The sequence below is a fragment of the Pollutimonas thiosulfatoxidans genome (assembly GCF_004022565.1).
Taxonomy (GTDB): Bacteria; Pseudomonadota; Gammaproteobacteria; order Burkholderiales; family Burkholderiaceae_B; genus Pusillimonas_D; species Pusillimonas_D thiosulfatoxidans.
This window is the reverse complement of record NZ_CP022987.1, coordinates 2110583-2222667: the sequence shown is the minus strand read 5'-3', so window position 1 is coordinate 2222667 and position 112085 is coordinate 2110583. Positions and strand designations below refer to the sequence as shown.

Here is a 112085-nt window from a genome sequence, read left to right as displayed (position 1 = left end):
GCAGGCAATAGTTGAGGAGTACTTGAAAGGAGCCTCAGGTTACAAGGTGCTATCGGCCAAGTTCGGGGTGAATCGTATGACGATCAAGGGCTGGGTTAACCTTTATCGCCACCATGGCGATGCGGGTTTGCGTAAGAGGCCCAGCCATTACAGTGCCCGATTTAAACTTTCGGTGTTAAATCAGATGTGGCAGCAGGGGTTGTCTTTCAATCAGGTGGCTGCGCTGTTTGATTTGCGTGGGGGAGCCAGGATGGTTTCGGGCTGGGCGCGCCGGTATTATGAAGGTGGTTTAGATGCATTAGAGCCAAAGCCGCGAGGACGCCCGAAGAAGATGAAAAATCCCGAAAATCCGTTACCTGCTCCTGTGCAGCCACAGGATGCCTGTACGCTGGAAGCTTTGCGCAAAGAGAATGAATATCTGCGCGCGGAGGTGGCGTACCTAAAAAAGTTGGATGCCTTGGTTCGAGCCAAGAAGCAGGTTGCGCCCAAAAAACGCAAGTTGTAATCGAACTGAGGCAGCAACATTCACTGGCGACATTGCTCAAGATCGCCAGGCTCTCGCGCAGCACGTTTTACTATCAAGCCAAGATCCAACAGGGGAGCGACAAGTATGCCACTTTGAAGGCTCAGATTCGAGAAGTCTACGAGCGTCACAAGGGGTGCTACGGCTATCGGCGTATCACAGCAGAGCTGCAGAATGCGGGCTCGGGGGTCAATCACAAAACGGTTCAGCGCCTGATGCAGTTGCTAGGGTTGAGGTCGCTGGTTCGCCCTAAGAAGTACCGTTCTTATCGTGGGGAAATCAATGCTAATGTGCCCAACGTGTTGGATCGACAGTTCCGGGCGCATCAGCCCAACCAGAAGTGGGTGACCGATGTGACCGAGTTCAATGTCCGAGGCGATAAGCTCTATCTCTCGCCCGTAATGGACCTGTACAACGGGGAAATTGTGGCCTACGAAACACGAAGAACGCCTCAACTGCCATTGGTCAGCACTATGCTCAAAAGGGCGTTAAGCAAACTCGGCGACGGCCAAACCCCGTTACTTCATTCGGATCAGGGCTGGCAGTATCACATGCCCGCGTATCGACGGCAGTTGGCAGAACATGGGTTGACCCAAAGCATGTCACGCAAGGGAAACTGCCTAGATAACGCCTCCATGGAAAGTTTCTTTGGCACACTCAAGTCGGAGTTTTTCTACCTAAACAAATTCGATAGCGTTGAACTGCTTGACGCTGGCCTGCGCAAGTATATTCACTACTACAATCACGAGCGGATCAAGACCAGATTAAAAGGACTGAGTCCAGTTCAATACAGGACTCAGTGCCCAGTGGGTTAACCACCCGCTTCAAATGTCCAACTAATTGGGGTCAGTCCATATCGGGGGATCTGGGCATTCACTACACTCGGTTAATTACACCATTCCAACCGCATTGAGCCAAGACTCGCATGCGGTAATTCTCAAAATTCCTGAAGCCATACGCTCGGCGTGAGAGCATCTCCATCTTCGTGTGGAATCCTTCGGTGATCCCATTGGACTTGGTAAAGAGCCTAGCCACCACTCTTGATTGTGGTAATCCAATGGATTACAATCCATTATGCACGGTATCGCGGAACTACCCACCTATAGTCGGCTAGCGAACAAGCTTCTGAGTGAGGATGAACGCCGCGACCTGATCGACTACTTAGCCGAGCACCCGCAGGATGGTGACCTTATGGAGGGCACCGGTGGCGTACGTAAGTTACGTTGGCGTCGAGGCGGGCAAGGCAAAAGCGGGGGCGTGCGCATTATTTACTACTACCATGATGACTGCATGCTCCTATACTTGTTGACGCTTTTCTCTAAAGGAGACAAAGCCAACTTGACGAAGGCAGAACGCAATGAGCTGGCCGGTCTGGTCGAAATATTGGTAAGCATTTGGAAAGGACGAAATTCATGAGCCGCGCATTCGAAAGCATTAAGCAAGGTTTGCAAGAAGCCATCTCTCATGCCCAGGGCGATGAGCGTGGCGTGCGTGTGCATCGTCCGCGTGTCGTCGATGTGAAGGCGCTACGAGCCAAGGTGGGTATGACACAAGAGCAGTTTGCTGCCCGTTTTGGCTTCTCCACGGCGACCTTGCGCCATTGGGAACGGGGTGATCGTATTCCGCGTGGTCCTGCACTGGTGCTGCTCAATGTGATCGAGCGCAACCCCGAAGCAGTCATTGATGCATTGGCCTGACTACAACGCTCAGTACCAATATCTTTAGTCAAAACCGGCACAGCCAATGGCTCTGCCGGTTTTTATTTGCTTAAGCCGAACCCAACGCGATTCTTTTACGCTTGACCCATGCGCCGATCAAGCGGTCTGCGGTGATTCCAAGAAACGCAATACACAAGCCGGCTACCAAAGCCTTGCCAATTTCATTGCCTGAACGAGCGACATTGATCTCTGCACCTAGATCCTGAGTTCCGATCAAGGCGGTAATGGCAACCATGAAGAGCGCCATGAAGATCACCTGATTCACACCCAGCATGATTTCGGGCAGCGCTATTGGCAACTCCACCTTTACCAAGCGCTGTAGCGGCGTTGTGCCTTGTTGCGTTGCTGCCTCCATAATGGGCTTCGGTACGCCTCGCAGGCCCAATATGGTGTAGCGTATCATCGGCACAACGGCAAACAAAAGCACGGCGATAATGGCGGATAAGTCGCTTACCTTGAACAGCATCACTACCGGAATCAGGTAGATAAACGATGGGAAGGTCTGAAAGAAATCACATACGCCGGCCGCAAAACGAGACCAGGGCGCACTGCGTGATGCAGCCAGCCCAATTGCAAAGCCCACGACGACACAAACGGCGGCTGCCGTTCCTATCATGTACAGCGTAGTCATCGTCTGAATCCAAAGTCCCGTGACTGCGGGAAACAATGTCAACAAACCGGCAACCAGCGCTACAGACCAGCCGCCCAAGCGATAGCCGAGTAAAGCGAGCAAGGCTACCAAGGTGACCCACGGAATTGCTTGAAAAAAGTTGCGGGTCGGGATCAGGATTTCGAGCAGCGTGAAGTTTCGAAATGCCTGGACGGATTCATACAGGTGCAGGTTGATCCAATCGATGCCGGCATTCCAGTACGGCGCGGTGGTAATGCTGTGTTCACCCGTCAGTAGCGCCATCTGGGGAAACACCCGAGCAAGCATAATACTGACAATCAAGTACGCCAGCGCCAGCGCTACATAGGGGTGGCGCCGCCACCAACTGCGGCGTGGGTCTGCATACACCGGTTGCTTGAGCGCATAGGCTCGGCTTAGGCGATCCAGCACCACGGCGATCACAACAATCGCAATGCCTTGTTCCAAGGCTTCGCCCAGGCGTAGCGATTGCAGTGAGGTCAGCAGCTCGCTGCCCAGGCCCGAGGCCCCGATCAGGGCGGCCAAGACGATCATGGCCAGTGTTTGCATGATGCCTTGATTCAAGCCCACCAGTATCACCGAGCGTGCGGCCGGCATCTGCACTTGCCACAATAGCTGCCAGCGCGTGCAACCCATCATCCGTCCTGCCTCCAGCACGCCTTTTTGCACGCCTTCCAGACCCAGTGCGATGCATCGCGCAACGGGTGGTACGGCGAATAGGGCGGTAGCGATCATGGCGGGCACGTCGCCCACGCCATACAACACGACGATGGGCACCAAGTAGGCAAACGGCGGCATACTTTGCAGGATATCGAACAGTGGCGTCACTGCTCTTTTGAAGCGCTGGCTTTTACTCATCACTATCCCGGCTGCCAAACCGATCAGGAAAACCAGGGGTACCGTAATGAGCACAAGCGAAAAAGTCTGCATCGACGCCTGCCAGACGCCAAACAATGCCAAGTAGCTGAACGCCGCTGCGGCCAGCAATGCGCTACGCCAGCCGCCCACCCAATGCCCCAACAGCGCGGCAAGTCCGGCCACAGTGACCCATGGCAGTGCCGGAACCGTCTTGGAGTAGCCATCGGAGAACAGCGACGCGGTCAGTCCCAAAGGGTAGGCCAGCAGCGCCGAGAATCCGCGGGTTATGTCGCGTGGCGCGAACTCGAATGGCGTACCTTCGAAAAAGAGCAGGCCATAGATCAGCCATTCAAAAAATGAGTCTATCCAATCCTTAAGAGGCATAATCCAGCTGGACGGGTAGCTGGCGATCCACTCAAGCCGGCTGACTGCAAACTGGCCCAGCACAATAATGGCTAGCGCTGCTGCCCAATACAAAGCCCAATGATGCGGGCGTGCTTTGGCCGGTCGTCCTGTCAGTGAAGCCTTGACGCTACGGGCGCTTACTTCGGTGGCAGGGCGCTGCCTGTTGGCATTCGCGGCATTGATGCTGTCGTTGGACAAGGTGATGGTTTGTGTCATTGGAATAGCGCCCGCGCCAGGTTTTCGCGACTGACCTGGCCCACCACCAAGCCTGCGGCATCGACGACGGGCAGTGCTTTATCGGCTTCGATAACGCGCTGAGCAATCTTTTCCAATACATCAGTAGCCTTAACCGCGTTCGCATGCGTGGCAACGCTGATATCACCGGCCTTTGCAGGCACCATGATCTTCTGGGTCGTAATTAATTTGGCGCGTGGTGCGTGCTGCACGAATTTTTTTACGTAATCGTTGGCCGGCGTCATCAAGAGTTCTTCAGCGGTGCCGATCTGAGACAGATGGCCGTCTTTCATGATGGCCACACGGTCGCCCAGGCGGACGGCTTCATCAAAGTCGTGCGTGACGAAGACGATGGTTTTGTTCAGTCGCGATTGCAGGCTGACAAACTCGTCTTGCATCTCACGCCGGATCAGCGGGTCAAGAGCCGAGAACGGTTCGTCCAGAAACCAGACATCGCACTCGCCGATAAGGCTGCGCGCAATGCCCACCCGCTGTTGCTGGCCGCCCGACAATTCGCGGGGAAAGTTGTGCTCGCGCCCTTCCAGGCCAACGGTTGCGACCAGCTCTTGCGCCTTCGTCAAGCGGTCTGCTTTCGGTACCTTTTGGATTTCCAGGGGAAAGGCGATATTGTCCAATACCGTGCGATGTGGCAGCAGCCCAAAGTTCTGAAACACCATGCCCATCTTGCGCCGGCGTATATCAGTCAAGCTACGGCTTGACGCTTGCAAGAGATCCACCCCATCGAATAGGACTTGTCCGGCGCTGGGCTCGATCAGTCGCGTCAGGCAACGCACCAGTGTGGATTTTCCCGAACCGCTTAGACCCATGATGACCAGGATTTCACCGGCATAGACATCAAAGCTGACGTCGTGCACGGCGGCAATCAAGCCAGCAGATGCCAGATCGGCTTCGCTGGGGTTGTGTTGATGTTTATCCAGAAAACCTGCGCTGCCCTTGCCAAACAGGTGCCACAAATTTTTGCATGAAATTTTTACCGATTTGCTCATAGCCAGACCTTTCAAATAGATAAATGCGCAAAAGCGCAGCCCGCGTGACGATGCAACCGTCGTCACGCGTGCAGGTCTTAACTAGCGCAAGCGGGCGTCCATGCGGCTACCTGCTCCTGATTGTTTTCGATCCACGCCGTGGCGGCGACGTCGTGTGCCATGCCTTCAACATCGGCCAGCGCGGCGGCCTGGTCGATCATCGGACCGGTAAAGTCGATGTTCTTGATCAGTTGATAGCCGCAAGTCCATTTTTCTTCAAAGCCCGACCATGCCGCTTTCTTCAAGTAGCCGCCCTGGGGGGAACCACAGTCGTAGGTCTTGTCTGGGTTGACGCCCCAGCTCGGATCTTCGGTGCAGGCCTTCTCGTGTTCTGGAAACTCGACGAATTTTCCTGGGAAGGCCGCACCTACCCAGTTGGGTGCCCAGTTAAACAGCACGATGGGTTCTTTGCGTGCGGCGGCTGACTTCAGCTCGCCAAACAAGGCTGCGGCCGAGCCGGCGTTGATCACGGTAAAGTTCAGGTTCAGTGCGTCGATCTTTTCATGGTCGTGTTTGATCCAGTCAACAGGGCCGGCCAGGTAGCGCCCTTTGGGGGCGGTTTCAGGGGCGGCGAATTTGTCGGCGCATGCATTCAGGGCCTCCCAGGCTGGCAAACCGGGACAGATGTCTTCCATGTACAGGGGGTACCACCAGTCTTCACGCGTTGTCGCGGTATGGCTGCCCAGGTCCACCATGCGGCCTGCCTGAACTTCCTTCATGAAGCTGTCGTCCATCGTTCCTTCCCAGACTTCCATCTGCAGGTGCAAGTCGCCCAAGCCCATAGCCGCAAACTGCCCCTGGCTGTCCGACGGTACGATTTTCGTCTCGTAGCCGATGTTCTCGAGCAGTTGTTGCGCGACGCGAGCCAACACCTTCTGACTGGACCAATTGTTGTCCACGATCTTTATGGGGTCGCTGGATTCAGGCGTGAAGGCGTAGGCGGGCGCGGCGATTACAGCAGCGGCTGCCAGTAAGGAAATACTGAGTTGGTTAAGAATTTTCAATGGGAACTTCCCTCCATTTTTGAAAGAGCAATACATCGACTCATTTCAAGGTTTCGAGAAATGACCAGGCCGTGCCCAGAACGGGGGGCAGCTCATTTCTCAGAAGCACGTCGGGTGTTGTGCACTGCGAAAGCAGCGATAACGAATCGACGTGCAAGCGCCGCCAGGATGGCGGGCACGATGGACGTGACCGCTGGCGAGCAGGTCGCCAGCGCGGTAGAACCACACGATTCAGAATGATGGAACTACGCTTTCCAGCGCTACCCCGGCCTTGGCCATTTTTCTATTGCATCAAGCAAATTGATTGCTGCTGCTTACACCCGGGTAGGTGGATATCTTGAAAACAACGTTTGCGACGTAGGCCGCGTTTGATCGGTTTTTATACTGTATTGCCGACATGAAGTGATACATTGTACGCGATTTGCGAGGTTTTCGTGCATTTTTTTATAAGCACGCCGCCCGCCAGTCAGCCGACATCGCGGCACAGTCATGCCGCGATGTCTTGGTTTTTACACGCTGTCCTCCAGCGAAGGGCCGCCTTCCTGACCCAGTTCGGCGCCCGTAACCGGGTTGGAATTTGGGTCGGACTTGGTGCGCGCGGCCATGGCCTTCAGCACTTTGGTATCTTTGGTGTCGAGCTTCACGTGGGGCAGGCCGTCGCCGCCGTCAGCCGGAATCTGCTCGTCGCCGTCGGTAAGGTATTCGAAGTTGTCGTCGCTGTTCCAGGGCCCGCGCATGTCGCCGTCGCCTTGCGACATATTGACGTATTTATTCGCAAAGGCCGGAATGACGGGCATTTTCCCCGGTGGGAAGTTCGGGCTGATGGCATATAGCGCTTTTTCAAACGACATCAAGTGCGCTGCCTCGCGCGTCATCAGAAAGCCCAGGGCGTCTTTCACGCCGGGATCGTCGGTCACGTTGATGAGTCGTTCGTAAACGATCTTGGCTCGGGCTTCTGCTGCGATATTGGACCGCAAATCTGCCGTTGGTTCGCCGATGGAGTCGATGTAACCGGCTGTCCATAGTTGTCCGCCGGAGTTGGTCAGGGCAGGGCCGCCGCCATAGAGAATCTGTGTGACATGGGAGTCGTTGCCGGCACCATTGATAGATCGATAAAGGTCGGCGGCTTCCTCCACGCCCTCGGCCAGACGGCCCTTGGCACCCTTGTTAAGCATGGCCACTATCGTTCCTATGATCTCCAGGTGGCTGAGCTCTTCGGTGGCGATGTCCATCAGCATGTCTTTACGCCCGGGGTCGTCTTCACCTAAAGCCTGGGTGAAGTAACGACAGGCGGCCGCCAGTTCTCCCTGCGGTCCGCCGAACTGCTCCAGCATAAGGTTGGCCAGACCGGGATTGGACTCGGTGACCCTGACGGTATATTGCAAACGTTTGTTGTGCACGAACATGATGGCTCCCGACAAGATATTGAAAGGCGCGCCAGAAGGTTGGCGCCACCTTGGTAGGAGTCGCAGCGGCAAGGCGCTGATTCCCCCGGCGCTCACAGCAATCCGTATGCCGACAGGCTGCGCCTGCGCCATGGTTACGCGAACGTCAGGGTTTACCGGGGATGACGTCCCCCACTAGCCGCCCGGCGTAGTAGGATTAAGGATGATGCACACCCCCAAGGAACCGCTTTCATGCTTCGTCTTATGTTGCTGCGCCATGCCCATGCCAGTCATCCGCCAGGTCTGCAAGATCATCAACGGCCGCTAAGTGATCGCGGGCACCGCGAGGCAGAAACCGTTGGGGCTTATATGGTGTCGCAGCGTCTGCGCCCCGACCTTGCCATCGTATCGACAGCCATACGCACGCAACAAACCTGGCAGCATGTGTTCAGGGCTTTTGGCGGCGCCATCGAGTTTCTTGACGAGGCGCGTCTGTACGAGGCATCAGTGGGGTTAATCATGCAGCGCATACAGGAATTAAAGCCGGGAATCCATACGGTATTGCTGGTGGGACACAATCCCGGGGTGGCATTGGCCGCGCAACATTTGTGCGGCGATGGCGATGCGTCGCAGCTCGAACTACTGCACGACGCCTATCCGCCAGCGTCATTGGCCGTGTTGGACTTCGACGCAGGCGGGTGGGCGCAGGTGGCGCACGGCAGCGGCAAGCTGGAGCGCTTTGTGATGGCTGAACCCTAGCCAGATCAAACGTATCAACAGGAAGGGGTGAAATCCATGACACACGTACTGATTACCGGAGCTGCCGGCAGTATCGGGCGGGCATTGCGCGAGGCCTTCAGCGGGCGCTACACCTTGCTGAGGTTGGCCGACATTGCGCCACAAGACGCGGCGGCGCCGGGCGAAGAGCTCGTGCAGGCCGACATCCGCGACCTGGCCGCGATGGAACAAGCCATGCAAGGGATAGACTGCGTCGTTCACTTGGCTGGCATCCCGCAAGAAGGACCGTGGGACGAGGTCGAGGCGCTGAACATCAATGGCTGCTACAACGTCTTCGAAGCGGCTCGTCGCCAAGGCGTGAAGCGCGTCGTTTTTGCCAGTTCGAACCATGCGGTGGGCTTTCATCGCCGCGAACGTATTCTGGGCGATACCGTCCAGCCCAGACCCGACACGCTTTACGGCGTCTCCAAGGTATTTGGCGAGGCACTGGGGCGCATGTATGCCGACAAGTTCGGGCTGTCGGTGGCCTGCCTGCGTATCGGTACGTTTCGCCGACCCGACCGACCGATCGAGCCGCGGCACTTGCTTACCTGGATCAGCCACCGCGACATGTCGCAGTTAGTTGGCTGCTGCATCGACCATCCCGACTATCACTTCCTTGTCGCCTATGGTGTATCGAACAACACCCGCAGTCGATGGAGCAACGAAAGCGTCAGCTTTCTGGGCTATAAGCCGCAAGACGATTCCGAGGTCTATGCTTCAGAAATTTTGGCCAAGGGCCCCAGCGAAGATATCGTCTCGGCCCAATTTCATGGTGGGCCGTTCTGCGCCGAGGCCTTTGTGGGTGACACGGACCGCGTAAAGTAAGCGCGAAGCTAAAAGTTGATCTGGTCCTTGCCTTTAAGCTGCAGTATGGCCCGTGCCTCGTCGGGTGTGGCGATTTCCAGATTCAGGGCTTCCAGGATGACCCTTATGCGCTGCACTTGTTCGGCGTTGGATGCGGCCAGTTGTCCCGGCCCTATCCATAGCGAATCTTCCAAACCGACCCGCACATTCGAACCCATGGCCGCGCCTATCGTGGCCAGCGGCATCTGGTTGCGTCCAGCACCCAGTATCGACCACTGATAGTCGTCGCCGAATAACCGCTCGGCAGTGCGCTTCATGTGCATCAGGTCTTCCGGATGCGGCCCGATGCCGCCCAGGATGCCGAACACCGACTGGATGAAGGGCGGGCTTTTCACCAGGCCCTTATCGACGAAATGAGCCAGGTTGTACAGGTGGCTGATGTCGTAGCATTCGAACTCGAAGCGTGTGCCGTTGTCCGCCCCCTTGCGCAAGATGGTCTCGATATCCTTATAGGTATTCTTGAAGATAAGGTCGCGGCTGTTTTCAAGGTGTTGGCGCTCCCACTCGTGTTCGAAGGTCTTGAAGCGATCCAGCATGGGGAACAGCCCAAAGTTCATTGATCCCATATTCAACGAGGCAAGTTCCGGCTTGAACTCCATGGCGGGCCGCATGCGCTCTTCCACCGTCATGTGCGGGCTGCCGCCTGTCGTGATGTTCACGACCGCGTCCGTCGACGTCTTGATACGACTCAGAAAGGGCCGGAAGGCGTCGGGCTCCTGAGTGGGCCTGCCATCCTGGGGGTCGCGTGCATGCAGGTGCAGAATGGCCGCGCCCGCCTGCGCGGCGGCAATGGCCGCTTCGGCGATCTCGTCAGCCGTTACCGGCAGGTGAGGCGACATGCTGGGCGTATGGATGGCGCCGGTGACGGCGCAGGTAATGATGACTTTTCTCTTGCTGGCCATGTTTTCCTCGCTATGTTTCTCTTGCGTCGTTCTACACTGCTGCTTAGTTACCCGTTATACGACATACACAGCGCCTGTGAGTACATTAAATGCCTAACGACGACCACCTGACCGAGACCCTGATCAAAAGCCATACCCTGTGCGAGGGCAGCTTTCTCAAGGCCCGGCGCGATACCGTCCGGCTGCCGGACGGCGCGACGGCAAGCCGCGAGTACATCGTACACCCCGGAGCGGTCGTCATCATTCCGCTGTTGGATGACGACAGCGTGCTGATGGAGCGGCAGTTTCGCTACCCGGTGGGCCGGGTGATGACGGAGTTTCCGGCTGGCAAGCTTGATCCTGGCGAAGATCCCCTGGTCTGCGCCAAGCGCGAGCTGCTGGAAGAAACCGGCTATACGGCAGGACAATGGGCGCATGCCGGAGACCTGCACCTGGCCATCTCCTACTCCACTGAGGTCATCCACATCTTCTTCGCGCGGCAGTTGGTGGCCGGCGCTGCGCAATTGGACGAGGACGAGTTCCTGGAAGTGCAAACCATGGCTGTCGATGACGTGCTGGCTGCATGCCGCGATGGTCGCATCACCGATGCCAAGACACTGACCTGCACCCTGTGGTTACAGAATGTGCGGGCCGGCACGTGGCCATTGGCGTGGAGCTAGGGCCAGCTGGGCGGCTTAGCCCATCATGAAGCGCAGCGGCACCAGAACAATTTGCGGGAAGAACACCAGTAGCAGCAATACCGCCAGTTGCGCCAGCATATACGGTATGACAGCACGGATCACCGGCTCCAGCTTGGCCCGAGCTACCCCGGCCACCACATTCAACACGGTGCCGACGGGCGGCGTGATCAAGCCTATGGCGTTGTTCATGATGAAGAGCACGCCGAAATAAATCGGGTCTATGCCCGCCATGCGCACCACCGGCATAAGCACGGGTACAAGAATCAGTATCGTCGGTGCAAAGTCCAGTATCGTGCCAACCACAAATACCAGCAGCATGATGCATAGCATCAGCAAGATGGGGTGTTCTACCAGTGGGCCGAGCAAATCCGCCACCACCATGGGGATACTGGCCGCAGCAATCAGCCATGCCGACACCTGTGCGGCCGCAACCAGGAACATGACGATGGCCGAAGTTTTGCCAGCGCTGAGCAGCAGTGCATACAAGTGCGAGACCTTCAGCTCCCGATACACCACGAAGCCGACGAACATGGCATAGAACACGGCAACGACGGCTGCCTCGGTGGGCGTGAAGTAGCCACCTTTCATGCCGCCCACGATAATCACGGGCATCAGCAGCGCCCAGAAGCCAGCGATGGTTGCGGACCAACGCTGGCGCGTCGAATGCCGTTGGCCACGCGGCATGCTGTCGCGCTTGGCCTGGAAGGTCCACGTGGTGACCAGCGCCACGGCCATCAACAAGCCCGGCACAATGCCGGCGATGAACAGGCCGGTGATGGAAATGTTGCCGACCACCCCCAGCATGACGAAGCCGATGGAGGGCGGGATAATCGGCGCGATAATACCGCCCGACGCAATCAGTCCGGAAGCACGATGCACGTCGTAGCCGGCTTTGCGCATCATGGGGATAAGCAGCGCCGCGACTGCGGCCGTATCGGCGATGGCCGAGCCCGACAAGGACGCCATCACGACGCAGGCAAAGATGGCAACATAGCCCAGTCCACCCCGGAAATGCCCGACCCAGACGCTGGCCACGTCGACGATCCGTCGCGAGATTCCGCCCGCGTTCATGAGTTCGCCGGCCAGCACAAAGAAGGGGATGGCGATCAATGGAAAGCTGTCGGCGCCGGACAGCATGTTCTGCGCCATGATCTGCGCATCGAAAAAATCCATGTACCACATCATGGCCATGCTGCACGCCATCAACGCAAACGCGATAGGAACGCCTATGCCCATGGCGCCCAGCAGGGAAGCAACGAATACGGCGATGATCATGCGGTCCCCTGATCAATATCGTGCGACTGGATAAGCGTGGCAGGGTGGATCTTGCCGCGAAGCAGGCCCAGCAGGGTGTATAGGGTGGACAGGCCGATGGACGCGGCGCACAGATAAGCGGCCGAATACACGACGCTTAAGGATATGCCGGTGACCAGACCCGAGTTCGCGACATTAAGCGCATGCTGCTTCAACAGGCCCCACAACAGCACGGCGCAGCAGAGCGCGATCAGCGCCTGAGCTGCCACCACGGTATAGAACAGGGGCCGTCCCGACAGCCGGGCCACCAGCATGTCAACACCCAGGTGCCCGCCTTCGCGCATGGCGACGATGGCACCCAGGAAGGTCAGCCAGATAAACATGAAGCGCGAGAGCTCTTCGGCGATATTGATGCCCGAGTCGAAAAAGTGACGCAGGACGACATTGCTGAAGACCATGATGCACATGGCGGCCAGGCACAGCACAATCAGAAATTCCAGCGTCTTGAAGTACCAGTGGATGATTTGTCTCATGGGGCGTCCGATCTATTTTTTATAAAGTTGTGGCGCCTGCGATGGTCTAGAACGCGAAGACCTTGCCGGGGTTCATGATATTACCGGGATCCAGGGCGTGTTTGATCTGGCGCATGACCTCTACCGAGGCACTGCCCAGTTCGTCGACCAGAAAGCCTTGCTTGTGCAGTCCGATGCCGTGCTCGCCGGTGCAGGTGCCATCCATGGCCAGCGCGCGGGCCACCAGCCGGGCATTCAGTTGCTCGGCTTGGGCCACTTCGGCCGGCACGTCAGCATCAACCAGCATCTGCACATGGAAATTACCGTCACCGACGTGGCCGACAATGGGGGCGATGATGCCCTCGCGCTGCAGATCCTGGCTGGTTTCCCAGACGCATTCGGCCAACTGCGAGATGGGTACGCACACATCGGTGACGACGGAGCGCGCGCCCGGTCGCAACTGAGAGGCGGCGAAGTAAATGGTGTGACGTGCCTTCCATAGCTTGCTGCGTGCTTCGGGCGTGCTGGCCCATTCGAACTGAGCAGCGCCATGGTCTTCGGTAATGCTCTGCACCAATTCAATCTGCTCGCGTAGACCGGCATCGCTACCATGGAACTCGAAGAACAGGTGGGGCACTTCGGGCAGGCCGGTATTGCTGTAGGCGTTCAGGGCGCGTATTGCGACGGCGTCGACAAATTCGCAACGGGCCACCGGCACGCCCAACTGGATAATCTGTACGACCGACGCGACGGCAGCATTGATGTCGGGGAAGGCGCAAACCGCCGCCATGATGGCTTCGGGCAAGGGGTAGAGGCGCACAGTGGCCTCGGCGATCACCCCCAGCGTGCCTTCGGAACCGACGAACAGCCGGGTCAGGTCGTAGCCGGCTGCTGACTTCCTGGCGCGACGGCCGGTCTTGATGGTCTGGCCATCGGCGGTGATCACTGTCAGGTTGACGACGTTCTCGCGCATCGTGCCATAGCGCACGGCATTGGTTCCCGAGGCCCGGGTTGCGCACATGCCGCCCAGGCTGGCGTCGGCACCCGGGTCGACCGGAAAGAACAGCCCGGTGTCGCGCAAGTGGGCGTTCAGGGCTTCGCGTGTGACGCCCGGCTGCACCGTAGCGGTTTGATCGTCCGCATCGATGGCTATGATCTGGTCCATCTGCTGCACGTTCAGGCACAGGCCGCCTTCGGCAGCAAGCGTGTGTCCTTCCAGGGACGAACCCGCGCCATAGGGGACGATAGGCACGCCATGATGGCGGCATGCGTCTACGATCTGGACGATATCTTCCGTGCTTCGCGCAAACGCAACAGCGTCCGGCGGCATGGCGGGAAAAATGGATTCATCGCGGCCATGATGATCGCGCACTGGGAGACTGGTAGTAAACCGGTCTCCCAGCAGGCTGGTCAGGCTGGCAATGAACTCCGGCGTTAACGGAGTACGAGGCATCATGACTAAGCGGTCCGGTTCAGTCCGCTTATTTGGCGGCGCGGGTTGCGTCGATCTCGGTGTACACGAGATTCATGAACTCCGGCCCGATCTTGGCCAGATGCGGCTCGATGGCGGGCGGCACGAGGTCGCGGATCTTTTGCAGGTCGGCTTCTGAAAACTGCGTGACAGCAACGCCATGCTCTTTCATTTTCTGCAGCGCGACGTCAACTTCGGCAGCGGTGTGCTGGCGTTGGAACTGTGTGGCGTTTTTGGCTGCCGTATTCATCAGCGCCTGCTCCTGGGGCGAGAGGCTATCCCAGAACTTCTTTGATACCGCGAAGATCAGCGGTGAGTACACGTGGCCGGACAGGGTCATGTGGTTCTGTACCTCGTAGAATCGCTGCGTGTACATCAGTACGACAGGGTTCTCCTGGCCGTCGAACGCTTTGGTTTCCAGTGCCACGAACAATTCGGACCAGGCCAGCGGCGAAGCGTTGGCCCCCAGTGCCTTGAAGGCATCCAGGGTCAGCGGGTTGGGTTGGGTGCGCAACTTCAGGCCTTTCAGGTCTTCCAGCGTGTTGACGGCACGGCGCGAGTTAGTGATGTGGCGAAAGCCGTTTTCCCACCAGCCCAGCACGTGTATGCCGACAGCGCTTAGCTTGGCATTCAGGTAGTCGCCCACGGGGCCGTCGAACACCGCATGCGCTTCGGCCTCTGACTGGAACAGAAAGGGTACGTCCTGGAAGCCCAGTTCTTTAACCTGACCGAGCATGGCCAATGCGCTGCCGGTGTAGAACTCTTGGATGCCGCCTTGCAGGGCACCCAGCATCTGCGGATCGGGGCCCAGCGCCTGGTTGGCAATGACCGAGATCTTCATCTTGCCGTCCGTGGCTTTGTTCAGCTCTTGGGCAAATTGCTTTGCGGCAAGGCCGGCGGGGTGGTCATCAGCCATGCCATGGCCAAAGCGCGCCGTTCGCTCTTTGATGTCTTGTGCGCCAGCGCTGAATGTGGACAGCCCGAAGGCTGCTGCGATGACCGTCATGGTCAGGATTTTCTTGATTTTCATGTTGTCTCCTCCGGTTTGATTTACTGGATTGCCGCGCGGCTTTCGATTTGGTTGCGCAGCAAGCCTATGCCTTCAATTTCCACTTCACATACGTCTCCGGGCCTCATGTACAGCTTCGGGTCGCGCGCATGTCCTACACCCGAGGGCGTGCCGGCCACAATCAGGTCGCCTGCCTCGAGCGTGATGGCTTCGCTCAGGATCGCGATCAGCGATGCCACGTCGAACACCATGTCTTGTGTGTTGGCCGACTGTACGGTCACGCCGTTAAGCCGCGTTTCCAGACGCAGGCCGCTGGCGCCGGCCGGCAGCTCATCCGCGGTCACCAGCCAGGGGCCAAAGCCGCCGGTGCGATCGAAATTCTTGCCCATCATCCATTGCGGTGATTTGAACTGGTACTCGCGTACGCTGCCATCGTTAAAGACCGAATACGCCAGCACATGGTCCAGGGCCTGGTCACGTGCGATGTTGCCGCCGCCTTTACCAATGACCACAGCCAGTTCACCCTCGAAGTCCAGGGTGTCGGAAAGGCTGGAGTGGAATATTGGCTCGTCGTGGCCCGTCAGGCTGGTGCTGAACCTTGAAAACAGGGTGGGATAGTCCGGTTGCTCGAACCCGCTTTCCATGGAGTGGTCATGGTAGTTGAGGCCGACGCAAATGATCTTGCCCGGCTGGCTCAAGGGCGGCAAGAGACGTACGGCTTGCAGATCGATGGGGTCTTGCGCGGCCATGTCGTCAATGGCGGCTTGAAGCGCATGGCTGCCGGCCTTGATCACCTCGTCAAGAGACCCGATGTAAGCGGGCGCGTCTTCGGTGGTGCCGTGCCAACTGTCCCGCCCGGGCTGGCACACCGCCCAGCCCTCTTTTCCGTTTTGAACAAAACGCAGCAGCTTCATGTGTTTTCCTTCTTCTATGGCTGTTCGGACGTACTGTATCACGGTGAATCTATTAACACCTATAAAATATATTATTAGTTGATTAGAACAAACCCGTATAGAATATAGATTCCATGAACGACACCACCAACAAGCTCACGCAGGCGGATACGGTCTGCCATATCGTCCGGTCCGAAATACTGGACGGCACGCTGTTGCCGGGCGCGAAGCTGAATATCAAGGCGCTGGAAGCCCGTATAGGAGTCAGCCTGGGAGCCATACGGGAAGCCCTGTCGCGCCTAAGCGCCGAGGGGATGGTGGTGGCGGAGGCCCGCCGCGGTTACCGCGTGGCCACTGTCAGCAAGGAAGAGCTGCTGGACCTGACCAAGACGCGCGTCGAGATAGAATCGCTTTGCCTGGCCCAGGCCATGCAATACGGCGATGTAGAGTGGGAAAGCCGTATCGTGGCCGCCGTACACCGCATGGAGCGCCTGCAAGACACCTCGGATGCGGTCGAGCCGCGTTCTACGCTACCCTGGAATGAAGCGCACGCCGAGTTCCACGAGGCCCTGGTCAGCGCATGCCGCAGCGAGTGGTTGCTGCGATTGCGCCTATTGCTGTACAGGCAAAGCGAGCGCTACCGGCTGTTATCGGTGCCGTTGGGTACTGACCATCGCGATGTCCGGCAAGAGCACCAGATACTGGTCGATGCTGTGTTGCGCCGCGACGAAAAGGCTGCGCTGGAGCAACTGGAAGTTCATTTTTTTGCGACCACCAAGATAATCCTGCGTTCGCCTTTGCTGGCTGAAGCCGACACCGACCGCTAGGCATTCGGCCACTCAGCGCGCTGGACGGGCCGTTTTACTGCGCCGATCCACCTGGATGGAAACCAGCAGCAGCGCCAGGCCACCCAGAGCCAGCAAACTGCCGACCCAGCCCGGCGAGGTCCAGCCGTAGCCGCGGGCGATGGCCATTCCGCCCAGCAGTGGCCCCAGGGCGTTGGCAAAATTAAATGCCGAGTGATTCAGCGCTGCGGCCAGCCCTTGCGCGTTGCGTGCCACATCCATCAGCCGCGTTTGCAACACGGTGCCCAAGGCACCGCCCATGCCAATAAAGAAGACGGTAACGGACACCGCCCACACATTGCCGGCCGTCACCGTAAACAGTGCCGAAGCGGCGGCGCTCCACAGCAGCAAGCCGGCGGCCGTCGGTATCAAGGCCTTGTCAGCAAACCAGGGCACCACAATGTTGCCTATCGTCATGCCGATGCCAAATACCGCCAGCACGATCGGCACGGTAGAAGGCGACACCTGTGTGTATAACAGCAGGGCATCAGCCAGATAGGTGTAGACCGCGAACAGTCCGCCAAAGCCAATCGCACCGACAGCCAGCGTAAGCCAGACTTGCAAATGCTTCAGTGCGCCCAGTTCGCGCAAGGGGCTGGAACCATGCGCTGGCGGCGAGCGCGGGGCAAGCAAGGCAATCAACGCCACAGCCAGTGCGCCAACGACGGCAACCAGAGCGAAGCCCCAGCGCCATCCCACCACGTGGCCCAGCCAATTGGCGAAGGGCACGCCAATGATGGTGGCGACGGTAAGGCCCAGGAACATGCGTCCCACCGCTTGATTGCGCTTGTTCAATGGCACCAGCGATACCGCAACGAGCGAGGCGATGCCGAAATAGGCGCCATGCGGCAAGCCACTAAGAAAGCGCAACACCAGCAAGGATTCAAAGCTGGGCGCGAAGGCGCACAGGCCGTTGAACAAGGCAAACATGGACATCAGCCACAGCAGCAGGGTGCGCCGGGCCATCCGCGCTGCCAGCACCGTCAACACCGGTGCGCCCACGACGACTCCCAGGGCATAGGCGCTGATTGCATGGCCGGCGGTAGGTGCATCGATGCCCAGATCCTTCGCGAAGTAGGGCAACAGGCTCATCGTGGCGAACTCTGTGGTGCCGATCGCAAAGGCGCCGATGGCCAGGGCGAAGATCACCAGAGCGGGGGAGGCGGCAGGGCGGGTAGGGGAGGTGTTGCGGTTGTGCTGGGGCATGAAGCTGACATCAAATCGCCATTTTACCCAGCGGCGATGGCTGACCCGTAGCGAAACAAAAGTTATTGAAATAAAAGAGATTTTCCAAATAGCTCGTTGGCTCTATCCGGGCAAATGGGGCATACTTGAGGTATCGCATTTTGTAAGGTTTTTAGTATGAGGCTGACATGACGATGCCGGGCTATCGAACCAAGCTCGAGAGTATCGCCATAGCGGGCGTCAAGAATCTCGTAATCCGCTCTTTGCTGGACCGCCAGCAATTTCATGATCCGCAAGGTGTCGCGCTACGTCGCGGCATCAACTCGGCCACCTGGCCATTGTTCGGCATGATCTGGCCGTCGGGCATTCAGTTGGCAACTCGACTGGCCTCGCGCCCGGTATGTGCCAACGAACGCATTTTGGAAATCGGCTGCGGCCTGGGGCTGGCCAGCCTGGTGGCCCAACATCGCGGCGCGCGTATTACCGCCAGCGATTGCCACCCACTTGCTGAAACCTTCCTGGACGAGAACGCCCGCCTGAACGACTTGCCGCTGCTGCGCTACAAGTACGGCCAGTGGGGCAGCCAGGCCGTTGCAGACCCGGAAGACGACACCGCCGTGCTAGCCAGCCAATACGACTTGATCATAGGCAGCGACCTGCTGTATGACCGCGACATGCCCAAAGACCTGGCGCAGTTCATCGACCGTCATGCTGCCCCACAGGCAGAAGTGTGGCTGGTGGATCCAAATCGCGGACATCGCCCTGCGTTCAACCGGCATATGGCCACGCATGGCTTTGTGCTTGCGGCGGATGAAAGACTAAATGACCAGCCGCCCGAAGCTGCCTCGGCCGATCCCTACAAGGGACGCCTGCTGGTTTATCACCGTAAGGCCCAAGGTTTCGGCAACTGAGCCAGATGCCCCTGGCCGTCGTTACATGGCATCTTGCAGCCATTGGGCGAGCGGCAGCGGCGGTGTTTGTTGCCATATGCGCCGCATGATAGCCTTAAGGTGTTCGGTGCCGCGGTCGTGAGCCCAGTACGAAGGCGTGATGGCCTGCCACGCACCGTCCGGCCCGCTGCGGGTCGCCATGGCGAAACGGAAGGAATAGTATCCAGCACCCAATCCCATGCGCAGGTCGCTGACCACCAGCGTGCCATCGACCTCGTCATAACGCAGCCAGTTGTCGGTAAACCATTGCAAGCCGGCCAATAGTGCAGAATCCGGCAGCGCCACAGCAGCCAAGTGCGTATTCAGTGGCTGCCGGATGCGTTCCGGGGGCTCGGTATCGAGCAGACTGCTAATAGCTTCTACGTAATGATCATCGTCAGTGCGTGCGACGACGCGCCATAGCAGGATGTTGAAGGGTTCGGGCGTGGAAAACATGGCCACTACCCGTGTGCCATCCTGCGTCAATGCTTCATGCACGCGCCCTTCTATCGCCAGCTTTGCCGCTACCGAAAGGGCCAGATAGATAGCGCAGTAAGCCAGCGCCCAGCGCAGCGCCACTTCGGCGCGCGGACGAATGCCCACGATGGCTGCCGCGACTACCATGCACAGCAGTGGCACGGTGAAGAAGGGATCGATGATGAAGATGCTCGATCCGCTGGTCGGAGTGGGCGTAAAGGGCCACCACAGTTGGGTGCCATAGCTGGTGAAGGCATCCAGCAGCGGGTGGGTGATCAGCACCAGCCACAAGGTAAGGAACAATCGGCCTGCGCTATAGGCTGCGGTGGGCCGCCACCACCGCCACAACAGGGTAAGCAAGACAGCCAGCGCACTGAGCACAAACAAGGAGTGCGAGAACCCGCGATGATTGATCATGCCGGCCACCGGGTTGCCGTAGTCGATCAGTACATCCAGATCGGGCAGCGTGGCCAACAGGACTCCGGCCGCCAGGGCCTTGCGACCATGGAAGCGGCCCAGCATTGCACCCTGGATTCCGGCGCCCAGCACCGCTTGTGTGACGGAATCCATAAGGTGCCGCTAGCCTAGCTGCAATTGACGCTGATGACGATGTCTTGTTCGTCCACTTTCAGGTTCAAGCGCTGCGGGTTGTATTCCATGGTGATGACATCGTTGGGGCGCAGGGCGCGAGCGCTTTCAGCATTGGCCTGCTTGCGGTATTTCTCGACCAGAGCCGGGCTGACCGCCTGGCCGACCGCCGATTCTGCCTGTTCGGCGTTACACACTTGGCTATTGCCGGATGCTGCGGTATCAGGGCTGGAAGACGTGCTGGTCGTATTGGCGGCGCAGCCGGTCAGGGCAACCAGCACGACGAGCGCGCCTGGCATCAGTTTCCATGTCATGAGAATGTCCTTTCAATGCTACTGGCGTTTTAATCATACTGGAAACGGCGGCTGCCCGATAACGGTAAAATATCCGCCTATGTCTCAATTTCTTATTGCAGCGCTTTACAAGTTTGTAGCGCTACCCGACTATCAAGATCTGCAGCAACCGCTGTTCGATTTCTGCGAAAGCCAGCAGGTAAAAGGCACCTTGCTGCTTGCTCAGGAAGGCATCAACGGCACCATCGCAGGCAGCAACGCCGGCGTTGCGGCAGTGTTGGCGTACCTGCGCAGCGACCCCCGATTGGCTCAACTGGAGCACAAGGAATCGTGGGCCGAAACCATGCCGTTCTACCGGATGAAGGTCAAGCTGAAACGCGAGATCGTCACCATGGGCGTGCCCGACTTGCAGCCCGACACCATGGCCGGCACCTACGTGCCGCCGGAAAAATGGAACGCCCTGGTGGACGATCCGCAGGTCGTGGTGGTTGATGTGCGCAACGACTACGAAGTGTCTATCGGTTCGTTCCAGGGGGCGGTCAACCCTAACACCACCAGTTTTTCCGAGTTCCCCCAGTGGGTGCAGGAACAGTCCGTCGAGGGTGGCGTGCTGGCCGGTGGCGCCAAGGTGGCCATGTTCTGCACCGGCGGCATCCGCTGCGAGAAATCCACTGCCTACTTGCGATCGCAAGGCTTTGACCAGGTCTACCACCTGCAGGGCGGCATCCTGAAGTACCTGGAGACCGTGCCGGCCGAGGAAAGCCGTTGGGATGGCGAATGTTTCGTCTTCGACGAGCGCGTGTCGGTGCAGCATGGGCTGGAGCCCGGCAGCTATGCACTGTGCCGTGCCTGTCGGCTGCCGCTCAGCGCGGAGGACAAGGCGTCCGAGCATTACGTCGAAGGCGTTAGTTGCCCGCACTGCCACGATCAGCACACGGACGAACAGAAGCAACGTTTCATGGAGCGCCAGAAGCAGGTCGAGCTTGCGCGTGCCCGTCGCCAGCGCCATATCGGCGTACGCATGAAGTAAGCGGGCCGGGCTGTTATAAAGGGCGCATGGTCACTGTTACTGCTTCGTCCCGCCCCACACTCTATTCATTTCGTCGCTGCCCGTATGCGATGCGCGCCAGGCTCGCCATCGCAATAAGCGGGCTAGGCTGCGAACTACGCGAAGTCGTCCTGCGCGACAAGCCGGACGCGATGTTGCAAGCTTCGCCCAAAGGGACCGTGCCAGTGTTGATCGATATCGATGGCACGGTGGTTGATCAAAGCCTGGACATCATGCTTTGGGCACTTGGGCAGAGCGATCCCGAGGGGTGGCTGACGCCGCAGCAGGGCGATCTACCGGCCATGCTGAACCTCATCGCGCAATGCGACGGCCCGTTCAAAGACAAGCTCGACCGCTACAAGTATCCGCAACGCTACGGCGCACAAAGTGGCGCAGACCAAAGAGATCAGACGGTACCGTGGTTGCTGGAGCTGGAGCAGCGTTTGCAGGCCGGCACCTGGCTGTGTGGCAAAAAGCGCAGCCTGGCAGACATGGCGATAGTGCCGTTTGTGCGCCAGTTCGCGCACACCGATATTGCCTGGTTTGACGCCCAGCCTTGGCCGTCGTTGCGCCGCTGGTTGGCCGATTGGCAGGCCAGCGCCTTATTTGCGCGCATCATGCATAAGTACCCGGCATGGCAGGAAGGCGACCCGCCTGTCCTGTTTCCGCCGGCGGCTTAAGCCTTATTGCATGCCCGGCACGATGGTGGAGAACCCACCATCCACGTGGGTGATCTCGCCCGTAACGCCAGCAGCAAGCTCGGACATGAGAAAGGCTGCAACGTTACCTACATCTTCAATGGTGACATTGCGGCGCAGCGGGGCATTGGCTTCCACATACTTGAGTATGGAGCCGAAGTCCTTGATGCCGCTGGCCGCCAGGGTTTTGATCGGTCCTGCGGAAATGCCGTTGGCGCGTATGCCCATGGGGCCCAGCGATGCGGCCAGATAGCGCACGCTGGCTTCAAGCGACGCCTTGGCCAGTCCCATGGTGTTGTAGTTGGGGACGACTTTTTCTGCGCCCAGATAGGTCAGAGTCAGCACCGAGCTGTTGCGCCCCTTTAGCATAGGCAGTGCGGCCTTGGCCATGGCGGCAAAGCTGTAGGCCGAGATGTCGTGGGCGATGCGGAAACCCTCGCGGCTCATGCCTTCGAGGAAGTCGCCGGCAATGGCTTCGCGCGGCGCAAAACCAATGGCGTGCACCAGACCATCCAGGCCATCCCAATGCGTCTGTAGCGTCGTGATGGCGCCCTCGATCTGCTCGTCTTCGGCCACATCGCAAGGAAGCACAATGTTGCTGCCGAATTCGCTGGCATAGCCCTCGACCCGCTCTTTGAAGCGTTCGCCCACATAGGTGAAGGCAAGTTCGGCGCCTTGTTTCTTGCAGGCCGCGGCAATGCCGTAAGCGATAGAACGGTTAGACAGCACACCTGTTACCAGGATGCGACGACCAGTCAGGAAACCCATGTGTAAATCCTTTTGTTGATGGCAGGCTAGCCGCGGATGCTGGTGCCCGGTACGCGCAGGCGTTTGCCCTTGGCAAGGCTGTCGCCTTTCATGTTGTTCAGCCTGCGCAATTCGTTAACGGAGGTGTTGTAGCGTTTGGCCAGCGAGAACAGCGTGTCGCCGCTGCGTACGGTATGCGTACGCACGTTGGCAGCCCGCTTCAGCACGACCACATCCTTGCTCTTGCCGGATTTGGGCTGCTTCAGGGCGTCGGCCGATGGTTCGGTGTAGGCGGCCAGCATGATCCCGGGTGGGCTGCCCTTGGCGGGTACCAACAGTGTCTGGGCGACGGCCCGGCTTTGACGCTTGCTTATGCCGTTGACGGCCCGGAACTGCCCCAGGCTGATGCCGTGCTTCTTGGCTATGGCGGCGTACGATTCGCCATGCTTGCTGTGGTAGGTATCCCAGGAGCTTAGCCGCCCTTTATAAGCCTGAAGATTGGTGTTGAAGATGTCGACGCGGTTGGTGGGCAGCAGCAGAACGGGATTGTGCTCGGCCAGAATAATCGGCCGATTGTATGAAGCGTTAAGCGACTTGAATTCGTCCAATGGCATCTCGGCCAGTTGCGCGGCCACCTCGACGTCCATGTCGCGCTTCTTGTTTACTGTCGTGAAGTAAGGCGTGTTGCTGACCGGCGGCAGGGTGATGCCGTAGCGTTGCGGGTCGGCAATAATGTTCTTGATTGCCTGCAGCTTGGGCACGTAGTTGCGCGTTTCCTGCGGCATATCGATAGAGGCGTAGTCGGCCGGGATGCCCGCCTTGACCTTTTTTTCCATCGCCCGCTTCACCGAGCCCTCGCCCCAGTTATAGGAGGCCAGGGCCAAATACCAATCGCCCTGGAAGTCGTATAGGTAGGCCAGGTACTCCAGCGCGGCATGGGTAGAAGCGATGGGGTCGCGGCGTTGATCGCGCCACCAGTCCTGCTGCAGGTTGTAATGCCGGCCGGTGCTGGGGATGAACTGCCATAGCCCCGACGCCTTGGCATGTGAGTACGCGGTCGGGTTATAGGCGCTTTCCACGAAAGGCAGTAACGCCAGTTCGGTGGGCAGGCCGCGGCGGTCAAGTTCGTCGACGATGTAATACAGATACTTGCCCGCACGCTGGCTCATCAACAGGACCGACTCGGGGTGCGAGGCGTAGTATTGGGTCCAGCGCTCGGTCAACTCACTATTAAGGTTGGGAATGGCAAACCCGCGTCGGATGCGGTCCCACATATCGCGCGGCGGGTGGGTAAGATCGATGGTGCGTGAAGTCTCGGCCGCCGTATAGTTTTTCTTGGATGGGGCGTAGGGGTTTTGCGATTGATTGGTGGCGCAGCCGGCCAGTACTGCTACGAGAAGCAGAACGAATAGTCGTAGGCAGTTCATTGGTAATTCATTAAAAGTTGTTCTTCCATTCTCGTAAGGCGGCAAATACATCTACCCTGGTGTCCAGGGGGTGTTGCGCATACCGGCTTGCGGCCTGGGCCACGGTGCTATCTGTGGTCCGTAGAAACGGGTTGGTAGCCAACTCTGTTTCCAGTGTGGACGGCAGCGTCGGCTGGTCTTGCGCCCTAAGGTCGCTGGCCTGTTGCCACCGTTGCTGCAAGGCCAGGTTGTCCGGCTCTACCTGTAGCGCCCAACGTAGATTGGACAATGTGTACTCGTGCGCACAACACACCAGGGTGTCGGGCGACAAGGCTCCAAGTTTACTCAGAGAATTCAACATCTGGGCTGGCGTGCCTTCGAAAAGACGTCCGCAACCGCCCGAAAATAGGGTGTCTCCGCAGAAAACTAGGGGTTTTCCTGTAGCAAACTGCCCGTAGTAGGCAATATGGCCGGCCGTATGGCCGGGCACATCCAGCACTTGCAGCTGCAGGCCGACGGTCGGCAATTGTACCGTATCGCCTTCTTTCAGCGCGTGGTCGCAGGCGGGCAGTTTTTCGGAGGCGGGGCCATAGACGACGGCCCCTGTTCGCTGTTGTAATGCCAACACCCCGCCCACATGGTCGGCATGGTGGTGCGTCAGTAAAATGGCATCCAGCGTAAGGTTTTCGCGGTCGAGTATTTGCTGGACTGGGGCGGCTTGACCGGGGTCCACGACAACCGCGCGCCCGTTTTTGCATACCAACCAGATGTAGTTGTCCGAGAACGCGGGCACGGGAATAAGTCGGGTGTCTTTCATAAAGCTACGGGAGTCATAGTGTCGGTGGATCAACCTCTTATTCTAGAGCTTGCCGAATGGTTGCAAACCGCGCCCGGCCAGTATGTGCAAGCCTGGGAGCAAAAGCAGATTGATGCCATGGTGGCCAATGTTTTTGGTTATCATGCCATACAAATCGGCCTACCGCAGTCGGACTTGCTGCAGGCCAATCGTATACCCTTCAAAGGGCGTACACGGGTCTTGTTCGACGAGTCCGCCGAAACCAAGGCCTTGCTGGTGACCGATCCCGAGAACCTGCCCTTCGACTCTCAAAGCCTCGATTTACTGGTGCTGCCTCATGTGCTTGAGTGCTCTGCCGACCCGCATCAGATTCTGCGCGAGGCCGAACGGGTATTGGTGCCAGAGGGACGGGTGGTCATCTCGGGATTCAATCCCTGGAGCCTATGGGGCGCCAGCGACCGTATCCCTGGCCTGGATCCTTTGTTGCCGGTGCCCGCGCATCTGCAGGTTTCGGTGCCGCGGCTGAAAGACTGGTTCAAACTGCTGTCCTTTGATGTGGATCGTGGTCGCTTCGGATGCTATGCGCCGCCGTGCAATGAGCAGATATGGCTCGATCGCTGGTCCTTCATGGAATCTGCGGGCGATCGCTGGTGGCCCGTATGCGGCGCGGTCTATGTCATCTCGGCAGTGAAACGGGTAGTGGGCATGCGGCTGGTGGGGCCTACATGGAAGACAGACAAAAAGCGGATGCGACGACAGACGGTCGGCGTCTCGCCAGGGTAATCAAGAACAATGCAAAGCAGTCAAGTAGAAATCTGGACCGATGGCGCCTGCAAAGGCAACCCCGGCCTGGGCGGGTGGGGCGCCTTGCTGCGGCAAGGTAAACATGAAAAAGCCTTGTACGGCGGCGAGCCTCACACCACTAACAACCGCATGGAGCTAATGGCCGTCATACAGGCCCTGCAAGCCCTGAAGCGTCCATGCAAAGTGGTGGTGCATACCGATTCCCAGTATGTGCAGAAAGGCATGGACGAATGGTTGGCCAACTGGAAGCGGCGCGGCTGGCGCACGGCCGACAAGAAGCCGGTAAAAAACGCCGACCTCTGGCAGCAGCTGGACGAATTGGTGCAAGAGCACGAACTGACGTGGCGCTGGGTACGTGGGCATGCGGGGGATCCTGGCAACGAAAAAGCGGATGAACTGGCTAATTTGGGTGTAGACCACGCTCGCGCAGAATTAATTAGCAAAACAATGTAATTGGCGGCAAAGCAATGCTAAAGTCAGCAATTGTGTCCGCATCCTTGCTTTTCTGTTGCTAATGAAAACATCCACCCCTGGCCTTCTTTTGGTGCTCGCTATTGGCATCGCTGTCGGTGTAGGCAGCACCTACTGGCTGGTCCGGCAAGAGTCTGCCTTGCCCACGCCAGCCATCGCCGCAGCCTCGCCGGCCTCCGCCAATAATGCTGCCGTCGTTGTCGAGACCGCGCCCGTCGTGGAGATCGCACTGCCTCGCGGCGTATCGGCAGTGGGCACCTTGCGGTCGGAAGATTCCGTCATGCTGCGCCCAGAAATTACTGGCCGCATTGCCGAGATCAATTTCGATGAAGGCGGCAGGGTCAAGAAAGGGCAGGTTCTGGTTAAGCTGGACGATAGCGTGGTGCGCGCCCAGTTGCAGCAGGCGGAAGCCAACTTAAGTCTGGCCAGCAGCCAGCATCGGCGCGCGCAAGAGCTGACCAAGCAGGGCTTCATCAGCAAGCAGGCCCGCGACGAAGCGGCCAGCCAGCTAAAGGTGCAACAGGCCGCTGTGGCGCTTGCCCGTGCACAATTGGAAAAGACCGCCATCCTGGCCCCCTTCGATGGCATGGTGGGTTTGCGCAACGTATCGGTCGGTGATTATGTCAGCCCCGGCATTGACTTGGTGCCGCTGGAGTCCATCGACCCGCTGAAGGTGGATTTCCGCATTCCCGAACAGTTCCTGGGCCTGGTCCACGTAGGCATAGGCTTGACCTTAAGCTTCGATGCCTTGCCCAGCCAGCAACGCGAAGGCAAGGTCGATGCCATCAGCCCCCTGATTGATGTCGGTGGCCGCTCTATCTTGTTGCGGGCTACCGTCCCTAATACAGACGATGCCTTGCGTCCTGGCATGTTCGCCAGAGTTCGCTTGCAGTTTGCCGACGACAAAGGTCTGGTCGTGCCCGAAACCGCGCTGGTGCCATCCGGCGAGGCGCAATATGTATATCGGGTAAAGGACGACCGCGCTGAACGCGTGGTGGTGCAGGTCGGCTTGCGCCGCGGTGGCCAGGTCGAAATCGTATCGGGCCTGCAGGCGGGGGATGTCGTCATGACTTCGGGCTTGCAGAAGGTGACGGATGGTGCCGCCGTGCGCGTATTGCCATCCGACCAAGCGGCCGGCAACTCCTGATCGGTAGGCGCAGCTAATGGTTATCTCGGAAATCTGCATCAAGCGCCCGGTCTTTGCCTCGGTGCTGTCACTGATTATCTTGCTGGTCGGGCTGATTTCCTACGACAGGCTTACCGTACGAGAGTACCCGGCGATTGATGAACCGGTCGTGTCGGTCATTACCGGGTACAAGGGCGCTTCGCCGGAAGTGGTAGAGTCGCAGGTGACCAAGCCGCTGGAAGACCAGTTGGCGGGCATCGAGGGCGTAAACGTCATGACCTCGCGCAGCCGGTCAGAACGCAGCCTTATCAATATCAGCTTCGACTTGTCGCGCGACCCCGACGCTGCGGCAGCCGATGTGCGCGACAAAGTCTCGCGTGCCCGGCGTTACCTGCCCGACGAGATCGACGAGCCCATCATCAGTAAAGTAGAGGCCGACTCTACCCCTATCGTGTACATAGGCGTAACGGCGGGCAGCTATACGCAGATGGAAGCCTCCGACTACATCAATCGCTACGTCAAGACGCGCTTGTCGGTGTTGCCGGGGGCGGCCGAAGTGCGCGTGTATGGCGAGCGGCTGCCTTCCATGCGCATCTTTATCGACCGGGGAAAACTGGCGGCCTACCGCCTGATTGTGCAGGATGTTGAGGCAGCGCTGCTGCAGCAAAACGTGTTGATTCCGGCCGGGCGGATCGAATCGCAACAGCGCGAGTTCTCGGTGGTGTCATCCACCGACCTGCAAACGGTAGAGCAGTTTCGCAATGTGATCGTGTCCAACGTTAACGGTTACCCCGTGCGTATCAGCGACGTGGCCGACGTGCAGATCGCCCCGCTGGAAGAACGCGTGCTGGCGCGCTTCAATGGCCAGCCCAGCTTGACCATAGGCATCACCAAGCAGTCCACCGCCAACCCGCTGGACCTGTCGCGCGAAGCCCGTGCCGAGATCGAGGAAATCAACCAGAACCTGCCGGCCGGCATGAAGCTGAACATCTCGTACGACACCTCGATATTCATTCAGGAGTCCATCAACTCGGTCTACAAGACAGTGGCCGAGGCCATCATCCTTGTCGTGCTGGTTATTTTCTTCTTCTTGCGCAGCTTGCGGGCCAGCCTGATACCCATCGTGACCATACCGGTGTCGCTGATCGGTGCTTGCGGTGTCATGTATTTTTTTGGTTTTTCCATCAACACGCTTACCTTGCTGGCCATGGTGCTGGCGATAGGCCTGGTGGTGGACGATGCCATCGTGGTGCTGGAGAACATCTTCCGGCATATCGAGGAAGGCAAAACGCGTATCGAGGCCGCCTTCCTGGGCGCCAAGGAAATCGGTTTTGCCGTGGTCGCCATGACGCTGACCCTGGTGACCGTGTACGCGCCGCTGGCCTTTGCCACCGGACGCACAGGGCGGCTGTTTATTGAATTTGCCTTGACGTTAGCCGGCGCCGTGCTGGTGTCCGGCTTTGTGGCGCTAACCCTGACCCCCATGATGTGCTCCACCTTGTTGCGCCATCAGGCAGGGCACGGCCGCCTATACAGTTTGATCGAGCGCTTTCTTGAACGCCTTACCCAGCGCTATCGCAACGGTCTGGGGCGCGCGCTGCGCCATCGCACCATCGTGCTGTTCCTGGGTTTGCTGGTGGCGCTGGGCAGCGGCGTGTTGTTCAAGACGGTAAAGAGCGAGCTCGCACCCATTGAAGACCGCGGCGTAGTGTTCGGCGTGCTTAGCGGGCCGGAAGGTTCGACGCTGGACTACACGCTGGAAAGCGTCAAGCGCGTCGAGGCGCTCTACGAAGAGATACCCGAAGCCGCCGGAAGCCAGTCCATTATTGGCTTTCCCACCGTGACCGACTCATTCGCCATCTTGCGGCTTAAGCCCTGGAGCGAGCGCGATCGCAGCCAGCAAAGCATCGCCCGAGAACTGCAGCCCGCCTTTGCGGCCTTGCCCGGCATGCAAGCTTTCCCCACCAACCCGCCATCGCTGGGGCAGCGCGCCACCTCCAAGCCCATCGACTTCGTCATCATGAGCCAGGTCTCTTACCCCGAAATGGCCAAGCTGGTGGATGGCTTCGTGGATAAATTACGCGATTACCCCGGCCTGCAGAATATCGATACCGACCTGCGCCTTAACACACCCGAACTGCGGGTGGTGGTCCAGCGCGACAAGTTGGCAGATGTGGGTGTGGACGTTGGCGACGTCGGGCGCACGCTGGAGTCCATGTTGGGCGGACGCCAGGTTACGCGCTTTCGCGACAGCGGCGAGCAATACGATGTGGTCGTGCAAGTGAAGAAGCAGGATCGCGCCGACCCGGCAGATATTTCCGACATTTATGTGCGCACTGCCTCGGGCAGCATGGTGCAGCTATCGAACTTCCTGGAGGTGAGCGAAAGCGTATCGCCACAGTCGCTGAACCACTTCAACCGCTTGCGGGCCGTGAAGGTGCAGGCCTCGATTGCGCCCGGGCACGCGCTGGGCGAAGTGCTGGACCACATGAACGCCGTGGCTCGCGACACCTTGCCGCCCACCGTACAGATCGACCTGGACGGACAATCGCGCGAGTTCCGCGATTCATCTGGCAGCATCTACCTGGTCTTCGTGATGGCGCTGGCCTTTATTTACCTGGTGCTTGCAGCGCAGTTCGAAAGCTGGCGCAGCCCGCTAATTATCATGTTCTCTGTGCCGCTATCCATGACGGGCGCCTTGGCAGCTTTATGGCTGTCCGGAGGCACCTTGTCCATATATAGCCAGATCGGCTTAATTACCCTGGTCGGGCTGATTACCAAGCACGGCATTTTGATTGTGGAGTTCACCAACCAGCTACGTGCCGAAGGCAAGCCCATGATGGATGCCATCATGGAGGCCAGCGTCATGCGCTTGCGTCCTATACTGATGACCACCGGCGCCATGGTGCTGGGCGTCATGCCCCTGGCGTTTGCCACCGGCGCGGGCGCCGAATCGCGCCAGCAGATTGGTTGGGTGCTGGTAGGCGGCCTGAGCCTGGGCACGATACTGACCTTGTTCGTCGTACCCGTAGCCTATACATTGATTGCCGGCGCCGTAAAGCCCAAAGCTGCCACCATCACCGCTGCGTGAAGCTGCGGGCGGGCGCCACCGTTATAGATAGATTGGAAAGATATGCGTCAAATAGTGCTTGATACCGAAACCACTGGCCTGGACCCCGCACAGGGCCACCGCATCGTGGAATTGGCCTGCGTCGAGCTGGAAAACCGCAGCCTTACCGGCCGCAGCCTGCATCTATACGTGAACCCCGGACGCGACAGCGACCCCGAAGCGCTTGCCGTGCATGGCCTGACCACGGAATTTTTGTCCAGCCATCCCGGGTTTGAAGAGGTTGCTCACCAGCTTGTGGAATTCGTCCAGGGTGCCGACGTTATCATCCACAACGCGGCCTTCGATACCAAGTTCCTGAATGCCGAACTGGCACGCTGCGGCCTGCCCAAGTTCGACACCATGTGCGTGAAGATTACCGACTCTTTGCTGCATGCTCGCGAACTCCACCCCGGCAAGCGAAACTCGCTGGATGCCCTGTGTGAACGCTACGGCATATCCAACGCCCACCGCACGCTACACGGCGCCTTGCTCGACTCCGAATTGCTGGCCGATGTTTGGCTGGCCATGACGCGCGGCCAGGACGGCCTGATCATGGACTTCGAAGACAACAGCGGCCTGGATGCCAACGGCATGCGGCTGGAAGCGTTCGACGCTTCGGTGTTGAAAGTGGTGACGGCCAATGCGGCGGAGCTGCAGGAGCATGAAGAGTATTTGGCGGTGCTGGACAAGATAGTCGGAAAACCTTGTGTCTGGCGGGCCGTGGAGGCGTAGGCTTTGGTGTACAATTCTTGCCTTCCCATCAGCACGTAACCAGCCGGTAGTTAAGGCGGCTTGCGTCGCGTCTTGGGGCGGTTAGCTCAGTGGTAGAGCACTGCCTTCACACGGCAGGGGTCACTGGTTCGAACCCAGTACCGCCCACCATATATTCAGTTAAAAATCAAAAGCTTACATGTTTTTAGGGCTTTGCCTATGGTGCCCAGTACGCAACAAGTACGAAAAATTGCATAATGAATTGACTCAACATGGATACGACTGGGGTATCATTTCCGCACTAGTAGGAGCCGACATGTCCCGAGGGTTCGGTGCGGCTTGCTCATCGCTTCTTGTTAGAATGCCCCAGGGTTTGCTGCCTTGGTTTGACGTCTTTTGACGTTTTAGCATGCTAAGGAATGTGTTCTCATGTCCTTGTTTTTCCTATCAGTTCCCTCGAGGGGCACTCATACCCGCTCGTGAAGCGATTGTTTCACGATTAATGGCCTTAGTGTCAAGGGGGTTATTACATTTTCTTAATGTAGGATTCCCTGCAAACCGAGCGTAATAGAGGGAATGTAGGATACGAGCATCAACCCGATCAACATAACGACAAGAAACGGCCAAATTGCACGCGAGACTGCGCCAATGGATAAACCGCTGATCGCCATACCGACAAAAAGGCAATAACCGATCGGGGGTGTTGCCATGCCAAGCGCTACATTGGTGACGATGATGGTGCCAAAATGGATGGGATCAATGCCGAAAGTGTTGGCAATTGAAATCAACATCGGGCCTAGGACTACCATGATAGCGATCTCGTCCATGACTGCAGCCAATATTAGGAAAGCTACGTTTAGCGCGAGGATCATGACCCACTTTTGCTCGATATTGGCAGAAAGCCATTCCGACAAATGAACCGCGACGCGTTCTTGAGCGATCAAAATTCCAAAGCCTGACGAGAAGACTACGATTGCCATGATAATCGCAGTGATCTTCGTCGAGCGCCATACAAGCTCAGGCAACTCTTTTAAGGTTAAACGCCGCTCGATGAAGAATCCCACGATGAGAGCATAGATGCAACCGACCACGGAGGCCTCAGTTGGCGTAAAGACTCCACCATATATTCCCCCAAGATGATGGTCGGAGCCAGCAGCGCCCAAACACCTTCGCGCAAAGCCGACTTGATTTCCGCCCATGACGCTCTGGGTTCGACTGGGATGTTGTTACGTACGGCGTATAAATAACAGACAATCAACAAGCCGATTGCCATCAAAGCACCCGGTATGATGCCCGCTGTAAAAAGTCGGGCAATGGACTGCTCCGAAATCACCCCCCATATGACGAACGCAATCGAGGGCGGAATTAAGGGTGCCAGTACGCCAGCGGAAACAACTAGCGCAACCGCGAACGGTTTTCCATATCCGCGCTGTGCCATGACCGGGATCATGATCGCGCCAATGGCTGCCGTGGTCGCGGGGGCAGATCCCGAAATAGTCGCAAAGATACCCGCCGACAACACAGTGACGTGTCCCAAGCCCCCTCTAAGGTGACGTACGAAGACGTCGGCAACACGCACCAGCCGAGCCGAAAGGCCGCCCGCCGTCATCAATTCGCCCGCCAGCATGAAGAAGGGTACAGCTAATAAAGAGAACGACTGGCTGCCGGCCATGACCGATTGAGGCAAGAGAATCGGATCAATGCCTGACACATAAAGCGATATTGCAACAACGATCCCAAGCGCAAAGGCGAAGGGCATACCAAGTATGACCCAACCGGCAAATCCGATGGTCAACCACCACATTACGCTACTCATGGGTAGCTCTCCCGCCGATTTGCATATAGACCTGTTCCAAAGCAAACAGAATAAGTAGCACACCGCAGACAGGAGCGCTGACATTGAGCCATACCATGGGATACGCGATAGCCGCGGAGGTCATACCCAGACTCATCTGCGCGTAATCCAACCCGCCAATAGTCAAGTACAGGCCGAATCCCGCAATGGCAAGAGCTATTAGGCCGTTGAGGAGGCGCACAATTGCGCGCGGCAGCAAGTTGTCCCATACCGCCAATCGGGCGTGCGTCGCATTGCGAATGCCTAAGGCGGTGCTCAATAGCACCACCCAGCTAAAGGCAAGTAGTGCTAACTCTTCGCTCCACGCAAGTGGTGAGTTGGCCACATACCGCATCGCCACTTGTAAGGCTAACGCTGCCAACATGAATAGCACCAACCCGACAACAATGCCGCGCAATATCTTGTCGAGCGTATCAAAGATACGAGTGATCACTACTGCCTCCCGTTGGCATACTCGCCGGCCGCTTCTTATTACCGGATGCTGCTCATGGCTTTGTCATAAAGATCTGCGCCGATCTTTTCACGATACTGATCGTGCAGGGGACGAACCGCCTCGCGAAAAGGCTTCATGTCGGCAACCTCATTAACTTGTAGGCCTTGACCTTTAAGGTCTGCCAACAGCGTCTCGGTGTTCTTCTCGTTTAGTTCGCGCTGACGCTTCACCGCTTCCATGGCGGCCTCTCGCACGATGTGCTTGTGGTCATCACTTAACCGGTCGTAAAAGCGGCGAGACATCAATAGCTCGCCAACGGAGTACGTGTGATTTGTGAGGGACAAGTACTTGGTGACGTCAAACAACTTGGCTGCTGACAAGATCCCAACGGTCCCCTCAAGGCCATCGATCGTGCCTTGCTGGACAGCAGTAAAGGTTTCGCCCCAAGCCATAGGAATTGCGGAGCCGCCAAGGGCGTTAAACATGTCGATAAAAAGCGGGCTTTGCATTACACGGTACTTCACACCCTTAACATCGCCTGGCGCAGAGACAGGTTGGGAATTATTGGCCATGTGACGAAATCCACCTTCGAAATAGCCAAGCACAATAATGCCTTTTGACTGCGCTTTCTCTGCAAGTATCTGTCCAACCTCGCCATCCAACAGTTGTCGTCCTTGATCGGCATTTGTGTACATGAATGGAAGGTCGTTCAGCATAAATGCGGGATCCATCTGAGTGAGCACGGAATTCGTGACAATGCTCGCATCAACGGTTCCGAAACGAACCCCTTCAGCCAGCTGACGCTCATCACCTAATTGGCGATTGGGATAAAACTCAACTTTGATTTCACCATTGGAACGTTTCTCCACGGCTTCTTTGAAGGCATTTGCTCCGATCCCGTATGGATCTTGCATACTGTCGGGCGACGCCCAGCCCAGTTTGATCGTCACGGCTGCGCTGGCTGTCATCGCGCATAAAAGCATCAGTGAGGCAAGCGCTGCGCGCCCAAAGGATCTGGCTAGTTTTCTGGTTCTCATGGGTTCTCCTCCAAACATGTGTTACTGCAACGGATGGTGTTAGCAGTTCAAAAAAAATTTAAATTGGGCATAGCTTTCGCCGAGCCGACTAACCATAGGGATTGCGCAGGATCCGACGAAGAAGGCCTGTGCTTTGGCCTGCGGTTAGCCCCTGTAGCATGGGTACGATCGAAAAAATGAGCCCGCACCCTGCTTGTTGGACCAGAGTGCGTGCATTATGGTCTAGATGACGGTCATCTCTTCCGCCCCTTCCCCCCCCCCCTACAGCTCCGCGTACCGTCTGGCCTGGATAATGCAATCATGCGCTATCCCGGCTCGTTGTTTGATATTCAGTGAGGTGGGTGTAGTCGTCCCGAACGGGAGCGAAAATATCCAAGTTAAGGACTGTTTCATTGCCGACCACCTCAATGTAGTGCTCAGTGTGGGATGGCACGCGCAAAACGCTACCGGGTCTGCATCGGTAGACTTTGTCACCCACGTGATAGTTGGCCGTACCTTCCAGTATCAACACTAGCTGCTCAAAGGTATGGCTGTGAGGGTTGACTTCATTACCCGGCTCTATCCAGTTCCATACGCAGATCGCGTTATCCCCTTGGAAGCCGGATCGCTCGACCCCTTCTCGCACGTTTTCACGTACCAGATCCATCCAATTAATGGGATCAACATGTGATTGTTCAGTCATTTTCCCCGTCCCCTACTAGAAAAAGAAACAGCTGTTTCGTAAATAGTATACGAGCCGCGGATGTGAGCAGTCAACGAAATGATACAAAGTAATGGGCCCACCGCGCCAAATTACTAAGAGAACAGAGTTCCGTGTTGCACTTGTCCAGAAGACAAGTTATCTTTATTATGTTGCGAAACGTTTGTTCCGCAGGACGAAAAAGGAGGCGGTATGTTTCAGAGGCCAGGCGTGGCGGTTGGTGTGCTATCCATGATTCCGGACGTGCGCGAAGCGATTCTCAAGCAGTTTCCCAATGCGAAACTGCGCGATGAGATCCAGGTATTGAATGAAGAGGAATTGACAGAGTTTCTGAAGGATTGCGACGCGGCAATCGTGGGGCTTGAGCCCTTGAGCCGTAAGGTCATAGAAGCATTGCCGAACTTGAAGGCTGTGGGAAAGTTTGGCGTGGGATGCAATAACATCGATTTTCCTGCACTGCACGAGCGAGGCATCCCCTTTGGTATGCAGCCGGGCGTAAACCGACTCGCGGTTGCGGAGCTTGCCCTGGGTTTCATGATTAGCGCCTTGCGCTGGATCGGGCCACTTGCATATGACATGCGTAGCGCGAGGCGCCCAAAACAAAGGATTGGACGTCAGCTTACCGGACGTGTAGTGGGCCTGCATGGGTGCGGGCACATCGGCAAAGAGGTTGTACGATTACTTAAGCCCTTTGATTGCCAGATCCTCGCTCACGACATCGTGGACTACCGTGGGTTCTATGAGAAAGAAGGGGTAGAGCCGGTTAGTTTGGATGAACTGGTCGAGCGCTCAGAGGTGCTTTCACTGCACATACCTTTGACGCCTGAGACTGAAAATATCTACGACGATGCGATGTTGGCTCGACTGCGCCCGGACTGCGTGCTCATCAACACATGTCGTGGCGGTATTGTCAATGAGGATGCGCTAAAGCGCGCATTGCAAAGTGGCGAAATCCAAGCCGCCTGCTTTGATGCGTTTGCTGAAGAGCCTCCCACGGACGATGAGCTTGTCGGACTGCCCGGACTGGTTGGTACCCCGCACATCGGAGCTAGCACTATTGAGGCAAGAATCGCTATGGGTTTAGCTGCCCTAAAGGGTTTGACGGAAAACAGTGTCCGCGCACCGGACTTTCAACCTTAAGGCACCAGGAGCTTCGATGAACACCAAAAGTGATTGGTACTTGGGTAAAGCATATACCCCGTGGGATACGGACACTCGTCCACCCGCTGATGCGCTTCCTTCGGGCTCATGTGACTGTGCGGTGCATGTCTATGATTCAACTGGACAAAGTCGACTGGAGGCGGGTCGAAAGTATGACGCGCCGCCGCATTCCAGCTTGGAAGACATGCTTCGCATGCATGAGGTCCTTGGAGTTTCGCGGGCCGTGCTGGTGCAGCCTTCCATCTATGGAACGGATCACCGACTGATGAAAGAAATTTTGAAGGCGCATCCACACAAGTACAGGGGAGTGGCGATTCTTGACGACAGCGTCACTGACAGTGAGCTGGCGCAGCTGGATGAGATCGGTGTTTGCAGTGCTCGCTTCAACCTTCTTTCGGGTCTTGGTGCGCCGTGGGATCCAAAGGCTTTCCAAAGGAATCTAGATCGCGTTCGCGAACTTGGCTGGATCGTGTCGCTACATGCCACTATTCCAGAGCTGTCTAACTTGAGTGATATGCTTCGCCAACTGCGTATGCAGGTGGTATTGGATCATTTAGCTTATTGCACCCCGCAAGACTTAAAGGGGGAGGGGTTTAGCTTAGTTAAAGCGCTTGTTGCACAAGGCAATTGGTGGCTAAAGGTATCGCGCACTGATCAGGTCTCTTCTGCCGGCCCCCCATATGAGGACACCATCGACACGGTTCAAAGGCTTGTCGCGATGAATCCCGAGCGCGTGCTATGGGCAACGGATTGGCCTCATGTTCTATATGACGGGGCGATGCCAAATGATGGTGAACTGGTCGACCTGTTCAGTCGTTACGTGTCCGACCCGGAACAGCGCAAAGCCATTCTCGTAGACAACCCTATCGAGCTTTTTGGGTTTCCACCCGTCGCCGCTTAACTTAGAGAGAACACTTCATGATGCGTCATACTGTTTTTTTCAGCTTCAAACCTGAGGTCTCTGCCGAAGCACGTAACGCGCTTCTAAAGGAGTACACCACATTTCCAGCCCAATTCCTTGCTATGAGAGATTTCACTTTAGGTGCCAATCAAAGCGAGCGAGACGACACATTTGAGTATGCTTTTTCCGTAGAATTCGAAAGTGAAGTCGAATTAAAAGCGTATCTGAATAGTCGTGAGCATGAAGAGCATGTAAGGGATCGCTTCCGCCCTCTAATTCGGAATCGAGCAATTGTCAGCTACGAAGTGGTGCCCGGCAGCGTTACCACCCTTAAGCTCTAACCGTCGATGCCGCCTTGAGACTTGCGAAGAAATTATGAACGCACCACATATCGCCTCTGGAAAACAAGACACCTATAACACGGCAGAAGCACGGCCAGAGGCCGGTGTTAAATCAGTCCATATCGCTTTTGATGTACTCGAGGCTGTCGCAAACAGTCCAAGGGACGTTGGGGTCACGGAGCTGACCGAATTGCTCGGTTCGACAAAAGCGACCATATTTCGACATTTGCAAACGTTAGTGGCGCGGGGATACATCAGCCAAAACCTCCACTCCGCCCGATATAGATTGGGTGTAAAGGCTCAGTTGCTGGGACGCTTATATGAAGAGCGTTTTGATCTGCTCACGGGGGCTGAACCCATTATTCGCAGCTTGCGGGATACGTTGAAGCAAACGATTGCTTTGGGGGTGGTCAGCCCACGTGGCGTTACGATCATGGAAACCATGCTCAGCCAAAATACATTGGAAATTGGCGTGCGCAGAGGCAGTGAAATGGCCTTTCATTCCACCGCACAAGGTAAAGTTGCCTTGGCGTTTTCCCGACAGCCCCTGATGGATACGGTTAAGCAGCAATACCAAACGCGCTATACCGAACACACAATATGTGATCTTCGTGAAATTGAGCTCCAAACCCGGCTGGCTCGCGAGCGGGGATGGGCAACGGCTTCACAAGAAATGGTGCTTGGGATCAATGCTATCGCCGTCCCCATCCTTAATGATACCGGCGATTGCATAGCAACACTGGCGGTGGTGGGCTCCATGCAATTTGTGCGTCCCGTACCTTCGGCGGAACAAGTAAAAGCGCTTCAGCAGGCAGCCAATTTGATTTCGGCTAATCTCGGCTATAGGGGCGAGCCTATTCTTGATGCTCAGGCTTAACTGAAAGAGGCGCTGCATCGGCCTTGGCTAAAGCTTCCCGCTGATATTGATTTCGTATCCAGAAGTGCCGCTATGCTAGCAGTACTTCATTGCGGATTCACACCATAGCTCGTGGGCCATAGAGAAGATCCGTGACCACTAACAATGTAAGCGCGCCGGGAACCACACCTTGGAGGCGATCGAGCTCATAGGTAAGCCTTGCATCACCACACGGATATTGTCGGGCATGGCTCGCCCGCCGTGTGCTTCCCACGCGCGTACTCGGAGCGATCTCACAACTCCTCACAGTTCATCATCGCAGAGTCCCCATATATATTCCCATCTCCCACTAGCCCGGCAAAACTCTATGATTGCCACTTGTCTTATTTCAGATCGACTCGCTCTATGGCTCTAACTAAACCATAGTGTCCTCTTCGGCGTATGTTTTTTGGCCACTTTATGCTTAACGGCACACGGGGGGCATCATCAAACACCGTAGAATCATACTGCTTCAACCGCACAACTCTCGCCAAGCGTGAAGGGGGATACAGGTATGTTTGAGTTAGGCGTAAGCATCAAGCCTGATACCGCCCGACTGCTGACGGTGGACTGGGCGTTCTGATTGACCGTGCAATGGTTGACCGCGTCCTTCAGGAGGAAGTCAGTGAAACCAGTCCTCTAATTGTGAGGTAGTAATCATGTCCACTGGAGAACGAGAATGTTTTTTCGACTGTCGAACGGTCGGCGGATTTGGTATGAACTGCTAGGTGAGCCGGAGGCGCCGGTGGTGTGCCTCACGCACTCTCTTACGGCTGACAGCGGCATGTGGGCCGAACAGGTGCCTGCGTTGTTGCAGTCAGGATATCGCGTGCTGCGAATGGACATCCGCGGACATGGTGCAAGCGAGGCGGTAGCAGGGCCCTATTCGCTGGATGACCTGGCCGATGACGTTGCGGATGTTGTCAATGGCCTGGCACTGGGTGCCGTTCATTATGTTGGTCTGTCGATCGGCGGGATGTTTGGACAGGCGTTTGCGGCCAAGCACCAGCATTTGCTGCGGTCTCTTACCCTGTGCGACACGCTCCCTTCTTCAGCGGCCGGTGCTGTTGATATGTGGAATGAACGCATCGCTGTCGCCAGAGAGGCTGATTCGCTTGCGCCGTTGGCGGACGCGACATTGATTCGCTGGTTTACGGAGGTGTTTCGCTCGGGCTTTCCTCTGAGATATCAGCAGTTCAACGAAAGCATTCTGGCCACGAGCCTGGACGGGTTTGAGGGCTGCGCCCGAGCCATGCAGGATTTTGACTTCTCGAGCGTCTTGCCTGGTTTGCGTACTCCAGCGCTTGTTCTATGCGGGGCAGATGATCCCAGTACTCCCCCGTCCGAGAACAAGCGATTGGCAGCACTGATTCCAGGTGCTCACTATGTAGAGCTGGATGGTTGTCGCCACCTCCCAAATGTTGAAAAACCCAGTGATTTCAACACCACCTTACTTCGGTGGTTGAAGTCGCAAGACTGAGGTGAGTCCAGTCAGTGATGCAGGCTTATGGCACTATGGAAACACGAACGTACACGGAGGCAGAAATGACCGACAAACCTGCAGTTCAAACTTCATATGAAGATGAAGGCCACAAAGGCCGCTTTGTCGCCCGTATCGATGGCATTGATGAAGAGGGCGAGCTGACCATTTCGAAGGTGTCTGATGTGCTGGTCATCGCAGATCACACCTTCGCCCCGGACGCGCTTCGCGGTACAGGCGCGGCATTGGCGCTGGTCAATGCCCTGATAACGGATGCGCGCGCCAAGGGTTATCGCGTCGTGCCGCTATGCCCCTATGTGCGGGCGCAGTCGAAGAAGCATCCCGAGTGGTCCGACGTCATCCAGAATTGAGGTGGCTAGTGCTCTGTCGATTGAGAGGAGGCGGTAGGCGGTTTCATTACACAGCTTGCACCTAAAACCCTTTGGTCAGTTGCACCCACACTCGTGCCGAGGGTCGCTCACCGGCGATGGTCGGCGTAGCACCCACAGGGATGGCAACCTGCACGCGGGCGGCCCATTGATGTGGTCCCGTCCAGTCCAGCGCTAGTCCCGCATCGCTGATGTGCGCCACATTGGCGTCGGTCCCTATCGGGTGTGCATTGCGGCGCACTGCGCCCGTGTCGGCAAAGAGAGTGCCTTGCCACTGGCCTGGCAGGGGTATTGGCAAATCCTGGCGCAGTTCGACGGTAGCCAAGTAGCCCGAGGAGCCGCCCAGCGTTCCGGTCTCGTAACCGCGCACACTATAGGCCCCACCGAGTAGAAACTGCTCGGACGGGTCGAGATTATCTGGGCTGTACTGACCACTTAGGCTTGCATACAGGCGTGTGGTCCGGGTAAGGGTTTGCAGACGAGCCAGCGTGGCATTCCAGCGCGTGTACGAGCCAGCCGTTTTTACTGAATTCGCATCGGCTGTTTGCGCCTGCAAGTTGTCGAGGCGTAGCTGCCCGGGCGTGAAGCTAGCGCTCGCCAAAGTGATGCCGCCCCCCCCGAGCCCATCGCGTCGCGTCGCGTCCAGACCGAAGGTGGCGCTGTCGCTGTGGCGTTGGCTGACAAGGGCTGCGACATCAATTCGGTCATCGAGCGTCTTGCGATTGAACTGCACGCGCCCGGTAATATTCACATTAGGACTACGGATAAAGGGCTGCGAGAGCCAGGCGCTCGCCACGCTAGCCGTGCCGTGGGCCTCCAACGCCCCCAGCCCGCCCGCCAAGCGGTAGGTCAGCGCTGAGTATGCTGCGCCCAATCGAGTGCCGGAACCGCCAAGAGGCAATTGGTAGGCGAGGCGTCCGTAGGTCAGACCCTTGCCCGAAGACAAGACGTTCGCACTTAGAAGATCGCCTCGCTTCAGTGGGCTATGGATATCCAGGTTCGCTCCCAGGCGTGCGCGCCCAGTGTAGCGATTGCCCAGGCCGTCGGCGGTGGCGCTGCCCGTCACAAGGGGCCCGGCCTCCGCTCGCACGGCGAGATCGGCTGTGCCCACTGCCGCTCCAGGGCTCAAGGTTGCGTGGGGTTTGACGCCTGGCAAGTCGCCCAGCAGCAGCAGGCGAGAGTCGAGCTGTTCCTGCGTGATCATATCACCGGGCCGCAAAGGCGCTAGTACCGCCGCGATGGGGCCATCGCTGACCCGGCTGTGGTTGATGAGATCAACCTTTCCGTAACGGGCCTCAAGCACCGCGATCTCAACGGTTGCGTTTTCAAGAGTCTGGGGCGGAAGATAGGCGCGGGCAAGCGGGTAGCCGTGGGTGTGGTAATAATCGGTGATGATCTGGGCCAGCGCGTTTAATTGTCCAATCGTCTGGTTGCGACCTTCGCCTTGGGCCACGAGAGCGTGCAGCGTCGGGGTGTCAAAGCTGGTGTTGCCGCTGACTGTGATATGCCTAATCCAGATCGGGGTGGCGTCCGAGGTGGCTGGCGCAGCTTGCGGTTCGATAGTCAGGTCCGGCTCCGCGCTCGGAGCGGCCTCGGGCGCAGAGGGCTGCACCTCTTGCAGGATAGCCCCGCTGCCCGGATAGACTTGCGCAAGAGCCGCCTGGGGCGAGGCCACGAAGGCGAATCCTGCTAGCGTCAGGCCCACGGAATAAATGTGTGCTTTTCTCATGGGAGGCGAACACCGGATCCAACGACGGTGAACAAGTCGGACGCGACAGCATCCGTTTCATTTGGCAATGTGAATCCCCAGTGGTCGGTAGCGGGCTCCCCGGAGTCCGGCTGAGAAAAATCTTGGGTCAGTCCAGCGATGGTCATTTTGACGTTGATAGGCAAGCTCTCTACTGGCAAGCTCTCTGTCGGAACGACCTCTGGTGGCACCGTGACGGGGTTGATCGTCAAGCTGCCCGGGGTGAAAGCAATGTCGTAGCCCAGTTGGCCGGAGTGCGGGCCGCGATCCAACGCGTAGGTGCCGAGCTCGATAGCAGGGGCGCTCGTATTGGCGTTGCCGATGAATAAACCTGTATTGACACCGGCCGACTGGAGCCAGAAGTTCGGCGTAAGCGCGCCGAAGGTATAAGCGTTGCTGCCTGCGTAGGCGGCGCCAGTGTAGGTGGTGGCTACATTATTGGCGGTGACCGCCAGGTCGGTCATGAACGCACGCAGCAGCGGTGCAGTATGGCCTTCGTAAATGCGCCAGGCTGCCGTGCTGCCGCCGGTGGTGGCGATATCCCACCCGGCGAAGCTGCTTGCGTTCAGCATTTCGGCAGAGCTGAGGCCAAAGCTGTCGGCGCTGCCGGTGCTGTGGTTTTGGCCCGTGGTTTCCCTGTTCCAGTAGCTGGAGCTGACGGTGCCGCCGTCCTGTCTGCCCACTAGGCCGCCAGTGGATCCACCGGCGTTGGGGCCATTGACGGCGCCAGTGGCATAGCTTTGGCTTATCGAACCACTGTATTGGACGCCCACCAGGCCGCCGACATTTATGGCATTGCCGGTCACCTGACCGGTAGCGTAGCTATTGCTGATGGTAGCGTTGCTGGACGCCACCAGGCCTCCGGCGTCATTGACGTCGCTACTTACGTTGCCCGTTGCATAGCTGTTGCTGATGCTGCTAGTGTCTACGCTAGCCCCCACCAGGCCACCAGCGGCGCTGCCGCGACCGATGACTTGGCCGGTGGCGTAACTATTACTGACGCTGCCGCTGTTGACATTGCCTCCCAAGAGGCCACCGGTGTACCAGTCGGTACCGGTCACTTGGCCGGTAGCGTAGGTGTTATTGATGCTGCCCAAGTTGTACCCCACCAAGCCGCCGGTACCGAAGTCGCCAGTGACCGTGACGGCGGCGTAGCTGTTGCTGATGCTGCCCATGTTCGCCCCCACCAGGCCACCGGTGTATTGCCCGCCGATTACCTGACCGGTGGCATAACTGTTACTCACGTCACCGCCGAATTTGTACCCTACCAGGCCACCGACCAGGTCGTTACCGGTAATATTGACACTGCTCAGGCCGACGTTGCGGATCACTGGGTCAACGGTAGAACCAAACAAGCCGACTCGGTCAAGCGCCGGCCGGTTAATGATCACCCCGCTGATCGTGTGACCGAGGCCATCGAAGACGCCGGTGAAAGACGTGGTGCTATTGCCGATCGGATCAAAGCCTGCGCCGCTATTCCAACCGTTGGTAGCGCTGGCGTCGATATCGCTACCTAACGCGTAGTAGCCCGCAAGATTGGCCGAGGCGGCCATACCCTGCAAGGTGGCCGCTCCGCCTGTCACATCGCCTTCTACTCCCAGACTATTGAGGACGGTGTAGCCATTACCATTGATGGTCAGGAATCCCGTACCCGAGCGGCCTGCGAAATCCACGCGTCCCGTACCCGGCATGACGTTCACTGTGCCGCCCGTCACGCCTGCATCAGCGCCATTGGTAGTAGCGGCATTAAGCGCAAGGCCGGCGGTACCGCTGGCAGTCATGACGGCGTTGATGTTGATGTTGTTGGCAGCGATTATGGTAAGCGTGTTGGCGTTCCAGCTTACCGCGTCATTTACGTTAATGTTGCCGCTGCCGGCCGTGCCACCCGCGCTCGACATCAGCGTGATGTTATTGCCGCCCAAGTGGGTGCTTAGCGTGCTGCCTGTGATATCGCCGCCGCTGGCGGCGATGGTGTAATCTTGCGGATCGATCAGCCACGTACCGGTCTGGCCATGGGCCGCATGGGTTGTGATGCGGGCGTCATCGGCGACGCGAACAACAGCGCCCGATGTTTCAATAAAGCCGCCGCCCGCCGCTCCTTCGGGTGAGGACGCATCCAGCGTGCCGCCTACTTCCGTTGTGCCTGCAGCCATCCCCGCCAATAACACGATCCGACCATTGTGATTCGCCACGGTCTGCGCCTGGACCACTCCGGTGTTATTCACCACGCTGGCCAGCAGGCTGTTCTTGGCCCCCGCGCTCATCAGCACCTGGCCACCATCTGCCACGATCAGTTGTTTGTTTTCGGCCAGCGCGGCAAGCGTGCTTTGATCGACCTGCATTGAGAGCAGGTGGTTGGCATCGAAGCTGAGGCTTACCGCGCTTCCTGCCCCCAATGCTGCTGTGCCGCCGGGCGTGCTGATGGTGCCCTGGTTCGATACCAAGCGGCCCAGCAGCACCACATAGCCGCCAGGCGCCGCCGTAATTGTCCCGTGATTGACAATGGTGCCCACGCCGCTGCCCGTGAAGTGGCGGGTGGCGGCAGTCAGATCACTGTCGCTGATATTCAAGGTGGACGCCACCAGCCCGCCCACATTTACCTGGGCGCCGGCTCCAAACACAATGCCGTTGGGGTTGATAAGAAATACCTGACCGTTCGCGTTCAGGCTTCCCAGAATTTGGCTTGCGCTTGCATCGGCAATGCGGTTCACGGCAATGGCTGCGCTATTGGGCTGCACGAAATTCACCGACTCGTGGGCACCCACGTTGAAGCTTTGCCAATTCAAAGAGAGATTCTGGCTGGTCTGGTTAACCGTCGTATTGCCGCCCGCCTGGCTGATGACGCCCGAGCCCGCTGCGACCTGCCCACCGGTAGGCGCGGCGTATGCGGGCAGTGCCGGGAACATGATGCTTGCGAGAAATAGGCTGCCTAAGAGCCCGTATGAGAATTCACTGACCGCTGGCCGCGAACGCCGGGTGTAAAGAGCACTACTTGCTTGCATGGGGCCACGCCTGTTTGGTTTTTTGGGTCCCAAGCAAGCAAGGATAAGTTTGCTTACACAGGGTAAGGCAGTGTAATCGCGTGATTTATCTCGCACAAGAAAAAATTTCAGGGCCTGCGGTGCGAGCACCGACCACATGACTGAGGTAGGCAACCGCACCCGGTATCATGAGTGCATACCTCATCCATCAATACATTGGGAGCTCCGACCATGAAAGCTTACGAACTACACGCCGCTAAAAACGGCCTCTCACTTACATTCAATGACAAGCGTGCCCAGCCCGAGCCCGGGCATGGCGAGGTGTTGATACGCGTCCATGCTGTATCTCTGAATTTCCGGGACCTCCTGATCGCGGATGGCAGTTATGGCAGGGGCACCAAAGCCAATGTCATTCCTGTGTCGGATGGCGCGGGCGAAATCAGTGCAGTCGGTCCCGGTGTCACGTCGCTGCGGGTCGGCGACCGGGTCGTCGGCGCATTTTTCCCTGACTGGACAGCCGGCGACATCACCGAAGCGGCAGTATCGTCATCGCTCGGTGGGTCGGTGGATGGCATGCTGTCGCAGTATGTAGTGTTGCCAGAGCGCGCTGCTCTGAAGTTTGCCGACCATCTGAGCTATGAAGAGGCCGCCACGCTGCCATGTGCCGCGCTTACTGCTTGGCAGGCCCTGGTGGATATCGGCAGGGTCAACGCCGGACAAACCGTTCTGCTTCAAGGCACGGGCGGTGTCTCGATATTCGCGTTGCAGTTCGCCCAGGCCATGGGCGCCACGGTCATTCAAACTTCCAGCAGCAACGACAAACTCGAGCGTGTGCGCCAGATGGGCGCCCGCCACACCATCAACTATCGGGACACGCCAGAATGGTCGCAAGAAGTCAGGCGTCTGACCGACGGTCGCGGTGTTGATCTGGTGGTCGAAGTCGGCGGAGCCGGGACACTCGAGCAATCCTTGCAAGCTGTGCGCGTGGGCGGGACCGTTGCCACGATCGGCCTGGTCTCCGGGGTCGGAGACATCAACCCTCTGCCGCTGATTTCGCGGGCTATACGCCTGAATGGCGTCTACGTTGGCAGTCATGCCATGTTTGCCGCGATGAATAAAGCTATCTCGGCTCATCAGATCAAACCCATCATGGATCGTGCGTTCAGTTTTGAGCAGGCGGCCGACGCCTATGCATGGCTGCGTAGCGGCTCCCATTTCGGGAAGGTTGTCATTACCATTAAAAACTGACATCGAGGCTTCACTGAACAGCTTCGCCCGCCATGTTGAGGCCAGTCAGGATGACGCATGAAGCTTGATGTGCAGCAAACGAACCTGCTCAGCAAGTTCGTCATCTGGCCCATCAACGACGGTATCCCGAATAACCTCGCCGATAGGTAAGGCCCGCACCTGCCCAGGGCGTACCCCCAAGGCTGAAAGCCAATCGCTTAGTTGTTCGGACGAGCTGGCATACACGATTCTGCCCAGCCCGACCCAACCGTGGGCGGCCGCACACATCGGACAATGTTCGCCAGAGGTGTAGACCGTTGCCCGCGATCGTTCTTCAGGGCTCATGTTGTGCGCGGCCCACTTTGCTATTGCAAATTCCGGATGCTGGGTGTGGTCGCCGCCCGCAACGCGGTTGCGGTCTTCAAACAAAACCTCGCCGTTAGAGGACACCAACACCGAACCAAAGGGTTCGTCGCCAGCATCCAGTGCGGCTGCCGCCAGCTCGACGCAGCGTCGCAGATGTACGCGATCTTGTTCAGTGATCATCGACTTGTCTCCTTGGTATCGCGTTATCACGCGGTGCTTTCATCCGTTGCGACAGACCGCCTCGATATTGTTGCCGTCCGGGTCAAGAACGAACGCTGCATAGTAGCCCGGCGGATAACCTTTGGCGGTGTCACGTAACCCAGGCAAGCCGTTATCGATGCCGCCGGCTCAACCCAAACAGGGCGATGCCCGGGATGTTGACGCTTTGAACGAGTATCTGCATGCCTATCTTAGCGCTCCGCAACTGCAATGCGACAGCGAAGGAAAGCTGATGTTGACTCGTACGGCGCGTGGTGATGCCATTGTATCCATGCTCGGTGCGGTGGCCGAGGCAGTGGCGCAACTATTGGTGGAAGGGGATTTCACTTTGATCAAGCAGTGCGAGCACCCGGACTGCATACTGTGGTTCTACGATCGCACGAAGGCGCGTAAGCGCTGGTGGTGCAGCATGGCCTTGTGCGGCAATCGTCACAAGGCGGCGCAGTTCAGGAAGAGAAGCCGCGCCGCGGTTTGAGTTTGCTGCTACTTCTTCAAATCGGCGAAGCTCACAATTTCCTTAAACTTGGCTGATTCCTTCGCCAGGAAATCGTTTACGTCTTCTGTTCCGTTGAAGGGGCGCGAGCCCGCATCCTCAAGGCGTTTGCGTACTTCAGGATCCGACAAACCCGCACGTAGCGCTGCTTGCAGCTTGGCAATGACGTCATCAGGCGTCCCTTTGGGTGCAGCAAAGGTATACCAGTTGCCCATGTTGAACCCTTTTAATGAGTCGTGCTCGGCCAGAGCGGGGATATCTGGCGTGCTTGCCGAGCGCTCCAGTTCCGTAGTGCCAACTGCGATCAGGCGCCCATCTTTAATGTGCGGCAACGCCGAAGACAGCACAACAATACCAAGCTCTATCTGGCCGCCAAGCAAATCGGTGGTCAGTGGAGCCGCGCCACGGTAGGGCACGTGCAGCATGGCAATATCGGCGCTGTGATTGATCAGTTCGCCTACGAGATGAAAAGAGGTGCCAATGCCGGATGTTCCGTACGCAAGCGATTCTGGGCTTTCCTTGGCTTTACGTACAAAGTCGTCAATGGTCTTGATATTGCTCTTCGGATTGGCAACCAGCACCAAGGGCTGGCTATTGATCAAGCCGATGTGAGTAAGATCGTTGATGCCGTCGTACTTCAGGCTGGGGTTGGTGAGGGTATTGATGGCGATTTCATTGTTGGCCCCGACCAGTAGTGTGTAGCCATCAGGTTGAGCCGACACAACTCGTTGCGCACCTATGCTCCCACCCGCACCGCCAACGTTCTCGACCACGACGGCGGTGTTCAACTGCTTGGAAAGCATGTCGGCAACAATACGGCCCGTGATGTCGCCGCTGCCGCCTGGTGGGTAGCCCACAATAATCTTGATGGGCTGTTTTGGATAGTCGCTGCTTTGAGCGTTCGCCGGCGCGGCAAGCATGCATGCCACGGATGCGGCTGCAACAAGAAGCTTGCGCCGTAGATTGGTGGTGGAACTGCGTCGGATCATTATGTTGTTCTCCTGTTAGTCTGCTGTAATTGAATTGACCAATGAACGAGGCCTCTCGTCCACATGCAGATTGAATATGTCTGGCCTGGCGCTATTGCCGGCCACGTCCAGATCGAACTTCGCCCGCGTCAGTGCGCCCAGGTCTATTTGGGCGGTATGGATCAGATCCTCGCCGAACACCGGGGCACTTAACACATTGCCCAGCGGGTCGATAATGCAGCTTCCTCCGCGCGCCAGAATGGTCTCGCCGGGTACTTCCTCGTCCAGCGGGTAATCCTTGGGGAAGTCCGAGCGCTGACCATACTGGCAGGCCGAAAGCACATAGCAGCGGCCTTCCCGGGCGATGTGGCGCATGGTGGGTAGCCAGGTTTCGCGGTGATCCGCTGTGGGTACGCAATACAGCGAGATACCCTTCGAATACATGGTGAGGCGCAGCATGGGCATGTAGTTTTCCCAGCAGATGACTGCGCCAATGCGGCCTAGCGGCGTATCAAATACAGGCAGCGTGGAGCCGTCGCCGAATCCCCATACCAGGCGTTCGGTACCGGTGGGCATCAACTTGCGATGCTTGCCAAGCAGGGTGCCGTCGGGGCCAAAGAACAGGACAACACAAAAAAGTGTGCCCAGCTCACGCTCGATGGCGCCAGTCACCAGGTAGACGTCATTCTCCAGCGCGGCCTGTCCGATTCGGTGAGTCGCCTCGCCAGGCACATCGATGGCGCCGTCGTAATACATCTGAAAGGCCTCGCGGCCCGCCGGGGTGCAACTGCCCATGACGGAACCGAAGCCCAGCCCCTTGGCATGTCCGCCTACGAAAGCTTCGGGAAAAACCACGAGCTTCGCGCCTTCGCTGGCAGCCCTGTGGGTATATTCCTTGAGGCGGTCTATCGTTTTCCATGGATCGAAGGCGACGGAAGCCGTCTGAATGACCGACGCTTTGAATGATGTGTGTTGCATCTCATTTGCTCCTTGTCGCGGCGTTGCCGATAGCTTCCATGGGCTGTGTAACCGGGCGGACCGAAATCTGAGGGCTCTCGGTGACCTCCAGTTGGAAAATATCCGCGCGGGCATAGTGTCCGACCACATCGAAGTCATACTTGCCGCGAGCCACCTTGGCCATGTCGATTTCTGCCGTCAGCACGCACTCTTCTTCGTATTTAGGTTCGGCCAGCACCACGCCCAGGGGGTCGACAATGCAACTGCCGCCACGTATTAGAAGTTCATCGGGGCGAGATTCGTTCACTATCGGGTAGCTATCGGGCAAGTCCGAACGCCGCAACACTTGGCATGCCGACAGCACGAAGCTTCTACCTTCCATAGCGACAGTGCGCATGGAGCATGGCCAAACATCGCTGTCATCGGTGGTGGGTGCGCAATACAGATTCATGTTCTTCGAGTACATCGCCATCCGCAGCGGCGGCATGTAGTTCTCGCAGCCCATGATGGCGCCAATATCGCCCAGCGGCGTGGGGAACACGACAATGCCGCTACCGTCCCCGCGTCCCCATACATAGCGCTCCACGCCCACGCTGTTCAGCTTGCGGCGGCAACCCAGCAACACGCCTTCCGGGGAGAAAAATAAGGTGCTCGAATACAAGGTGCCTGCGGCACGCTCGACCACACCTATTACCAGGTGGCAGTTGTTCTCTTTGGCGATCTCGCCCAGTTCCGACACTTCCGGACCAGGGACTTCGACGGCGGCACGATGGAGTCGTGCGAACAGCTCGCGACCTTCCGGCGTACGCAGGCCTATCTTTGTGCCAAAGTCGACGCCGTAGGGATACGAGCCCACGAACGCCTCAGGAAACACCACGAGCTGTGCCTTCTGATCACGCGCGGACGCTGTCCACATCGCTACTTTTCTCAAGGTGGCCGGTGTGTCAAACCCGCAAGGCGCGGCTTGAACTACAGCCGCAATATACGGGGGCGGGGTGCTAGTGCTATTCATTCAGTCTCTCCAAGGCCGGTTTCAGCCTGCATAAATCCAAGAGGTACATATACATCGCCTGCCATCAGTCGCCTTGCGGTTCTGAGCAGTTTGGCCGAGGTCACAACCTGGCTACCATCGCTTGATGTCTGCACAGTGGCCTCGACCTTTAACTTACCCGATGGATGCTCAATGCAAACAACAGGGTTGGCTGGTTGCTGTTTGACCAACTCGTGAACCACCGTGCCCTCGACTGCTGCCGCCGCAGCAAGGCAGACCGCACCGGTTACCGCAAACGAGGTGTGGCAGGTGTAGGGCATGAAGTACCTGCCGGCAATGCTTCCCTCTGCAGTTTGAGGCGGTGCTACCAGAGTGAGTTTCGGCATCTCGGACTTGGCGACCTCACCCAAGCCCATGGCCCGGCCGCCCGCTTGCCGAAGCAGCTCGACCCTGTCCAACAAGCCTTGATCGGCATTGATCTGCTCAGCGCTTTCAAAGCCGCTCAAGCCAAAGTCCGATGCGCGCGCGAGAATCATGGGTACGGCCGCATCCACGCAACTTACCTCAATGCCATTGAGGATCTCGCGCTCTTTCCCGGTAGGTAGAAGTTTGCCTGTTTTGGAACCTTGCACAGCCTTAAAGTCCAGCCACACAGCCGCAGCATTTCCCGCGACGCCGTCGATCGCTGCATCGCCTTCATAAAGCGCGCGTCCCTGCGAAGTGCGGATGCTGGCATGGATTATTTTTTCAGTGTTGACGTTGTAGATACGTACCTGCGTTTGAGAGTCAGTGGCAGGTACCAAGCCGGTATCGATGGCAAATGGACCGACGGCTGCCAGCATGTTTCCGCAGTTGACCGAGTAGTCTATGGTGTTCTTGTGTACGCATATCTGGCCGAACAGGTAATCGACGTCTGCATCGGCACGCTCGCTGCGCGAGATGATGGCTATCTTGTTCGTCAATGAGTCGATTCCGCCTATGCCATCGACTCTACGCGGTTCCAATGCCCCCATCAGCCTGAGCAGCAGTTGATCGCGCTGCACACCAGGTTTGGGCAGGTCGTGTTCCAGGAAGAATGGGCCCTTCGAAGTGCCTCCTCGCATCACCACACAGGGAACTACATACTGATCAGCTATTTGCTGCATACAAACCTCGGTGCCTACACACAGTACAAAACGTTGTGCCTTGTTACGACATCATCATGCCGAAGCGGCGAGGTGCAGGCAAACGACTTTTTGGAAAGCGGGCCGCGACCGAATTTCATCTTGCCTTTGCGCATCCGGGGTTAGAGTAGCTATCCAAAGCTTATGGATGGAAGGTATTCCCCAGATGGATAAGGGCCCCGTACTCGTGCAAGCAAAACCATTGCTGGCGGATCGCCTGCGCAGTTTCAATCATGGCATCAAGGCGGCGGAGCCCGACCTCCAAGCCTGGGCTTGGACGGCCGCCGAAGTGGAAAATGTGCCCGGCAGACAGATTTCTGGCGTGGCACCTCCGCTGAAAGATCTGCTCTTTGGCGTCAAAGATATTATTGACGTCGCCGGCATGCCGACAAAAAATGGCTGTCGCGCGTATGAGCAGGCAGAGCTGAAGCAGGCCGATGCTGCATGTGTGGCGATGCTGCGTGATGCCGGTGCTATCCCAATTGGCAAGACGGTTACTGCTGAACTGGCCTATGCAGAGCCTGGCCCTACTCGCAACCCCTGGAATACAGAGCACACACCTGGTGGCTCTTCAAGCGGTTCGGCCGCAGCAGTAGCCGCTGGCATGGTGCCTTTTGCCCTTGGCACCCAAACGGGCGGATCGATAATCAGGCCGGCCGCATATTGCGGCGTTGTAGGGTTCAAGGCATCCCGCGGGGCAGTGAGCTTAAGCGGCGTCAAATCAATCAGTGAAAGCTTTGACAGCTTGGGTTGGTTCACTCGATCGGTTGACGAGGCGATCACTGTAGGACACGTACTGCTGCCCAATGAGGCATGCTCCGCTGGTGCCACGGCTAACCTCAAGCTCGGTGTACTGACGCAGCTTGGACCGGCTGATATCGACCCAGAGTCCATTGAGTCGCTTTCCGGTGTGGCTCAGATTTTAAGCGTAGCGGGCTATCGCATTGAGCCGGCGCGCTTGCCCATAGACCTGGAACAAGTACATTTTTTGCACCGCAAGATCATGACGCACGAGATGTATCGCAATTTCGCCTACGAGCGTTTGCAGTTCAAGGATAAGCTTGGCAAGGCGACGCTTTCAGCACTGGACGAGGGCGCGGCCGTATCGACGACAGAGTATGTGCATTGCCTAAGCCGGCTTAGGCAGCTTACCGTGCGCGCAACCGATGAGCTTTTGAAGTTCGATGCCATACTTACCTACAGCGCGCCTGGCCCGGCTCCTTTGGGTCTGAATCGCACTGGCAACTCATCGTGTAATCGTGTCTGGTCCGCTTTGGGCAGCCCAGCGCTGCACTTGCCCACGGGCCTGACCCATCGCGGCCTTCCTATCGGTGTGCAACTTGTCACTACGCCGTGGAACGATATGCGCTTGCTGGAGATCGGTCTGCGCTTGCACAGGGCGCTTAACTGGCAACCGGAGTGGCCGCAACCGCTTGCGACTGCAGCCAGTTAAAGGTATGTAGCACGGCTGGGCTGTTAACGAGAGAAGCGTCGTGACACAGAACTAGCTTGAAGGACGCGGATGCTTCTTGCAGCGGAAGAGCACGTACGCCACGAACAGGGCGGCGATCAAGGGTAATCCTCGGTAATACTGCGACCAGTTCGCCGCTACGTACCATCTCGATGGTTGCATCAAAGCTATATACCGAAGCGCTGACATCCAGCACGGGGGCTTCGGACAATTGCACCGGTGAGAAATCCAGCAGGGCGCTACCCTTGGGTCTGCCGACATTCGGATACTCGAGCACATCCTGGTAACGTACTGATTCTTTAGACGCCAACGGATGAGTATCGGAGACCGCGACAATCAAATCGCTGCTTCTGTACGGCACGGAAGTCACGCCGCCATGCGCAGCCGACTCAGCGCAAACACCGATATCGATGTGTCCGGCCAATACGTCTGCAACCACATCCGCGCTGATTCTCTCGATCAGTCGAACCGTAATCCCCGGGTGCTGACGTTGAAACTGCATCAGCTCGGCATTCAGCCCCAAAAGGAATGCCGTTGTATTGGCCGCGACCCGTACCTCACCGGTTTCCCCGGTCATGGTTTGCGCGATATCGCGTGAGAGCTGAGAGACCCTGCCTAAGACGTCATCGGCGCAGCGAACCATGGCAGCGCCAGCGGGGGTGAGCTTGACCCCCTCTGGCGTTCTTATGGCAAGACGGGCATTCACGCGGGATTCAAGCTCTAGTATCCGCTTGCTTACTGCGGACGGCGTCATATTCATCAGGTCGGCAGTCTTAACGAAGCTGCCCGTATCTGCGATAACGGAAAGTAGCTGCATACTGCGTAGGTCGAATCTATACATTGGTTAAGCCGGAAAGAGAATAAGACGACAGTGCCCGCAAGCCCATCAGGCGTTCGCGCTGGCGTTCTCCAGCAACGCGAGGTCAGCCGGCGTAAGAACAAGCTGCGTAGCCCGAATCAGGCTATCGACCTGTTCGACACTGGTGGCACTGGCAATGGGTGCCGTCACGCCTTCGCGGGTCATTACCCAAGCCAGGGCAACTTCGGCCGGCTGAGCGTTATGCACTTTCGCGACCGCGTCCAGCGCAGCAAGAATCCGCATGCCACGTGCGTCAAGATACTTCTCTATGCCGCCGCCCCTTACGCTTTTGCCCAGATCGCCCTTGCTGCGATACTTGCCACTGAGGAAACCGGACGCCAGGCTGTAGTAGCTGATGACCCCAAAGTTCTGGTTCAGTGCCATGTCGCGCAGTTCGTCTTCGAAGCCGGCCCGATCATATAGATTGTATTCGGGCTGCAATACATCGTAGCGCGGCAGCCCGGCGTCAGCAGCGACAGCCAGCGCCTCGCGCAGTTGCGCTGTACTGTGGTTAGAGGCGCCGATGGCGCGCACCTTGCCTTGCTGGATCAGCGTCTCATAGGCGCGCAAGGTTTCTTCGACCGGTGTTTGCTCATCGGGGTAATGACTGAAATACAGATCGATATGATCGGTCTGCAAGCGCCGCAATGAGTCTTCTGCGGCGCTGATTATGCGCTTGGCCGACAGGCCGCTACGATCCGGTCCCAAGGGGGCGCCAACCTTGGTAATAAGCACGATCTTCTCGCGGCGCGACGCATCTGCCTTCAGCCATTGCCCGATAATGGTCTCGGACTCGCCGCCCTGGTTGCCCGGCACCCAGGTTGAATACATGTCGGCAGTGTCAATGGCGTTAAGGCCTGCGCCAATAAAGCGGTCCAGTAAATTGAAAGACGTGTCCGTGTCTACTGTCCACCCGAATACATTGCAGCCGAAAACCAGGGGAGCGATCTGCAGGTCGGTCCTGCCCAACTTGCGTTTACCAACATTGGTACGTAGGTTCATGGTCGTTCTCGCTGATAAATATGGAATGAGCTACATTTAACATGAATCCCTGTCACTCAACTTTGCGGTTACGCCGAAGGAACATGCGATGAGCAAGATGCCAGTGCTATTTGTTGGACATGGCAGTCCCATGAATACGCTTGAATCCAATGACTTTACCAACGCATGGAAGGTTTTTGGCCAGCAGTTGCCGCGGCCACGGGCGCTGCTCGTGATATCGGCACATTGGTACTTTGGCGCGACTGCGGTAACAGCCATGGCGCGTCCCAGGACCATTCACGATTTTTATGGGTTTCCGCAGCAATTGTTTGATTTCGATTATCCGGCGCAGGGTGATCCGGATCTTGCTCGCGAGATCACCGAAGTCGTAAAGCCGCAGTGGGTGGGCCTGGATCGCGACCAATGGGGGCTGGACCATGGCACCTGGTCAGTGTTGGCGCATATCTATCCCGACGCCGACATACCGGTGGTGCAGCTTTCGCTTAACGCCCTCAGGCCCTTGGACTACCACCTTGATCTGGCGGCCAAACTTGATGCCTTAAGAAACAACGGGGTGATGATAATCGCCAGCGGCAATGTGGTGCACAACTTGCAGCGCCTGCAATGGGATCGCCAGGATTTTGCCTACGATTGGGCTGAACGCTTTGATGATGCGGTGGTCGAGCAGCTAGCGCAAGACCCCGGTGAAATCCTTCGTCTTACGGAGCACCCCGACTATAGCCTTGCGGTTCCGACACCGGACCACTTCATTCCCCTGCTTTATGTCGCCGGACTGGCCACTGCAGAAGGCAGCAAGCCCGAGGCCTTGCTGCGCGGTTATTCCATGGGCGGCATTTCGATGACCTGCTATGGGCTGGGCACCCAACTGGAATCGGGCAAGCAGGGCAGCTGTGCCGCCCGGATCCCGCAAGGTATGCCGCCCGATCAGACCAATACGTGAAGATAGACGCTGATTATTTAGGGCCGAAGAGTTTCCGTAGCTCGGCGGCGTATTTGGGGCTGGCCTGATCGATGGCTTTCCATGCACTTTCATTGGCCTGGGCAACGAACTTCTCGGCCTCGTCAGGTGGCAGGGCAATGATTTCGATGCCCGCTTCGGTCAGTTGTTTCTTTTCTTGCTCTGCCAGCGTTTGGTCTTCCGCGTACTTGGTTTCAAGCTGCGGACCTGGTCGTCCAGGAAGGCGCGTTGCTTGTCATCAAGCTTCGAGTAGGCGTTCTGATTCATGTATAGGCCGACCTCGACGTTGTAGAAACCGGGGTCAACGCGATACTTGGTCTTTTCCTGCCGGCCCAGGTCGAAGATGCCGACGCTAGGCCATCCATAGCCATCGACCACGCCACGTTCAAGCGCGGTATAGACTTCGCCGGGCCGCATTTGCAGAGGCAGGGCGCCCAGCGACTGAAAGAACGAGCGATACACGGGCACGCTGCGCAGCTTCATCTCTTCAAAGGAATTGTTGTCGGGTTTTTTGTTGGTGTAGATGTGGTATTTCAGGCCGTCGTGCACGCGGCCCAGCCATACGATGTTGGCTTTTTCCCGATGGATCTTGTTCCGCCTCCAGGCCTGACAGAAAACAACGCAGCAGGTAGTCCAGCTGCGCGCGCTGCTCGTCGTTCAGGACCGCAATGAAGACGGCCGGAGGCGAGCAGTGATGAAGCCGTGGCATCAGCTAACTGGAGTTGAAAGGATACGCTTGAGGGTCGTAGAGAATTCCCCAAGAGCAGGATTAACACTCCGTCCCTTCTTTGTAATCTGATAAAAGTCCAAGCTGATGCGGGGCCCGGTCAACTCTGCGAAGCTCACCTTGTACCGCCCCCCTAGCCGGGCAAATGAGGGAACGATCGCCCATCCGAAGGCGGCTTCAACCATTGCAAGAAGGGTATTGAAGTTGTTGACGCAAGGTCGCTCTTCATTAGCCTGGCCGATCCGTCCCAACTGCTCATCAATAACCCGTTGAACTGGATTGTCTACTGCAAGCGCTACTAGCTTAGCGCCTTTCAATTTTTTCCACGAAACGCTCGTTGGCAGCTTCTCTTCCTCGGGTGCGGCAAGAAGCAAGGGCAGCTTTAGGAGCGGAACCCGATCTATTCCAACAGCAGCACCAAGAAAGACGCCGAACCCTGCATCGACATGGCCGGCATCAACCTGGCCCTGTATCTCCGACCTATCCAGATCACGGATATTGACGGAAACATAGGGGTGGGTGACCGCGAAAGCGCGAATTGCACCGGGCAGTACGGTGGAAGACAGCATGGGAGTGGTGGCAACGGTAAGAGTACGACGCTCCGCGGAGCCGATGTTGTCCAGGATTGCGGAGGCTCCGTCGAGGGACTGCAGAACTTGCGTTGCGATCGGCAGAAGGGCTGCACCCGAAGCCGTCAGAGTGACCGTTCGCGTGGTCCTGTCGAACAGTCGTTGCCCAACTTGTGTTTCAAGCTCCCGTACGATTCCGCTCAGCCCCGCTTGAGTCATGTGGATCTGTTGAGCCGCGCGAGTAAAGCTGCCTAAGCGTGCCACGGCGGTGAAGGCGCGTAACTGGCGGGTAGTAATGTTCATCAGCTAATTATAGCAAAACCCACTTAATTCATTTGATATTACTGATGTACTTATCAGTAGTGCTGGCTGACAATTACAGCTCAGTCACCCTTCACTCGAATTGTTCGTAAACAATGACTCCTAAAATTATTATCGCTGGCGCTGGTATCGGTGGGCTTACGGCGGCACTAGCCCTACTAAAGCAAGGCTTTGATGTCACTGTATTGGAAAAGGCTTCCGAGCTTAAAGAGGTAGGCGCTGGCGTGCAACTTAGTGCTAATGCCGTGCGTCCCCTTTACCAGTTGGGACTTGAGCAGCAGTTGCTCGGCATTTCGAGCATGCCGTCGGGGAAAAGATTTCGCCTATGGAACACGGGGCAAACCTGGAAGCTGTTTGATTTTGGGGCAGACTCTGTGAGGCGCTACGGTTATCCCTATTTCACTGCTTATCGAGCCGATTTACACCGAGTTTTGGTTGAGGCCGTGCGTCAGGAAAAGCCGGATGCGATTCATCTCAACGCAGCAGTAGTTGATGTGGAGAAGCAAGGAGAAGAGGTTGTGGTCCGGCTTGGAAGTAGCCAAGCTCTGCGAGCTGACGTACTTATTGGCGCGGATGGCGTGCATTCGGTTGTGAGGAGCAAGTTGATCGCAACCGACGAGCCAACCTTCTCGGGTTGTGTGGCATGGCGAGGTGTCATTCCGTCAAGAGACTTACCGGAGCACCTAAGAGAGCCACTCGGTGTGAACTGGATGGGTCCTGGATCTCACGTTGTTCACTACCCTTTGAGGCATGGTGAGTTGGTCAACTTTGTTGGAATACTGGAAAAAGAGAACTGGACCGACGAGTCGTGGACGGCTAAAGGCACGGTCGACGAATGCGTGGCGGACTTCAAGGGCTGGCATCCGGACGTATTAACACTCGCACAATCGCTCATCACTCCTTTTGTTTGGGCTTTGATGGTACGCGAGCCTATGACGAACTGGGTTTCCGGCCGAGTCGCTCTATTGGGTGACGCTGCACATGCAACCCTTCCGTTTATGTCGCAAGGAGCTGCAATGGCTATCGAGGATGGCTATGTGTTGGCGCGTTGTCTCAAGAAGTATGCGGACGATGTAGAGCTTGCATTGCAGGTATATCAGTCGTTGCGTATTGATCGCACGACCAAAATTGTACGCGGCTCCGCAAACAACCTGCAACGATTTCATAATCCATTGCTAGCCACCCCGGGGGCGGCCGAGAGCTATGTAAGCACTGAGTGGACTTCAGAGAAAGTGAGCGAGCGCTATGACTGGGTGTTCTCCTACAACGTTGATGAGGTGGTCATTTGAAGCAGCGGATGCCGGATCGTTTTCTTCGTCGGCGCCGCTGCTCCAAATTTGACCATCTTCACCACGAGAACCAAGGAGGTTAATTTTGCAGCATAAAGAAGAGGCCCTCACTTACCTTAGTGGCTTCGGCAATGAACTTGAATCAGAGATGATTCCGGGAGCATTGCCGGTAGGGCGAAATTCCCCACAACAAGCGCCTTTTGGCCTGTATGTCGAGCAGTTATCGGGATCGCCTTTTGTAACGCCCCGGCACCTTAGCCGGAGATCATGGCTCTATAAACAGATGCCCACGGCAAGCCATGGTGCGTTTGTGATGATTGATGCTGAAGATTTTCTGTCGGAGAGCGCGACGGTGGCGGAGGGCAACAGGATTCGCTTACAACGGCAGCCCGACGAGCTGGTGCCCGCTGCGTTTCCCTTCGGTGTCGTTACTCTAACGATCACAGGATCGTGCGCCGGACGGAGCGGGGGCGCTGTGCACGCGTATGCGATTTCAGAGGATGCCGATGCGCCAGCGTTTTCGAACGCCGATGCGGAAATGTTGTGGATCCCAACTACCTCCAAATTGCGCTGTCACACCGAATTTGGAGTTCTGGAGATCGTTCCGGGTGAGATCGCGCTTATCCCCAGAGGCGTGAAGCTTCTTGCCCAGCCCGAGAAAGGGGGCGAAGCCAGAGGGTATTTGATTGAAAACTATGGGCAACCGTTTCAACTGCCTGACCTTGGCCCAATAGGGGCGAACGGTCTGGCGGCAGCCCGTGACTTTCTTCATCCGGTCGCTCAAGTACATGACCGCCGAGGTCCCATGCGCTGGGTGAACAAGTTCGCCGGCTCGTTTTGGGCAACGGACCTGGCTTTTACGCCGTTGGACGTGGTGGCATGGCGAGGAAACTACCTACCTTGCAAGTACGATTTAAGCAGGTTCATGGTCGTTAACACAGTTAGTTTCGACCATGCTGACCCCTCTATTTTTACAGTGCTCACATCGGCAGGTGGCCCGGCGGGCGCGCCGAACCTCGAGATCGCCATTTTTCCACCGCGCTGGCAAGTTGCCGAAGACACTTTCAGACCACCCTGGTTCCACCGGAATACGATGAGCGAAGCAATGGGTCTGGTAGTTGGCAAGTATGAGGTGCGCTCAGATGGATTCCAGCCAGGTGGACTCGCCATTCATAACTGCATGATGGGCCATGGGCCTGATGCATCCTCTTGGGTAGCAGCGTCCACTCGCAAGCTTGAGCCTGAGTATTTGTTAGGGACGATGGCATTTGTCCTTGAATCTGCGCTGCCTTTTGTGGCTACGACTAAAGCATTGGAAAGTACCGCGCGTCAGAACGATTATCACAGCGCGTGGCAAGGATTCCAGCGCGTTACTCTCCCGGAGAAAGCATGAGCACCGTTGTACAGCAACTCGATCACACACATAACCCAACAGCCAGAAGTTGGGTGATATCCGCCAACGCCGGGTCCGATTTTCCGATTCAGAACTTGCCCTTGTGCCGTTTTGAAGAAGCCGGAGAGTCCAGGGTTGGATGCGGGATTGGTGATCGCATTCTCGATTTGACGGCTGTTGCCATAGCCGTCGAACTACCGGAATCACTGCGCGACGCGCTACAGTATGTAGCTGGCGGGCAGATGCGCCCCCTTATGATGGCAGGTTCGTACGCGGCCAAGGCCTTGCGCCATGCGCTATTTGCTGCATTGTCCGAGGACGCCAGCGATGCGCTGCAGAAGCAGCTTAAGCCCTATCTCCGTGCGCAGGTGGATACGGCTTTGGTTCTACCCGTCAAGCCGTACAACTTCAGCGATTTCTATTCATCTATTCACCATGCCGCACGTATCGGCGCCCTGGTTCGGCCCGACGCACCGATTCTCCCGAACTACCATTGGCTGCCGGTCGCCTATCATGGCCGCACATCGTCGATTCTTGCGTCAGGAACGTCGTTCCACCGACCGCGTGGCCAGGTCAAAACTCTGTCCGGCGGGCCGGAATATGTATCGTGCAGACGCCTCGACTATGAAGCTGAACTAGCTATCTACAGCGGCGCCCAAAATGCTTTGGGTGAGCCCATCCCCATTGGTTCTGCGTTGAACCATGTGTTTGGCATCGGACTGCTTAATGACTGGTCCGCGCGGGATATCCAGTTCTGGGAATATGCTCCGCTTGGACCCTTTTTGGGTAAGAGCTTTGCGACTCACTTAGGCGACTGGGTCGTAACAGCCGACGCATTAGCTCCGTATTGGACATCGCCGCCATGGAGCGAGGACGGTGAGCGCAAGCTGTTACCGCATCTGGACGATGCGGATATGCGCTCCAAAGGCGGACTGCAGGTTCGAGTCGACGTACTCATTCGTACAGCTAAGATGCGGGCGGAAGGGATCGATGCTTACAAGATCTCGACAAGTAATTTTAAAGAGAACTACTGGACGATTGCCCAGCTTGTAGCCCACCAGACTTCAAATGGAACAAACCTCGAGGCAGGTGATGTGTTGGGTTCGGGAACGTTGTCAGGTCCTACGGATGATTCGCGCGCATGTCTGATGGAGTTCACCAACGGTGGAACGGTTGGGTTTGATTTGCCCACCGGGGAAAAGCGGACTTTTGTCGAGGACGGCGACGAGATTGTCATGACTGGTTGGTGTGATGCCCCAGGTTTTCCTCGGATAGGACTCGGCGAAGTTACGGCAATAGTGTTGCCTGCTAGATAAATCACATCATTTTTCGATTCACAACAGGAGACAATATGCACAAAATTTCAATAACAACTCGACGTCGGTTCCTTTCGGTTTTGGGTGCAGCAGCAGCGAGCCAACTGGTTCTTCCTTCGGTATTCGCGCAAGGAAAATTCCCTTCGGGACCGATAACCATCGTGGTTCCTTTCGCACCGGGAGGGCCCACGGATGCCAGCGCCCGGGTGATCGCCCGCGCGATGAGCGTGGCGCTGGGGCAACCGGTTGTGGTAGAGAACAAGCCCGGTGCCGGCGGGATACTCGGAACCACCCAAGTGGCGCAGTCAGCCGCAGATGGCTACACCCTTTTATGGGGTGGCACCAGTAGTCTTGCGGTGGCGCCTGCACTGTATGCGAACGCGAAATTCAGTCCTGAAACTTCTTTCGTTCCCATCGGACTGAGTACGCGCGGATCCATGATCCTGGCTGGCAAGGCCTCGCTCGAACCGAACAACATCAGGGAACTGGTAGCGTATGCAAAAAATACTCCATTGGATATGGGTAATGGCGGTAACGGAACGCTCGCACACCTTGCATCGGAGTATTTTAAAGAGCTTACCGGCATTCAGATGCTGAGCATTCCCTACCGAGGTGGTGCTCCAGCACTCATCGATCTGCTGGGTGGGGTGATCGACACAGTCTTCGATAACACATCCTTTTTGGCGCAACATATCCAATCAGGAAAGCTCAAGGCTTATGCAGTCACTGGGCGTCAACGGCACAAGGACTTTCCGGACGTCCCGACCGTTGCCGAGGTGTTCGGGGGCGATTTTGAGGTGTACTCGTGGTTCGGACTGTTTGCTCCGCAGGGAACACCTGAGCAAGCGATTTCTCTCCTTGCGGAGGCTATGTCGGAGGCAAATTCTGACCCGGCTACCCAGAAGACATTGACTGGCGCGGGGCTCGAACCTGCAAATGTTTCCCGCGCGGAAGCCTCAAAGGTGGTTGTCGGCGACTATCAGAAGTGGTCTCAAATCATCGACCGTGCGGGTGTCACAGTAAATGGTTGAAGTGGCGCTGGAGCCCGAGCGGCTCCAGTTACGTTATATGGCGACTCCGTTGAGTCTTACCGAAGAGTAGAAACATGAAAGCATTAATCAGTGCTGCGGCTGGCGTGGAGGTTGCGGACGTTGCTCAGCCTACGCCGGGACCACAAGAGATTCTTGTCAAGGTGAAGGCGATTGGAATGAATCGCATCGATCTCGTGGCTCTGCGTGATCCAAAAGACCAAATCATCGGAATGGAGTGGGCCGGCGAAGTAGCGGAGGTGGGCTCACAGGTCGAAGAGTTTAAAGTGGGCGATCGAGTGATGTGTACCGGCAGTGGCGGCTATGCGCAGTTTGCGGTCGCAGATGCACACCGATGCTGTAGGGTGCCTAACGGGATGGCATGGGAGACTGCGTCGTCCTTGCTCTTAGGCCTGCAAACGATGCATGACGCTCTAGTAACCCAGGGTGGCTTGCGGACCGGCAGTACCGTCCTGATACAGGGCGCCACATCTTGCATGGGCCTGATAGGAATGCAGTTGGCCAAGGCACTCGGAGCGTCGTGCGTGATGGGCACGTCAAGAAGCTCCATACATTTGTCAACACTGCACGCATACGGTTGCGACGTTCCAGTCGACACTTCGGAGGCCGGATGGCCCGAGGCGGTGCTGGAGGCGACCAAGGGAGAAGGGGCTTCGATCATTGTGGATTTAGTCTCCGGGGAAGCCACAAACCAGTGCATGGCCGCGGCTGCTATCGGCGGCAGGATTGTAAATGTTGGACGATTGGGCGGAGCACAAGCGGAGTTCGACTTCAACTTACATGCTCTGCGTCGGCTCTCCTATATGGGTGTAACGTTTAGAACACGCAGTCGCGATGAAATCCGTGTGCTGAATGCAAGTATGAGGCAGGACGTTCAGGGGCTGTTGTCCTCCATCAGTGTTCCAGTAGCTGCCTGTTTTGGCTTTGACAAGGCAGCAGACGCTTTAACATTCTTGTCTAGTTCTCGGCAGTTGGGTAAGGTGGTATTGATTCCATAAGCTGGTATGGGACACTTGGCGTTGGCCCCCAACATTTATCGAGAGCAACCCATGAACCCCTTAAACAACGAAGTCATCCGCGTAGTATCGCGACCCGAAGCCATTCCGACGGCGGCAAATTTTCGCAAAGACACCCAGGCCGTCCCGGCCGTGGAGGCTGGCCAGATCCTGGTACGAAACGAGTGGCTGTCGGTCGAGCCCGCCATGCGCGGATGGCTGGCTGACGCCAACAATTACTCCAGCGTTGGCATAGGCGAAGTGATGCGGTCCTTGTGCGTAGGCACCGTCGTCGCATCGCAAGCCGAAGGCTATACGGAGGGCGATCGCTTGATGGGCTGGTTCGGGTGGCAGCAATACGCTGTGGTGCAGCCATCTGCAGTCGTACAGAAGATCACCGCCACGGATATCCCGCCGTCTTTATACCTGGGGGTGCTGGGTATCAATGGCGTTACCGCCGCGACAGCGTTGCACACCATAGGCGCACCCAAGCGAGGCGAAACCGTTGTCGTTTCCACAGCCGCCGGGGGCGTGGGCTCTTGCGTGGGCCAGCTTGCGAAAGCTTTAGGCTGCCGAACGGTAGGCCTGACCAGCACGCCTGAAAAAGTCCGGGCCTGTTATGAGCAGTTCGGTTATGACCATGTCATCAACTACAAGACGGACGACATAGCCGGCGCCTTGCAAGACGCCTGCCCTGATGGTGTCGATGTCTACTTCGACAACACCGCCGGGCTGATTTCAGACGCGGTTATGCCGCAGTTGGCGATCGGCGCGCGGGTGATCGTGTGCGGCACCGCCTCCATCTCCAAGTGGGATCCCGTCCCCATGGGACCGCGGGTCGAACGATTTCTATTGACGCGTCGCGCCCGCATGCAGGGCTTCATTCTTTTCGATCACATGGACACTTATGCCACGTACGTCAATCAGCTTGAAGCGCTGATTCGCGCCGGTAAGCTGACGTATCGTGAACACATTAGCGATGGCCTGGACAGCGCCATGCATGCAATCGAAGAACTGTACCGTGGCGAAAACCTCGGCAAGCGACTGATCCGCTTGTAGAGACCCCTGGAATGGCTGCCGGCGACGCTAGCGAACAAGCAGTATCGGCACTGATATCATTCGGATAACCGACGTTGTCGTGCTGCCGACGATCATATTGCGTAGCGGCGAGTGTCCATAGGCGCCCATGACAAGCACGCTTTCGGCATGGGCGTCCATGTAGTCCGATATTGCCGTCTCCGCCACTCCAGAAAGCAGAACCGTCTCGGCACGAGTTCCCGCGTCGGCAAATCGTTGGCGCACTGCCTCGAGTACGGCACGATTCTCTTCGTTGTCGGTACCTGCCATGATGACATGTGGCGCCATGCCGGCAAATAGCGGCGACGTCAGGACCAGGTCCAGGGCGCGCTTTGCCGATGCGCCGCCATCGAAGGCAATAATCGCATTCTTGATTGGCCGCAGCTTCAGTGGTGCGATCAGGGTCGGTTTCGAGCTGGCTCGCAGAACGCGCTCGATCTTCGAACCCATATGGGCGGAGGCGAACTCGCGCGATGCACCTCGTTTGCCCATGACGACAACCGCACAATCGGCTTCACGCTCGATGATGGTTTCAACAATACCGCCATGGCGATGCGTCACGGCAATGTCGGTAAGGCCTGCCGAGCGCAAGCGATCTGTTGCGGCAGATAAGAGTGCGCGGCCGCTTTCCACAGCCAGCTTGGCTTCCGCCTCTTCGATTTCGGTAAGCTCTTGCAAGAGGCTGCTCTTGACGCCCAACCCGATAGCACCGCTAAAGTCGTTGCGCATGGCAACGGCACTCTTGCGTTGGACGACATGCAAAAGTTCGACGGGGTACGCCAGTCTTGCTGCTGCCCACGCGGCTACATCGCAAACACTTTCGGCATAGGCGGACGTATCAAGGCAAGCGAGTATTTTCGGCATGTCTTTTCCTAATGCACCTGAGAGCCAGCGTTGACACCGGCCTTATCGTAGACGGCGTAGCGGCTGACGAGTGTCGCGCTACTTTCATTCAGGCCGGTGATCTCTACCTCAGTGCCTTCCCGACGCAACTTCAGGATGGCCTTGTCCAGTATGCCGACGGCCGATATATCCCAGAAGTGAGCTGCGCTCAGGTCTATCACGACCTTATCGACGACTTCCTTGAAGTCTATGGCCTCGGCCAGCCGCTCGGCGGATGCAAAGAACACCTGGCCCACGTAAAAGTATGTGCGTATCTTGCCGTCCGAAGACAGGCTGGTGTGGACGGTGAACAGTTGCTTGACCTTGCCGGCGAAGAACAGGCCACTGAGGATGACGCCAGCCAGAACGCCCCGCGCGAGGTCATGGGTCCAAACGACCACGACCACTGTCACGATCATCACCACGGACGACTGCCAGGGATAAGACCGCAGATTTTTTACGGAGCTCCAACTGAAGGTGCCGATTGACACCATAATCATCACGGCGACCAGCGCCGGCATGGGAATCTGCGCCACCAAGGGGCCAAGCACGACAATCAGGAAAAGCAGAAATGCGCCCGCCACAAAAGTGGAGAGCCGCGTCGAACCGCCTGACTTAACGTTGATCACCGATTGGCCGATCATGGCGCAACCGCCCATGCCACCAAAGAATGCCGTCACGAAGTTCGCTATGCCCTGGCCTTTGCATTCCCGGCGCTTATCGCTGGGCGTGTCGGTCAGGTCATCGACAATCTGCGCGGTCATCATGGATTCGAGCAGTCCAACGGCCGCCATGGTCAGCGAATAAGGAAAGATGATCTGCAGCGTTTCCCACGTCAGCGGGATGTTGGGCAACAAAAAGGAAGGCAAGGTCGAAGGCAGTTCGCCCATGTCGCCCACAGTGTTGACGTCCAGGCCGCCATAGATCGATACGATGGTCAGGATCACGATCGCGATCAGTGGCGACGGTATGACTCGAGTGAATCGCGGCAGCAGGTAAATAATCGCCAGGGCGGCTGCAACCATGGCATAGGTAACCCACGTGACGCCCATCAGTTGTGGCAGCTGCGCGGCAAATATCAGTATGGCCAACGCATTCACAAAGCCTGTGACCACCGATCTGGACACATATTGCATAAGCAGGTCCAGCCGCAGAAAGCCTGCCGCAATCTGGAGGACGCCCATCAGGGCGGTGGCGGCGAAAAGGTAATCGACGCCATGGTCGCGCACCAGCGGCACGACAACGACTGCAACGGCGGCGGTGGCCGCCGAGATCATTCCCGGCCGCCCACCCACTAGCGAGATAATCACCGCAATGGAAAAGGACGCATACAGCCCGACGCGGGGATCCACGCCGGCGATGATGGAAAAGCCGATAGCTTCGGGGATCAAGGCCAAGGCAACGAGTATGCCCGCCAGAATGTCGGCTCGGGGGTTGGCCAGCCATTCGCGGTTGAATGTGTGGAAGAGATACATGAAACAGCCAACCTGCAGCGTGCAAGCGAGGCGTCGCATCAAAGCAGCGACTGGAGTGATTCGGAATCGACAATTCTACCTGATTGCCCTGACGTCAAAAAACTCGTTAAGCTTGCGAGCGCGGGGCGCCTCGCTGCGAAGGCGGCGCATACGCATTCGTTAACGATGGCTAGCCATCTTTATATTGGCAGAATTATGAAGCTACAAGGAAAAGTCGCGGTTGTTACCGGCGCAGGCCAAGGCATTGGAGAGGCGACGGCACTGAAATTTGCTCGCGAAGGCGCAACGGTTGTCGTATGCGACCTGAATGCCGTAGCGGTAGAACGTACAGTAGCCGCATGTGAAGCCCAAGGCGGTCCAGCGATCGGTTTCGCGCTCAGTGTTACCGATCGGCCCGCGCTTGATGGGATGGTTGCCCAAGTGGTGGAGCGCTTTGGGCGCCTTGACATTCTGGTGAATAACGCCGGCATTACGCGGGACGCGCGGCTCGAGAAAATGAGCACTGACGAGTTCGATTCCGTTATAGACATCAATCTGAAGGGGGTGTTCAACGCCGCGCAGTCGGTTATCGGCTTCATGATTGCGCAAGGCAGCGGCGTTATTCTGAATGCGAGCTCCGTCGTAGGCATCTACGGCAACTTCGGGCAAACCAATTATGCGGCCGCGAAGTTCGGCGTGATCGGTTTCACGAAAACCTGGGCTCGCGAGCTGGGCCCCAAGGGCATCCGGGTGAACGCCGTAGCGCCTGGCTTCATCGAGACCTCCATGTTGTCCAGCGTGCCAGACACCGTGCTGACCAAGATGCGCGAGCAAGTACCCCTGAAAAGGCTGGGCAGGCCCATGGAGATCGCCAATATTTACGCCTTCCTGGCCAGTGACGAGGCCAGCTATGTCAATGGAGCAGTCATCGAGGCAAGTGGCGGTTTAAGCCTGTAACGGACTAGCTGGCGCCCTGCGCCAGATTGTTCAAGAACGTGATCTGTTCGTCTATCGGTAGGCTGGCATCCAGAACGGGCACGCGGCCATCCGACACCGCCGCCGGGCGCTTCAGTCCTCGAACGTAATCGTCCCAGTGATCCAGCTTCCATTGATCGCGGGGGTCGCCGCGGCTGATGATGCGGGCCTTGCGCACATCGATGGGCAGGTCCAGCCAGACGTGCCCCAGCCGCGTATGCTCGGGCAGATTCAGTGCTGCGGCCGAAAACAGGGCGCCCGAGGCCAATTCCCGGCTCCAGGGTGCGGGGAAAACCACGTTGGTGCCCAGTTCGAGTTGATCTCTACCTATGCGTAAGGTGCCTTGGTAACCTAGGTCGCGTATGGCTTCCTTGAAGAAGGGGCTGTCGCGGTCATTGGGGTCATGGCCGTGGGCAGACAGCAGCGCGCCTGACCACACTTCGCTGACGACATCCTTGTCCAGCACGCACCAGCTATGGCCGGACTTGCGCTGGCTGGCCACGAAGTGATTGGTCAGGAAGGTTTTGCCTGTGCCGGCGTGGCCCAGGATGAAAAGCGCGGAGACATTTTCTATATACACAGACAATCCATAAACTTATAAGATTTAATCATTTCCGAGTTACTGCGCGCGCTGATATGCTTTTTTATAGTAACGAAGCAGTTCTTAATTACCATTCATCATTATTAGCAGGCAGAAATCATGCGTTTAACAAAACTGATCGCTCTAGTGGGCGCGACGGTCTTGAGTCTTTCGGCGGCGGTCGCTCATGCCGACCAACTAGAGGATATCAAGAAGAAAGGTGAGTTGGTTGTGGGTGTTCTGGGTACTGACGAGCCGGCCACTTTTATTGATCCCAAAACGCGCCAGTTCATCGGCTACGAAGTCGACTTGGCAAACGCCATCGCCGACAAGATAGGCGTGAAGCCGGTATTCAAGCAGGTGGCGGTTGCCGCCCGCATTCCCGAGCTTCAACAAGGCCATGTCGATATTATTGCTGCCGGCCTGACCCACAATAAAGAGCGCGAGGCGCTGGTGGATTTCTCCTTGACGACTTTCGTCACAGGGCAGAAAGTACTGGTACGCAAAGATAGTGGCGTCGCAAACCTGGCGGACCTGTCGGGCAAGAAGGTCGTGACTTTGCGCGGCGGTACGCAAGAGCCTAACGTACGTAAAGCGGTGCCTGACGTCGATGTGGTCACTTTTGATACCAGCCAGCAAGCCTTCCAGGCCCTGCAGCAAGGCAAGGGTGCGGGCTATGTTGACGATGAAGCTGCCCTGATGCGCGTGTATGCCAAGCTTGGCCCGGCACAGAAAGACTTCGTGGTCCTGAAGGAAAACCTCAGCAAAGAGCCGCTGGCCTTGGGCTTGCGTAAAGGTGAGGTCGCGCTGAAGAAAGTCGTGGACGACACGCTGCGCGAGCTGGAAGCTTCCGGCGAAGCCGAGAAGATTTTCTTCAAATGGTACGGCCCAGACACCAAATCCCAGTTCACATCGCGCGACTTCAAGTTCGAAACGGATAAAATCGACTAGGCCAGGAACGGCCGGAGCTTCAGGGCTTCCCTAGCTCTGGCCGACTATTTTTTCACGTCCTGCAAGCCTGGTTCCATGGGTCGGCTCAGGCGACCGAAGTATTGAAGTACGCCATGCCCGAATTTGATGTATCCATGCTGCTCAGCGGTCAGTATCACGACATGCTCCTGGCGGGCCTGTCGTTATCGTTAATGCTGCTGTTTGTGTCGCTGCTGCTGTCCTTGCCTTTGGCGACCATCGTCGCGCTGTTGCGCCTGTCGCCCTTTGCCCCGTTACGCGCCATCGGCTTTGTATTTGTCGAGTCCATACGCAACATACCTCTGCTTGCGCACATGCTGTTCTGGTATTTCGGCGCGCCAGAGCTTTTGCCGGATAGCTGGCGAAAATGGCTCTATGCCGGAGACATCGAAGCCACTTGCGCGGTCATAGCACTGACCCTTTACACCTCGGCTTATATGGCAGAGGACATCCGCAGTGGCATCCGCTCGATTTCCACTGTCCAGTTCGAAGCCGCCCGCGCGCTGGGTTTCAGCTTTATGGGCGCCATGCGCAGGGTCATTCTGCCGCAAGCCTTGCGGGTGACCACGCCGCCCCTTATTTCCCAAACCCTGAATCTCTGGAAGAACACCAGTATCGCTACAGTGATCGGGGTGGCAGAACTGATGTACCAGGCAGGCCAGGTCGAGAGCGCCACGTTTCGCAGCTTCGAGTCCTTTGCCTTTGCGACGGCGGCCTATTTAAGCCTATCGCTGATGATCACGGGCTTGGCTGCCTGGTTCCAGCATCGTTATCCAGCGAGAGCGCTATGAGCGGTTTCCTGGAGATCATCGATACGTACTGGCTGTATTTTCTGGTGGGTCAGTATCCGTATGGCCCGCTAGGTGGCCTGGCTCTGACGGTCATCCTGGCGTCATTGGCGCTGGTGCTGGCCCTGCCGTTGGGCGTAGTGCTGGCCTTTGCCCGCATCAGCCCCTGGCGCGCAGTGCGCTGGCCGGTCAGTGCGCTGGTGTTTGTGGTGCGGGGCACGCCACTGCTGATGGTGGTGTTCTGGGCTTATTTCTTCCTGCCCAGTGTGACCGGTGTGAAGACCGACCAGTTCACCACTATGCTGATCGCGCTGGTGGTGTTCGACGCTGCCTATCTGGCGGAGATCATACGCGCCGGCATACAGGGCTTGCCAAAAGGGCAGATGGAGTCTGCCCGGTCGCTGGGTTTGGGGTATTTTCGCGCGATGCGCCTGGTAGTGCTGCCCCAGGCTTTACGCAACATGCTGCCTTCGCTGGTCAACCAGTTTGTCTCTACCATCAAGGAGACATCCCTGGGTTACATCATTGGGCTTGCTGAGGTGTCTTTCATTACATCGCAGATCAATACGCAGGTCATGGTGTGGCCGGCGCAGATCTATCTGGTCCTTGGCCTGACCTATTTCACCATGTGCTTCGGTCTGGGGCGTTTTGCCTACTGGCTGGAGCGCCGGCTATCGCGCCGCGCGATTGCTGCGCCTTTGCAAGAGGTATCGGCATGATCGAATTTCATGACGTCAACAAGTGGTATGGCAAGTACCATGCGCTGGTCAACATCAATGCCAAGGTGGCTCGCGGCGAGGTTGTGGTGGTGTGCGGGCCTTCGGGCTCGGGCAAGTCCACCTTGATACGCACGCTGAACCGCCTGGAGCCGATTCAATCTGGACGCATACGCGTCAACGGACAGGACATCCACGATAAAAATCTGGACGTGAACGCCTTCCGATCCAGCATTGGTTTTGTCTTTCAGCAATTCAATTTGTTTCCTCATCTGTCCGTGCTGGAAAATTGCACGCTCGCGCCCATGCATTTACGTGGCTTGTCCGCCAAGCAGGCACGCGAGCAGGCCATGGCCTTGCTGGAGCGTGTCGGGCTGGCCTTTAAGGCCGACGCCATGCCCGATGCCCTGTCCGGTGGGCAGCAGCAGCGCGTCGCGATCGCGCGGGCGCTGGCCATGGAACCGCCCCTGATGCTCTTCGACGAGCCGACCAGTGCGCTGGATCCGGAAATGGTGGGCGAAGTGCTATTGGTGATGCGCGACCTGGCTCGCGACGGCATGACCATGGTGTGCGTCAGCCACGAAATGGGGTTCGCCCACGAGGTGGCAGACCGCGTCTTCTTCATGGACGCCGGCAGCATCCTGGAGACCGCAACGCCTGACGATTTTTTCAATCGGCCGCAGCATCCCCGCGCGCAGCAATTTCTTTCTGACATTCGCACGCCTTTTGCTCGAGCGATCTGATTTCGGAGTTTCAAATGGTTTATTCCACGAGCGGCAGTCTTCCCATCGACACGCTCCCTGTTATTGATGTTTCGGCCCTGGTCACGGCCGCGACCGACGCCGCGCGCCAGCAGGTGGCGGGCAATATACGCGACGCCTGCCGCGCCCACGGGTTCTTTTACGTTACGAATCATGGTGTCAGCGCAACGCTGGTAGAGCGCCTGGAAACCTTAAGCCGCCAGTTTTTCAGCCTGGACGAGACCGAGAAAATGCGTTGGCGCATGGCCTTGGGTGGCCGTGCCTGGCGCGGCTACTTTCCCTTGGGTGGTGAGCTGACTTCCGGAAGGCCGGACTGGAAGGAGGGCCTGTATCTGGGCACCGAGTTGCCCGATGACCATCCGCTGGTGCAGGCTGGCACCCCGGTGCACGGGCGCAACCTGTTTCCCGATGTACCGCAGTTCAAGGACACCATACTCGAGTACATGGACGCAGTTACCGCACTCGGTCATCAACTGATGGAAGGCATAGCCCTAAGCCTGGATCTGCCGGCCGGCTACTTCAGTGAGCGCTACACCACCGATCCGCTGATTCTGTTCCGGCTTTTCAACTATCCATCGCAGCAAGTGCCAGAAGGGCTGGATGTGCAATGGGGTGTGGGCGAGCACACCGATTATGGTTTGCTTACCATCTTGCTGCAAGACCATATCGGCGGACTCGAAGTGAAGACACCCGGCGGCTGGCTGGCGGCGCCACCTATTCCTGGCGCCTTCGTGTGCAATATCGGCGATATGCTCGATCATATGACGGGGGGATGGTATCGCTCGACTCCGCATCGGGTCGTGCGCAATACCTCCGGGCACGATCGCTTGTCTTTTCCGCTGTTCTTTGATCCCAACTTCTTTGCGCGTGTGCAGCGCATTGAAGGCTTGCCCGCCGTGCCGGATCCCGACGACAGTGCCTCGCGCTGGGACCAGGCGAATATTCATGCCTTCAATGGCATTTACGGCGACTACCTGCTGGACAAGGTGTCCAAGGTGTTTCCCGAGTTGCGGCGGGAAGTGCTGTAGCGCTAGTTAAGGGCCGCTTTGGCGGCTTCTTCCGGCGTCAGGCCATCGTAGAACTGGTCGGTAAACCATTCGGCTTCTTCTTCGATGTGCTGTTGTGCTTCTCGTACGCTCGCACCGGCCGCGACCAATAGCCCCTCGACCTCGATGCACCAGGCGATCAGTGCCTGCTCGTCGGGATCAATACTGCCTTTCTTCTTTGCCATGATGATGCCTTGGTTAGTGAGGGGCGATGATACACTCTGGCTGTCCAGTATGGACGACGACGCGGGTGGATGCCGTGCCGCCCGCGCCTTCAAACAAAACAACAAGGGGGCCAACCATGCTCTACATCATTCAGATCCTGGCTGCCATACTTATGGGTACTGCCATCGGCGCCATCATCGAGCCACGCAACAAGGTTCTTACCATCGGGTCATTCGTTGCCGTTGGTTTCGGCATCGCCACGCTTATCTGGCCGTCCTGGCTGATGCTGTCTATCGGTACGGTGATCTTCCTGGCTGTGCAATCGTTGCAGCGCGATCCGGTCGCTACCCGGGCTTGATCCGCCATTGCAAATCGCGCCCAGGGCGCGATTTGCTATTCGACCGCCTTACTGGTGCTGCCCCCTCAGGTCGTCCTGCACGCTATCGAAAGTCGATAATACGTCCGCTTCAGGCGATGCGCCCATCTTGCTGACCACGTAAATTGCAATCGACGCCAGCACAAAGCCTGGCACGATCTCGTACAGGCTGAGCCAGCCAAACTGTTTCCAGACCAATACCGTGACTGCCCCGATGATCATGCCGGCAAGGGCGCCATTGCGGGTCATGGGTCTCCAGAGCAGCGAGAACAGGACGACCGGGCCGAATGCCGCGCCGAAGCCGGCCCAGGCGTAGCTGACCATGCCCAGCACCTTGCTGTTGGGGTCGGAAGCCAGCCAGATCGCAATCAAGGCAATCATGAAAACCATAGCTCGGCCGAACCAAACCAGTTCGGGCTGGCTGGCATTCTTGCGGAAGAAGGTTTTATAGATGTCTTGCGTCAACGAGCTGGAACACACCAGTAGTTGTGCCGAAAGCGTGCTCATGACGGCGGCCAGCACGGCAGCCAGCAACACGCCCGCTATCAGTGGCCAGAAGAGGAAGAGCGAGGCCTCGATGAAGACGCGCTCTGCGTTTTCAGTTACCCCTGCCGCTTGGTCTGGATGAGCGGCAAAGTAGGCGATGCCAAAGAAGCCCACCGCGACAGCGCCTGCCAGACAGAGGATCATCCAGGTCATACTGATGCGGCGTGCGTGCGGGATGGTTTGCAGCGATTCGGCGGCCATGAAGCGCACAAGAATGTGCGGCTGTCCGAAGTAGCCCAGGCCCCAGGCAAGCAGCGAGATAATCGCAATGGTGTCCAGGTTGGCGATGAAGTCCAGTCGTGAAGGATCAATGGCTTCGACCGCTGCGATGCTATCGCCGACGCCGCCCAACGAAAAGACAATCATGACGGGCACGAGCACCAGGGCAGTGAACATCAGTGATGCCTGGATGGTGTCTGTCCAACTAACAGCCAGGAAGCCGCCGATGAACACATAGGCCATGGTGCAAAATGCACCCAGCCACATGGCTGGCACGTACGACATGCCAAACATGCTTTCAAACAGACGGGCTCCCGCGACCACACCGGACGCTGCGTAAATCGTGAAGAAGATCAGAATGACGATTGCCGACACGATACGCAGCAAATTACTGGAATCGTTGAATCGGTTCGAGAAGAAGTCGGGTAAGGTCAGCGCGTCGCTGGTCTTTTCTGTGTAGACCCGCAGACGTGCCGCCACAAAGCGCCAGTTTAGGTAGGCGCCTATGATCAGGCCGATTGCGATCCAGGCTTCGGAAAGCCCCGATAAATAGATAGCGCCCGGCAAGCCCATGAGCAACCAGCCGCTCATGTCGGAGGCGCCCGCGGCCAATGCCGTCACGAAGCTGCCAAGCCGGCGGCCGCCCAAAATGTAGTCGGAAAGATTGGCTGTAGAACGGTAGCCGAGCCAACCTATTACGAGCATCGCCAATATATAAATGACGAACATGATCGTGATAGGTGTATTAATGGAAACCATGAGCTTCTCCTTTCTTGGTCTACGTCAGTGCTACATTCCCGTCATTCTGAGGCAGTGTTGCAATTCGCTCAAGCGCTAATTGCGAAGGCGTCGTATTTCAATCTATCAGCAAGCCGTTGTCATGGAAGGGATAGGGCCCGGCAAATGCACCCGAAGCGGCCGTGTGCGAGACGAGACGGCCGCTACCTTCATCCCAGGCATGGACTTGAAATCCCGGCGGTTCAAGCATCCAGTCCGACGAGGCATCGGGTGCGAGATTGAGCGTTATCTGATGGGCTGGGGCAGGTGTGGTCGATGCGATAGTACCGCCGAAGCGCGTAGTGATCGCGCGATGGAGGTGCCCGCAAATGATGCGCTGCACATTGCTGTGTCGGGCGACGATGGTTTCAAGCTCTGTCGCGCCCTCCAGCAGGCCGATCTCGTCCATGTGTCCGATAAGAGTGCGGAAAGGCGGATGATGCATGGCAATGATCACAGGCCGCTCGCGCGTTTCTGCCAGCGCTTGCTCCAGCCAGGCCAGCCTATGACTGCACAAGCGACCGTAGCTTTCGCCGGGGACCACCGTGTCCAGCGCGATCAGGCGCAATGGTCCGATATCGATGGTGTACTGGATGAAGTCGCCATCACCCAGGTAGGGGTGATCAGGAAACGCGATGCGCATTGCCGTGCGCGAGTCATGATTGCCGGGCAGCAAGTAAATCGAGGTGCGTAGCGGCGACAGCAGCTTGCGCAGGTGCTCGTATTCGTCGGGTCTTCCGAAGTCCGTCAGATCGCCGGTTATCACGACGGCGTCGGGTTGCTGGCGCAAGGTTAGAACCGAAGTAACCGCCATCGATAAGTAGGGGGCGGTATCCAGTCGCTTGTATGCCAGTCGGCCGGGCTCTCGTATGTGGGGATCGCTTAGCTGCACGATAGAGGTAATCACTTTGTTCTCCGCGATGGCGTCGGCATGTGGGCGTCGGTGATCGTTGCCGACTCACCCACACGCAATGAATAGTCAAGAATCTGTGTGTGTTCGGGCCCGGGCAGCAATCCGCGAGCCAGGGAATCCGCCAGCAAGCGGACGCATACGCGCCCCATCTCGCGGTTTGGTTGCTGGATCGTGGTCAGGCGTGGTGTCAGGTCCATGCCGAGCTCGATACCATCAAAACCTACGACGGAAAGATCGTCCGGCACACGCAAGCCCGAGTCATTGGCGGCGCGTACACTCCGGATTGCCAGCAGATCGTTGGAGCAGAATAAGGCGGTAGGGCGGTCGCTGCGCGCCAACTGCACGCTGATCTGCGCTACGGACGTTGCCATGAAGGGCACTTCGATAAGATCTCGGTGCTGCAGTCCTAACTGGCGCATGGCTTTCAGATATCCGCGATAGCGCTGCTGCGCCCTGTCTGATTGCGCCAGATGGCCTGACACCATGGCGATATGCCGGTGACCACAATCAGCAAGCTGTCCGACGACATCCGCGACGGCGGCCTCGCTATCAACGGTGACGCAAGGGTGGTCCTGGTGCAGGTTATAGGCCAGCACGTACGGTATCTGCTTGGACTTCAGAAGGCGCAATGCAAGCGAATCGGCTGGGTTGGAAACCACCAGAAGCACACCGTCGACATTGGCGGCAATAAATGTCTGTACAGTGCGTTCTTCGCTAGTTACCTGATAGTCCGTAGTAACCGGCACTATCGAATACCCGCTGGCATGCGCTGCCCTTGCAATGCCGTCCAGGCATTCGGCAAAGACCGGGTTCAGCAAGGTGGGTAGTACGACACCCAGTACGCGACTGCGACGGGTCCGCAACACCTGTGCCGAACTATTGGCGATGTAGCCCAACTGTTTTGCCACGCGCTCAATCTGCGCACGTGTGTGCACGTTGACCTTTTCCGGGGCTCTGAATGCACGGGAAACGGTAGCGATGGAAAAGCCCGCGACCCGGGCCACATCCTTGATGTTCATCCTGCTTGCGACGGCAACTGGGCGGTGGGCAGCAAGCGATCCGGATCAACCCAAAGTCCTACAGTACTGCCAGCCTGGAAAGGACTATGACCATGCATCTCAACCAATAAGGTGTCTTGGCCCTCAGTCGACACTTTGAACTGTACGCGGTCGCCCAGGAACACTCGCTGATCGATCCGCGCCTGCGCGTAGCCTGCACGCATGGGACCTAACTGCAAGTCTTCGGGTCGTACCATAAGCGTAGTGTGTGACCGCAGGGCTTCGGGGCATGGCATGCTTTGTCCGCCCAGACGCAGGACACCGTCCGCACACGCCTGGGCATCGCGCCGCAAGGTGTTGACCCGACCCAGGAACTGCGCCACGAAAGGATGTGTCGGCTTGCGGTAAATGGATTCTCCGTCGCCGATCTGAACGATGGAGCCGGCGTGCATGACTGCCAGGCGATCGGCGATGGCCAGCGCTTCTTGCTGGTCGTGCGTAACATGGACGGCGGTAATGCCCAGGCGACGCAGAAGCTCGGCCAGCTCAATCCGCAGCGACTCTTTAAGCTTGGCGTCCAGGGCCGCCAGGGGCTCGTCAAGTAGCAAGATGCGCGGACGCACGGCGACGGCCCGGGCAAGCGCCACGCGTTGCCGCTGGCCACCCGACAATTCTGCTGGCCGTTTCTTTTCGAGGCCATTCAGACGCACCAAGTCGATGAGCTCGCCCACGATGCTTTTGCGTTGTTGCGCAGGCAGGCCGCGTATCGTCAGCCCATAAGCGATGTTCGCCTCGACGTTCATCTGGGGAAACAGTGCATAGTTCTGGAACACCATGCCCACGCCACGCTTCTCGGCCGGCCGATGGGTCACGTCTTGCTCCGCAAAGCTGATGCGGCCGCCGTCATCGGTCGTTTCCAGGCCGGCAAGCAAGCGAAGCAAGGTGGTTTTGCCGCAGCCGGAAGGCCCCAGCAAGGCGATGACTTCGCCCGGCTCTATGACGAGGTTGGTCGAAAGTAAGGCGCGAGTGCCGTCCGGAAAGGTCTTGGCGCAGTTCGCGACCTCGACGCGGGTTTTTTCAAGTTTCATAGTTGTTGTCAGGTGGCGTATCGCTTTTGCACAAAGCTCGATGCAGCCTGAAGTATCCAAAGCGTTGGCAGAATGACGATGAAAAACACCAGGGTGTAGGCGGACCCGATCTCGATGCGCATCGAGGCATAGCTGTCGGCCAAGCCAACTGGCAGCGTGCGCGTCAGTGGCGTATGCAGCATCCAGGTCAGGTTGAACTCACCAATCGACAGCGTAAATACCATTAGCGTGCCGGCCACGATGGACGGCAATACAGCGGGCACCAATACGCCCAGAAATCGTTGCGGAAAACTTGCGCCCAAAGTGCGGGCCGCCTCTTCCATGGCCAGCAGATCGTGGCGCTGAAAGGCGGAAGAGACCGTCCGTACCATGAACGGCAAGGTAAAGACCACATGGCCCACGAGAATAAAGGCGAAGCTTTGTCGGAAGGTGGTCGTGCCGCCGTAGGCCAGGATCAGCGCGAGGGCGGTAGCCAGGCCCGGTACCGCGACCGGCAGCGTGATCAGTTCTTCGAATGCTCGCGCAGCGCGGGAGCGGCTACGGGCAAGCGCATAGGCGCAGGGTACGCCCATGACGATGGTGCAGACGATGCAAGCCAGCGCCAGGCCGATGGAGGCCCCTACGGTGGACCCGTAGACCGACCATACTTCGTCCAGCCACCGCAAGGTAAATCCACTTGCGATGCCGACGCTGTAGTTTTGTACCAGCCCAGCCAGTATCGAAACCAGCATCGGGCCGATCATGAACAGCGCAACCAGCACAGTAACGGTGAACAGGATAGGCGCGCGATGGACGCAGGGTGGTTTCATTTGGCCTCCTGATTTGCCGGCGAGGCGCCGCTGACCATGCGGGCTGCAAACAGGACGGCCCATGTAATGATCCCCAGGGCTATTGACAAGGCGGCGGCCGTGGCGAAATTGGCGTAGTTGGTGAACTCGTTATAGATGGTGATGGGTACAACTTCCACTTTGCTTGCCAACGTGAAGGCGGTGCCGAATGCACCCATGGCGGTCGCAAAAATAATGGCTCCGCAAGCGACTGTGGTCGGAGCCAGTTGAGGTATCCAGACGTCCCGCGTGAGATGCCAGCGGCTTGCGCCCAACATTCTGGCAGCCTCTTCAAGTTGCATGTCGACGGCTTCGGCGGCCGCTGTATAAGACGCTATGGCACGTGGCAACGAAAAATACACATAGGCCAGGAACAGTCCCAACAGTCCATAGGCGAAGGTCACCCGACCAAAGCCCATTGCATGGCTGAGATCAGCGATCAAGCCTTGGCGGCCGCCCAGCAGAATCACAAAGAAGCCGACGATGACGCCGGGAAATGCCAGAGGCAGCGTCAGCAGCGACAAGAGGGCAGAGCGGCCCCGAAAATCATGACGGGCCAGATAGACGCCGGTCGCAGCGCCAATGACCAGCGTCGCGACCGTGACGATTATGGAAAGGACCAGGGTATTGAACATGCTGGCCACGTATCGTCGCTCGGTCAGGATATCGAAGTAGGCCGACCAGCCTTGTTCTGCGGGTAGCGTAATCAGGCGCGCGAAGGGCAGCAGCCAGAAGGCGAAGAAGAAGGCTGCCGCCGGTGCCAGACACGCCAGCATTACCCCGCGCCGATTGTTCAAAGCAAACATATTGACTCTCTTGGCTAAGGGTAATGGGGAATCTACTGCACTTCTTTCAGATAGCGATCAACGAAACCGCGCTGCACGTTGGCCATGTGTGCGTAGTCGATAGTTTTGACACGCGCGTAATCGGTCGCCGGCAGGAACAAGGCCTCGACATCTTTCGGCATCGCGCTAGCGCGTATTGGCCGCAGGAACGCACGGGCCCAGATGGCCTGGCCTTCGTCAGACAAGACAAAGTCCAATGCCTTCTTGGCGTTGTCCGGATGTGGCGCATTGGCAACCAGGCTCATCACATAGGGCACAGCCACTGTCCCTTCCTGAGGGATCACGAACTCGACATTGGCCTTGTCCTTGTGCTTGGCGCGATAGGCGTTGAAGTCGTAGTCCAGAAGGATGGCGATTTCACCGGACAGCAAACGCGCATAAGAAGTTTGCTTGGGGACGATGGGTTCGTTGGCTTTCAGTTCGGTAAAGTATTTGATGCCAGGTTCGAAGTTGTCCAGCGAGCCGCCCAACGCTACGTTGGCAGCAACCGCGCCGACGTAGCCAACGAATGCCGATGACGGATCCAGAAAACCAACCAGGCCCTTGTACTCAGGCTTCAACAGGTCGGCCCATGACGCTGGAATCGGCTTGCCCTCGAGAGCATCGACATTGACCATGAAGCCCAAGGTGCCAGAGTGGATGGCGAACCAATGACCATCAGGGTCTTTCAAGTCAGCCGGAATATCATCCCAGGCTGCGGGCTTGTATGGCGCAACCACGCCTTCCTTCTGCGCCTGGGCGGCAAACGAGATGCCTACATAGACCATATCGGCGACAGGGTTGGCCTTCTCGGCAACCAACTGGGCCAGCGACTGGCCCGAGTTCTTGTTGTCGGGCGGTATGGTCACCCCCGTCTTGTCTTTGATGGCGCGCAATTGCGTGCCCCAATCCGCCCACTCGGTCGGGCAGTTGTAGCAAATTGCAGTCTGCGCCATGACGTTGCCGGCCGCCAGGCTCAGGGCCAGCAAGCCGGCTTGAGCGACGCGTTTTACGATAGACATGTGGATCTCCAAATAAAAACGAAGGGGACGAGAGAACGATGAAAACGTTTTCAGTGTAGGGACGGTATATTGCGTCCGTGTGACAGTCCCGGTTCAATTTGGGCTTGCCGCTGGCAGACTTTGCTTGGTTTAATTGCCCATGGATTTAACAGCACTACGCATCTTCGTTCGCGTCGCAGAACTTGGCAGCTTTACGCAGACGGCCGATCAGTTGGGCCTGGCCAAAGGCCGCGTTTCGGCAGCGGTGCAAAAGCTTGAGATGCAGGTGGGCACGCGATTGCTGCAGCGGACCACACGTCAGGTGCGACTTACCGCTGACGGCGAACAATTTCTTGGGCGCTGCAAGGCTTTGATCGAAGATGCCGAGAACTTGCAGGCCATGTTCCAGCCCGTCAAAAGTGGTTTGCGTGGACGCCTGCGCATCGACCTGCCAACCGCACTGGCCCGGCGACTGATCATCCCGAGGTTGCCGGAGTTCCTGGCGGAGAACCCCGCGCTGGAGCTGGGCATCAGTACCACTGACCATCAAGTGGACCTCATACATGAAGGGTTTGATTGTGTACTGCGGGTCGGGTTTCTGCGTGACACCGAGTTGGTGGCTCGTCCGGTCGGCGCGATGCAGATGTGCAATCTTGCCAGCCCTGCGTATCTGGCGGTCTACGGCACGCCGACGACGCTGGCCGATCTGGACCAGCATCGCATCGTGCATTATGCGGCCAAACTTGGCACGCAAGGCGCTGGTTGGGAATATCTGGAAGGCACGCAGCGGCGTCTGCATCCCATGCGTAGCGCCATTGTGGTCAATGGCACCGATGCCGCTCAGGCAGCATGCCTGGCGGGCCTGGGCATGGTGCAGGCGCCACTGGTCGGTGCGCAACACCTGATAGATGCCGGGCAGCTCGTGTCGGTAATGCCGGACCTGACTGCGGCCGCCATGCCGGTCACGCTGCTGTACCCCCACCGGCGGCAGGTTCCACCACGTGTGCAAGGCATTTTAAATTGGCTTACGCAGGTACTCGAGACTTTCCTGCAGGATGCCGACGCTGCGACATCGTTGCCTTCAAGTACGCCAGCACCTCGTCATATCGGCCGCTGAACAATATTCGCTCGCCTTTGCCTTCCTTCTGGAAGGCATACATCGGGTCGTAGTATTCAGTCAGCAGCGCGCGTATCCAGTCGCGGTGACCCTCGACGGCACCAGTATTTTGTTGTGTGGCAAGCGCTTCGTCCATGATGGACGCCAACCTTTGGTGGCGGGCGCCGCCCAGTCGCCGCGAGATGCCGGCCAGACTTAATCGCAGCCTATCCGCATAGGCCAGGAAGCCTGCGGGCTCGCCCTGTATGGCGACGTACTCGGCACAAAGATCGACCACGTAGTCGCGCAAGATGCGATTTACGCGTCCGTCCAGATCATCTTCCAGCCACACCATGGGGTAGCCCGGCATGGCCGACTGCAAGGGTAAGGGCAAAAAGCAGCTTCCGATGCTGCGGCTTTCCTCTTCCAGCGCAAAGTATGCCAGGCCCTGGTGTCGCTTTTTCAGCAGATCGATGGCCAGGCTGTTCTCGAAATTTATCTGGCAAGGTTGCGGCGTGGCGTGCTTGCCAAAGCTGGAGCCGCGATGGTTGGCGTGGCCTTCCAGGTCAATGGCATTGTCCAGTTCGGCAAGCAGTTCCGTCTTGCCGCTGCCTGTCAGCCCGCCCACCAAAATGAAATCGCACTGGGCAATGGCGACCTCCAGCGTCTGGATCAAAAACCCGCGCATGGCCTTGTAGCCACCGACGATGCGGGGGTAGGGAACGCCTGCCTCGTCCAGCCATTGTTGGGCGATCTGCGAGCGCAGGCCGCCACGAAAGCAATACAGATAGCCGTCGGGATGGGCTTGTGCAAATTCGGCCCAGGCCTGGACGCGCTGTGCCTTGATGGCGCCGCGCACCAGCTCATGGCCCAGCGCAATTGCTGCTTGCTGGCCGCGTTGCTTATAGCAGGCGCCCACTTGCTGACGCTCGCCGTCGTTCATCAAGGGCAGGTTCAAGGCTTGCGGAAAGGCTCCCTTGGCGAACTCGACAGGAGCCCTGACGTCCATCAGGGGCAGGTCGTCGATAAAGATGCTTGCGTAGTCGCTGCTGTCCGGGCGCATTACAGAACCTGTACCGCGTACTCCTGGCGGGGGTGCAATTGGCCGATGGCGCTTAACTGCAGACCCAGTTCCGCCGCCGCCTTCAGAAAGGCGTCCTGGCCTGCGGGCTCGACGGCAACCAGCAAACCGCCGCTGGTTTGCGGATCGCACAACAGTAATTTTTGTGTATCGGGCAGCGGGGCGATGCGCGCGCCGTAGCTCTCGAAGTTGCGCAAGGTGCCGCCGGGAACGCAGCCTGCACCAAGGTAGAAATCCACACCGTCCAGGCGGGGAACCGCATCGTACTTGATGTGGGCCGTCAAGCCGCTGCCATCCGCCATTTCTGTCAGGTGGCCAAGCAGGCCAAAGCCGGTTACGTCGGTCATGGCCCTTACGCCTGCAAGCTTGCCAAACCGGCTGCCCGCAGAGTTGGGCTTGCACATCCAGTCACGCGCGACGCCAACATCTTCGGGGCGTAGCGTGCCACGCTTCTCGGCAGTAGTGAGTATGCCTATGCCCAGCGGCTTGGTCAGATAAAGCAAGCAGCCCACGGTAGCCGTATCGTTGCGTTTCAGGTGACGCTTGTCGAGGATGCCAGTAACGGCCAGGCCGAAAATAGGCTCAGGTGCGTCGATGGAATGTCCGCCGGCCAGCGCGATGCCGGCCAAGTCGCAGGCGGCGCGTCCGCCACGTATTACCTCGCGTGCAATCTCCGGCGGGAGGATGCTGACCGGCCAGCCCAGTATGGCAATGGCCATCAAGGGGTCGCCACCCATGGCGTAGATGTCGCTGATGGCATTGGTGGCGGCGATGCGTCCGAAATCGTAGGGGTCGTCAACAATGGGCATGAAGAAGTCGGTCGTCGACACGACGCCGCGCTCGTCATCGATGCCGTAGACTGCTGCATCGTCGCGCGATGCGTTGCCGACCCACAAGCGCGGATCAAGATTCTGCGCGCCGCTGCCGGCCAGGATGGTGTCGAGCACGCTGGGCGATATCTTGCAGCCGCAGCCGGCCCCGTGGCTGTACTGAGTCAGGCGTATGGCTTGGGTCATATCAGGATGGTAACGCCACTTACGTTCGGCGGCTAAGGGTGTACACCAACGTGTCGAGTCGCGTCAGGCCGCGTTCGGCGAACTTTGGCTCTTTGTCCAGGATGCCGCGCCGGTCTATAAGGCTGGCATCGGTGTGCTGCGCATACAGGGATTGCACTTGCGCGTCGCCCACGGCAAAGGGCGGGCCGTCCATTTGCTCTTGTTCGTAGTCCAGAGTCAGCAGCAGGCCCCGGTATTTTGGAGCAAGCTGCGCATAGACATGGTCCACATAGCGTTGACGCATGTCTTGCGGCAGGGCAACCAGTGCAGCCCGATCGTAGGCGCCCATGCAGCCGGCCAGCGTTGCAGCGTCCAGATCGAAGATGTCGCCGCAAATGATCTCGATGTTGCCGGCGGTGTAGTGTCGCCCTGCGGCGCTGTCATGGGTAGTCGGACGTAGTTTGTTCTCGTCAAAGAACTGCTCTACGGCCAACTGCGATAGTTCGCTACCCAGCACATAATGACCTTGCTCGGCGATCCACAGCATATCGAGCGACTTGCCGCACAACGGCACGAACACCTTGGCGTCGGCGGGTAGCGCCAGCGTAGGCCAGTACTTCTGCAGTAACGGCGTAATGCGGTTTTGATGAAAGTGTGTGCGCCCGTCGCGCCAGCGCTCTAGCCAGAAGTCGGCATCCATGGTGTTACTCGAAGCCGCGGCGTTTGGCGTTCAGCTTGCGCTCGACCATGTCGATATAGCTGTGTACCTGCATCTGCATTGGGTTCGATAACGAAACGAACTTGCAGCCCAGTAGCCGGCGCTCTTTATTATTGGCACCGACGTCGTCAAGTGAGCGCGTCACACGTAGGGTGGCGATAACGTCGCCGAACTCGGGCAGGTTCAGCTTGCATTCGGGGTAGGTGGCGCCTTTCGCGTTGTCCAGTCGGTGCATGTTGTCGACCACACAGATTCCGCCGGCGCTTATGTCCATGACGTCTAGAGTGGTACGAGCTGGTCCGTCTGCCGTGTCGATGGTGAAAGTGCAGCGCGGCATGTCGGTGACGGGCGTTTCGACCCGATAGGAATCACGGCGCTGGACTCGTGTCAGCGTTGTGGGAATTGCCAGGCGCAACGCGGGCCGGCCATCCTGTACGCAGTTATGGATCTCATCAGTTGAAAAGTCTATCCGTATCTTGTCGAGATACGTCTCGAAGCACACGGTTCCTGCAGTGGTGATGCGGCGATTGAACTCTTCATCGGAAGAGTTGTCCACAATCAGCGAGTTGGTAGCCGTGTCGATCTCGAGGATGGTCGTTATGATTGCAACCAAGCGGCCCTTGACATGCATCCGCAGCAAGGAGTTCTTTCGCTGCACCGAGCGCAAAAGTGATTGAATTTCAAGCCGTGACGTCACGGTGTAGCGGTCTTCGTGATCGTCCATGGACGGCGTTGTGGCGATAGACATTAATGTAATACCGGGTAAGAGGGCGGTGCCATTGAAATGGCAGCCGGAACAGTCGCCGCTAGTCTAACCGGTTTATATGTCATTGATGATGCCAGCTATTAATACGTTGCTTGATTGCGTCGAGCAAATTGTTTGTCGGCGCGGCGGATCACTCGAAGCCGCGGCGTTTGGCGTTTAGTTTGCGCTCGACCATCCCGATGTAGCTCTGCACCAGCATTTGCATGCGGTTGGGCAAATCCATGAATGCCAGGCCTACCAGCCGACGGCGCTTGTCGTTGTCAAGCTCTTGAACGACAGAGCGGACGACACGCAAATTGGCAACGATCTCACCGTGCTCGGGAAGGTCGATCTCGCAGTTTTCATAAACAGCGCCTGGTACCTGCCTGAGCACGTTCTTGTCATCAATGACGCAAATGCCGCCTACGCTGATATCTTTCACGTTAAGCACGACCTCGTCCTTGGAAATTCTAAGCTGAAAATTGCACTGCGGCGCGTTCGTGACTGGCACCTCGACACGATAGAACTCGCGTCGCTGCAAACCGATTTCGTCGGGGATCGGTAGCCGGAAGGCGCTGCGTTTGTCCATCAGGCACGACCGCGCGTACGCAGACGAGAATCGCAGATGGATGTGGTCCAGGACGGTCTCGAAGCGGATATTCTCTTCGGCGATAAGGTCGGCGGCCAGGCCGTTGTCGGGCGTACCGTCAATGACGATGGAGTCGGTATCGTCTTCGATGCGGAGTATCGTTGTAACCAAGGGGGCGCGGCGGCTGACGACATAAGCGCGCACGGGCAAATTCTGTGCTTGTACCGACTGAAGCAACCGCCTTATTTCCTCTGGCGAGGAAACTGTATATTGCTCGGCGGATTCAACTTCGGTACTAGCGGTAGACATAATGAACTCTCGGTTATTCGACTGCCTTGACCATGTCTTCAATTACTTTCTTGGCATCGCCAAACACCATCATGGTCTTGTCCATATAAAACAACTCGTTGTCCAGGCCGGCGTAGCCGGCGGCCATTGAGCGCTTGTTGACGATGACCGTGCGTGCCTTGTAGGCCTCCAGGATGGGCATGCCCGCGATGGGCGATTGCGGGTCGTTCTTCGCGGCTGGGTTGACCACGTCGTTGGCGCCCAGCACCAGCACCACGTCCGTCTGCGAGAACTCGCTGTTGATATCGTCCATCTCGAAGACCTGGTCGTAGGGCACTTCTGCCTCGGCCAGGAGCACGTTCATGTGGCCCGGCATGCGGCCGGCAACAGGGTGGATGGCGTATTTGACGGTAACGCCTTTTTCGGTCAGTTTTTCGGCCAATTCTTTCAGGGCGTGCTGAGCACGGGCCACGGCCAGACCGTAGCCAGGCACGATGGTGACGGTCTCGGCATTGCTCATGAGGAAGGCCGCGTCGTCGGGGCTACCCGACTTGACGTTGCGCGCCGCCTGGTCGCCCGAGGCCGCTGTGCCGGGTTCCGCGCCGAATCCGCCAAGGATCACGTTAAAGAACGACCGGTTCATGGCCTTGCACATGATGTATGACAAGATGGCGCCGGACGAGCCGACCAGCGAGCCGGCAATGATCAGCATGGGGTTGTTCAGCGAAAAGCCGATACCGGCTGCTGCCCATCCGGAATAGCTGTTAAGCATCGAGACGACCACGGGCATGTCGGCGCCGCCAATCGGGATGATGATCAGCACGCCCAGCACGAAGGCCAGCGCCGTCATGATGATAAAGGGCAGCCATTCTTGTGTGCCCATGAACCAGAAGCCGCATGCCAGCATGGCAATCGCCAGCGCCAGGTTGACCATGTGCTGGCCCGGGAAGACAACGGGCGCGCCCTGGAACAGGCGGAACTTATACTTGCCCGAGAGCTTGCCGAAAGCGATGACAGAGCCCGAGAACGTAATGGCGCCGACGAAGGTGCCGATAAAGAGTTCAAGCCGGTTGCCCACGGGGATGGGGTCGCCCGGTATGACGATCCCGAAGGCTTGCGGCTCGGCCACCACGGCCACCGCAATGGCGACGGCCGCCAGACCGATCATGCTGTGCATGAAAGCCACCAGTTCGGGCATTTTGGTCATTTCGACCCGCTTGGCCATGATGGTGCCGACTGTTCCGCCCACCAGCAGACCCAGCAGCACCCAGCCCAAACCGATGCCGGCGGCGCCGTCCTTGGCCAGGCTGACGATAAGCGCAGCTGTGGTCAGTACGGCGATGGCCATGCCCACCATGCCGTAGGCGTTGCCGCGCCGCGATGTGGTGGGGTGCGACAGCCCTTTAAGCGCCTGTATGAAACAGACCGAGGCAATCAAATAAAACAGTGTGACCAGGTCGTGGGAGATCATGCCTGGCCTCCTGCTTTGGGCTTCTTGTCTTTTTTCTTGAACATCTCGAGCATGCGCCGGGTGACCAGGAAGCCGCCAAAGACATTCACCCCGGCCAGTGCCACGGCGAATACGCCCATGTAGCGGGCCAGGCTGCCCTCGGTCAGGGCGGCAGCCAGCATGGCGCCTACGATGACAATGGCCGAGATGGCGTTGGTGACGGCCATGAGCGGCGTGTGCAGCGCCGGCGTGACGTTCCAGACGACATGAAAGCCGACGTAGACGGCCAACACGAAAATAATGACGTTGATCAGGGTTGGACTTACGGCTTCCATCAGGCGCTCCTTAGTACCTTACCGTCCTTGCAAACCATGCAGGCGACGATGATTTCATCTTCTTCTTGGATGGCGAGTTCGCCTTCGTTGTTGGCGATCAATTTCATGAAATCGAGCACGTTGCGTGCGTAAAGCGCGGATGCATCGTGTGCCACCAGGGCCGGAAGGTTGCTGTAGCCAACGAGCCAGACGCCGTGCTTTTGCACAATCTGGTCTTTTTCTGAAAGCGGACAGTTGCCGCCGCGCTCGACCGCGAGATCGACAATGACCGAACCGGGCTTCATGCCCTGGACGGTTTCGGCACTGATGAGCTCCGGGGCCGGTCGACCGGGTATCAGCGCTGTACTGATCACGATGTCGGCCTGCTTGCAGCGCTCAGCCACCAAGGCTGCCTGGCGTGCCATCCAGGCAGCAGGCATCGGACGTGCATAGCCGCCGACGCCTTGCGCGATGTCGCGCTCTTCGTCGGTTTCAAACGGTACGTCGATAAACTTTGCGCCCAGGGATTCGATTTGCTCTTTGGCTGCGGGACGCACGTCCGAGGCCTCGACCACGGCGCCCAGACGCTTGGCGGTGGCGATAGCCTGCAGACCCGCCACACCGGCGCCCAATACCACGACACGTGCGGCCTTCAGGGTGCCCGCCGCCGTCATCATCATGGGAAAGAGCCGCCCGTACTGGTTGGCAGCGAGCAGCACTGCCTTGTAGCCAGCCAGGTTGGCTTGGGAAGAAAGCACGTCCAGGCTTTGTGCGCGGGTAATGCGCGGGGCGGCTTCGAGCGCAAAGGCGGTCAGGCCGGCGCTGGCCAGTTCGGCGATGCCCGGCGCGTTGAACGGGTCGAGCATGCCGATAAGCAGCGCACCTTGCTTCATGTGCTGCCGTTCTTGCGAGTCGGGCGAGCGCACCTTCAGCACGATGTCGGCGCCCAGCGCCTGCGAGCTGTCGGCCAGTGTGGCGCCGGCCTGCTCGTAGGCTTCGTCGAGAAAATGTGCTTGGGATCCCGCGCCGCGTTCTACGACGACGGAATGCTTGGCCGCGACGAATTTTTTTACCGTCTCTGGGGTTGCGGCCACGCGCGTCTCGCCCGCCGCGGTTTCACGTGGGATTCCAATATGCATGTAGTCTCTTCCGCTAGGTTGTGGTTTCTTTTGATGCTGCTTTTGAAGCTACTATACTCGAAGAGCCTGTTCCAGGTCGGCCAGGATGTCGTCAATATGCTCCAGGCCCACGCTAAGCCTGACCATATCTTCGCCCACGCCGGCGGCGGCCAGCTCTTCGGGACTAAGCTGACGGTGTGTGGTGGAAGCGGGGTGGCAGGCCAGCGATTTTGCATCGCCTATGTTGACCAAGCGCAAAATCAGTTGCAAGGCATCAATGAAGCGCGCGCCGGCAGCGCTGCCGCCCTTGACGCCGAACGACAGGATGCTGGCGGGTTTGCCGCCCACATATTTTTTGGCCAGGGCATGCTCGGGATGGTCTTCCAGACCGGCATATTGCACCCACGATACTTGCGGGTGCTGCTTCAGATACTGGGCAACCTTCATGGCGTTTTCGGTATGGCGTTCCATGCGCAGCGACAGCGTTTCGATGCCTTGCAATATCAGGAAGGCATTGAAGGGCGACAGTGCAGCGCCGGTATTGCGCAGCGGTACGACGCGGCAGCGGCCAATGAAAGCGGCGGGGCCAAAGGCTTCGGTGTAGACCACGCCATGGTAGGACGGATCTGGCTCGTTCAGCATCGGGAAGCGCTTCTTGTTTTCGGCCCAGGGGAACTTGCCCGAATCGACAATCGCGCCTGCAATAGTGGTGCCATGACCGCCCATGTATTTGGTCAGGGCGTGCACAACGATGTCCGCGCCGTAGTCTATTGGGCGGCACAGTGCCGGCGAGGCCACCGTGTTGTCTACAATAAGCGGAACGCCATGACGGTGAGCTGCGTCGGCGAAGGCCTGGATATCGACGATGTTGCCGGCTGGGTTGCCGATGGTTTCGCAGAAGACAGCCTTGGTATTTTCGTCAATCAGGGCTTCCAGGGCGGCAACGTCGTTATGCGGTGCAAACTTTACGGTGATGCCCTGGCGCGGAAAGGTATGCGCGAACAGGTTGTAAGTGCCGCCATATAGCTTGGCGACCGATACAATGTTGTCACCGGCCTGTGCAATGGCCTGAATCGCGTACGTAATGGCAGACATGCCCGAAGCCACAGCCAAGGCGGCAACGCCACCTTCCAGGGCGGCAACGCGCTCTTCCAGCACGGCGTTCGTGGGGTTCATGATGCGTGTATAGATGTTGCCCGGCACTTTAAGGTCGAACAAATCGGCGCCATGCTGGGTGCTATCGAAGGCGTAAGACGTGGTCTGGTAAATGGGCACTGCAACGGATTTGGTCGTCGGGTCGGGCTTGTAGCCGGCATGGATGGCGAGGGTTTCGAATTTCATGTGTCGTCTTGTAAGTTATGGGTGGGCTGATTCTGCGATCATATATACATCGTACTGGGTTGTACCATCTGTCTACCGATGTTTGATCAATTTCTATATTGCCCATAGTAATAAAATCAGGTTCCTGCTGCCAACCCCGGCAATTTTTTGCGATTGCGTGCGTAAAAAGGCGGCGCGGGTTCCCCGATCGTCCCGTCATCATGGGTTAGCATTCCGAATGCCGCATGTGGCTTAGGGTTCGCCCGTGGTTTTAGAGGCTGGAAATGAAAGTTTGGTTGAAACGGGTGCTGTTCAGTCTCGTCGTGGTGGTCATCGTTGCGCTGGTTGGTATCGCAATATTCCTCCTGACGTTCGACCCCAACGCCTATAAAAGCAAGCTCGAGGAAGTTGTCTTCGATCGGTACCAGCGTACGCTCTCCATCAAGGGCGAGATCGAGCTGTCGCTGTTTCCTCGTATAGGCTTGTCCGTCGAGAACGTGTCGCTGTCCAACCGGAACAGTTCTGATACGTTTGCGTCTGTCGATAGCGCTCGCTTTGCGGTCGCGATCTGGCCCTTGATGTTCAATCGGCTGGTCATTGACCATGTGGCTGTTACCGGCTTCAAGGCATGGGTCACGCGTGATCAGCATGGCCAGTTCAATTTCCGTGATCTTATCGAGCGGCGCTCAGCCGGGCTGGAAGTTCTGGCCCCGCCGCTGGCTGCGGTATCTCTGCCCAACCTCAAGCCGGTTTCATCCGCCCAGGCACAGCCGGTGCCGCAAGACACTGACGCGCTGTCGGAGCCCGGTAAAAGCGCAACGGATGACGGCGCGGAACTGCAGATTGATATTGCCGGGCTCGATCTCAAGAATGGCGAGATCCACCTCTACGACAACATAACGGGCTCGTCGGCTCGCGTGGTAAAGCTGGATGTCAATACAGGACGCATGACCGTCAACCAGGCCTTCGATGTGGCGCTCAAGGGCAAGCTGATGGGGGACTTCCCCGTTGCCGACGCCAATATCGACGCTCAGGCCATCGTCAAGTTCAACCCCGATGAGCAAGCCTATTCGGCTCAACGGCTTAACCTGACGGTTGCCGGCATGCTGGGTCCCTTGCAAGCACGGGCTGTCAGCTTGCGCGGCAATCTGGCGTACAGCGCGTACAGCGAAATGGTCAGTGCCAGTGGGCTGGAGTTGATCGTACAAGGAGACGTCGGCGGCGACACCCCCATCGAGGGGCTGGACATCGGTCTGACCGTGCCGCAACTGAAGATGGATCGCAGCCAGGCACAGCTAAAGGTAGAGAAGCTGGCCTATCGTGCCCGCGGCAAGCTGCCCGATAAGCCGTTTGATATTGCTTTCGACGCTCCCAGCCTGGCGATTTCTCCCGATGCCGCCCAGGGCGAGCCTATATCCGGCACCATCAAGTTCGGTGAAGGTAACGACGTGCTTGCAGTGGCCCTGGGCATGAAAGGCATAGGCGGAAACGCCAGCAAGCTGACTTTCGAGCAGCTCACTATCGATGCGGGCCTGAAAGAGAACGCGCGATTGGTGCAGGTAAACATGACTTCACCGGCGGTGTGGGACGTCTTTGAAGAGAAAGGCGGCTTGTCCGCCATGAAAGGCGATATCCGGATCGAAGATGCGGCGCTGCCTGGCGGCAGTTTCCAGTTTCCGTTTATTGGCAGCCTGCAGGCCGACCTGGTTCAAGATCAACTGGTTAGTGAAATCAATGCGGTGCTAAGCGGCAGCCGGCTCGACTTCCGCGTCAACGCAACACAACTGAAAGACCCCAAGGTCAAGTTCACCCTGGCAGCAGATCGGCTTGATTTCAACACCTTGTTCCCGCCGCCTGCGCCGCCGGCAGCAGCACCGCCCGCGGCAAAGGACGTCCAAGAGAAACCCCCTGCACCGGCCCCGAAAGAGACTGCGCCGCCCGCTGCGCCGGACAAGGCCGCCCAGACGGTCAACCTGTCCTTCCTGCAGTCCGCCGACGTCCACGGCGAGATAGCCATCGGGGAACTGAAGGTGCAAGATCTCGAAGCCAAGAAATTCGCGGCCAACGTATTGGCGGCGGACGGCAAGCTGACCATCAGCGGCATCAAGGCTGATCTCTACGAAGGGCTGTTGGCCGGTACGCTTACAGCCGATGCACAGAACGCCTTCACGGGCGACTTGGCTTTGACCAATGTATCGCTCGCGCCTTTCTTGCAGGCGGCTGCCCGCGAACGCCGTCTGGAGGGCCGGGGGACGATCAGCCTTAAGCTGGCCAGCCAGGGCGATACCGTACCGGCACTGGAAGCGGGCCTGACCGGCACGGTGCAAGGCAAGATCCGTGATGGCGCAATTCGTGGCATAGACGTGGCGCAGACGCTACGCGAGGTCAACGCTGTCGTGCGCAATATGTTCAGCGGGCAACTGCCCGATCTGGTCACTCGCTTTGACATCGACAGGCGCACGCCATTCAGCGCGCTGGATGTCGATATGGCCTTCGACCATGGTCAAGGCACCGTCAATAAGCTGAGTCTCGTCGCACCCGTGCTTCGCGTAACCCAAGGTACGCCGGCGTCGGTGGATCTGGTTAACGATCAACTGGATGTGATGCTCAATATCAAAGTGGCAGGCGATCGCGCCGCGCGCGACAACGCTGGTTTGGCCGAGTTGCGCAACGTCACGGTGCCAGTACGGGTATCCGGTCCCTTTGATCATTTAGGCTACCAGGTTCAGTGGAAAGAGGTGGGCAGCAAGGCGGTAAAAGAGGCGGTGCAAGGCGGCCTGCTGGACCTGCTTTCCAGCCAGATCGGCAAGCCGCCGGCCGAGCTCGCACCGGCACCCGGCCAGGAGCCGCCTAAAAAACCCGTGGACCCCGTAAAAAGCATAGGCGAGGCCTTAAAAGGACTACTAGGACAATGACTACACCTTTGTATTTTCCCGTTGCCGGATGCGGCGGCACGGCCAAACCTTCAGCGGCAGGCTATGACAAGCGTTGGCTGGTTGTAGACGCGGCGTCCAATTGGCTGGGCACCGGCAAATGCCCCCGACTTGCCGAGGTTGCGGTGGAAGTGAACCTGGGATATCTGGTCCTGCGCGCGCCCGGCATGTTGCGCCTGGACATTCCGCTGGACGTCATCGAGGACGACGATAGCGTACGTGGTGTTGCCAAAGTGGGCAGCCAAAGTGTCGATGTGGTCGACGAAGGCGACTTGGCGGCGGCCTGGTTCGCGAAGTTCCTTGAGCAGCCATGCCGGCTGGTCAAGGTGCATCCCGAAGCAGGCAGGGTGCTGTGGCCCGCGCTGTGAGGCTGGGGCGGGGCCCTTAAGTCGTTGCCGTAATGTGCTGGTACTTGGCCAACAGCATGTCGTGGTCTTCCTCGTGGTCCAGATCGAAGACGATGCATTCGACCGGACAGACGACCTGGCATTGCGGTTCGTCGAAATGCCCCACGCACTCGGTGCACAAGGAAGGCTCGATCTCGTAGATCTCCAGCCCCATGGTGATGGCGTGGTTGGGGCATTGCGGCTCGCAGACATCGCAGTTGATGCATTCGTCGGTAATACGCAGCGCCATGATTGATTCCTGCAAAAGCTAACTGATAAAAAAGACCAGGCGCCCTGCGCGGTGCAGTTCGCCTTGCCTAGTGTAGTTCAGTCAGCTGCGGCGGACCGCATTACCCTTGTTCTTCGTGGTCTTGTTCGTCGCGGCGGGTTTTAGCCTTGCTATGTAACCAGCGCTCGACCGAAGGAAACACGAACTTGCTGACGTCGCCGCCCAGTATGGCAATTTCGCGCACGATGGTGCCCGAAATAAACTGGTATTGGTCCGATGGTGTCATGAACAAGGTTTCGACTTCGGGCAGCAGGTGGCGGTTCATGCCGGCCATCTGGAATTCGTATTCGAAATCAGATACGGCTCGCAGCCCGCGCACGATGACACGGCCCTCTTGCTCGCGGACGAAGTCCTTCAGCAGGCCGGCAAAGCTCTTGACCTCGACATTGGGGTAATGGCCCAGCACCTCGCGTGCAATTTCCACGCGTTCCGCCACGGAAAAGAAGGGGCTTTTGTTGCGGCTGTGGGCGACCCCCACCACCACACGGTCGAACAAACCAGCAGCGCGGCGAACCAGGTCTTCATGGCCGCGGGTCAGCGGGTCGAATGTTCCGGGATAGACTGCAGTAATCATGCAAATTCCGAAGTTTCCAAGAGGTTGAGCGCCGGTTGGCAGTGCCGGGCCAGCGCCCGGTCGTCATGCGATTTCAGATTGATTCGGGATTATTGACTGTTTTTTGCGCCGCAGCAAATCCCAGCAGCTGAAAGTGCACACTGCCGGCTCGCGATTGCCGCAATATTTCGAATGCCTCGGGCGGAACAACAGCCGTTTCGGCTTCAATATACAACAGGCCATCCGGGGCAAGTACCGCTCCTACCTTCTGCCAGAGCTTGTCCACCCATGCCTGGTCGAAGGGCGGGTCCAGCATCACCAGATCGAAACTGGCAGGCTCCACACGCTGCAGCACCGTGCTGGCATCACCCGCATGGATGCGAACATTGTTGGTCTTGAGCTTGCTGCGCAAATTGCGCAGGGCCGTCACGGCTGCGGGGTGGGTCTCGACCATCTGGACGTGAGCCACCCCGCGCGAGGCGGCCTCGAACCCCAGCGCACCGGTTCCCGCGAACAGGTCCAGTACCCGTTTCTTGCTGAAGTCGCCTGACCAGAAGTGCGACAGCCAGTTAAATAGGGTCTCGCGCACGCGGTCCGGTGTTGGCCGCAGCCCTGGGGCGTCGACGACGGGTATGGGTGTTTTGCGGTAATCACCGCCTACAATACGTACTGCATGCTTCTTCATGTGCGACCAGGAATTTGTTGTGTTGGATTCCAACTCTATCGGGTAGTGTAAAACGTATGTTCAGTATTTTTAAAAGAAAGGCGCCGCCGCCAGAAGCCAAAGGTCCGTCGCCTGAGACACAACAGCCGGCACAGCCCGGGCCCGACGCTATGGATCCCGGCACGCTCGAGCCAGAGGCACTTCAGCAAGAGATGCCCGTGGCAGATGTTCAGACGGTGCCTGGGGCGCCCGATGCCGTCACTGTCGCGATGCCGGAAACCCAGCCACTAGCCGTGCCTGAAGCCGCTACGGTCGAGAAAGAGAAGGGGTCGTGGCTGACGCGCCTGAAAAAAGGCTTGTCGCGCACCGGCCAGAATATCGGCGGCCTGTTCGTGGGCGTGAAGGTCGACGAGGCCTTGTTCGAAGAGCTCGAGACAGCCCTGATCATGGCGGATGCGGGCATGGAGGCTACAGAGAAACTGCTGACGGCGCTACGCGCCCGTGTGCGCAAAGAGCGGCTGGACGACGCCGCCCAGGTCAAAACCGCCTTGCGCGACATCCTGGCCGAGCACCTGGCGCCGCTCGAGAAACCGTTCCCCTTGGGCACCGTGGCCCCCATGGTTGTGATGATTGCCGGCGTCAACGGCGCGGGCAAGACCACCTCTATCGGCAAGCTGGCCTATCACTTCCAGGCGCAGGGCACGCGGGTATTGCTTGCGGCCGGAGACACCTTCCGCGCCGCTGCGCGCGAGCAACTGATGGAATGGGGTGCGCGCAATAACGTAACGGTGATTGCGCAAGAGGGTGGCGATCCCGCTGCTGTGGCCTTTGACGCCGTCAATGCCGGACGTGCGCGAGAGGCCGGCGTGGTCATGATAGACACGGCCGGACGCCTTCCTACGCAGTTGCATCTGATGGAAGAGCTCAAGAAGATCAAGCGGGTCATCGGCAAAGCCGATGGCGCGGCGCCCCACGAGGTGCTGCTGGTTATCGACGGCAACACCGGGCAGAACGCCATTGCGCAAATCCGAGCTTTCGATGCAGCCATTAACCTGACCGGTCTGGTTGTCACCAAGCTGGATGGCACGGCCAAGGGCGGTACGCTGGCCGCGGTAGCAGCCGGCAGCCAAGGCGTGCGGCCCGTGCCGGTGTACTGGATAGGTGTGGGCGAAGGCTTGCACGACTTGCAGCCCTTCGTGGCGCGCGAATTCGCGGCGGCATTGCTGGGCGATTAATCGGCTTCGCAGCCATGCGCGCCGTGTCGCCAGTGCGGCGCGGCCTTTTTTAAAGCAGGCTTTTGCGCGCCCGCGTAATGAGAACCTCAGCGACCACGACGATACTGAAGATCAGGACCAGTATCAGGGAGACCTTGTCCCATTGGAATAGGTCCATGGCGCTGTTCAGCGCCATGCCGATGCCGCCGGCGCCGACCAGGCCCAGCACGGCTGATTCGCGCACATTGATGTCCCAGCGCAGCAACACAATAGACCAGAACGCCGGGCGTATTTGCGGCCAATAGCCATAGCCGATGATGGACCCGGTACGGGCGCCGGTGGCGGTTAGTGCTTCGATAGGCCCCGGTTGCGCGTCTTCGATGGCCTCGCCCAGCAGTTTGCCGATGAAGCCGATAGAGCGGAACGCGATGGCAATTGTGCCAGCCAGGGCCCCAGGGCCGAAAATGGCAATAAACAGCAAGGCCCAGACCAGTGAGTTAATGGAGCGGCTGGAAACCAGGATAAGCCGCGCCAGGAAATTGATGGTCTTGTTCGGTACCAGGTTGTTGGCCGCAGCCAGGCCCACCGGTACGGCCATGATGACCGCCAGTATGGTACCCAGCGTGGCCATGTGCAGTGTTTCAATGAGAGCGCGCTGTATGGTGCCCGGGAAGCTCTGCCACGAGACTGGCCACATGCGATGCAGCAGGTCGGCCATCTGTGTGGGGGCGTCGTAGAGGAACTCGGGAATGACATCGATGCTGCGCAGCGACTGCACAATAGCCAGCACGAAAATCAGGTACAGCGCAAAGCGCAGCAAACGCTGCCCGGCGGTGTATCGCAGCCACTGACGTGGGGCAGGCCCGGCGGTTTGCGTGGCGTCGTTCATCCGTCGTCCTCGATCGGGGCCGGCACGCTGGATTTATGGGCCTTCTTCCTGAACAAGGCCATGGGGCTGACGTTGTCCAGCAAAATGGACCGTACGACGCCGGCCAGCAACTCGCCCAGCATGATGATCGCGATGATGGTCAGCAAAATGGTGCAGACGAAATCGTAGTCGAAGCGCTGGAAGGCCGAGAACAAGGTGCCCCCGATGCCGCCTGCCCCCACGATGCCGACCATGGTGGAGTTGCGCAGGTTGGAGTCAAGCTGATAGGTGGAGAAGCCCACGAAACGCGCAAAGACCTGCGGCATGACGGCAAAGATAATGACATTGGCAAAGGATGCGCCCGTTGCGCGCACGGCTTCGACCTGCTTGAGGGAGATCTCTTCGATGGATTCGGTAAACAGCTTGCCGATGAAGCCGATGGAGGCGACCGTAAGCGCCAATACCCCCGCCAATGCGCCGAAGCCCACGGCCTTGACGAACAGGATGGCCACGATGACCGGGTGCAGCGAGCGGCAAAGCGAGACGATGGCGCGCGCGGGCCAGGAGGCCCATACCGGCATCAAATTGCGTGCGCCCAGCAGGCTGATGGGCAAGGCCAGCAGTATGCCCAGCGTGGTGGAGAGCACGGCGATCTCCAGGCTTTCGGCGATGCCTTTCCACAGCACGTCCAGCCGTTCGAGGCTGGGTGGAAACATGCGCGACAGGAACCTGGCGCCGTGGCCCATGCCGGCCTCGAAGCGTTCCCACGAGAAACCCAGCTGCGTTGAGGCAAACAGGGCGTAGGCCACCACAAGAACCAGTCCCAGTTTGGCCCGCGTGGACAGCGCGAAGGGTTTGCTGCTGCGTTCTGCGGTGTGGCCTACTGCAGCCAAGACTGACCCCCGTAAATTTGCTGGAGCATGTCGTTGGAAAGCTCGGCCGGGGGACCGTCGTAGACGATGGTGCCGCCCGACATGCCGATGATGCGGGATGCATAGCGTTTGGCCAGCTCGACGTCGTGGATGTTGACGATGACAGGGATATGGAAGGCGTCGCCTTGTTCGATCAGCAGTTCCATGATTTCGACAGACGTTTTGGGATCCAGCGAAGAGGTGGGCTCGTCCGCCAGCAGCAATTGTGGTCGCTGCATCAGTGCCCGGGCAATACCCACGCGTTGGCGTTGGCCCCCGGAAAGCGCATCGGCCCGCTGATTGGCAAAGCCTGACAGGCCGACGGTGTCGAGGAGATCGAATGCGTATTCGATGTCGGCCGCTTCGAAGCGCCGCCGCCAAGCGTTGAACGCGGAAACGTAGCCCAGCCGCCCGGTAAGCAGGTTTTCCATGACGGTCAGGCGCTCGACCAGGTTGTATTCCTGGAAGACCATCCCGATACGCCGGCGCGCCTGGCGCAAGGCGGCGCCGCGCACTTTGGCAAGATCGATACGGGTGCCATCGTCTTGGAGGATGATGGCGCCCGCAGTGGGCTCGATAAGCCGGTTAATACAGCGCAACAACGTGCTTTTGCCGGTGCCCGAGGGCCCAATGACGGCCGTCAGGCCCTCATTGGAGATGTCCAGGCTGATGTCTTTCAGGACGGGCGTGTTGGCCTTGTATTCCTTGGCGAGTCCGGCGATATGCAGTGTTGCCCCCATACTGCCTCACTTCGCCTTCTTGGCGGCTTCGTCGTATGCCGAACGGGTGAAGCTTTCGCCGCCCGCCTTGGCGACATCACGCACGATGGCCCAGTCTTTCTTGTAAGTGATGGGGTAGAAGCGGTCGGCCCCGTCGAAGGCTTCTTTCATTTCGTCCGGGAAGCGATAGTCGTAGAAGCACTTGAGCATCTTGTCGCGGAACGTCGGCTCGAGGTCGTAGGCATAGGCGAACGAGGACGTTGGGAACTTTTCGCTGGTGTAAAGGATGCGGAAGTCGTCGGCATTGACTTGCTTGCGTTCGGCCATGCGATAGAACACGTCGGAGGCAACGGCGGCGGCATCGTAGTCGCCGGAATTCACGCCCATGATGGATTGGTCATGCTTGCCGGAATACAGGAACTCGTAATCGGTGCCCGGTACCAGGCCTTCCTTGGGAAAGAGCGCAATAGGTGCCATGTTGCCCGAGTTGGACGACGGCGAGGTATGCGCAACTTTCTTGCCCTTCAGGTCGCCAAGGCTCTTGAAAGGGCTGTCTTTCTTGACGATGAGAATAAGGTTGTAGCCCTGGAAGCCGCTGGCATCGCCCTTGACCGCGAAAGGTACTGCGCCCGCCAGGTTGACCGCGAAGTTGGTGGGGCCTGTGGAAAAGCCGCCGACATGCAGGCGGTTGGAGCGCATGGCTTCGATTTCGGCCGCGTTGCTTTGGACTTGATAGAACACGACCTTGCGATCTATGCACTGAGACAAGTGCTTGGTAAACGGCGAGAAGATCTCGGCGTAAACGGCGGGGTCTTCCACCGGCGTATAGGTGAAAACGACGGTTGACGGGGTGTTGAGCTTGGCCGGATCGGTAGGGGTATCGGCAACCAGATCGTTGTTGGCGTCGCAATACATGGTGTCAAGGTCGCCGCGGTTGGGGCAGCTATCTTGGGCCACGGCTGATTGCGCCAGGCCAAAAATGGCAGTAAATGCGCCTAGCAGGAGCATGCGTGATGGCTTCATGGTCTGTCTCCGGGTGGTGTTTCTAATTGTTTAGGCGTCAATCATATAGGAATATGATAGATAAGAGAATTGCCGTATTTCCCTATGGCAAACGGCGTTCCCGCTTAATTACAGAGTGCCCCAGCTGGTGCGAAATGGTGGCCGCGCATTCAAGCAGCGCGCTTGCAATCGGCCCGTTCTCGGACGCATCGAACAGCGAGCTTGGCCCCAGGCTGGTCAGCGCCAGCGCGATATTTCCGGAGTGATCAAACACGGGCACCGACAGCGCGTCGATACCGGGCAAGGGGTTGCCCAAGGCGCGCGCCATGCCCGTCCGTCGCGTTTCCGCCTTGAGCGCATCCAGCGCCTGTGGGCTGGGCAGCAAGGGGCTGATGCTGGTTACCACGGCTTCGTCGCCAATCTGACGCTCTATATAGTGTCGAGCGATTTTTGGCGGCAGCCAGGCGGCGAAGACATGGCCGGTAGCGGTATGCAGCATGGACATCACGGTGCCATTACGCATGTTGACATGCACCGGGTAGCTCGCCTGCGTGATATGGATCATGGTGGGGCCGTGCGATCCCAGTACGGCGATCGCCAGTGTGTGGCCTATTTGGTCGGCCAACTGATTCACATGGGGAAGCGCAACGCGCACGGGCTCGAGCAGTTGCAGGCTTACCAGCCCCATCTGCAGGGCGAAGGGCCCCAGCTCGTACTTGCCGGTGATGGCGTCCTGCTGCACCAGGCCGACACGGGTGAAGCTGACCAGATAGGGATGGGCCTTGGCGGAAGTCATGCCGGCACGTGCTGCCAGGTCGCGCAGGTTAAGCGCAACGGCGGCGTCCACCAGTGCCGCCAATAGCGGAAAGCCGGTTTCCACCGACTGGATGCTGCGTCGACCATCATGAACGCCAGACGCGGGTTTTTTTACAGTCATGCCATCTATTGAAGGGAGTTGTAGCGCAGATCTTACCCGCCTTTGTGCAAGCGTTAAAATGGGGCAATCTTTTACTGAGTCTACATGTCATGAGCAAGCCTTCCGTTGTTGAAGTGGACAACGCGCCGTCTTTCGAGATATCGCCCGTCCCCGAAATTATTGCCGAGCTTCGCGCGGGCCGACTGGTTATATTGGTCGACGAAGAAGATCGCGAAAACGAGGGCGACCTGGTCATGGCGGCCGAGTTCGTCACCCCCGAAGCCATTAACTTCATGGTCACGCATGCGCGCGGGCTGGTGTGCCTGACCCTTACCGAAGAGCGGTGCCGTCAACTGGACCTGCCGTTGATGGCCAGCCGCAACGGCACGCGCTTCGGCACCAACTTCACGATGTCCATCGAGGCCGCCCAAGGCGTGGACACCGGCATTTCAGCGGCCGACCGGGCGCGTACCATTCAGACAGCCGTCGCGCGCGACGCCACGCCGGCCGATCTGGTGCAGCCTGGCCATATTTTCCCGGTACAGGCCGTGCGTGGCGGTGTGCTGGTGCGTGCCGGGCATACCGAAGCCGGTTGCGACCTGACGGCGCTGGCTGGCCTGACGCCTGCTGCGGTCATCTGCGAGATCCTGAAACCGGACGGCTCGATGGCCCGCCTTCCCGACCTTAAAGTCTTTGCCCGCGAGCACGGACTGAAAATAGGCACGATCGCCGACCTCATCCAGTACCGTAGCGAACACGAGTCCATGGTCGAGCGCCTGGCTGCCCGCGACGTGCGCACGCCCTGGGGCGACTTTCATGCCGTGGCCTACCGTGATCTGGCTTCGGGCGCGCTCCATCTGGCGCTGACCCATGGCAATATCACTCCCGAGGTCGAGACGCTGGTGCGCGTTCACGAGCCGACCAGCATGCTGGATGTACTGTTCGAAGGCGCCACCACCCATAGCTGGAGCGTGGCCAACGCGCTCAAGGCCATTGTGGCTGCTCCTTCGGGGCTCATGATCCTGCTTAACTGCCAAGGCTCAACCGAACTGCTGTTCAGCCAGTTCGAAGCCTGGAACCACGAGCAGGCGACTGAAACGGCCCAATTGGATCGCGAAAGCCGTTATGGCTTGCGTACCTACGGTATTGGGGCGCAGATCATGCGCGATCTGAACGTAGGCAAGGCCCGCTTGCTGGCGCGTCCCCGAAAAATGCCCAGCATGGCGGGGTTTTCATTGACGATAACGGGTTACGATAGTGAACCGCAAGCCACACCCTAACTGGAACTCATGACTATGAACCCTTACACTTTGACGCCCGACCTGAATGGGGAAGGCCTCCATATCGGGATCGTACGGTCTCGTTTCAACGAAGAGATCGGCACAACCGAACTCGAGTCCTGCCTGGCCGAATTGGCTGTATTGGGCGTGGACGAACGTGACGTCATGGTGGTGTCAGTGCCTGGTGCGCTCGAACTGGGCGTCACCCTGGCCCAAATGGCCGAAACTTTCGAGTTCGACGCGCTGATCGCGCTGGGCGCGGTCATTCGCGGTGAAACCTACCACTTCGAAATCGTCAGCAACGAAAGTGCGTCGTCCATCAGCCGAGTGTCGCTGGAAACCGGCATTCCCGTCGCCAATGGCGTGCTTACCACTGACACCGAAGAGCAGGCACAAGAGCGCGCCGAAGAAAAAGGGCGCGACTGCGCACGCAGCGCCGTCGAAATGGCCAACCTCGTTGCTGCTCTCGAGCCCGAAACCGAAGACGATGACGACTTCGACGACGACGATGAGGGCGACGAGGACGAGGACGACGATCTTGACGACAAATAGCACACGGACAGCGCCTGCCGGCGCTGCGGCTCGCGGCAATAGCCGCAGCGCGCGGCGGCGGGCGCGCGAGTTTGCGCTCCAAGGGGTTTACGCCTGGCTGTTGCGTGGCGATGCCGGCTTGCAGGACGCCGGCGAGATCGATGCGCATATCCGGGACGACGACGAGTTCCGCGAAGCCGATGCCACATGGTTCAAAACCCTGTTGCACGGTGTGCTTCGTGAGGCGCCGGCACTGCGCGAGCGCTTCATGCCTTATGTCGACCGCCCGCTGGAAGAGCTTTCTCCTATCGAGCACGGCATTTTGCTGATCGGCAGTTTCGAGCTCATACACCACCTCGAAGTGCCGTATAAGGTTGCCATCAATGAAGCGGTCGAGCTGGCCAAATCCTTTGGCGGCACTGACGGCTTCAAGTTTGTAAATGGCGTGCTCGACAAAATGGCGGCCGATGTCCGCCCGGCCGAGGTTCAGGCGGCCCCTCGCCGCTAGGCCAAACCCGTTGGACAACGAGTTCGACCTCATCGCACGATATTTTTCTCGGCCCGCGCCGTCAGGATACCTGGGCGTGGGCGACGATTGCGCCCTGTTGCCCTTGGCCGGCGGCCGGCATCTGGCCACCAGCACCGATCTGTTGATCGAAGGCCGTCATTTTTTCGCGGATGCGCAGCCCGAAGCTCTGGGACACAAGGCCCTCGCCGTCAATCTGTCCGACCTGGCGGCCATGGGTGCGCAGCCGTTGGGCTGTCTCCTGGGCTTGTCGCTACCCGCTGTGGATGCCGACTGGCTGGAGCAGTTCGCGTCGGGCTTTCATGCGCTCGCTGACAGCGCCGGCTGTCCCCTGGTGGGAGGCGATACCACCCGCAGTATCTCCGGCATTGTGATCAGCGTAACCGTCATGGGGCAAGTCGATGCCCGGCAAGCCTTGCGCCGCGATGCGGCGATGGTCGATGACGATATCTGGGTAACGGGGGCCTTGGGCGCACCGGATATTGCCTTGCAGCTCCTGAACGGTACATTGCCCATGGACCAGTCGCTGCTGGCAGCCACCCGCCCCACACTCGATCGACCCGAGCCGCCTTGGCAATTCGCGCAGAAGCTGCCTGGCCTGGCTCACGCCGCGCTCGATATTTCCGATGGGCTGCTGCAGGATCTGGGCCACATACTCGAAGCCAGCAAGTGTGGCGCCGAGCTTCACTTTGCATCCATGCCGGTACACCCCGCCTTGCAGGCCCTGGACACTGGCACTGTACAGCAGGCGGTGCTTGCCGGCGGCGACGTCTATCAGCTTTGCTTTACCGCCGCCGCAGATAAACGCCAGGCCATACAACAGCTTGCGGATGATGCTGGCCAGCCCATCAGCCGGATAGGCCGCATCGTCAAGCAAGCGGGCTTGCACGTCTGGTCGGCAGACGGCCAGACCATTAGCTTGGCTTCCCGTGGCTACGACCACTTTTCATAGCGTCGCTGCCACAGCAGAGCACTGAATCATGCCAGTCACCGATCCTCTTTCCGACACTCCTCACGCCTTCAAGCCGACCGCCGCCTGGGTGTTTGGCTCCTTGCCGCGCGTGATCTCGTTTGGGTTTGGTAGCGGGCTGATACGGCCGGCGCCTGGCACCTGGGGCACGCTGCTGGGCTGGCTGCTATGGGTAGTTGGGGTGTCGCGCCTGCCCGACCCGGCCATCGCCGCGGTGTTGGTGCTGGCCTTTGCGTTAGGCTGCTGGACCTGTCATCGGGTGGGCCGCGAAATGGGCAAGGCCGATGATGGCGGCATGGTGTGGGATGAAGTTGTTGCGTTCTGGCTGGTGCTGTGGCTGACGCCCGACACCTGGATCGCCCAGCTTGTGGCGTTTGTCGTGTTCCGTTTTTTCGACATTGCAAAGCCGCCACCCATCAGTTTCTTCGACAAGCATTTCAAGAACGGTTTTGGCGTCATGTGGGACGACATTGTGGCGGCGGCATATAGCTTGCTGTTGCTGGCCGTTCTGGTCAGACTCGAGGTGTTTCCATGATGGACAGGCAAGCGTGGCCCCAGGCGCATCAGCTTGGTCAATTGCTGCTTACACGCGGCTGGATGTTCGCCTGCGCCGAATCATGCACGGGCGGACTGCTGGCGGCTGCCATGACGGACACGCCCGGGTCCAGCCAGTGGTTCGATCGCGGCTTCGTTACGTATAGCAATGAGGCCAAGGTCCAACACCTGCTGGTCAACGCCGACACGCTGGAACGCTTTGGCGCCGTCAGCGAAGAAACCGCCATGGAGATGGCGGCCGGGGTGTTGACCGCCGCTATGCCGGCCAACGTGGCCATCTCGACGACTGGTGTGGCCGGCCCCGGCGGCGGCACGCCTGGCAAACCCGTGGGCATGGTGTGTTTCGGCTTTGCACAGCGCACGGCCGACGGCGTCGTAACCCGAGCCATGACCAGAATATTCGAGGGCGAGCGAGCTCAGATACGCGCGGCCGCGGTCGACTATGCGCTGATGACCGCAATAAGCCTTATCGAACAGCGTTGATGGCGTCACGCGTCTGGCGCGCTGCCAGGGCTGCCGCCACACGCCAGTCGTCGCCCGTGCTGGCGTATAAAATCGCCCGCGACGAGTTGATCATCATGCCTGTCCCTTGGCTGTCCAGTCCGGCCTTCACTGTGGAGGGGATGTCGCCGCCTTGTGCGCCGATACCGGGTATCAGCAGCGGCATGTCCGCCACCCGCGCGCGCACCTTGGCGATTTCCTCCGGAAACGTCGCGCCTACTACCAAGGCGCATTGGCCGTTGCCATTCCAGCGATCCGCAGCCAGCGCTGCCACGCGCAGATACAGCGGCGTGCCGTCGGCAGACTCTATGAACTGCAGGTCGGAGCCGCCAGGATTGGATGTGCGGCACAGGATGATGACGCCCTTGTCATCCCATTCGAGGTAGGGCGTTATCGAGTCGGAGCCCATGTAGGGATTGACCGTGACGGCGTCAGCCTGATAGCGCTCGAAGGCTTCGCGCGCATACTGCTGCGCTGTCGATCCGATGTCGCCGCGCTTGGCGTCCAGAATAATGGGCAGGTCCGGGTGGTGTTCACGTACGTAGTCACACAGAGCCTCCAACTGGTCTTCCGCGCGCTCGGCCGAGAAGTAAGCGATCTGCGGCTTGATGGCGCAGGCGTACTGGGCGGTTACGTCGACGATGGCGCGGCAGAACTCGAAGATGGCGTCGGGGTGGCCCTGCAATTCGGCGGGAAAGCGTTGAGGGTCGGGATCCAGGCCCACTGTCAGCATCGAACCGGACGTTGCCCAGGCCTTGGCCAGCTTTTCAATGAAGGTCATGTGGTGCTTACGATATGGATAAAGTACGCCAGATTATAGGCGTAGCGCCACGCACACCCAGACCGCTGCGCCCAGCAGTATGGTCAACATGACGGCTGCGCTGCCCAGGTCTTTGGCCCGGCCTACCAATGGGTGAGGCTCTAGCGTGATGGCATCCGCCAATGCCTCCATTGCCGAGTTAAGCAGCTCTACGATCAGCAGTAGAACCAGCGTGCCAAGCAACATCATGGTTTCGATCGGGTTGCGGCCAAGCCAGAATGCCATCGGTGTCATCACCACGGCCAACAGCAGCTCTTGTCGAAACGCCGCTTCATGCCGGAAGGCGGCGGCAAGGCCTTGAGCGGAATAGCGCAGGGCTTTGAACAGGCGGGCAAGGCCGCCCTTGCTTTTAAAGGGCGAATGCGAAGTGGTCATCGATGTACCGGTAAAGGCCGCGCCGGGCGGCGCAACCGATGCATTATAGGTGCAGACCGCCAACGCAAAAAAGCCTCCGAATAAATCGGAGGCTTTCGATGCAAGCCCGGGCGCGGACGCCCGGGTTACGGCTAAGCAAGGCGCAATTAGAAGCCGCCCATACCACCCATACCGCCCATTCCACCCATGTCTGGCATGGCAGGAGCAGACTTGTCTTCTGGGATTTCAGCCACTGCGGCTTCCGTCGTCAGCAACAGGCTGGCAACCGACGCTGCGTTTTGCAAGGCAGTGCGGGTAACCTTGGTGGGATCCAGCACGCCTTGTTCAACCAGGTCGCCGTACTCGCCGGTAGCGGCGTTGTAGCCGTAGTTGCCGGTGCCGTTAGCTACATTGTTGACCACAACGCTGGCTTCGTCGCCGGCGTTTTCAACGATGGTGCGCAGCGGTGCTTCAACAGCGCGCAGGATCAGCTTGATGCCGGCTTCCTGGTCGACGTTGTCGCCCTTCAGTTGTGCGATGGCAGCCTTGGCGCGGATCAGTGCAACACCGCCTCCAGGAACAATGCCTTCTTCGACTGCGGCGCGCGTAGCATGCAGAGCATCTTCGACGCGGGCTTTCTTTTCCTTCATTTCGATTTCGGTGGCAGCGCCAACACGAATCACAGCAACGCCGCCTGCCAATTTGGCAACGCGCTCTTGCAGTTTTTCGCGATCGTAATCGGAAGTGGCTTCTTCGATCTGGACGCGGATTTGCTTGACGCGTGCTTCGATCGACTTGCCGTCACCAGCGCCATCGATGATGATGGTGTTTTCTTTGGCAACTTCAATGCGCTTGGCCTGGCCGAGGTCTTCGACGGTGGCTTTCTCAAGCGACATGCCGGTTTCTTCGGAGATCACCACGCCGCCCGTCAGGATGGCGATGTCTTCCAGCATGGCTTTGCGACGGTCGCCAAAGCCAGGAGCCTTGACTGCGGTGGTCTTCAGGATGCCGCGGATGTTGTTCACAACCAGGGTGGCCAGTGCTTCGCCTTCGACGTCTTCGGCAACGATCAGCAGAGGACGGCTGGACTTGGCAACTTGCTCCAGGATGGGCAGCAGGTCGCGGATGTTGCTGATTTTCTTGTCGAAAATCAGGACATACGGATCTTCCAGCACGGAAACTTGCTTGTCCGGGTTGTTGATGAAGTAGGGCGACAGGTAGCCGCGGTCGAATTGCATGCCTTCGACGACATCAAGTTCGTTATCCAGCGACTTGCCGTCTTCAACGGTAATCACGCCTTCCTTGCCAACCTTGTCCATGGCATTGGCAATGATCTCGCCAATGGAGGAGTCGGCGTTGGCCGAGATGGAACCAACCTGGGCGATTTCCTTGCTGGTAGTGCAAGGCTTGGACAGCTTCTTGAGCTCTTCCACAGCCACGGCAACCGCTTTGTCGATACCGCGCTTCAGGTCCATGGGGTTGATGCCGGCGGCAACGTACTTCAGGCCTTCTTCAACGATGGACTGGGCCAGCACGGTAGCCGTGGTGGTGCCGTCGCCAGCGTTGTCGGAAGTCTTGGAAGCCACTTCCTTGACCAACTGAGCGCCGATGTTTTCGAACTTGTCTTTGAGTTCGATTTCTTTGGCAACCGATACACCATCTTTAGTGACGGTAGGTGCGCCGAAAGAGCGGTCGAGCACAACGTTGCGACCCTTGGGGCCCAAGGTTGTCTTGACAGCATTGGCGAGAATGTTTACGCCACGTACGATGCGAACGCGTGCGTCATCGCCGAATAAAACTTGTTTTGCAGCCATTGTAGAATTCCTTATGTAGATTCGGGTCTGATTACTGGATCACGGCGAGGATTTCTTCCTCGCGGATGACGAGTAGTTCGTCGCCATCAACCTTGACGGTTTGGCCGGCATATTTGCCGAAGAGAACCTTGTCGCCTACTTTCAGGTCGACAGGTTGCACTTTGCCGTCATCGGAGCGCTTGCCGGGGCCAACGGCCACAACTTCACCCTGGTCGGGCTTTTCAGCGGCGCTTTCAGGGATGACGATACCCGAGGCGGTAGTGCGCTCGTTGTCCAGACGTTTGATGATCACACGATCATTCAAAGGACGCAGTGCCATGAAGGAACTCCTGTTCAATAAATAATGATTAAGAAAAAAAGGCGGGGGGCGGCCTGTTAGCACTCAGCCCCTTCGAGTGCTAATTATAAGGACGAAGTTGGAATCTTCAAGGGGGCGGGCATGGATTGTTACAAGTGCAAGCGCCGCTGCTGTCGATTTTCATCCGGTTCTGCGTAGAATCAAAAACGCCTTCCGCAGTTGCGGGGGACAGTAAGTCCATCAAGGAGACGACAATGCAACGCACTAAAAGAGGTGTATCAGCAGTTGTAGTCGGACTTGCGCTTACCGCGTTATCTAGCGGTGTGATCGCGCAGGGTCAGGGTCAGGTCCCGGACAACATTGAAAAGCTCATGAATATGGGCACGACGGGCGCCTCACTGGATATTGAGTCCATCCCGCAAACAGGCGATCGTGCCGAGGCAATCAAGCGCATACTCACGAACGTCAAGGTCCCAGAGGGGTTCACCATCAGCCTCTATGCCATTGTGCCAGACGCGCGCCACATGGCGGTCGGGCCCTCGACAGGCGTCGTGTTTGTCGGCACCCGAAAAAACAAGATCTGGTCGGTAACAGACCGGACCAAGAGCCGCGTAGCAGACGACGTGAAGCGCTTCGCGCCGTCCGTAAGCTTCAAAGTGCCGAACGGATTGTGTTTCTCCCAGGACGGCTTCTTGTACAGTGTCGAGCACAATCGCGTGCTTGTGTTTCCGGCAGCCGAGTTCTTCTATGAGGGGCCGGACGTCGCCGCAGGCATTGTCGTTCCACAGGGTGAACTCATACCGGTGGACGATGAAAGCTTCAACCACGGTGCTCGCACCTGCCGCATCGGTCCGGACAACAAGCTGTATGTCACCCTGGGCAACCCATACAACGTGCCGCCCAAGGAAAAACTCGAGCTTTACGACAAGACCGGCATGATGGGCATCATACGGATGGACGCCGACGGCAAGAACCGCGAGGTCTTCGCGTATGGCGTTCGCAATTCGGTTGGGATGGATTTCAATCCCAAGGACAAGGTGCTGTGGTTCTCGGACAACCAGGTAGATGGCATGGGAGACGACATTCCACCGGGAGAGCTGAACCGCGCGCCGCAACTCGGCCAGCATTTCGGCTTCCCCTATTACGGAGGCGGCAACATACGCACGGTGGAGTTCAAGGATGTCGAGCCGCCCGCCGATGTGGTGTTTCCCCAGGTCGAGACGGACGCTCACGCGGCTGACCTCGGGATCCACTTCGCCAAGGGGGAGATGTTTCCCGAGAAGTATCGCAATGGCTTGTTTACCGCTCAGCACGGGTCCTGGAACAGAACCACACCTATCGGCGCGCGCGTCCTGTTCACGAGCTTGAAAGAAGATGGCACGGCGGGCGAGACGGAGATCTTTGCGGACGGCTGGTTAAGCGACAAGAACGAGTACCTCGGTCGCCCCGTCGACGTCGCGTTTCTGCCTGACGGCTCCATGCTGATCTCGGATGACATGGTGGGCGCCATTTATCGCGTAGCGTATGAAGGGAAGTAGCATCAGCCCAGCCTCGGTTTTCCTTGCTCTGGGGCTGGCCGGCCTGGCCGTGCCGTCCTGGAGTGCGGATATCGAGGCTGGTCGGGCCAAGTCCATGCAGTGTGCCGTGTGCCACGGCGCCCAGGGCATGGCAACAGCGCCCGACGCACCCAATCTCGCCGGCCAGAACGAAATGTATCTGGTGAAAGCGCTGAAGGATTTCAAGTCCAAGGCGCGCGAGCACGAGGTGATGAACCTCATGGCGGCCGGCCTGAGCGACGACGACATGGCTGACCTCGCAGCCTACTACCAAAGTGTAGAGATACAGCTAAAGACTGCGCCCTAGCACCTTTAACGTCTATTAGCGATCGGCCAAATGTTTATGTTGCCATGCTTGTCATAGTTGTAATGGTTTGAGGGAGCTCCCCAGTGTATTGGTAGTTACCCCGATTCATTTCCACAGCAATAAAAATTTTTAGAAATAACTTCGCTGTGCGACCCATCTAGCATGCCTTGGCCCGCTACCGAGAGATCTACCTATCTGTCCGCCCGTATGCGGCATGCGTATCTCGACTTGATGTCGATTTACTCGCCGACGGGTGGCATTTTTTTTGTGTCTGCTCTCGTGCTGGACTCTCTAGGCTGACGCCTCTTATCCATCACCACAGGAGAGACCCTGAATGACTGTTTTTACCATCGCTCCGATAGGGACCTGCCGCATCCATACGCCGCTGCGCGATGCACTGGGGCGTTACCCGATCAAGCTGCAACTCGGCCGAAACTACGGTTTCGTGCACACGGTTGCCGAAGCGCTTCAGCAGGCGCGATTCATGCTCGGCAAAGCCGATATTCCAGAAGACGTCCAGCGCCTGATCTTTCGGCCTTCTAATGGCGCGCAGGCTCGTCGCGGCACGCACAAGCCGGCCGACCTGTATATGGTCGAGCTGTCTTCGCGCAAGCTCTTGACCATCGACGGCCTTCCCATCCAATCCAACTATTTAGTCCGCTATTTCAGCGAGTTTTTCGCTGATCGGGCGCGTACCCGTCAGTTCTGGTCCATGGCCAACGTCGAATCGCTTGCCGAGCGCCGCGCCGTGCTGGACCAGGATGCGGCATTCAATAGCCTCAGCACGGATGACCGTGACTTGCTCGCCCGCATCGTCAAGCGCGATCAGACGGACGAGGAGATCGAGCAGCAAATGCGCCAGCTGGCCGAGCTGCTGGATGGGGACAAGCTAGTGTTTGTCACACACGTCAATGCCACCACGCCGGACAATGTGACGATTGAACAGCGGGCACAACTGATCGCTGCCGTTACCGCCGCCGCCCAGCGTATCGGCGTGCCTTGCTACGATCCGACGCCGCTGATGAACAAGCTCGGGCAGGCCGACGCGATGGAGGACGGCGGGCTGGATCTGACGCACTACACCCCGGCTTTTTCCGAGCGCCTGTACTCGGAGTGGTACAAGAACTTCATGCGTCCGCGAATGGGCGTGTCCACCCCGCAGCCTGCGGTGCCAAAGCTTTCCGCCGACGAGAGCGCCGAGCACATCGAACGGCTCTGGGATGCCGGCGATCTGCGTAATGCCTCGTGCCGCGTGCGCGACGTGCTTCGCCGCTACCCCCAGCTGCCCGATCACGTGCTGCTGCTCTCACGAATTCAGGAAGAACTGGGCGATTACGAGGGTTCGCTGGCGCTGCTGGCCGGCATGGATGGCGACCGGGCATCGGGCACCCAGGCCGAACACATCCTGATGCGAAACCAGTTCAAGCTGGGCTGTCATGACCGGGCGTACGCGCTGGCGACCAGCCTGCTGGGCGACGAAATCGAGACACCGGAAATCGTCCGGATCGCGGCGGTATCCGCCGGCCATCTGGGCTACGTGGACGAGAGCATGGGCAACTGGAAGCAGTTGTTCCGCATCTCAGCGCCACAGGACGCGATGGCGGAGGAAGCGGCCGACACGGTGCTTGCGATGCTGCAGGCTGCCGGCGATATGGTAGCGGCTATCCGCTGGGTCCGTGAGGTCCGCGCGGCGCTTCCCGGTTATGGCCGCGGCTTCGCGGTGCTATGGCGTGATCGGCTGCTGGCTGG

113 protein-coding genes, 1 tRNA gene and 3 pseudogenes (2 of these 117 running past the window's edge) are annotated in these 112085 nt (G+C 58.3%); 52 read left to right on the top strand and 65 right to left on the bottom strand.

The features are described 5' to 3' along the window. A protein-coding gene (locus CKA81_RS10700) for an IS3 family transposase (RefSeq protein ID WP_394342510.1) occupies positions 1–1338 on the top strand; the annotation gives its coding sequence in 2 pieces (ribosomal slippage) (positions 1–457 and positions 460–1338; 1362 coding nt in all); it begins 26 nt to the left of the window's first position. A 61-nt stretch (positions 1339–1399) separates the two neighbouring features. Here the strand turns inward: CKA81_RS10700 and CKA81_RS10695 are convergent. After that, positions 1400–1546, bottom strand: a pseudogene (locus CKA81_RS10695) (transposase); the annotation flags it as partial. Positions 1547–1597: 51 nt separating this feature from the next. Here CKA81_RS10695 and CKA81_RS10690 point away from each other — a divergent pair. Next, a complete protein-coding gene (locus CKA81_RS10690) occupies positions 1598–1939 on the top strand; it encodes a type II toxin-antitoxin system RelE/ParE family toxin (protein ID WP_128355257.1) in 342 nt (113 codons plus the stop codon). Further along, positions 1936–2220, top strand: a complete 285-nt coding sequence (nadS, locus tag CKA81_RS10685) for a NadS family protein (RefSeq protein ID WP_128355256.1) — start codon at positions 1936–1938, stop codon at positions 2218–2220. The genes CKA81_RS10690 and nadS overlap by 4 nt, the downstream gene beginning before the upstream one ends. 70 nt (positions 2221–2290) lie before the next feature. Here the strand turns inward: nadS and CKA81_RS10680 are convergent, their stop codons facing one another. The 4 genes from CKA81_RS10680 to CKA81_RS10665 all read right to left on the bottom strand — a co-directional run bounded on the left by CKA81_RS10680 (position 2291) and on the right by CKA81_RS10665 (position 7843). Next, complete coding sequence (locus CKA81_RS10680; RefSeq protein WP_128355255.1) at positions 2291–4369, bottom strand: ABC transporter permease; 2079 nt, start codon at positions 4367–4369, stop codon at positions 2291–2293. Beyond that, positions 4366–5394 carry a quaternary amine ABC transporter ATP-binding protein gene (locus tag CKA81_RS10675; protein ID WP_128355254.1) on the bottom strand — a complete coding sequence of 343 codons (1029 nt, stop codon included), beginning with the start codon at positions 5392–5394 and terminating at the stop codon, positions 4366–4368. Before CKA81_RS10675 ends, CKA81_RS10680 begins: the two co-directional genes overlap by 4 nt. A 77-nt stretch (positions 5395–5471) precedes the next feature. Continuing rightward, a complete protein-coding gene (locus CKA81_RS10670) occupies positions 5472–6437 on the bottom strand; it encodes an ABC transporter substrate-binding protein (RefSeq protein WP_128355253.1) in 966 nt (321 codons plus the stop codon). Positions 6438–6946: 509 nt separating this feature from the next. Next, positions 6947–7843: a manganese catalase family protein gene (locus CKA81_RS10665; protein ID WP_128355252.1), complete on the bottom strand. Its 897-nt coding sequence runs from the start codon at positions 7841–7843 to the stop codon at positions 6947–6949. Positions 7844–8074: 231 nt separating this feature from the next. Between CKA81_RS10665 and CKA81_RS10660 the strand changes: the two genes are divergently transcribed. Together CKA81_RS10660 and CKA81_RS10655 are read left to right on the top strand one after the other, a co-directional pair. Continuing rightward, on the top strand, positions 8075–8581 hold the full coding sequence (locus tag CKA81_RS10660) for a SixA phosphatase family protein (protein ID WP_128355251.1): 507 nt from the start codon (positions 8075–8077) through the stop codon (positions 8579–8581). 36 nt (positions 8582–8617) lie between these two features. Further along, positions 8618–9427 (top strand): NAD-dependent epimerase/dehydratase family protein, encoded by an 810-nt coding sequence (locus tag CKA81_RS10655; protein WP_128355250.1) that lies wholly within the window; start codon positions 8618–8620, stop codon positions 9425–9427. An 8-nt stretch (positions 9428–9435) separates the two neighbouring features. Here the strand turns inward: CKA81_RS10655 and CKA81_RS10650 are convergent, their stop codons facing one another. Then, a complete protein-coding gene (locus tag CKA81_RS10650) occupies positions 9436–10368 on the bottom strand; it encodes a BKACE family enzyme (RefSeq protein ID WP_128355249.1) in 933 nt (310 codons plus the stop codon). Positions 10369–10457: 89 nt separating this feature from the next. Here CKA81_RS10650 and CKA81_RS10645 point away from each other — a divergent pair, with 89 nt between their 5' ends. Continuing rightward, the gene (locus CKA81_RS10645; RefSeq protein ID WP_128355248.1) at positions 10458–11027 is read left to right on the top strand and encodes an NUDIX domain-containing protein; all 570 of its coding nucleotides are present in this window, start codon (positions 10458–10460) and stop codon (positions 11025–11027) included. A gap of 15 nt (positions 11028–11042) precedes the next feature. On the opposite strand, the gene CKA81_RS10640 is transcribed toward CKA81_RS10645, so the two are convergent. Genes CKA81_RS10640 through CKA81_RS10620 form a run of 5 tightly spaced genes read right to left on the bottom strand, consistent with a single transcriptional unit; the run spans position 11043 to position 16208 of the window. After that, positions 11043–12323, bottom strand: coding sequence for a TRAP transporter large permease subunit (locus CKA81_RS10640; RefSeq protein ID WP_128355247.1), 1281 nt, complete (start codon positions 12321–12323; stop codon positions 11043–11045). Further along, on the bottom strand, positions 12320–12835 hold the full coding sequence (locus tag CKA81_RS10635; protein WP_128355246.1) for a TRAP transporter small permease: 516 nt from the start codon (positions 12833–12835) through the stop codon (positions 12320–12322). Before CKA81_RS10635 ends, CKA81_RS10640 begins: the two co-directional genes overlap by 4 nt. 46 nt (positions 12836–12881) lie before the next feature. Then, a complete protein-coding gene (locus CKA81_RS10630) occupies positions 12882–14270 on the bottom strand; it encodes an FAD-binding oxidoreductase (RefSeq protein WP_128355245.1) in 1389 nt (462 codons plus the stop codon). Positions 14271–14295: 25 nt separating this feature from the next. Then, on the bottom strand, positions 14296–15315 hold the full coding sequence (locus CKA81_RS10625) for a TRAP transporter substrate-binding protein (protein WP_128355244.1): 1020 nt from the start codon (positions 15313–15315) through the stop codon (positions 14296–14298). 20 nt (positions 15316–15335) lie between these two features. After that, positions 15336–16208: a fumarylacetoacetate hydrolase family protein gene (locus tag CKA81_RS10620; protein WP_128355243.1), complete on the bottom strand. Its 873-nt coding sequence runs from the start codon at positions 16206–16208 to the stop codon at positions 15336–15338. A gap of 113 nt (positions 16209–16321) precedes the next feature. Here CKA81_RS10620 and CKA81_RS10615 point away from each other — a divergent pair, with 113 nt between their 5' ends. Continuing rightward, positions 16322–17014 (top strand): GntR family transcriptional regulator, encoded by a 693-nt coding sequence (locus CKA81_RS10615; protein ID WP_128355242.1) that lies wholly within the window; start codon positions 16322–16324, stop codon positions 17012–17014. A 12-nt stretch (positions 17015–17026) separates the two neighbouring features. Here the strand turns inward: CKA81_RS10615 and CKA81_RS10610 are convergent, their stop codons facing one another. Then, entirely contained in the window at positions 17027–18238 is a 1212-nt protein-coding gene (locus CKA81_RS10610; protein ID WP_128355241.1) for an MFS transporter, read from the bottom strand. A gap of 167 nt (positions 18239–18405) precedes the next feature. Between CKA81_RS10610 and CKA81_RS10605 the strand changes: the two genes are divergently transcribed. Continuing rightward, positions 18406–19128: a class I SAM-dependent methyltransferase gene (locus CKA81_RS10605; protein WP_317135161.1), complete on the top strand. Its 723-nt coding sequence runs from the start codon at positions 18406–18408 to the stop codon at positions 19126–19128. 21 nt (positions 19129–19149) lie between these two features. Here the strand turns inward: CKA81_RS10605 and CKA81_RS10600 are convergent, their stop codons facing one another. Together CKA81_RS10600 and CKA81_RS10595 are read right to left on the bottom strand one after the other, a co-directional pair. Further along, complete coding sequence (locus CKA81_RS10600; RefSeq protein ID WP_128355240.1) at positions 19150–20193, bottom strand: metal-dependent hydrolase; 1044 nt, start codon at positions 20191–20193, stop codon at positions 19150–19152. A 14-nt stretch (positions 20194–20207) separates the two neighbouring features. Next, positions 20208–20525, bottom strand: a complete 318-nt coding sequence (locus CKA81_RS10595; RefSeq protein WP_128355239.1) for an I78 family peptidase inhibitor — start codon at positions 20523–20525, stop codon at positions 20208–20210. Positions 20526–20604: 79 nt separating this feature from the next. Between CKA81_RS10595 and trhO the strand changes: the two genes are divergently transcribed. Next, on the top strand, positions 20605–21534 hold the full coding sequence (gene trhO, locus CKA81_RS10590) for an oxygen-dependent tRNA uridine(34) hydroxylase TrhO (RefSeq protein ID WP_128355238.1): 930 nt from the start codon (positions 20605–20607) through the stop codon (positions 21532–21534). A 26-nt stretch (positions 21535–21560) separates the two neighbouring features. Beyond that, a complete protein-coding gene (locus CKA81_RS10585) occupies positions 21561–22232 on the top strand; it encodes a glutathione S-transferase (protein ID WP_128355237.1) in 672 nt (223 codons plus the stop codon). A gap of 3 nt (positions 22233–22235) precedes the next feature. On the opposite strand, the gene fabI is transcribed toward CKA81_RS10585, so the two are convergent. From fabI to gloB, 3 genes are read right to left on the bottom strand one after another with little or no spacing between them, the layout of a single operon-like run. Then, positions 22236–23018 carry an enoyl-ACP reductase FabI gene (gene fabI, locus CKA81_RS10580; RefSeq protein ID WP_128355236.1) on the bottom strand — a complete coding sequence of 261 codons (783 nt, stop codon included), beginning with the start codon at positions 23016–23018 and terminating at the stop codon, positions 22236–22238. A gap of 26 nt (positions 23019–23044) precedes the next feature. After that, positions 23045–24424 carry a transglycosylase SLT domain-containing protein gene (locus tag CKA81_RS10575; RefSeq protein WP_128355235.1) on the bottom strand — a complete coding sequence of 460 codons (1380 nt, stop codon included), beginning with the start codon at positions 24422–24424 and terminating at the stop codon, positions 23045–23047. Positions 24425–24434: 10 nt separating this feature from the next. Then, positions 24435–25220: a hydroxyacylglutathione hydrolase gene (gene gloB / locus CKA81_RS10570; RefSeq protein WP_128355234.1), complete on the bottom strand. Its 786-nt coding sequence runs from the start codon at positions 25218–25220 to the stop codon at positions 24435–24437. A gap of 18 nt (positions 25221–25238) precedes the next feature. Here gloB and CKA81_RS10565 point away from each other — a divergent pair, with 18 nt between their 5' ends. From CKA81_RS10565 to CKA81_RS10540, 6 genes are all read left to right on the top strand, one after another. Further along, positions 25239–25982 (top strand): class I SAM-dependent methyltransferase, encoded by a 744-nt coding sequence (locus tag CKA81_RS10565; RefSeq protein WP_128355233.1) that lies wholly within the window; start codon positions 25239–25241, stop codon positions 25980–25982. A 9-nt stretch (positions 25983–25991) separates the two neighbouring features. After that, complete coding sequence (gene rnhA / locus CKA81_RS10560; RefSeq protein WP_128355232.1) at positions 25992–26456, top strand: ribonuclease HI; 465 nt, start codon at positions 25992–25994, stop codon at positions 26454–26456. 61 nt (positions 26457–26517) lie between these two features. Next, a complete protein-coding gene (locus CKA81_RS10555; protein ID WP_128355231.1) occupies positions 26518–27621 on the top strand; it encodes an efflux RND transporter periplasmic adaptor subunit in 1104 nt (367 codons plus the stop codon). 16 nt (positions 27622–27637) lie between these two features. Next, positions 27638–30691 (top strand): efflux RND transporter permease subunit, encoded by a 3054-nt coding sequence (locus tag CKA81_RS10550; RefSeq protein ID WP_128355230.1) that lies wholly within the window; start codon positions 27638–27640, stop codon positions 30689–30691. Between the two features lie 42 nt (positions 30692–30733). Next, a complete protein-coding gene (gene dnaQ, locus CKA81_RS10545) occupies positions 30734–31441 on the top strand; it encodes a DNA polymerase III subunit epsilon (protein WP_128355229.1) in 708 nt (235 codons plus the stop codon). A gap of 75 nt (positions 31442–31516) precedes the next feature. Continuing rightward, positions 31517–31591, top strand: a tRNA-Val gene (locus CKA81_RS10540). Between the two features lie 365 nt (positions 31592–31956). On the opposite strand, the pseudogene CKA81_RS17325 reads toward CKA81_RS10540, so the two are convergent. The 4 genes and pseudogenes from CKA81_RS17325 to CKA81_RS10520 all read right to left on the bottom strand — a co-directional run bounded on the left by CKA81_RS17325 (position 31957) and on the right by CKA81_RS10520 (position 35427). Beyond that, a pseudogene (locus CKA81_RS17325) lies at positions 31957–33179 on the bottom strand (TRAP transporter large permease). 49 nt (positions 33180–33228) lie between these two features. Beyond that, positions 33229–33708, bottom strand: a complete 480-nt coding sequence (locus tag CKA81_RS10530) for a TRAP transporter small permease (protein WP_128355228.1) — start codon at positions 33706–33708, stop codon at positions 33229–33231. A 38-nt stretch (positions 33709–33746) separates the two neighbouring features. After that, entirely contained in the window at positions 33747–34745 is a 999-nt protein-coding gene (locus CKA81_RS10525) for a TRAP transporter substrate-binding protein (RefSeq protein WP_128355227.1), read from the bottom strand. 298 nt (positions 34746–35043) lie between these two features. Next, the gene (locus tag CKA81_RS10520; RefSeq protein WP_128355226.1) at positions 35044–35427 is read right to left on the bottom strand and encodes a cupin domain-containing protein; all 384 of its coding nucleotides are present in this window, start codon (positions 35425–35427) and stop codon (positions 35044–35046) included. 249 nt (positions 35428–35676) lie between these two features. On the opposite strand from CKA81_RS10520, the gene CKA81_RS10515 reads away from it, so the two are divergent. The 6 genes from CKA81_RS10515 to CKA81_RS10490 all read left to right on the top strand — a co-directional run bounded on the left by CKA81_RS10515 (position 35677) and on the right by CKA81_RS10490 (position 40594). Beyond that, positions 35677–36585 carry a phosphoglycerate dehydrogenase gene (locus CKA81_RS10515; RefSeq protein ID WP_164878380.1) on the top strand — a complete coding sequence of 303 codons (909 nt, stop codon included), beginning with the start codon at positions 35677–35679 and terminating at the stop codon, positions 36583–36585. A 16-nt stretch (positions 36586–36601) separates the two neighbouring features. Further along, positions 36602–37507 (top strand): amidohydrolase family protein, encoded by a 906-nt coding sequence (locus CKA81_RS10510; RefSeq protein ID WP_128355224.1) that lies wholly within the window; start codon positions 36602–36604, stop codon positions 37505–37507. Between the two features lie 17 nt (positions 37508–37524). Then, the gene (locus CKA81_RS10505) at positions 37525–37848 is read left to right on the top strand and encodes a Dabb family protein (protein ID WP_128355223.1); all 324 of its coding nucleotides are present in this window, start codon (positions 37525–37527) and stop codon (positions 37846–37848) included. A gap of 34 nt (positions 37849–37882) precedes the next feature. Continuing rightward, positions 37883–38725 carry an IclR family transcriptional regulator gene (locus CKA81_RS10500; protein ID WP_128355222.1) on the top strand — a complete coding sequence of 281 codons (843 nt, stop codon included), beginning with the start codon at positions 37883–37885 and terminating at the stop codon, positions 38723–38725. A 697-nt stretch (positions 38726–39422) separates the two neighbouring features. Continuing rightward, the gene (locus CKA81_RS10495) at positions 39423–40223 is read left to right on the top strand and encodes an alpha/beta fold hydrolase (RefSeq protein ID WP_128355221.1); all 801 of its coding nucleotides are present in this window, start codon (positions 39423–39425) and stop codon (positions 40221–40223) included. Between the two features lie 65 nt (positions 40224–40288). Next, complete coding sequence (locus tag CKA81_RS10490) at positions 40289–40594, top strand: GNAT family N-acetyltransferase (protein WP_128355220.1); 306 nt, start codon at positions 40289–40291, stop codon at positions 40592–40594. Positions 40595–40655: 61 nt separating this feature from the next. On the opposite strand, the gene CKA81_RS10485 is transcribed toward CKA81_RS10490, so the two are convergent. Together CKA81_RS10485 and CKA81_RS10480 are read right to left on the bottom strand one after the other, a co-directional pair. Continuing rightward, entirely contained in the window at positions 40656–42341 is a 1686-nt protein-coding gene (locus tag CKA81_RS10485) for a ShlB/FhaC/HecB family hemolysin secretion/activation protein (protein ID WP_128355219.1), read from the bottom strand. Beyond that, the gene (locus CKA81_RS10480; RefSeq protein ID WP_164878379.1) at positions 42338–45265 is read right to left on the bottom strand and encodes a two-partner secretion domain-containing protein; all 2928 of its coding nucleotides are present in this window, start codon (positions 45263–45265) and stop codon (positions 42338–42340) included. The genes CKA81_RS10485 and CKA81_RS10480 overlap by 4 nt, the downstream gene beginning before the upstream one ends. A gap of 306 nt (positions 45266–45571) precedes the next feature. Between CKA81_RS10480 and CKA81_RS10475 the strand changes: the two genes are divergently transcribed. Next, the gene (locus CKA81_RS10475; protein ID WP_128355217.1) at positions 45572–46588 is read left to right on the top strand and encodes a zinc-dependent alcohol dehydrogenase family protein; all 1017 of its coding nucleotides are present in this window, start codon (positions 45572–45574) and stop codon (positions 46586–46588) included. 45 nt (positions 46589–46633) lie between these two features. On the opposite strand, the gene CKA81_RS10470 is transcribed toward CKA81_RS10475, so the two are convergent. Further along, the gene (locus CKA81_RS10470) at positions 46634–47113 is read right to left on the bottom strand and encodes a nucleoside deaminase (protein WP_128355216.1); all 480 of its coding nucleotides are present in this window, start codon (positions 47111–47113) and stop codon (positions 46634–46636) included. Between the two features lie 39 nt (positions 47114–47152). Continuing rightward, positions 47153–47278: pseudogene (locus CKA81_RS17320) on the bottom strand (VOC family protein); the annotation flags it as partial. On the opposite strand from CKA81_RS17320, the gene CKA81_RS17475 reads away from it, so the two are divergent. Continuing rightward, complete coding sequence (locus CKA81_RS17475; protein ID WP_128356744.1) at positions 47271–47627, top strand: CGNR zinc finger domain-containing protein; 357 nt, start codon at positions 47271–47273, stop codon at positions 47625–47627. The pseudogene CKA81_RS17320 and the gene CKA81_RS17475 sit on opposite strands and share 8 nt — an antisense overlap. A gap of 8 nt (positions 47628–47635) precedes the next feature. Here CKA81_RS17475 and CKA81_RS10455 read toward each other — a convergent pair whose 3' ends face one another. From CKA81_RS10455 to CKA81_RS10440, 4 genes are read right to left on the bottom strand one after another with little or no spacing between them, the layout of a single operon-like run. Then, positions 47636–48634, bottom strand: a complete 999-nt coding sequence (locus tag CKA81_RS10455; protein WP_128355215.1) for a Bug family tripartite tricarboxylate transporter substrate binding protein — start codon at positions 48632–48634, stop codon at positions 47636–47638. A 15-nt stretch (positions 48635–48649) separates the two neighbouring features. After that, positions 48650–49591, bottom strand: coding sequence for a carbon-nitrogen hydrolase family protein (locus CKA81_RS10450; protein ID WP_128355214.1), 942 nt, complete (start codon positions 49589–49591; stop codon positions 48650–48652). 1 nt (position 49592) lies between these two features. Beyond that, on the bottom strand, positions 49593–50582 hold the full coding sequence (locus CKA81_RS10445; protein ID WP_128355213.1) for a carbon-nitrogen hydrolase family protein: 990 nt from the start codon (positions 50580–50582) through the stop codon (positions 49593–49595). Beyond that, positions 50579–51706: a 4-oxalomesaconate tautomerase gene (locus tag CKA81_RS10440; protein WP_128355212.1), complete on the bottom strand. Its 1128-nt coding sequence runs from the start codon at positions 51704–51706 to the stop codon at positions 50579–50581. Before CKA81_RS10440 ends, CKA81_RS10445 begins: the two co-directional genes overlap by 4 nt. A 166-nt stretch (positions 51707–51872) precedes the next feature. On the opposite strand from CKA81_RS10440, the gene CKA81_RS10435 reads away from it, so the two are divergent. Further along, positions 51873–53177 carry an amidase gene (locus CKA81_RS10435; protein ID WP_128355211.1) on the top strand — a complete coding sequence of 435 codons (1305 nt, stop codon included), beginning with the start codon at positions 51873–51875 and terminating at the stop codon, positions 53175–53177. Here CKA81_RS10435 and CKA81_RS10430 read toward each other — a convergent pair. Further along, complete coding sequence (locus CKA81_RS10430; protein WP_164878377.1) at positions 53128–54012, bottom strand: LysR family transcriptional regulator; 885 nt, start codon at positions 54010–54012, stop codon at positions 53128–53130. The two genes, CKA81_RS10435 and CKA81_RS10430, sit on opposite strands and share 50 nt — an antisense overlap. Before the next feature lie 69 nt (positions 54013–54081). Further along, positions 54082–55056 (bottom strand): aldo/keto reductase, encoded by a 975-nt coding sequence (locus CKA81_RS10425; protein ID WP_128355209.1) that lies wholly within the window; start codon positions 55054–55056, stop codon positions 54082–54084. An 88-nt stretch (positions 55057–55144) separates the two neighbouring features. On the opposite strand from CKA81_RS10425, the gene ygiD reads away from it, so the two are divergent. Continuing rightward, positions 55145–55996, top strand: coding sequence for a 4,5-DOPA-extradiol-dioxygenase (ygiD, locus tag CKA81_RS10420; RefSeq protein WP_128355208.1), 852 nt, complete (start codon positions 55145–55147; stop codon positions 55994–55996). Between the two features lie 159 nt (positions 55997–56155). Here ygiD and dctP read toward each other — a convergent pair whose 3' ends face one another. Beyond that, entirely contained in the window at positions 56156–56563 is a 408-nt protein-coding gene (dctP, locus tag CKA81_RS10415) for a TRAP transporter substrate-binding protein DctP (protein ID WP_199287532.1), read from the bottom strand. A gap of 159 nt (positions 56564–56722) precedes the next feature. After that, a complete protein-coding gene (locus CKA81_RS10410; RefSeq protein ID WP_128355207.1) occupies positions 56723–57613 on the bottom strand; it encodes a LysR family transcriptional regulator in 891 nt (296 codons plus the stop codon). A 113-nt stretch (positions 57614–57726) separates the two neighbouring features. Between CKA81_RS10410 and CKA81_RS10405 the strand changes: the two genes are divergently transcribed. The 6 genes from CKA81_RS10405 (at position 57727) to CKA81_RS10380 (ending at position 64732) form a co-directional block, all read left to right on the top strand. After that, positions 57727–58920: an FAD-dependent monooxygenase gene (locus CKA81_RS10405; RefSeq protein ID WP_128355206.1), complete on the top strand. Its 1194-nt coding sequence runs from the start codon at positions 57727–57729 to the stop codon at positions 58918–58920. An 85-nt stretch (positions 58921–59005) separates the two neighbouring features. Then, positions 59006–60313 carry a homogentisate 1,2-dioxygenase gene (gene hmgA, locus CKA81_RS10400; protein WP_228255702.1) on the top strand — a complete coding sequence of 436 codons (1308 nt, stop codon included), beginning with the start codon at positions 59006–59008 and terminating at the stop codon, positions 60311–60313. Next, positions 60310–61629 carry a fumarylacetoacetase gene (fahA, locus tag CKA81_RS10395; protein WP_128355204.1) on the top strand — a complete coding sequence of 440 codons (1320 nt, stop codon included), beginning with the start codon at positions 60310–60312 and terminating at the stop codon, positions 61627–61629. Before hmgA ends, fahA begins: the two co-directional genes overlap by 4 nt. Positions 61630–61664: 35 nt before the next feature. Further along, positions 61665–62660: a Bug family tripartite tricarboxylate transporter substrate binding protein gene (locus CKA81_RS10390; protein WP_128355203.1), complete on the top strand. Its 996-nt coding sequence runs from the start codon at positions 61665–61667 to the stop codon at positions 62658–62660. 74 nt (positions 62661–62734) lie between these two features. Continuing rightward, positions 62735–63676: a quinone oxidoreductase family protein gene (locus CKA81_RS10385; protein ID WP_128355202.1), complete on the top strand. Its 942-nt coding sequence runs from the start codon at positions 62735–62737 to the stop codon at positions 63674–63676. Positions 63677–63727: 51 nt separating this feature from the next. Next, the gene (locus tag CKA81_RS10380; RefSeq protein WP_128355201.1) at positions 63728–64732 is read left to right on the top strand and encodes an NADP-dependent oxidoreductase; all 1005 of its coding nucleotides are present in this window, start codon (positions 63728–63730) and stop codon (positions 64730–64732) included. 27 nt (positions 64733–64759) lie between these two features. Here CKA81_RS10380 and CKA81_RS10375 read toward each other — a convergent pair whose 3' ends face one another. Further along, positions 64760–65614: a universal stress protein gene (locus CKA81_RS10375; RefSeq protein WP_128355200.1), complete on the bottom strand. Its 855-nt coding sequence runs from the start codon at positions 65612–65614 to the stop codon at positions 64760–64762. 8 nt (positions 65615–65622) lie between these two features. After that, on the bottom strand, positions 65623–67107 hold the full coding sequence (locus CKA81_RS10370) for a SulP family inorganic anion transporter (RefSeq protein WP_128355199.1): 1485 nt from the start codon (positions 67105–67107) through the stop codon (positions 65623–65625). A 195-nt stretch (positions 67108–67302) separates the two neighbouring features. On the opposite strand from CKA81_RS10370, the gene fabG reads away from it, so the two are divergent. Continuing rightward, positions 67303–68043 (top strand): 3-oxoacyl-ACP reductase FabG, encoded by a 741-nt coding sequence (fabG, locus tag CKA81_RS10365; protein WP_128355198.1) that lies wholly within the window; start codon positions 67303–67305, stop codon positions 68041–68043. Positions 68044–68047: 4 nt separating this feature from the next. Here fabG and CKA81_RS10360 read toward each other — a convergent pair whose 3' ends face one another. Then, positions 68048–68641, bottom strand: a complete 594-nt coding sequence (locus CKA81_RS10360) for an AAA family ATPase (RefSeq protein WP_164878376.1) — start codon at positions 68639–68641, stop codon at positions 68048–68050. Positions 68642–68761: 120 nt separating this feature from the next. Between CKA81_RS10360 and CKA81_RS10355 the strand changes: the two genes are divergently transcribed. From CKA81_RS10355 to CKA81_RS10335, 5 genes are all read left to right on the top strand, one after another. Then, positions 68762–69592: an ABC transporter substrate-binding protein gene (locus tag CKA81_RS10355; RefSeq protein WP_128355196.1), complete on the top strand. Its 831-nt coding sequence runs from the start codon at positions 68762–68764 to the stop codon at positions 69590–69592. Positions 69593–69705: 113 nt separating this feature from the next. After that, complete coding sequence (locus tag CKA81_RS10350) at positions 69706–70401, top strand: amino acid ABC transporter permease (RefSeq protein ID WP_128355195.1); 696 nt, start codon at positions 69706–69708, stop codon at positions 70399–70401. Next, complete coding sequence (locus CKA81_RS10345) at positions 70398–71117, top strand: amino acid ABC transporter permease (RefSeq protein ID WP_128355194.1); 720 nt, start codon at positions 70398–70400, stop codon at positions 71115–71117. Before CKA81_RS10350 ends, CKA81_RS10345 begins: the two co-directional genes overlap by 4 nt. Next, positions 71114–71857, top strand: a complete 744-nt coding sequence (locus CKA81_RS10340) for an amino acid ABC transporter ATP-binding protein (RefSeq protein ID WP_128355193.1) — start codon at positions 71114–71116, stop codon at positions 71855–71857. Before CKA81_RS10345 ends, CKA81_RS10340 begins: the two co-directional genes overlap by 4 nt. A gap of 14 nt (positions 71858–71871) precedes the next feature. Next, entirely contained in the window at positions 71872–72903 is a 1032-nt protein-coding gene (locus CKA81_RS10335) for an isopenicillin N synthase family dioxygenase (protein WP_128355192.1), read from the top strand. Positions 72904–72905: 2 nt separating this feature from the next. On the opposite strand, the gene CKA81_RS10330 is transcribed toward CKA81_RS10335, so the two are convergent. After that, positions 72906–73106 (bottom strand): hypothetical protein, encoded by a 201-nt coding sequence (locus CKA81_RS10330; protein ID WP_128355191.1) that lies wholly within the window; start codon positions 73104–73106, stop codon positions 72906–72908. 116 nt (positions 73107–73222) lie between these two features. Here CKA81_RS10330 and CKA81_RS10325 point away from each other — a divergent pair, with 116 nt between their 5' ends. Further along, the gene (locus CKA81_RS10325; protein ID WP_128355190.1) at positions 73223–73444 is read left to right on the top strand and encodes a hypothetical protein; all 222 of its coding nucleotides are present in this window, start codon (positions 73223–73225) and stop codon (positions 73442–73444) included. Positions 73445–73492: 48 nt separating this feature from the next. Here CKA81_RS10325 and putP read toward each other — a convergent pair whose 3' ends face one another. The 7 genes from putP to CKA81_RS10290 form a co-directional block, all read right to left on the bottom strand. Next, complete coding sequence (gene putP, locus CKA81_RS10320; RefSeq protein WP_128355189.1) at positions 73493–74986, bottom strand: sodium/proline symporter PutP; 1494 nt, start codon at positions 74984–74986, stop codon at positions 73493–73495. 97 nt (positions 74987–75083) lie between these two features. After that, complete coding sequence (locus tag CKA81_RS10315) at positions 75084–75911, bottom strand: phosphodiesterase (protein WP_128355188.1); 828 nt, start codon at positions 75909–75911, stop codon at positions 75084–75086. Continuing rightward, the gene (locus tag CKA81_RS10310) at positions 75908–76936 is read right to left on the bottom strand and encodes a LacI family DNA-binding transcriptional regulator (protein WP_128355187.1); all 1029 of its coding nucleotides are present in this window, start codon (positions 76934–76936) and stop codon (positions 75908–75910) included. Before CKA81_RS10310 ends, CKA81_RS10315 begins: the two co-directional genes overlap by 4 nt. Further along, on the bottom strand, positions 76933–78003 hold the full coding sequence (locus tag CKA81_RS10305; RefSeq protein WP_128355186.1) for an ABC transporter ATP-binding protein: 1071 nt from the start codon (positions 78001–78003) through the stop codon (positions 76933–76935). Before CKA81_RS10305 ends, CKA81_RS10310 begins: the two co-directional genes overlap by 4 nt. An 8-nt stretch (positions 78004–78011) precedes the next feature. Beyond that, entirely contained in the window at positions 78012–78812 is an 801-nt protein-coding gene (locus CKA81_RS10300; RefSeq protein ID WP_128355185.1) for an ABC transporter permease, read from the bottom strand. After that, positions 78809–79636, bottom strand: a complete 828-nt coding sequence (locus CKA81_RS10295) for an ABC transporter permease (protein WP_128355184.1) — start codon at positions 79634–79636, stop codon at positions 78809–78811. The genes CKA81_RS10300 and CKA81_RS10295 overlap by 4 nt, the downstream gene beginning before the upstream one ends. Positions 79637–79668: 32 nt before the next feature. Next, on the bottom strand, positions 79669–80676 hold the full coding sequence (locus tag CKA81_RS10290) for an ABC transporter substrate-binding protein (RefSeq protein WP_128355183.1): 1008 nt from the start codon (positions 80674–80676) through the stop codon (positions 79669–79671). Between the two features lie 139 nt (positions 80677–80815). Between CKA81_RS10290 and CKA81_RS10285 the strand changes: the two genes are divergently transcribed. Beyond that, positions 80816–81772: a LysR family transcriptional regulator gene (locus tag CKA81_RS10285; protein WP_128355182.1), complete on the top strand. Its 957-nt coding sequence runs from the start codon at positions 80816–80818 to the stop codon at positions 81770–81772. Here the strand turns inward: CKA81_RS10285 and mnmH are convergent. The 9 genes from mnmH to CKA81_RS10240 all read right to left on the bottom strand — a co-directional run bounded on the left by mnmH (position 81681) and on the right by CKA81_RS10240 (position 90390). Continuing rightward, a complete protein-coding gene (gene mnmH / locus CKA81_RS10280) occupies positions 81681–82814 on the bottom strand; it encodes a tRNA 2-selenouridine(34) synthase MnmH (RefSeq protein ID WP_128355181.1) in 1134 nt (377 codons plus the stop codon). The two genes, CKA81_RS10285 and mnmH, sit on opposite strands and share 92 nt — an antisense overlap. Continuing rightward, entirely contained in the window at positions 82814–83848 is a 1035-nt protein-coding gene (gene selD / locus CKA81_RS10275) for a selenide, water dikinase SelD (RefSeq protein WP_128355180.1), read from the bottom strand. Before selD ends, mnmH begins: the two co-directional genes overlap by 1 nt. A gap of 19 nt (positions 83849–83867) precedes the next feature. Then, the gene (locus tag CKA81_RS10270) at positions 83868–84527 is read right to left on the bottom strand and encodes a thiopurine S-methyltransferase (protein ID WP_128355179.1); all 660 of its coding nucleotides are present in this window, start codon (positions 84525–84527) and stop codon (positions 83868–83870) included. 4 nt (positions 84528–84531) lie between these two features. Beyond that, the gene (locus CKA81_RS10265; RefSeq protein WP_128355178.1) at positions 84532–85293 is read right to left on the bottom strand and encodes a flagellar brake protein; all 762 of its coding nucleotides are present in this window, start codon (positions 85291–85293) and stop codon (positions 84532–84534) included. A 148-nt stretch (positions 85294–85441) separates the two neighbouring features. Continuing rightward, positions 85442–86188, bottom strand: coding sequence for a flagellar brake protein (locus tag CKA81_RS10260; protein WP_128355177.1), 747 nt, complete (start codon positions 86186–86188; stop codon positions 85442–85444). A 13-nt stretch (positions 86189–86201) separates the two neighbouring features. Beyond that, positions 86202–87638, bottom strand: coding sequence for an NAD(P)(+) transhydrogenase (Re/Si-specific) subunit beta (locus tag CKA81_RS10255; protein ID WP_128355176.1), 1437 nt, complete (start codon positions 87636–87638; stop codon positions 86202–86204). Continuing rightward, positions 87635–87952, bottom strand: coding sequence for an NAD(P) transhydrogenase subunit alpha (locus tag CKA81_RS10250; RefSeq protein ID WP_128355175.1), 318 nt, complete (start codon positions 87950–87952; stop codon positions 87635–87637). Before CKA81_RS10250 ends, CKA81_RS10255 begins: the two co-directional genes overlap by 4 nt. Then, positions 87952–89070 (bottom strand): Re/Si-specific NAD(P)(+) transhydrogenase subunit alpha, encoded by a 1119-nt coding sequence (locus tag CKA81_RS10245; RefSeq protein WP_128355174.1) that lies wholly within the window; start codon positions 89068–89070, stop codon positions 87952–87954. Before CKA81_RS10245 ends, CKA81_RS10250 begins: the two co-directional genes overlap by 1 nt. Positions 89071–89121: 51 nt before the next feature. After that, entirely contained in the window at positions 89122–90390 is a 1269-nt protein-coding gene (locus CKA81_RS10240; protein WP_128355173.1) for a bifunctional O-acetylhomoserine aminocarboxypropyltransferase/cysteine synthase, read from the bottom strand. A gap of 263 nt (positions 90391–90653) precedes the next feature. Here CKA81_RS10240 and CKA81_RS10235 point away from each other — a divergent pair, with 263 nt between their 5' ends. Further along, positions 90654–93284, top strand: a complete 2631-nt coding sequence (locus CKA81_RS10235; protein WP_128355172.1) for an AsmA family protein — start codon at positions 90654–90656, stop codon at positions 93282–93284. Then, the gene (locus tag CKA81_RS10230) at positions 93281–93670 is read left to right on the top strand and encodes an MOSC N-terminal beta barrel domain-containing protein (protein ID WP_128355171.1); all 390 of its coding nucleotides are present in this window, start codon (positions 93281–93283) and stop codon (positions 93668–93670) included. The genes CKA81_RS10235 and CKA81_RS10230 overlap by 4 nt, the downstream gene beginning before the upstream one ends. Positions 93671–93686: 16 nt before the next feature. On the opposite strand, the gene CKA81_RS10225 is transcribed toward CKA81_RS10230, so the two are convergent. The 3 genes from CKA81_RS10225 to rsmD all read right to left on the bottom strand — a co-directional run bounded on the left by CKA81_RS10225 (position 93687) and on the right by rsmD (position 95215). Then, positions 93687–93938: a YfhL family 4Fe-4S dicluster ferredoxin gene (locus CKA81_RS10225; RefSeq protein ID WP_128355170.1), complete on the bottom strand. Its 252-nt coding sequence runs from the start codon at positions 93936–93938 to the stop codon at positions 93687–93689. Between the two features lie 100 nt (positions 93939–94038). Next, positions 94039–94551, bottom strand: a complete 513-nt coding sequence (gene coaD / locus CKA81_RS10220; RefSeq protein ID WP_128355169.1) for a pantetheine-phosphate adenylyltransferase — start codon at positions 94549–94551, stop codon at positions 94039–94041. 73 nt (positions 94552–94624) lie between these two features. Then, the gene (gene rsmD / locus CKA81_RS10215) at positions 94625–95215 is read right to left on the bottom strand and encodes a 16S rRNA (guanine(966)-N(2))-methyltransferase RsmD (protein ID WP_128355168.1); all 591 of its coding nucleotides are present in this window, start codon (positions 95213–95215) and stop codon (positions 94625–94627) included. Positions 95216–95271: 56 nt separating this feature from the next. Between rsmD and ftsY the strand changes: the two genes are divergently transcribed. Next, a complete protein-coding gene (ftsY, locus tag CKA81_RS10210) occupies positions 95272–96429 on the top strand; it encodes a signal recognition particle-docking protein FtsY (protein WP_128355167.1) in 1158 nt (385 codons plus the stop codon). A gap of 49 nt (positions 96430–96478) precedes the next feature. On the opposite strand, the gene phnE (CKA81_RS10205) is transcribed toward ftsY, so the two are convergent. The 5 genes from phnE (CKA81_RS10205) to CKA81_RS10185 form a co-directional block, all read right to left on the bottom strand. Then, complete coding sequence (gene phnE / locus CKA81_RS10205) at positions 96479–97297, bottom strand: phosphonate ABC transporter, permease protein PhnE (RefSeq protein WP_128355166.1); 819 nt, start codon at positions 97295–97297, stop codon at positions 96479–96481. Continuing rightward, positions 97294–98169: a phosphonate ABC transporter, permease protein PhnE gene (gene phnE, locus CKA81_RS10200; protein WP_128355165.1), complete on the bottom strand. Its 876-nt coding sequence runs from the start codon at positions 98167–98169 to the stop codon at positions 97294–97296. The genes phnE (CKA81_RS10205) and phnE (CKA81_RS10200) overlap by 4 nt, the downstream gene beginning before the upstream one ends. After that, positions 98157–98927 (bottom strand): phosphonate ABC transporter ATP-binding protein, encoded by a 771-nt coding sequence (gene phnC / locus CKA81_RS10195; RefSeq protein ID WP_128355164.1) that lies wholly within the window; start codon positions 98925–98927, stop codon positions 98157–98159. Before phnC ends, phnE (CKA81_RS10200) begins: the two co-directional genes overlap by 13 nt. A gap of 6 nt (positions 98928–98933) precedes the next feature. Continuing rightward, positions 98934–99914 (bottom strand): phosphate/phosphite/phosphonate ABC transporter substrate-binding protein, encoded by a 981-nt coding sequence (gene phnD / locus CKA81_RS10190; protein ID WP_394342554.1) that lies wholly within the window; start codon positions 99912–99914, stop codon positions 98934–98936. Positions 99915–100011: 97 nt separating this feature from the next. Then, positions 100012–100845 carry an IclR family transcriptional regulator gene (locus CKA81_RS10185; RefSeq protein ID WP_128355162.1) on the bottom strand — a complete coding sequence of 278 codons (834 nt, stop codon included), beginning with the start codon at positions 100843–100845 and terminating at the stop codon, positions 100012–100014. An 89-nt stretch (positions 100846–100934) separates the two neighbouring features. Between CKA81_RS10185 and ribBA the strand changes: the two genes are divergently transcribed. From ribBA to CKA81_RS10155, 6 genes are read left to right on the top strand one after another with little or no spacing between them, the layout of a single operon-like run. After that, positions 100935–102104 carry a bifunctional 3,4-dihydroxy-2-butanone-4-phosphate synthase/GTP cyclohydrolase II gene (gene ribBA / locus CKA81_RS10180; protein ID WP_128355161.1) on the top strand — a complete coding sequence of 390 codons (1170 nt, stop codon included), beginning with the start codon at positions 100935–100937 and terminating at the stop codon, positions 102102–102104. 15 nt (positions 102105–102119) lie between these two features. Then, positions 102120–102656 (top strand): 6,7-dimethyl-8-ribityllumazine synthase, encoded by a 537-nt coding sequence (gene ribH / locus CKA81_RS10175; RefSeq protein WP_128355160.1) that lies wholly within the window; start codon positions 102120–102122, stop codon positions 102654–102656. Further along, positions 102643–103143, top strand: a complete 501-nt coding sequence (gene nusB / locus CKA81_RS10170) for a transcription antitermination factor NusB (RefSeq protein ID WP_394342509.1) — start codon at positions 102643–102645, stop codon at positions 103141–103143. Before ribH ends, nusB begins: the two co-directional genes overlap by 14 nt. Beyond that, positions 103103–104113: a thiamine-phosphate kinase gene (thiL, locus tag CKA81_RS10165; protein ID WP_128355158.1), complete on the top strand. Its 1011-nt coding sequence runs from the start codon at positions 103103–103105 to the stop codon at positions 104111–104113. The genes nusB and thiL overlap by 41 nt, the downstream gene beginning before the upstream one ends. 28 nt (positions 104114–104141) lie before the next feature. Then, positions 104142–104666, top strand: coding sequence for a phosphatidylglycerophosphatase A family protein (locus CKA81_RS10160; RefSeq protein ID WP_128355157.1), 525 nt, complete (start codon positions 104142–104144; stop codon positions 104664–104666). After that, positions 104663–105169 (top strand): CinA family protein, encoded by a 507-nt coding sequence (locus CKA81_RS10155; protein ID WP_128355156.1) that lies wholly within the window; start codon positions 104663–104665, stop codon positions 105167–105169. Before CKA81_RS10160 ends, CKA81_RS10155 begins: the two co-directional genes overlap by 4 nt. On the opposite strand, the gene pyrF is transcribed toward CKA81_RS10155, so the two are convergent. The 4 genes from pyrF to CKA81_RS10135 form a co-directional block, all read right to left on the bottom strand. Beyond that, the gene (gene pyrF / locus CKA81_RS10150; RefSeq protein WP_128355155.1) at positions 105153–105968 is read right to left on the bottom strand and encodes an orotidine-5'-phosphate decarboxylase; all 816 of its coding nucleotides are present in this window, start codon (positions 105966–105968) and stop codon (positions 105153–105155) included. The genes CKA81_RS10155 and pyrF overlap by 17 nt on opposite strands. A 33-nt stretch (positions 105969–106001) precedes the next feature. Further along, the gene (locus tag CKA81_RS10145) at positions 106002–106382 is read right to left on the bottom strand and encodes a diacylglycerol kinase (protein WP_128355154.1); all 381 of its coding nucleotides are present in this window, start codon (positions 106380–106382) and stop codon (positions 106002–106004) included. 146 nt (positions 106383–106528) lie between these two features. Further along, positions 106529–108175 carry a chaperonin GroEL gene (gene groL / locus CKA81_RS10140; protein ID WP_128355153.1) on the bottom strand — a complete coding sequence of 549 codons (1647 nt, stop codon included), beginning with the start codon at positions 108173–108175 and terminating at the stop codon, positions 106529–106531. Positions 108176–108206: 31 nt separating this feature from the next. Beyond that, the gene (locus CKA81_RS10135) at positions 108207–108494 is read right to left on the bottom strand and encodes a co-chaperone GroES (RefSeq protein ID WP_128355152.1); all 288 of its coding nucleotides are present in this window, start codon (positions 108492–108494) and stop codon (positions 108207–108209) included. A 233-nt stretch (positions 108495–108727) separates the two neighbouring features. On the opposite strand from CKA81_RS10135, the gene CKA81_RS10130 reads away from it, so the two are divergent. The 3 genes from CKA81_RS10130 to CKA81_RS10120 form a co-directional block, all read left to right on the top strand. Next, on the top strand, positions 108728–110011 hold the full coding sequence (locus tag CKA81_RS10130; RefSeq protein WP_128355151.1) for a PQQ-dependent sugar dehydrogenase: 1284 nt from the start codon (positions 108728–108730) through the stop codon (positions 110009–110011). Continuing rightward, the gene (locus tag CKA81_RS10125; RefSeq protein WP_128355150.1) at positions 109998–110336 is read left to right on the top strand and encodes a c-type cytochrome; all 339 of its coding nucleotides are present in this window, start codon (positions 109998–110000) and stop codon (positions 110334–110336) included. Before CKA81_RS10130 ends, CKA81_RS10125 begins: the two co-directional genes overlap by 14 nt. Before the next feature lie 334 nt (positions 110337–110670). Then, a protein-coding gene (locus CKA81_RS10120; protein ID WP_128355149.1) for a hypothetical protein crosses the window boundary here: on the top strand, positions 110671–112085 show its 5' portion. 1066 nt of this gene lie beyond the right edge of the window; only the first 1415 of its 2481 coding nucleotides appear in the window; it begins with the start codon at positions 110671–110673; the stop codon falls past the right edge of the window.

Bases quoted from the DNA above. Each gene is read 5' to 3' on its own strand.
- CKA81_RS10600 (WP_128355240.1), bottom strand. From the start codon at position 20,193: ATGGATTCCGTCACACAAGCGGTGCTGGGCGCCGGAATCCAGGGTGCA.
- CKA81_RS10425 (WP_128355209.1), bottom strand. From the start codon at position 55,056: ATGAACCTACGTACCAATGTTGGTAAACGCAAGTTGGGCAGGACCGAC.
- CKA81_RS10430 (WP_164878377.1), bottom strand. From the start codon at position 54,012: ATGCAGCTACTTTCCGTTATCGCAGATACGGGCAGCTTCGTTAAGACT.
- CKA81_RS10390 (WP_128355203.1), top strand. From the start codon at position 61,665: ATGCACAAAATTTCAATAACAACTCGACGTCGGTTCCTTTCGGTTTTG.
- CKA81_RS10635 (WP_128355246.1), bottom strand. From the start codon at position 12,835: ATGAGACAAATCATCCACTGGTACTTCAAGACGCTGGAATTTCTGATT.
- CKA81_RS10610 (WP_128355241.1), bottom strand. From the start codon at position 18,238: ATGCCCCAGCACAACCGCAACACCTCCCCTACCCGCCCTGCCGCCTCC.
- CKA81_RS10240 (WP_128355173.1), bottom strand. From the start codon at position 90,390: ATGAAATTCGAAACCCTCGCCATCCATGCCGGCTACAAGCCCGACCCG.
- groL (WP_128355153.1), bottom strand. From the start codon at position 108,175: ATGGCTGCAAAACAAGTTTTATTCGGCGATGACGCACGCGTTCGCATC.
- CKA81_RS17475 (WP_128356744.1), top strand. From the start codon at position 47,271: ATGCCGCCGGCTCAACCCAAACAGGGCGATGCCCGGGATGTTGACGCT.
- CKA81_RS10235 (WP_128355172.1), top strand. From the start codon at position 90,654: ATGAAAGTTTGGTTGAAACGGGTGCTGTTCAGTCTCGTCGTGGTGGTC.
- CKA81_RS10515 (WP_164878380.1), top strand. From the start codon at position 35,677: ATGATTCCGGACGTGCGCGAAGCGATTCTCAAGCAGTTTCCCAATGCG.
- ribH (WP_128355160.1), top strand. From the start codon at position 102,120: ATGAACCCTTACACTTTGACGCCCGACCTGAATGGGGAAGGCCTCCAT.
- fabI (WP_128355236.1), bottom strand. From the start codon at position 23,018: ATGGGTTTCCTGACTGGTCGTCGCATCCTGGTAACAGGTGTGCTGTCT.
- CKA81_RS10295 (WP_128355184.1), bottom strand. From the start codon at position 79,636: ATGTTTGCTTTGAACAATCGGCGCGGGGTAATGCTGGCGTGTCTGGCA.
- CKA81_RS10650 (WP_128355249.1), bottom strand. From the start codon at position 10,368: ATGGCCAGCAAGAGAAAAGTCATCATTACCTGCGCCGTCACCGGCGCC.
- pyrF (WP_128355155.1), bottom strand. From the start codon at position 105,968: ATGACCTTCATTGAAAAGCTGGCCAAGGCCTGGGCAACGTCCGGTTCG.
- CKA81_RS10620 (WP_128355243.1), bottom strand. From the start codon at position 16,208: ATGAAGCTGCTGCGTTTTGTTCAAAACGGAAAAGAGGGCTGGGCGGTG.
- CKA81_RS10485 (WP_128355219.1), bottom strand. From the start codon at position 42,341: ATGAGAAAAGCACACATTTATTCCGTGGGCCTGACGCTAGCAGGATTC.
- CKA81_RS10680 (WP_128355255.1), bottom strand. From the start codon at position 4,369: ATGACACAAACCATCACCTTGTCCAACGACAGCATCAATGCCGCGAAT.
- CKA81_RS10145 (WP_128355154.1), bottom strand. From the start codon at position 106,382: ATGACCACTTCGCATTCGCCCTTTAAAAGCAAGGGCGGCCTTGCCCGC.
- CKA81_RS10265 (WP_128355178.1), bottom strand. From the start codon at position 85,293: ATGTCTATCGCCACAACGCCGTCCATGGACGATCACGAAGACCGCTAC.
- CKA81_RS10550 (WP_128355230.1), top strand. From the start codon at position 27,638: ATGGTTATCTCGGAAATCTGCATCAAGCGCCCGGTCTTTGCCTCGGTG.
- CKA81_RS10380 (WP_128355201.1), top strand. From the start codon at position 63,728: ATGAACCCCTTAAACAACGAAGTCATCCGCGTAGTATCGCGACCCGAA.
- CKA81_RS10285 (WP_128355182.1), top strand. From the start codon at position 80,816: ATGGATTTAACAGCACTACGCATCTTCGTTCGCGTCGCAGAACTTGGC.
- CKA81_RS10325 (WP_128355190.1), top strand. From the start codon at position 73,223: ATGCTCTACATCATTCAGATCCTGGCTGCCATACTTATGGGTACTGCC.
- CKA81_RS10375 (WP_128355200.1), bottom strand. From the start codon at position 65,614: ATGCCGAAAATACTCGCTTGCCTTGATACGTCCGCCTATGCCGAAAGT.
- CKA81_RS10185 (WP_128355162.1), bottom strand. From the start codon at position 100,845: ATGACTGTAAAAAAACCCGCGTCTGGCGTTCATGATGGTCGACGCAGC.
- CKA81_RS10250 (WP_128355175.1), bottom strand. From the start codon at position 87,952: ATGGAAGCCGTAAGTCCAACCCTGATCAACGTCATTATTTTCGTGTTG.
- CKA81_RS10350 (WP_128355195.1), top strand. From the start codon at position 69,706: ATGCCCGAATTTGATGTATCCATGCTGCTCAGCGGTCAGTATCACGAC.
- CKA81_RS10370 (WP_128355199.1), bottom strand. From the start codon at position 67,107: ATGTATCTCTTCCACACATTCAACCGCGAATGGCTGGCCAACCCCCGA.
- mnmH (WP_128355181.1), bottom strand. From the start codon at position 82,814: ATGCGCCCGGACAGCAGCGACTACGCAAGCATCTTTATCGACGACCTG.
- CKA81_RS10475 (WP_128355217.1), top strand. From the start codon at position 45,572: ATGAAAGCTTACGAACTACACGCCGCTAAAAACGGCCTCTCACTTACA.
- CKA81_RS10300 (WP_128355185.1), bottom strand. From the start codon at position 78,812: ATGAAACCACCCTGCGTCCATCGCGCGCCTATCCTGTTCACCGTTACT.
- fabG (WP_128355198.1), top strand. From the start codon at position 67,303: ATGAAGCTACAAGGAAAAGTCGCGGTTGTTACCGGCGCAGGCCAAGGC.
- phnD (WP_394342554.1), bottom strand. From the start codon at position 99,914: ATGCTCCTGCTAGGCGCATTTACTGCCATTTTTGGCCTGGCGCAATCA.
- phnC (WP_128355164.1), bottom strand. From the start codon at position 98,927: ATGGGGGCAACACTGCATATCGCCGGACTCGCCAAGGAATACAAGGCC.
- CKA81_RS10155 (WP_128355156.1), top strand. From the start codon at position 104,663: ATGATGGACAGGCAAGCGTGGCCCCAGGCGCATCAGCTTGGTCAATTG.
- CKA81_RS10260 (WP_128355177.1), bottom strand. From the start codon at position 86,188: ATGTCTACCGCTAGTACCGAAGTTGAATCCGCCGAGCAATATACAGTT.
- CKA81_RS10645 (WP_128355248.1), top strand. From the start codon at position 10,458: ATGCCTAACGACGACCACCTGACCGAGACCCTGATCAAAAGCCATACC.
- CKA81_RS10255 (WP_128355176.1), bottom strand. From the start codon at position 87,638: ATGATCTCCCACGACCTGGTCACACTGTTTTATTTGATTGCCTCGGTC.
- CKA81_RS10575 (WP_128355235.1), bottom strand. From the start codon at position 24,424: ATGAACTGCCTACGACTATTCGTTCTGCTTCTCGTAGCAGTACTGGCC.
- CKA81_RS10125 (WP_128355150.1), top strand. From the start codon at position 109,998: ATGAAGGGAAGTAGCATCAGCCCAGCCTCGGTTTTCCTTGCTCTGGGG.
- CKA81_RS10660 (WP_128355251.1), top strand. From the start codon at position 8,075: ATGCTTCGTCTTATGTTGCTGCGCCATGCCCATGCCAGTCATCCGCCA.
- CKA81_RS10605 (WP_317135161.1), top strand. From the start codon at position 18,406: ATGACGATGCCGGGCTATCGAACCAAGCTCGAGAGTATCGCCATAGCG.
- fahA (WP_128355204.1), top strand. From the start codon at position 60,310: ATGAGCACCGTTGTACAGCAACTCGATCACACACATAACCCAACAGCC.
- CKA81_RS10480 (WP_164878379.1), bottom strand. From the start codon at position 45,265: ATGTTCCCGGCACTGCCCGCATACGCCGCGCCTACCGGTGGGCAGGTC.
- CKA81_RS10640 (WP_128355247.1), bottom strand. From the start codon at position 12,323: ATGATCATCGCCGTATTCGTTGCTTCCCTGCTGGGCGCCATGGGCATA.
- CKA81_RS10305 (WP_128355186.1), bottom strand. From the start codon at position 78,003: ATGAAACTTGAAAAAACCCGCGTCGAGGTCGCGAACTGCGCCAAGACC.
- CKA81_RS10135 (WP_128355152.1), bottom strand. From the start codon at position 108,494: ATGGCACTGCGTCCTTTGAATGATCGTGTGATCATCAAACGTCTGGAC.
- CKA81_RS10385 (WP_128355202.1), top strand. From the start codon at position 62,735: ATGAAAGCATTAATCAGTGCTGCGGCTGGCGTGGAGGTTGCGGACGTT.
- CKA81_RS10410 (WP_128355207.1), bottom strand. From the start codon at position 57,613: ATGAACATTACTACCCGCCAGTTACGCGCCTTCACCGCCGTGGCACGC.
- CKA81_RS10510 (WP_128355224.1), top strand. From the start codon at position 36,602: ATGAACACCAAAAGTGATTGGTACTTGGGTAAAGCATATACCCCGTGG.
- CKA81_RS10625 (WP_128355244.1), bottom strand. From the start codon at position 15,315: ATGAAAATCAAGAAAATCCTGACCATGACGGTCATCGCAGCAGCCTTC.
- ribBA (WP_128355161.1), top strand. From the start codon at position 100,935: ATGAGCAAGCCTTCCGTTGTTGAAGTGGACAACGCGCCGTCTTTCGAG.
- CKA81_RS10450 (WP_128355214.1), bottom strand. From the start codon at position 49,591: ATGCAACACACATCATTCAAAGCGTCGGTCATTCAGACGGCTTCCGTC.
- phnE (WP_128355166.1), bottom strand. From the start codon at position 97,297: ATGAACGACGCCACGCAAACCGCCGGGCCTGCCCCACGTCAGTGGCTG.
- CKA81_RS10665 (WP_128355252.1), bottom strand. From the start codon at position 7,843: ATGTTCGTGCACAACAAACGTTTGCAATATACCGTCAGGGTCACCGAG.
- CKA81_RS10445 (WP_128355213.1), bottom strand. From the start codon at position 50,582: ATGAATAGCACTAGCACCCCGCCCCCGTATATTGCGGCTGTAGTTCAA.
- CKA81_RS10585 (WP_128355237.1), top strand. From the start codon at position 21,561: ATGGTCACTGTTACTGCTTCGTCCCGCCCCACACTCTATTCATTTCGT.
- CKA81_RS10345 (WP_128355194.1), top strand. From the start codon at position 70,398: ATGAGCGGTTTCCTGGAGATCATCGATACGTACTGGCTGTATTTTCTG.
- rsmD (WP_128355168.1), bottom strand. From the start codon at position 95,215: ATGAAGAAGCATGCAGTACGTATTGTAGGCGGTGATTACCGCAAAACA.
- CKA81_RS10230 (WP_128355171.1), top strand. From the start codon at position 93,281: ATGACTACACCTTTGTATTTTCCCGTTGCCGGATGCGGCGGCACGGCC.
- CKA81_RS10490 (WP_128355220.1), top strand. From the start codon at position 40,289: ATGACCGACAAACCTGCAGTTCAAACTTCATATGAAGATGAAGGCCAC.
- CKA81_RS10675 (WP_128355254.1), bottom strand. From the start codon at position 5,394: ATGAGCAAATCGGTAAAAATTTCATGCAAAAATTTGTGGCACCTGTTT.
- CKA81_RS10690 (WP_128355257.1), top strand. From the start codon at position 1,598: ATGCACGGTATCGCGGAACTACCCACCTATAGTCGGCTAGCGAACAAG.
- CKA81_RS10495 (WP_128355221.1), top strand. From the start codon at position 39,423: ATGTTTTTTCGACTGTCGAACGGTCGGCGGATTTGGTATGAACTGCTA.
- dnaQ (WP_128355229.1), top strand. From the start codon at position 30,734: ATGCGTCAAATAGTGCTTGATACCGAAACCACTGGCCTGGACCCCGCA.
- rnhA (WP_128355232.1), top strand. From the start codon at position 25,992: ATGCAAAGCAGTCAAGTAGAAATCTGGACCGATGGCGCCTGCAAAGGC.
- coaD (WP_128355169.1), bottom strand. From the start codon at position 94,551: ATGATTACTGCAGTCTATCCCGGAACATTCGACCCGCTGACCCGCGGC.
- CKA81_RS10505 (WP_128355223.1), top strand. From the start codon at position 37,525: ATGATGCGTCATACTGTTTTTTTCAGCTTCAAACCTGAGGTCTCTGCC.
- CKA81_RS10520 (WP_128355226.1), bottom strand. From the start codon at position 35,427: ATGACTGAACAATCACATGTTGATCCCATTAATTGGATGGATCTGGTA.
- CKA81_RS10595 (WP_128355239.1), bottom strand. From the start codon at position 20,525: ATGACATGGAAACTGATGCCAGGCGCGCTCGTCGTGCTGGTTGCCCTG.
- CKA81_RS10340 (WP_128355193.1), top strand. From the start codon at position 71,114: ATGATCGAATTTCATGACGTCAACAAGTGGTATGGCAAGTACCATGCG.
- selD (WP_128355180.1), bottom strand. From the start codon at position 83,848: ATGACCCAAGCCATACGCCTGACTCAGTACAGCCACGGGGCCGGCTGC.
- ftsY (WP_128355167.1), top strand. From the start codon at position 95,272: ATGTTCAGTATTTTTAAAAGAAAGGCGCCGCCGCCAGAAGCCAAAGGT.
- CKA81_RS10525 (WP_128355227.1), bottom strand. From the start codon at position 34,745: ATGAGAACCAGAAAACTAGCCAGATCCTTTGGGCGCGCAGCGCTTGCC.
- gloB (WP_128355234.1), bottom strand. From the start codon at position 25,220: ATGAAAGACACCCGACTTATTCCCGTGCCCGCGTTCTCGGACAACTAC.
- putP (WP_128355189.1), bottom strand. From the start codon at position 74,986: ATGGTTTCCATTAATACACCTATCACGATCATGTTCGTCATTTATATA.
- trhO (WP_128355238.1), top strand. From the start codon at position 20,605: ATGTCTCAATTTCTTATTGCAGCGCTTTACAAGTTTGTAGCGCTACCC.
- CKA81_RS10555 (WP_128355231.1), top strand. From the start codon at position 26,518: ATGAAAACATCCACCCCTGGCCTTCTTTTGGTGCTCGCTATTGGCATC.
- nadS (WP_128355256.1), top strand. From the start codon at position 1,936: ATGAGCCGCGCATTCGAAAGCATTAAGCAAGGTTTGCAAGAAGCCATC.
- CKA81_RS10455 (WP_128355215.1), bottom strand. From the start codon at position 48,634: ATGATCCGACGCAGTTCCACCACCAATCTACGGCGCAAGCTTCTTGTT.
- CKA81_RS10245 (WP_128355174.1), bottom strand. From the start codon at position 89,070: ATGCATATTGGAATCCCACGTGAAACCGCGGCGGGCGAGACGCGCGTG.
- CKA81_RS10335 (WP_128355192.1), top strand. From the start codon at position 71,872: ATGGTTTATTCCACGAGCGGCAGTCTTCCCATCGACACGCTCCCTGTT.
- CKA81_RS10270 (WP_128355179.1), bottom strand. From the start codon at position 84,527: ATGGATGCCGACTTCTGGCTAGAGCGCTGGCGCGACGGGCGCACACAC.
- CKA81_RS10330 (WP_128355191.1), bottom strand. From the start codon at position 73,106: ATGGCAAAGAAGAAAGGCAGTATTGATCCCGACGAGCAGGCACTGATC.
- CKA81_RS10225 (WP_128355170.1), bottom strand. From the start codon at position 93,938: ATGGCGCTGCGTATTACCGACGAATGCATCAACTGCGATGTCTGCGAG.
- ygiD (WP_128355208.1), top strand. From the start codon at position 55,145: ATGAGCAAGATGCCAGTGCTATTTGTTGGACATGGCAGTCCCATGAAT.
- CKA81_RS10655 (WP_128355250.1), top strand. From the start codon at position 8,618: ATGACACACGTACTGATTACCGGAGCTGCCGGCAGTATCGGGCGGGCA.
- CKA81_RS10130 (WP_128355151.1), top strand. From the start codon at position 108,728: ATGCAACGCACTAAAAGAGGTGTATCAGCAGTTGTAGTCGGACTTGCG.
- CKA81_RS10405 (WP_128355206.1), top strand. From the start codon at position 57,727: ATGACTCCTAAAATTATTATCGCTGGCGCTGGTATCGGTGGGCTTACG.
- CKA81_RS10290 (WP_128355183.1), bottom strand. From the start codon at position 80,676: ATGTCTATCGTAAAACGCGTCGCTCAAGCCGGCTTGCTGGCCCTGAGC.
- CKA81_RS10470 (WP_128355216.1), bottom strand. From the start codon at position 47,113: ATGATCACTGAACAAGATCGCGTACATCTGCGACGCTGCGTCGAGCTG.
- thiL (WP_128355158.1), top strand. From the start codon at position 103,103: ATGTCCGCCCGGCCGAGGTTCAGGCGGCCCCTCGCCGCTAGGCCAAAC.
- CKA81_RS10630 (WP_128355245.1), bottom strand. From the start codon at position 14,270: ATGATGCCTCGTACTCCGTTAACGCCGGAGTTCATTGCCAGCCTGACC.
- CKA81_RS10615 (WP_128355242.1), top strand. From the start codon at position 16,322: ATGAACGACACCACCAACAAGCTCACGCAGGCGGATACGGTCTGCCAT.
- CKA81_RS10310 (WP_128355187.1), bottom strand. From the start codon at position 76,936: ATGAACATCAAGGATGTGGCCCGGGTCGCGGGCTTTTCCATCGCTACC.
- CKA81_RS10435 (WP_128355211.1), top strand. From the start codon at position 51,873: ATGGAAGGTATTCCCCAGATGGATAAGGGCCCCGTACTCGTGCAAGCA.
- CKA81_RS10440 (WP_128355212.1), bottom strand. From the start codon at position 51,706: ATGCAGCAAATAGCTGATCAGTATGTAGTTCCCTGTGTGGTGATGCGA.
- CKA81_RS10160 (WP_128355157.1), top strand. From the start codon at position 104,142: ATGCCAGTCACCGATCCTCTTTCCGACACTCCTCACGCCTTCAAGCCG.
- CKA81_RS10355 (WP_128355196.1), top strand. From the start codon at position 68,762: ATGCGTTTAACAAAACTGATCGCTCTAGTGGGCGCGACGGTCTTGAGT.
- CKA81_RS10500 (WP_128355222.1), top strand. From the start codon at position 37,883: ATGAACGCACCACATATCGCCTCTGGAAAACAAGACACCTATAACACG.